This window comes from Flavobacterium sp. 1 (assembly GCF_002797935.1).
Lineage (GTDB): Bacteria > Bacteroidota > Bacteroidia > Flavobacteriales > Flavobacteriaceae > Flavobacterium.
On the sequence record NZ_PGER01000001.1, the window covers coordinates 4,498,363 to 4,613,705 of the forward strand.

At 35.0% G+C, this 115,343-nt stretch carries 87 protein-coding genes, 8 tRNA genes, 3 rRNA genes and 1 pseudogene (2 of these 99 only partly in view); 61 read left to right on the forward strand and 38 right to left on the reverse strand.

Annotated features, from left to right (window positions below):
* The 4 genes from CLU83_RS18225 to CLU83_RS18240 form a co-directional block, all read right to left on the reverse strand.
* Window positions 1-1,287, reverse strand: the 5' portion of a protein-coding gene (locus CLU83_RS18225; protein ID WP_100433792.1) for a tetratricopeptide repeat-containing sensor histidine kinase. It extends 675 nt beyond the left edge of the window; 1,287 of the gene's 1,962 nt are visible here — the first part of the coding sequence; it begins with the start codon at window positions 1,285-1,287; its stop codon lies beyond the left edge, outside the window.
* Window positions 1,288-1,464: 177 nt separating this feature from the next.
* The gene (locus CLU83_RS18230) at window positions 1,465-1,713 is read right to left on the reverse strand and encodes a hypothetical protein (protein ID WP_100432931.1); all 249 of its coding nucleotides are present in this window, start codon (window positions 1,711-1,713) and stop codon (window positions 1,465-1,467) included.
* Between the two features lie 173 nt (window positions 1,714-1,886).
* Window positions 1,887-2,696 (reverse strand): LytTR family DNA-binding domain-containing protein, encoded by an 810-nt coding sequence (locus CLU83_RS18235; protein WP_100432932.1) that lies wholly within the window; start codon window positions 2,694-2,696, stop codon window positions 1,887-1,889.
* Between the two features lie 300 nt (window positions 2,697-2,996).
* The gene (locus CLU83_RS18240; protein WP_100432933.1) at window positions 2,997-4,538 is read right to left on the reverse strand and encodes a glycine--tRNA ligase; all 1,542 of its coding nucleotides are present in this window, start codon (window positions 4,536-4,538) and stop codon (window positions 2,997-2,999) included.
* A gap of 96 nt (window positions 4,539-4,634) precedes the next feature.
* Between CLU83_RS18240 and CLU83_RS18245 the strand changes: the two genes are divergently transcribed.
* Window positions 4,635-5,318: a ComF family protein gene (locus tag CLU83_RS18245; RefSeq protein WP_100432934.1), complete on the forward strand. Its 684-nt coding sequence runs from the start codon at window positions 4,635-4,637 to the stop codon at window positions 5,316-5,318.
* 44 nt (window positions 5,319-5,362) lie between these two features.
* On the forward strand, window positions 5,363-6,223 hold the full coding sequence (locus CLU83_RS18250) for a carboxypeptidase-like regulatory domain-containing protein (RefSeq protein ID WP_100432935.1): 861 nt from the start codon (window positions 5,363-5,365) through the stop codon (window positions 6,221-6,223).
* Between the two features lie 177 nt (window positions 6,224-6,400).
* On the opposite strand, the gene CLU83_RS18255 is transcribed toward CLU83_RS18250, so the two are convergent.
* The 4 genes from CLU83_RS18255 to CLU83_RS18265 are packed head-to-tail and all read right to left on the reverse strand — an operon-like array spanning window position 6,401 to window position 10,580.
* Window positions 6,401-8,662, reverse strand: coding sequence for a hypothetical protein (locus tag CLU83_RS18255; RefSeq protein WP_100432936.1), 2,262 nt, complete (start codon window positions 8,660-8,662; stop codon window positions 6,401-6,403).
* Window positions 8,622-9,626, reverse strand: a complete 1,005-nt coding sequence (locus CLU83_RS18260) for a hypothetical protein (protein ID WP_100432937.1) — start codon at window positions 9,624-9,626, stop codon at window positions 8,622-8,624. The genes CLU83_RS18255 and CLU83_RS18260 overlap by 41 nt, the downstream gene beginning before the upstream one ends.
* Before the next feature lie 22 nt (window positions 9,627-9,648).
* Window positions 9,649-9,819, reverse strand: a complete 171-nt coding sequence (locus tag CLU83_RS22310; protein WP_198512312.1) for a hypothetical protein — start codon at window positions 9,817-9,819, stop codon at window positions 9,649-9,651.
* A gap of 2 nt (window positions 9,820-9,821) precedes the next feature.
* Window positions 9,822-10,580, reverse strand: coding sequence for an enoyl-CoA hydratase/isomerase family protein (locus tag CLU83_RS18265; protein WP_100432938.1), 759 nt, complete (start codon window positions 10,578-10,580; stop codon window positions 9,822-9,824).
* Between the two features lie 128 nt (window positions 10,581-10,708).
* Here CLU83_RS18265 and CLU83_RS18270 point away from each other — a divergent pair.
* The 8 genes from CLU83_RS18270 to CLU83_RS18305 all read left to right on the forward strand — a co-directional run bounded on the left by CLU83_RS18270 (window position 10,709) and on the right by CLU83_RS18305 (window position 18,477).
* Window positions 10,709-10,782 (forward strand) — tRNA-Ala (locus tag CLU83_RS18270).
* Window positions 10,783-11,207: 425 nt separating this feature from the next.
* On the forward strand, window positions 11,208-13,325 hold the full coding sequence (locus CLU83_RS18275) for a prolyl oligopeptidase family protein (RefSeq protein ID WP_100432939.1): 2,118 nt from the start codon (window positions 11,208-11,210) through the stop codon (window positions 13,323-13,325).
* Between the two features lie 840 nt (window positions 13,326-14,165).
* A complete protein-coding gene (locus tag CLU83_RS18280) occupies window positions 14,166-14,936 on the forward strand; it encodes a threonine/serine exporter ThrE family protein (protein ID WP_100432940.1) in 771 nt (256 codons plus the stop codon).
* 1 nt (window position 14,937) lies between these two features.
* A complete protein-coding gene (locus CLU83_RS18285; RefSeq protein ID WP_100432941.1) occupies window positions 14,938-15,459 on the forward strand; it encodes a threonine/serine exporter family protein in 522 nt (173 codons plus the stop codon).
* Between the two features lie 638 nt (window positions 15,460-16,097).
* The gene (locus CLU83_RS18290) at window positions 16,098-16,862 is read left to right on the forward strand and encodes an HNH endonuclease (protein ID WP_100432942.1); all 765 of its coding nucleotides are present in this window, start codon (window positions 16,098-16,100) and stop codon (window positions 16,860-16,862) included.
* Window positions 16,863-17,015: 153 nt separating this feature from the next.
* The gene (locus CLU83_RS18295) at window positions 17,016-17,507 is read left to right on the forward strand and encodes a hypothetical protein (RefSeq protein ID WP_100432943.1); all 492 of its coding nucleotides are present in this window, start codon (window positions 17,016-17,018) and stop codon (window positions 17,505-17,507) included.
* Between the two features lie 88 nt (window positions 17,508-17,595).
* Window positions 17,596-18,015, forward strand: a complete 420-nt coding sequence (locus CLU83_RS18300) for a very short patch repair endonuclease (protein WP_100432944.1) — start codon at window positions 17,596-17,598, stop codon at window positions 18,013-18,015.
* Between the two features lie 147 nt (window positions 18,016-18,162).
* On the forward strand, window positions 18,163-18,477 hold the full coding sequence (locus tag CLU83_RS18305; RefSeq protein ID WP_100432945.1) for an HPF/RaiA family ribosome-associated protein: 315 nt from the start codon (window positions 18,163-18,165) through the stop codon (window positions 18,475-18,477).
* 53 nt (window positions 18,478-18,530) lie between these two features.
* Here CLU83_RS18305 and CLU83_RS18310 read toward each other — a convergent pair whose 3' ends face one another.
* From CLU83_RS18310 to CLU83_RS18325, 4 genes are all read right to left on the reverse strand, one after another.
* Window positions 18,531-19,097, reverse strand: a complete 567-nt coding sequence (locus CLU83_RS18310) for a hypothetical protein (RefSeq protein WP_100432946.1) — start codon at window positions 19,095-19,097, stop codon at window positions 18,531-18,533.
* 30 nt (window positions 19,098-19,127) lie between these two features.
* Entirely contained in the window at window positions 19,128-19,817 is a 690-nt protein-coding gene (prfH, locus tag CLU83_RS18315; protein WP_100432947.1) for a peptide chain release factor H, read from the reverse strand.
* A gap of 11 nt (window positions 19,818-19,828) precedes the next feature.
* Complete coding sequence (locus CLU83_RS18320; protein WP_100432948.1) at window positions 19,829-21,220, reverse strand: RtcB family protein; 1,392 nt, start codon at window positions 21,218-21,220, stop codon at window positions 19,829-19,831.
* Window positions 21,221-22,041: 821 nt separating this feature from the next.
* Window positions 22,042-22,572 (reverse strand): porin family protein, encoded by a 531-nt coding sequence (locus CLU83_RS18325; protein WP_100432949.1) that lies wholly within the window; start codon window positions 22,570-22,572, stop codon window positions 22,042-22,044.
* 397 nt (window positions 22,573-22,969) lie between these two features.
* Between CLU83_RS18325 and trmB the strand changes: the two genes are divergently transcribed.
* The 15 genes from trmB to CLU83_RS18400 all read left to right on the forward strand — a co-directional run bounded on the left by trmB (window position 22,970) and on the right by CLU83_RS18400 (window position 43,948).
* A complete protein-coding gene (trmB, locus tag CLU83_RS18330) occupies window positions 22,970-23,644 on the forward strand; it encodes a tRNA (guanosine(46)-N7)-methyltransferase TrmB (RefSeq protein WP_077374042.1) in 675 nt (224 codons plus the stop codon).
* 60 nt (window positions 23,645-23,704) lie between these two features.
* The gene (locus CLU83_RS18335; protein WP_100432950.1) at window positions 23,705-24,340 is read left to right on the forward strand and encodes a LysE family transporter; all 636 of its coding nucleotides are present in this window, start codon (window positions 23,705-23,707) and stop codon (window positions 24,338-24,340) included.
* Between the two features lie 6 nt (window positions 24,341-24,346).
* Window positions 24,347-24,679, forward strand: coding sequence for an MGMT family protein (locus CLU83_RS18340; RefSeq protein ID WP_100432951.1), 333 nt, complete (start codon window positions 24,347-24,349; stop codon window positions 24,677-24,679).
* Window positions 24,680-24,859: 180 nt separating this feature from the next.
* Window positions 24,860-25,987 carry an Mrp/NBP35 family ATP-binding protein gene (locus tag CLU83_RS18345; RefSeq protein WP_100432952.1) on the forward strand — a complete coding sequence of 376 codons (1,128 nt, stop codon included), beginning with the start codon at window positions 24,860-24,862 and terminating at the stop codon, window positions 25,985-25,987.
* Between the two features lie 107 nt (window positions 25,988-26,094).
* Window positions 26,095-26,334 carry a NifU family protein gene (locus CLU83_RS18350; RefSeq protein ID WP_100432953.1) on the forward strand — a complete coding sequence of 80 codons (240 nt, stop codon included), beginning with the start codon at window positions 26,095-26,097 and terminating at the stop codon, window positions 26,332-26,334.
* 287 nt (window positions 26,335-26,621) lie between these two features.
* Complete coding sequence (locus tag CLU83_RS18355) at window positions 26,622-27,092, forward strand: hypothetical protein (RefSeq protein ID WP_100432954.1); 471 nt, start codon at window positions 26,622-26,624, stop codon at window positions 27,090-27,092.
* Between the two features lie 39 nt (window positions 27,093-27,131).
* Entirely contained in the window at window positions 27,132-27,449 is a 318-nt protein-coding gene (locus tag CLU83_RS18360) for a 2Fe-2S iron-sulfur cluster-binding protein (RefSeq protein ID WP_100432955.1), read from the forward strand.
* 582 nt (window positions 27,450-28,031) lie between these two features.
* Window positions 28,032-30,254, forward strand: a complete 2,223-nt coding sequence (locus CLU83_RS18365; protein WP_100432956.1) for a fasciclin domain-containing protein — start codon at window positions 28,032-28,034, stop codon at window positions 30,252-30,254.
* On the forward strand, window positions 30,251-33,541 hold the full coding sequence (locus CLU83_RS18370; protein WP_100432957.1) for a SusC/RagA family TonB-linked outer membrane protein: 3,291 nt from the start codon (window positions 30,251-30,253) through the stop codon (window positions 33,539-33,541). The genes CLU83_RS18365 and CLU83_RS18370 overlap by 4 nt, the downstream gene beginning before the upstream one ends.
* A gap of 16 nt (window positions 33,542-33,557) precedes the next feature.
* Complete coding sequence (locus CLU83_RS18375) at window positions 33,558-35,057, forward strand: RagB/SusD family nutrient uptake outer membrane protein (protein WP_100432958.1); 1,500 nt, start codon at window positions 33,558-33,560, stop codon at window positions 35,055-35,057.
* A gap of 44 nt (window positions 35,058-35,101) precedes the next feature.
* Window positions 35,102-36,823 (forward strand): fasciclin domain-containing protein, encoded by a 1,722-nt coding sequence (locus CLU83_RS18380; protein ID WP_232727172.1) that lies wholly within the window; start codon window positions 35,102-35,104, stop codon window positions 36,821-36,823.
* A gap of 40 nt (window positions 36,824-36,863) precedes the next feature.
* The gene (locus CLU83_RS18385; RefSeq protein ID WP_157802142.1) at window positions 36,864-38,333 is read left to right on the forward strand and encodes a fasciclin domain-containing protein; all 1,470 of its coding nucleotides are present in this window, start codon (window positions 36,864-36,866) and stop codon (window positions 38,331-38,333) included.
* A 20-nt stretch (window positions 38,334-38,353) separates the two neighbouring features.
* On the forward strand, window positions 38,354-41,536 hold the full coding sequence (locus CLU83_RS18390) for a SusC/RagA family TonB-linked outer membrane protein (RefSeq protein ID WP_100432961.1): 3,183 nt from the start codon (window positions 38,354-38,356) through the stop codon (window positions 41,534-41,536).
* Window positions 41,537-41,566: 30 nt separating this feature from the next.
* Window positions 41,567-43,348 (forward strand): RagB/SusD family nutrient uptake outer membrane protein, encoded by a 1,782-nt coding sequence (locus tag CLU83_RS18395; protein WP_232727174.1) that lies wholly within the window; start codon window positions 41,567-41,569, stop codon window positions 43,346-43,348.
* 174 nt (window positions 43,349-43,522) lie between these two features.
* A complete protein-coding gene (locus CLU83_RS18400; RefSeq protein WP_157802143.1) occupies window positions 43,523-43,948 on the forward strand; it encodes a hypothetical protein in 426 nt (141 codons plus the stop codon).
* A 204-nt stretch (window positions 43,949-44,152) separates the two neighbouring features.
* Here CLU83_RS18400 and leuB read toward each other — a convergent pair whose 3' ends face one another.
* From leuB to leuC, 8 genes and pseudogenes are all read right to left on the reverse strand, one after another.
* Window positions 44,153-45,214 (reverse strand): 3-isopropylmalate dehydrogenase, encoded by a 1,062-nt coding sequence (gene leuB / locus CLU83_RS18405; protein ID WP_100432964.1) that lies wholly within the window; start codon window positions 45,212-45,214, stop codon window positions 44,153-44,155.
* Window positions 45,215-45,256: 42 nt separating this feature from the next.
* Window positions 45,257-46,779 (reverse strand): annotated as a pseudogene (locus CLU83_RS18410) (alpha-isopropylmalate synthase regulatory domain-containing protein).
* A gap of 41 nt (window positions 46,780-46,820) precedes the next feature.
* Entirely contained in the window at window positions 46,821-47,270 is a 450-nt protein-coding gene (locus CLU83_RS18415; protein WP_232727177.1) for an ORF6N domain-containing protein, read from the reverse strand.
* A 120-nt stretch (window positions 47,271-47,390) separates the two neighbouring features.
* Window positions 47,391-48,182 carry a methyltransferase domain-containing protein gene (locus tag CLU83_RS18420; protein WP_100432966.1) on the reverse strand — a complete coding sequence of 264 codons (792 nt, stop codon included), beginning with the start codon at window positions 48,180-48,182 and terminating at the stop codon, window positions 47,391-47,393.
* A gap of 14 nt (window positions 48,183-48,196) precedes the next feature.
* Window positions 48,197-48,499, reverse strand: coding sequence for an antibiotic biosynthesis monooxygenase (locus tag CLU83_RS18425; RefSeq protein ID WP_100432967.1), 303 nt, complete (start codon window positions 48,497-48,499; stop codon window positions 48,197-48,199).
* Between the two features lie 133 nt (window positions 48,500-48,632).
* Window positions 48,633-49,229, reverse strand: coding sequence for a 3-isopropylmalate dehydratase small subunit (leuD, locus tag CLU83_RS18430; RefSeq protein WP_100432968.1), 597 nt, complete (start codon window positions 49,227-49,229; stop codon window positions 48,633-48,635).
* Between the two features lie 100 nt (window positions 49,230-49,329).
* Window positions 49,330-49,716, reverse strand: a complete 387-nt coding sequence (locus CLU83_RS18435; protein ID WP_100432969.1) for a GxxExxY protein — start codon at window positions 49,714-49,716, stop codon at window positions 49,330-49,332.
* A 36-nt stretch (window positions 49,717-49,752) separates the two neighbouring features.
* Entirely contained in the window at window positions 49,753-51,147 is a 1,395-nt protein-coding gene (gene leuC, locus CLU83_RS18440) for a 3-isopropylmalate dehydratase large subunit (RefSeq protein WP_100432970.1), read from the reverse strand.
* Window positions 51,148-51,867: 720 nt separating this feature from the next.
* Here leuC and dnaE point away from each other — a divergent pair.
* The 6 genes from dnaE to CLU83_RS18470 all read left to right on the forward strand — a co-directional run bounded on the left by dnaE (window position 51,868) and on the right by CLU83_RS18470 (window position 60,078).
* Window positions 51,868-56,394, forward strand: coding sequence for a DNA polymerase III subunit alpha (gene dnaE, locus CLU83_RS18445; RefSeq protein WP_100432971.1), 4,527 nt, complete (start codon window positions 51,868-51,870; stop codon window positions 56,392-56,394).
* Between the two features lie 295 nt (window positions 56,395-56,689).
* The gene (locus CLU83_RS18450; RefSeq protein WP_100432972.1) at window positions 56,690-57,664 is read left to right on the forward strand and encodes an outer membrane beta-barrel protein; all 975 of its coding nucleotides are present in this window, start codon (window positions 56,690-56,692) and stop codon (window positions 57,662-57,664) included.
* A gap of 295 nt (window positions 57,665-57,959) precedes the next feature.
* Window positions 57,960-58,277: a thioredoxin gene (gene trxA, locus CLU83_RS18455; protein ID WP_007805142.1), complete on the forward strand. Its 318-nt coding sequence runs from the start codon at window positions 57,960-57,962 to the stop codon at window positions 58,275-58,277.
* A 220-nt stretch (window positions 58,278-58,497) separates the two neighbouring features.
* Window positions 58,498-59,424, forward strand: a complete 927-nt coding sequence (locus CLU83_RS18460; RefSeq protein WP_100432973.1) for a DUF58 domain-containing protein — start codon at window positions 58,498-58,500, stop codon at window positions 59,422-59,424.
* 87 nt (window positions 59,425-59,511) lie between these two features.
* Window positions 59,512-59,585 (forward strand) — tRNA-Asp (locus CLU83_RS18465).
* A 419-nt stretch (window positions 59,586-60,004) separates the two neighbouring features.
* Window positions 60,005-60,078: transfer RNA gene (locus CLU83_RS18470), tRNA-Asp, on the forward strand.
* Window positions 60,079-60,138: 60 nt separating this feature from the next.
* Here CLU83_RS18470 and CLU83_RS18475 read toward each other — a convergent pair.
* The gene (locus CLU83_RS18475; protein WP_100432974.1) at window positions 60,139-60,639 is read right to left on the reverse strand and encodes a DUF456 domain-containing protein; all 501 of its coding nucleotides are present in this window, start codon (window positions 60,637-60,639) and stop codon (window positions 60,139-60,141) included.
* 112 nt (window positions 60,640-60,751) lie between these two features.
* Between CLU83_RS18475 and CLU83_RS18480 the strand changes: the two genes are divergently transcribed.
* The gene (locus CLU83_RS18480; protein WP_100432975.1) at window positions 60,752-61,228 is read left to right on the forward strand and encodes a hypothetical protein; all 477 of its coding nucleotides are present in this window, start codon (window positions 60,752-60,754) and stop codon (window positions 61,226-61,228) included.
* 191 nt (window positions 61,229-61,419) lie between these two features.
* Here the strand turns inward: CLU83_RS18480 and CLU83_RS18485 are convergent, their stop codons facing one another.
* Both CLU83_RS18485 and CLU83_RS18490 read right to left on the reverse strand, forming a co-directional pair.
* Window positions 61,420-62,517 (reverse strand): glycosyltransferase, encoded by a 1,098-nt coding sequence (locus CLU83_RS18485; RefSeq protein ID WP_100432976.1) that lies wholly within the window; start codon window positions 62,515-62,517, stop codon window positions 61,420-61,422.
* Window positions 62,514-63,458 carry a lysylphosphatidylglycerol synthase domain-containing protein gene (locus CLU83_RS18490; RefSeq protein WP_100432977.1) on the reverse strand — a complete coding sequence of 315 codons (945 nt, stop codon included), beginning with the start codon at window positions 63,456-63,458 and terminating at the stop codon, window positions 62,514-62,516. The genes CLU83_RS18485 and CLU83_RS18490 overlap by 4 nt, the downstream gene beginning before the upstream one ends.
* 184 nt (window positions 63,459-63,642) lie before the next feature.
* On the opposite strand from CLU83_RS18490, the gene CLU83_RS18495 reads away from it, so the two are divergent.
* The 11 genes from CLU83_RS18495 (at window position 63,643) to CLU83_RS18545 (ending at window position 70,596) form a co-directional block, all read left to right on the forward strand.
* On the forward strand, window positions 63,643-64,065 hold the full coding sequence (locus tag CLU83_RS18495; RefSeq protein WP_100432978.1) for a DUF1003 domain-containing protein: 423 nt from the start codon (window positions 63,643-63,645) through the stop codon (window positions 64,063-64,065).
* Window positions 64,066-64,105: 40 nt separating this feature from the next.
* A complete protein-coding gene (gene ruvC / locus CLU83_RS18500) occupies window positions 64,106-64,660 on the forward strand; it encodes a crossover junction endodeoxyribonuclease RuvC (RefSeq protein ID WP_100432979.1) in 555 nt (184 codons plus the stop codon).
* Between the two features lie 35 nt (window positions 64,661-64,695).
* Window positions 64,696-65,589, forward strand: coding sequence for a hypothetical protein (locus CLU83_RS18505; RefSeq protein WP_100432980.1), 894 nt, complete (start codon window positions 64,696-64,698; stop codon window positions 65,587-65,589).
* 110 nt (window positions 65,590-65,699) lie between these two features.
* Window positions 65,700-66,836, forward strand: coding sequence for a radical SAM family heme chaperone HemW (gene hemW / locus CLU83_RS18510; protein ID WP_100432981.1), 1,137 nt, complete (start codon window positions 65,700-65,702; stop codon window positions 66,834-66,836).
* 131 nt (window positions 66,837-66,967) lie between these two features.
* Complete coding sequence (locus tag CLU83_RS18515) at window positions 66,968-67,345, forward strand: GxxExxY protein (RefSeq protein ID WP_100432982.1); 378 nt, start codon at window positions 66,968-66,970, stop codon at window positions 67,343-67,345.
* Between the two features lie 113 nt (window positions 67,346-67,458).
* Window positions 67,459-67,911, forward strand: a complete 453-nt coding sequence (locus tag CLU83_RS18520) for a DUF3291 domain-containing protein (RefSeq protein WP_100432983.1) — start codon at window positions 67,459-67,461, stop codon at window positions 67,909-67,911.
* 7 nt (window positions 67,912-67,918) lie between these two features.
* Entirely contained in the window at window positions 67,919-68,689 is a 771-nt protein-coding gene (locus CLU83_RS18525; RefSeq protein ID WP_100432984.1) for a cyclase family protein, read from the forward strand.
* Window positions 68,690-68,705: 16 nt separating this feature from the next.
* Complete coding sequence (locus CLU83_RS18530) at window positions 68,706-69,104, forward strand: GNAT family N-acetyltransferase (protein WP_100432985.1); 399 nt, start codon at window positions 68,706-68,708, stop codon at window positions 69,102-69,104.
* A complete protein-coding gene (locus tag CLU83_RS18535) occupies window positions 69,104-69,454 on the forward strand; it encodes a DUF4260 domain-containing protein (protein ID WP_100432986.1) in 351 nt (116 codons plus the stop codon). Before CLU83_RS18530 ends, CLU83_RS18535 begins: the two co-directional genes overlap by 1 nt.
* Entirely contained in the window at window positions 69,455-69,826 is a 372-nt protein-coding gene (locus CLU83_RS18540; protein WP_100432987.1) for an MmcQ/YjbR family DNA-binding protein, read from the forward strand.
* A 71-nt stretch (window positions 69,827-69,897) separates the two neighbouring features.
* On the forward strand, window positions 69,898-70,596 hold the full coding sequence (locus CLU83_RS18545) for a PH domain-containing protein (protein ID WP_100432988.1): 699 nt from the start codon (window positions 69,898-69,900) through the stop codon (window positions 70,594-70,596).
* A gap of 80 nt (window positions 70,597-70,676) precedes the next feature.
* Here CLU83_RS18545 and CLU83_RS18550 read toward each other — a convergent pair whose 3' ends face one another.
* From CLU83_RS18550 to CLU83_RS18575, 6 genes are all read right to left on the reverse strand, one after another.
* Window positions 70,677-71,777: a DUF4407 domain-containing protein gene (locus tag CLU83_RS18550; RefSeq protein WP_100432989.1), complete on the reverse strand. Its 1,101-nt coding sequence runs from the start codon at window positions 71,775-71,777 to the stop codon at window positions 70,677-70,679.
* A gap of 342 nt (window positions 71,778-72,119) precedes the next feature.
* Window positions 72,120-73,202, reverse strand: a complete 1,083-nt coding sequence (locus CLU83_RS18555; protein ID WP_100432990.1) for a phytase — start codon at window positions 73,200-73,202, stop codon at window positions 72,120-72,122.
* 28 nt (window positions 73,203-73,230) lie between these two features.
* The gene (locus CLU83_RS18560) at window positions 73,231-74,499 is read right to left on the reverse strand and encodes a right-handed parallel beta-helix repeat-containing protein (RefSeq protein ID WP_232727179.1); all 1,269 of its coding nucleotides are present in this window, start codon (window positions 74,497-74,499) and stop codon (window positions 73,231-73,233) included.
* A gap of 22 nt (window positions 74,500-74,521) precedes the next feature.
* On the reverse strand, window positions 74,522-77,290 hold the full coding sequence (locus tag CLU83_RS18565) for a TonB-dependent receptor (RefSeq protein WP_100432991.1): 2,769 nt from the start codon (window positions 77,288-77,290) through the stop codon (window positions 74,522-74,524).
* Between the two features lie 270 nt (window positions 77,291-77,560).
* A complete protein-coding gene (pckA, locus tag CLU83_RS18570) occupies window positions 77,561-79,162 on the reverse strand; it encodes a phosphoenolpyruvate carboxykinase (ATP) (protein ID WP_100432992.1) in 1,602 nt (533 codons plus the stop codon).
* Window positions 79,163-79,227: 65 nt separating this feature from the next.
* A complete protein-coding gene (locus tag CLU83_RS18575; RefSeq protein WP_100432993.1) occupies window positions 79,228-79,629 on the reverse strand; it encodes a DUF423 domain-containing protein in 402 nt (133 codons plus the stop codon).
* Between the two features lie 315 nt (window positions 79,630-79,944).
* Between CLU83_RS18575 and CLU83_RS18580 the strand changes: the two genes are divergently transcribed.
* A complete protein-coding gene (locus CLU83_RS18580; protein WP_100432994.1) occupies window positions 79,945-81,315 on the forward strand; it encodes a saccharopine dehydrogenase family protein in 1,371 nt (456 codons plus the stop codon).
* A gap of 97 nt (window positions 81,316-81,412) precedes the next feature.
* Here the strand turns inward: CLU83_RS18580 and CLU83_RS22580 are convergent, their stop codons facing one another.
* From CLU83_RS22580 to CLU83_RS18605, 4 genes are all read right to left on the reverse strand, one after another.
* Window positions 81,413-83,131, reverse strand: a complete 1,719-nt coding sequence (locus CLU83_RS22580; RefSeq protein WP_232727181.1) for a M56 family metallopeptidase — start codon at window positions 83,129-83,131, stop codon at window positions 81,413-81,415.
* Window positions 83,128-83,499, reverse strand: coding sequence for a BlaI/MecI/CopY family transcriptional regulator (locus CLU83_RS18595; RefSeq protein ID WP_100432995.1), 372 nt, complete (start codon window positions 83,497-83,499; stop codon window positions 83,128-83,130). Before CLU83_RS18595 ends, CLU83_RS22580 begins: the two co-directional genes overlap by 4 nt.
* 63 nt (window positions 83,500-83,562) lie before the next feature.
* Window positions 83,563-83,991, reverse strand: coding sequence for a hypothetical protein (locus CLU83_RS18600; protein WP_100432996.1), 429 nt, complete (start codon window positions 83,989-83,991; stop codon window positions 83,563-83,565).
* 312 nt (window positions 83,992-84,303) lie between these two features.
* Window positions 84,304-85,692 (reverse strand): dipeptidase, encoded by a 1,389-nt coding sequence (locus tag CLU83_RS18605; RefSeq protein WP_100432997.1) that lies wholly within the window; start codon window positions 85,690-85,692, stop codon window positions 84,304-84,306.
* 108 nt (window positions 85,693-85,800) lie between these two features.
* Between CLU83_RS18605 and CLU83_RS18610 the strand changes: the two genes are divergently transcribed.
* The 10 genes from CLU83_RS18610 (at window position 85,801) to CLU83_RS18665 (ending at window position 94,388) form a co-directional block, all read left to right on the forward strand.
* Window positions 85,801-85,885: transfer RNA gene (locus CLU83_RS18610), tRNA-Leu, on the forward strand.
* Window positions 85,886-86,051: 166 nt separating this feature from the next.
* Complete coding sequence (locus CLU83_RS18615) at window positions 86,052-87,107, forward strand: glycoside hydrolase family 130 protein (RefSeq protein WP_100433795.1); 1,056 nt, start codon at window positions 86,052-86,054, stop codon at window positions 87,105-87,107.
* Between the two features lie 844 nt (window positions 87,108-87,951).
* Window positions 87,952-89,465, forward strand: a 16S ribosomal RNA gene (locus CLU83_RS18625).
* Window positions 89,466-89,665: 200 nt separating this feature from the next.
* Window positions 89,666-89,742: transfer RNA gene (locus CLU83_RS18630), tRNA-Ile, on the forward strand.
* Window positions 89,743-89,877: 135 nt separating this feature from the next.
* Window positions 89,878-89,951: transfer RNA gene (locus tag CLU83_RS18635), tRNA-Ala, on the forward strand.
* Between the two features lie 206 nt (window positions 89,952-90,157).
* Window positions 90,158-93,041 (forward strand): 23S ribosomal RNA (locus CLU83_RS18640).
* Window positions 93,042-93,225: 184 nt separating this feature from the next.
* Window positions 93,226-93,335, forward strand: a 5S ribosomal RNA gene (gene rrf, locus CLU83_RS18645).
* The 16S, 23S and 5S rRNA genes sit together here with 4 tRNA genes alongside, the layout of an rRNA operon.
* Window positions 93,336-93,396: 61 nt before the next feature.
* Window positions 93,397-93,469 (forward strand) — tRNA-Phe (locus CLU83_RS18650).
* 7 nt (window positions 93,470-93,476) lie between these two features.
* Window positions 93,477-93,562: transfer RNA gene (locus CLU83_RS18655), tRNA-Leu, on the forward strand.
* Window positions 93,563-93,983: 421 nt separating this feature from the next.
* The gene (locus CLU83_RS18665; RefSeq protein WP_100433000.1) at window positions 93,984-94,388 is read left to right on the forward strand and encodes a secretion protein; all 405 of its coding nucleotides are present in this window, start codon (window positions 93,984-93,986) and stop codon (window positions 94,386-94,388) included.
* 311 nt (window positions 94,389-94,699) lie between these two features.
* On the opposite strand, the gene CLU83_RS18670 is transcribed toward CLU83_RS18665, so the two are convergent.
* The 4 genes from CLU83_RS18670 to CLU83_RS18685 form a co-directional block, all read right to left on the reverse strand.
* Entirely contained in the window at window positions 94,700-97,588 is a 2,889-nt protein-coding gene (locus CLU83_RS18670) for an alpha-amylase family glycosyl hydrolase (RefSeq protein ID WP_100433001.1), read from the reverse strand.
* Window positions 97,589-97,789: 201 nt separating this feature from the next.
* A complete protein-coding gene (locus CLU83_RS18675) occupies window positions 97,790-98,953 on the reverse strand; it encodes a SusE domain-containing protein (RefSeq protein ID WP_100433002.1) in 1,164 nt (387 codons plus the stop codon).
* A gap of 54 nt (window positions 98,954-99,007) precedes the next feature.
* The gene (locus tag CLU83_RS18680) at window positions 99,008-100,561 is read right to left on the reverse strand and encodes a RagB/SusD family nutrient uptake outer membrane protein (protein WP_100433003.1); all 1,554 of its coding nucleotides are present in this window, start codon (window positions 100,559-100,561) and stop codon (window positions 99,008-99,010) included.
* A 12-nt stretch (window positions 100,562-100,573) separates the two neighbouring features.
* Complete coding sequence (locus CLU83_RS18685) at window positions 100,574-103,636, reverse strand: SusC/RagA family TonB-linked outer membrane protein (protein ID WP_100433004.1); 3,063 nt, start codon at window positions 103,634-103,636, stop codon at window positions 100,574-100,576.
* Between the two features lie 233 nt (window positions 103,637-103,869).
* Between CLU83_RS18685 and CLU83_RS18690 the strand changes: the two genes are divergently transcribed.
* The 7 genes from CLU83_RS18690 (at window position 103,870) to CLU83_RS18720 (ending at window position 114,088) form a co-directional block, all read left to right on the forward strand.
* Window positions 103,870-104,892, forward strand: coding sequence for a LacI family DNA-binding transcriptional regulator (locus tag CLU83_RS18690; RefSeq protein ID WP_100433005.1), 1,023 nt, complete (start codon window positions 103,870-103,872; stop codon window positions 104,890-104,892).
* A 699-nt stretch (window positions 104,893-105,591) separates the two neighbouring features.
* Window positions 105,592-106,917, forward strand: coding sequence for an MFS transporter (locus CLU83_RS18695; RefSeq protein WP_198512313.1), 1,326 nt, complete (start codon window positions 105,592-105,594; stop codon window positions 106,915-106,917).
* Window positions 106,918-106,939: 22 nt separating this feature from the next.
* Complete coding sequence (pgmB, locus tag CLU83_RS18700) at window positions 106,940-107,599, forward strand: beta-phosphoglucomutase (protein WP_100433796.1); 660 nt, start codon at window positions 106,940-106,942, stop codon at window positions 107,597-107,599.
* 87 nt (window positions 107,600-107,686) lie between these two features.
* Complete coding sequence (locus CLU83_RS18705; RefSeq protein WP_100433007.1) at window positions 107,687-109,981, forward strand: glycoside hydrolase family 65 protein; 2,295 nt, start codon at window positions 107,687-107,689, stop codon at window positions 109,979-109,981.
* Between the two features lie 62 nt (window positions 109,982-110,043).
* The gene (locus CLU83_RS18710) at window positions 110,044-111,882 is read left to right on the forward strand and encodes a glycoside hydrolase family 13 protein (RefSeq protein ID WP_100433008.1); all 1,839 of its coding nucleotides are present in this window, start codon (window positions 110,044-110,046) and stop codon (window positions 111,880-111,882) included.
* 89 nt (window positions 111,883-111,971) lie between these two features.
* On the forward strand, window positions 111,972-112,658 hold the full coding sequence (locus CLU83_RS18715) for a glycerophosphodiester phosphodiesterase family protein (protein ID WP_100433009.1): 687 nt from the start codon (window positions 111,972-111,974) through the stop codon (window positions 112,656-112,658).
* Between the two features lie 221 nt (window positions 112,659-112,879).
* On the forward strand, window positions 112,880-114,088 hold the full coding sequence (locus tag CLU83_RS18720; protein WP_100433010.1) for an NAD(P)/FAD-dependent oxidoreductase: 1,209 nt from the start codon (window positions 112,880-112,882) through the stop codon (window positions 114,086-114,088).
* A gap of 4 nt (window positions 114,089-114,092) precedes the next feature.
* On the opposite strand, the gene CLU83_RS18725 is transcribed toward CLU83_RS18720, so the two are convergent.
* Window positions 114,093-115,343 carry the 3' portion of an HlyD family secretion protein gene (locus tag CLU83_RS18725; protein WP_100433011.1) on the reverse strand. It continues 33 nt past the right edge of the window, so the window shows 1,251 of its 1,284 coding nt (coding positions 34-1,284); the start codon falls outside the window, past its right edge — the gene reads right to left on this strand; its stop codon occupies window positions 114,093-114,095.

Below are 115,343 nucleotides of genomic sequence, written 5' to 3' on the forward strand. Positions count from 1 at the left end.
ATTGGCCTGTTGCTGTTGCTGTTTGAATAATAATTCTCTTTGTCTAACTTTTTGATTATTAATTATGTACAGTAGTAGTGCTAAGATGATAAAAGCTCCAAAAAACAACAAAAGTTTTTTGTTTTGACCTTCGAGGTTGGTATTTTCTACTTTAATTTCATCAGTTTCATACTCTATACGCGAGAATTTTTCGCCAATTTTTCGTTCTGCTTTTTGCAGGCGGTCATTAATTAGGATATATTCTTTAGAGTATTTTGACGCATTTTTTGGATCTACAGTTCCCATTTGTTTGAGGGATTCCAGTATGCTTCTCAATCTAAAGGTACTGCGTGATATAGCCAGTGCTTGTTGTGCATATTGAATTGCTTTTAAAGTGTCATTCCGAAACGCGTAGTATTCTGATAAATGTGTTTTATTGATTATTACTCCCGCAGTAAGATGTAAACTATCCCTTATTTTTAGTGCTTTATAAAAAAGATTAGGGAGTTCTTTCGTATCTCTAAGCTTAAATTTAGCATAAGCCAAATTATCTAATAACATAGCATATAAGGACGGCTTTTCTACAAACAGGTTCTCTTGTTTTAACCCTTCTTCAAAATAATTTTTGGCTTGTCTGTAATTTTTTAAGTTTAAATATACATACCCCATATTGTTTAAGGAAGTTGCCTTGGATTGAAATTCTGCAGGTATGGTTTTGTCATCTAAACTAACCAAAGCTTTATTGTGAAATTCTAAGGCTTTACTGTATTCTTCCCTTTCATTGTATAAAATTCCTAAAAGATTATAAGTCTGATATAATAAATCGTTAGCTTTTATTTGTTTTATAATCCGCAAAGCTTTAAAAAGAGTAATTTCACTATCGAAGTAATCATTTTCAGTATATCTCAAGTTAGCTTTACTAATTCTTGTTTTAGCAATATTATAATTATCATTGAGTTTGAGATACAATTTTTCTGCTTTATAATAGCAATAAAAGGCACTGTCTGAGATGGATTTTTTTACATAGTAGTCTCCTAAATAAGTATAAGCCTTGGCAGTATTTACGGTATCATGACTGTTACTTGAACGTCCTAAAATAAGTTGAGAAGTTTCAAAATATCTTTTCCAGTCATTCATATTATAATAGCGGTTGGCTATCTTGAAAAGGTTGACTTTATTAATCGAATCATCTTTCTGGTTAATTATGATTTCAAAAGCTTTACGATTGTATTTTTGTTTGAGCTCTTTTGATACGCTATTATCATTTGCTAGAGATAGATACGTGCTTAGACTATCTTCAGGCGACATAATATTTTTTTCGGATTTATTTTTATTAGTGCAACCTATAAAAATAGCTAAAAAAAAGAACAATATGTAGTAGTTTTTTTTCAATTTCGAATTTTGGATCGTATCAAAAATACTAAATCTTTTTATATAAAAAAAGGCTGTCAATTTTTTGACAGCCTTTTTTTATATTTTGGGTTTTTAGTCTACTTTTCTGTTATCCCCAGTTGACTGTCCGCCATTTCCGTCAATTTCAACAATTTGATTTTTAAAAGAGCCTCCGTTATAATCTACTTTTCTGTTATCTCCAGTTGATTGTCCGCCATTTCCATCGATAGATGTGATTACTGTATTATCAGTAACTGATGTTGTTGAATTGTTTGGAGAGGCGAATGAAGTTGATACTAATACTAATGCAAATAATCCGATTGTTAAGATAGCTTTTTTCATGATTTCTAGGCTTTATGTTGTTGTTATTTTTTACGTTTTTGATTCCGTTTGCGTTGGAATTCTTTAGTAAAACTAAACAGTAAGCCTCAATAAACAATTTAAAAACAGCTGTTTATGGTAAATGGAGTTCGTCTGATAGTGAATGAATAGCAATTTGGAGTGAATGGCTATTTTTAAGTTTCAATGTAATTTTCATTGGCAAATTCGCTTATAATAAAGTCGATATTTGTTTTATAAGATTTAGAAAAAGGCAGTTTTATAGTGGTCTTTTTAATGTAGCATAAAGAGTTTCCGGTGTGAATTCTAGAAATATAATTTCGGTTTACAATGTAGCTATTGTGTATTCTTATAAATGGATTGGACAAAACTGATTCAAAATGTTTCAGAGTTTTGAATGCTGTTATCATTTCACCATTTTTCAAATGAATATCTGTTGAGTTATTATCAGCTTGGAAATAGCAAATTTCGTCAGAATCAATATAGCGGTAATCACCATACGATTTGACGCATAGGATAAATGATTTTTTATTGTTTCTTGATTCAATCTTTTCCAGATTTTGTTTTTCTTTAGAATTTGGATTTTGAACAAGAACTATTTCATCTTCTATATTTATTTTGTTCAATTTATGAATCAATTTTACAAAATCGATTACTAATAATGGTTTTAATAAATAATCTACAACTTCATATTTAATACAGTCGAAAGCAAAATCTTTTTTCTTGGTTGTAATAACAATTTTTGGTAATTCTTTCAGATACATTAATAACCCGTTTATTAATTGTAAGGATAGATTACTGTTTTTGTCACTAGGATCTATTTCCAAAAATATGAGCCTTGGCATGTGTTCTAAAATTAGATTCACGCCATCTGCATAATTATCAGTGGAGCCAAGAAAGTTTAATTCTGAAAATTCGCTGGCCATTGCCTTTGTTTTCAAAACACTCTCAGGATCATCGTCAATAATGATGTAGGTATAATTCATTTTTTTGGGACTTAATTTTAATATTGTATTTTAATTCTTTTTTATAAAGTTTTTATTTAAAAATAGAAGTTTCAAAAGAATAATCTAGTTTCAAAAAAAGCTAATTTTAGCAAATAAAAAAATAAAAACACTCAAAGTTATGTTTTTTTATTATAAATAAATCAAAAGGGGTTATAAAAATTCAATGGTATTTTACTGAAAATTAAACATATACGCTAATATTTGTATGTATTTTTTGATTCAAAGCAAAAAAAATGCCTCTCAGTTGAGAAGCACTTTAAATAGGTTGTAATGTTATGATTACATTTTCATCAGCCAATTTTTCATCGAAACTTCATTTTCGATAATAGATTTCAATTCAGAGATAGCAACACGATCTTGTTTCATTGTGTCTCTATGACGAATCGTTACTGTTTGATCTTCCACAGTTTGGTGATCTACAGTGATACAGAAAGGAGTTCCTAAAGCATCTTGTCTTCTGTAACGACGACCTACTGCATCTTTTTCGTCATAAGATACATTGAAATCCCATTTCAAATCATCAATGATTTTTTTGGAAATTTCAGGTAATCCGTCTCTTTTAATTAATGGCAAAACGGCAGCTTTTGTCGGAGCCAAAACTGCTGGTAATTTCAATACTGTTCTGGTTGAACCGTCTTCCAGTGTTTCTTCTTTTAACGAAGTCGCGAAAACCGCCAAGAACATTCTGTCCAGCCCTACTGAAGTTTCCACCACATAAGGAACGTAGTTTTCATTCAGTTCAGGATCAAAATACTGTAATTTTCTGCCTGAATATTGTTCGTGAGCTTTTAAGTCAAAATCAGTACGTGAGTGAATACCTTCCAATTCTTTGAAACCAAACGGGAAGTTGAATTCAATATCGGCTGCTGCATTGGCATAGTGTGCCAATTTTTCGTGATCATGAAAACGGTAATTTTCTCTTCCTAAACCTAAGGATAAATGCCAGTTCAAACGAGTGGTTTTCCAATGTTCATACCATTGCATTTCTTCGCCTGGGCGCACAAAAAACTGCATTTCCATTTGTTCAAATTCACGCATACGGAAGATGAATTGTCTGGCTACAATTTCGTTTCTAAAGGCTTTTCCAGTTTGTGCAATCCCAAAAGGAACTTTCATTCTTCCAGATTTTTGCACGTTTAGGAAATTCACAAAAATACCTTGTGCTGTTTCTGGACGTAAGTATAAATCCATTGCCGTATCTGCAGAAGCTCCTAGTTTGGTGCCGAACATCAAGTTGAATTGACGCACTTCAGTCCAGTTTCTAGAACCTGTTTCAGGATCTGCAATTTCCAGTTCTTCGATTAATGCTTTTACATCTTCTAAGTCGCCAGCTCCTAATGAACGACCCATTCTTTCCAAAATTTCTCTTTCTTTAGCCAGATATTCTACTACTCTAGCATTAGTTGTGATGAATTCTTGTTCGTTGAAAGCGTCTCCAAAACGAGCTTTCGCTTTTTCGATTTCTTTTTTCGCTTTTAGATTTAGCTTTTCAGCATAATCTTCAATCAAAACATCGGCCCTGTATCTTCTTTTGGAATCTTTATTGTCTATCAATGGATCGTTGAAGGCATCAACGTGACCAGATGCTTTCCAGGTTGTTGGGTGCATCAATATCGCTGCGTCCAGTCCTACGATGTTATCGTTCATTTGAACCATCGATTTCCACCAATATTCGCGTATGTTCTTTTTTAATTCTACTCCGTTTTGTGCATAATCATAGACTGCACTTAAACCATCGTATATTTCGCTTGACGGAAAAATAAATCCGTATTCTTTTGCGTGCGAAACTACATTCTTAAATAAATCTTCTTGTTTTGCCATAGTGGTGCAAAAATATAAAAAGGGAAATTAAAAAAAGAAAAAAAATGAAGTTTGAATATATGGTTTTCTTATTTTTATGGATAAATCAACTTTTTTATGTTTAAATCCCTGATTAATTTATTTTTCCCAAAGGTTTGCGCTGGCTGTAAATCATTTATAGGCACTAATGAACACATAGTTTGTACGGTTTGCCGTCATGAACTGCCTTTGACGAATCATCATTTGAATCCCGAAAATGAAGCTTTCAAAAAGTTTTATGGACGGATTCCAGTGGAATACGTATCGGCTTTTTTGTATTTTCATAAAAAAGGAATGGTTCAGGAACTAATTCATAATCTGAAATACAAAGGACATGAAGAAATAGGCACTTTTTTGGGCGAATGGTATGCATCCGATTTAAATAACAGTCCGCTTCCAAAAGATATAGATGTGATTATCCCAGTTCCATTACATAAAAAGCGTTTGAAAGAACGTGGCTACAATCAGGTTACGAATTTTGGAATGGCTTTGTCCGAAAATTTTAAAATCCCATTGAATGATTCCATTCTGATGCGGAAAGTATATTCTAAAACACAGTCAAAGAAAAGCTTTTTGGGAAGAACGGAAGGAATTGAAACGGTTTTTGATGTTTCTTTTTCCGAAAAAGACACTAATAAACATTATCTCTTAATTGATGATGTTTTGACCACCGGAGCCACCCTCGAAGCCTGTTCGAAGGCATTGCTAAAAATTCCCGGAGTAAAAATCAGTATTCTTTGTATGGCGATGGCGCATTCTTGATTTTAATTTATATATTCGTAGGTAATGATCTTTAAATTTTAAAAATGAAGATACTAATTATCTCCCTTACTATTTTAATTATAAATTTTAATTGTTATGGGCAAACAAAAAAAATAGTTGGAGAAGTCCGAAATTCTAAATCTAACTTAGCATATGTAAACATTGGGATTGCAAACAAAACAGTCGGTACGGTATCAAATGCCGAAGGATTTTTTAATCTTGTTTTGAATGATGCAGTCAAACCAAATGATACTGTTACTTTTTTTTATGTTGGTTTTAAACCCGAAAAATATTTGGTTTCGGAACTAAATAAAGAAAATAATATCATTTTACTTTCACCAGAACAGATGGAGTTGAATGAAGTTGTGGTTAGTTCAAATAAAATTAAATTAAAACCGGAAAAAATAGGAAGGGAAACCAAAGGGTTAAGTTTACCGAATTCGAATTCTGGGGGAAATGTTGACGACAGATTGAGTAAAGAAAATGGTATGAAGCTAAAAATAAACAGTAATTGCCATATAAAAGACTTAAATTTTGATATTACTACGAATGATTTTGCTTCTCTTAAATTTAGAATTAATTTTTACAAAATAGTGAATGACTTGCCGACAGATTTAATTGTTCAAAAAGATATTATTTTCGAGATCAAAGACAGCTATTTGGGACGATTTAAGGTTGATTTAGAACCTTATAAAATCTATTTTAAAAAAGATATAGGTGAAGTGGCTGTTTCAATACAATGGCTTGAAAGTATAAAGAAAGATGAAAAAAGTAAATTTTTTTCTATTTCAACAGTAGCAGCTTCGCCAATAAACACAGCATACTTTAGAGCAAAAGCGATGGACACTTGGAAGAAGAGCCGTCAAAGTCTTAGTTTTTATTTGGAAACTGAATTTCTGGATTAAACTAAAAGATCTTGTTTATGTACGTGAAGGATGGAAGCAAGTTACCGAAGTAACGCGGACAGCCTGACAGCATAAAGAAAAGGAACCGATTCACCAGTACTGTGATTTGGTCCTTTTGCTTTATGGTGGCACGCCCAAACTAACTTTGGCGACCTAATCTATTAATGAAAACTGTAATTATTTTTGAACATAGGTTTTAAAATACCCGCATTCGTTGATAATTTCGTTATAGTACTTAGTTTTTGAATAATTGGTTTTAAGGCTTTTGAAACCCTGCCAAGCGATAAAATTGGTCTGATCATCCTGAATGTCCCAAGTCGATAAATTAAGCGAATAATATTTTTTGTTATAATATTCGTTGCGTTCACATTTGGCAATCATATATTGTGTTTTGGCTTTTTGCTCGTTGTTTTTAGCAGATGCAGATGCTTTTTGATAATAGGCTTTCGCCAAAGAACAATTGATAATCATGTCTCTAATTGGATCTCTGAAATAATCGGGGCTTGAACCATATCCGGCAATATTTCCTTCATGAAAAAGACGGGCGTTACCAAAATGCGTGATGTTGTAAAAAGCATTTCCGAGTAAAATACTGTTGTTGTAAACATCGGTTTGTTTGGCAACATTCTCCTGTAATTTTTGAATAATCGTAAGGAAATCAAGCATGGTATATTTCTTTTTTTGTGGCGCCTGATGATCACAATCGTGACAGTCTTTGATGTTTCCGAGGAATGGATTGCCATAAAAAACAGTGTTTTGTAACTTATCCGATTGTTTCATGAAAGCAATGGCCTCGGGAATTTTGTTCTGGAAAGTGGCTTTAACCGCTTGAAAATAGTTAATATCTGCCAATTGTATGGAATAGATGGAAGCTCCAATTTTTTCAATTTCGGTTTTGTTGGTTTTGGACAAAAAGGCCTTCATTTCCAGCAGTTGTTTTTCATTGTCATAATAACCAGATTCATGGTTGAAAATCTCGGTCATTACCGTATTTTTTTGCGAACGGTATAGTGATGCCAAATAATTTTGGCTCCAAGCTGTAGCATTTTCATATCGGAAATCATCAATCGGTTTTTTAGGCAGTTCCAAATATAACCAAGACAAATCGGCAAGGATTGTTTTCTCATTTTCAGGATTCAGCTGGTCAATTTTGCTGAGGTTGTTGACCAATCGCAATACCCGAACCTGACTGACAGCCAAAGGAGTTTTTGGCATTTTGTTTTCGGCTTCATTAAAGTTTTTGTCCGCTTGCTTGAAATTTCCGTTTAAGGTTTCCAGATAGCCTGCAGCTACATTCCATAAATACGGTTGCACAGTTTTGTTGGATTCTGCAATTTTGGCAACCAAGTTAATAGCCGTTTTACGGATGCTGTCTTTGGCTCTTTTTTTGTTTTCAAGAACGGTTTTGTCTTTAAAAGAACGGTCTATTTTGTTTTCTTGATTATTGATTAATCGGGTCAGTAAATAATCAATATGAGGGCTTTTTGGCTGCAGTTTATAGATTTCGGCAATAGCTTTTTCTTCGTCATTATAATAGCCATGTATCGCCCAAAGAGCCGCTTTCTCTTCATCGGTTTTAGCCATTCCTAAGGATTGTTTCCAATCTTTTTCTTCCTGTGGATGAAAGCAATAAGCCGAAACTACACGCATTGTTGGGCATTTGTCAAAAACCTTACTATAAAGGAAATTGGATTTGGCATAGTTTTTTTGTCTGTATTCAATCCCGGCCAAATATGCCAATGCTCTGTAATACAAAGTGTTTTTGGGTGCTGCTTTTTCGGTTTGGTTAAAGAAAGTGATCCCATTTGCTGGTTTGTCACTATAAAAATTAGCTTTTACAGTCAAAAACCAATATCTGTTTTTTAGGAAAGGATCTTTGGTTTCATTATATTTTTGTTCTAATGATTTGATCCATTTGAGATCGGATATAACTTGTTTTTTTACAGTTTCATCATAACCCCATGAATCGAAGCGTTGGGTAGAATAAGTCTCAACTATTTGAGCATCATTCAAAAAGAACAGAAAGTCTTTGGTTTTAGAATCATCTAATTTTATTTTTTTATTCCATTTTTCAGATGTTTTATTGGCTTTTCCTTTTTTGTAGTACATAAATAAATCGGCAACATCAGCACTGCTGGAATCTGTCAAGAAAAAATTCAAATCTTTTTCGTTAATTCTGTTTTCTAAATAAGCTGACCAATCTTTGATATTTTCGCTGTTGAATCTCGTAAGATGTTCTGTATCGAAACCAATTCCGTAAAAAACATCAGAAGATAAAAACAGTGGCGAATAGGATTTATCGACAAAAGTTTCGGGAGTGAAATTAGAATCAAACGACCAGCCCCAATCACCATCTGAACAGGCATAAATAGTTCCGTAAACTAAAAGGGTCAGTGCACTAAAAACAATCAGTAACTTCTTTAAAAATGTTTTTTTCATAATTTTTTAAATTGAATTCGTCTAAATCGTAAAAGATTATTTCCTTTGGATTTTGAGTTGTATTTTCCTCGATATCATCTGCCATTTCGAGCAAATCATTTCGTGATATAGTTTCTATTTTTAATTGGTCATTTTGTTTATAAAAAACACCTGCTGTAAAGTTGGAATTTTTAACGGTAAACCAATTCTTTTTTGTAGGAACAAAACTATTGTTATTTTTTAAATTATTAATGTCAATTTTGTTCCGAAGGCCAATTATTTTACCATCTCTTATATGAATTCCCCACGAATAAAGGGGCAACGCAATGTTTATGGGCAACGGATAATTTTGAAGACTCGATAAATAACGGTTTGCAATGTTGCGGTCGTATATCGAATTTAGAGAATCGGGAGCTATTTTGCCCATATTGTAATACATCAGCACACCACGATCGACATTTGGAATTTTTGTTTTTTTGAAATATTTTACCTGATGCAAGCGTATGGTTGCAGAGAGTTTTTTATTGGAAACCTTTCTAAAAACTTCAATAAACCGCAAGTAATTGCCTTTGCTCTCCAGCGTCCAATCGCAATCGATTTGGATTTCGTGGACGGCTATATTGTTTTTGGAGTTGATTTGCTGAATGAAACTATTTGCTTTTTCTGCCAAATCCATCACATCTAATTTTTTGTCCAGCATCACTTTATTTTTGATGTAAATCACTGGAACGATTTCGAAATTACTGGCAGTATCTTCAAAACGGATTGGAGTTCTTGGATATGGTTTTTCAGTTTGCGGGCTAAGATCAATATCAAAATACCGAATGTAAAGTCTCTTGACTTCGTTTTCAGTCAAGGTGGTTTTTTCTTTTGGCGAAAGCCTGAAAATAGTTTTCCAATAATAAAAAGAAATTACAGGCTGTTCCTGCTGCTGGCAGGAAATACAGAAACAGAGGATAACACCAAAAAGAATTATTTTTTTCAAAGAAAAGCTATTTTTTAATGAGTTATTCTTTTCTGTTTTTGGCTCGATGGTAAGTCCAATAGGCTAATAAAACCAATATAATGAATGGTAAGTAAGAGCCGATAAGAACACCTATTTGATAGCCGTCATTAGGGGCATTTTTAATTTTTTCTTCAATGTTTACCTTTTGAAGCAATAAGATTAAAGTTGTCATTATTATTTAATTAAAGCATTTTTTGTAAAATCAGAAAGGACTAATTTACCTGAAATTGCAGCTCTTTCTTTTAGTAATTTGTTCCAATGTGCTGTTCCTTCCCAAAACACTTTTTTCATTTCGGTAAGTGCTTCTGGATTGTAATTGGCTAGTTTTTTGGAGAAAGAAGCTATTTCAATGTCAAGATCTTCTGATGTTTCCAGAATTTTAGCATATAATCCTTTTTGGAAAGCCCATGCAGCTGTTTTCCATTCGTGTGCTGCCAAAGTCATTTCGGACATTGCCATTTTGCCTATTTTTCTGCTCACGGCGGGTTCTATCACAAAAGGACCAATTCCAATCGCTAATTCGGATAATTTAATACTGCTGTCTTGAGCTGCCATTGCATAGTCACAAGCGGCAATGATACCAACACCTCCGCCCACAGCTTTGCCCTGAATACGCCCGATGATTATTTTTTTGCAGGAACGCATTGCATTAATCAAATTAGCAAATCCGGTAAAAAAACGAGTTCCTTCATCAAATGTACTCACAGCCAGTAATTCATCAAAGGAAGCACCAGCACAAAACGCTCCTGTTCCTTCACTTTTTAAAACAATTACTGAAACCTCTTCGTTGTCACTCAAATAAGTAAGCTCGTTTGTTAATCGATCCAGTAATACTCTTGGAAAAGAATTACTGGCAGGATGTCCAAACTGCACTGTAGCTATTTTGTTTTCGATGACTGTTAAGAGTGTTCCGTTTTTATCAGATGTCAGCATAAGACGTATTTTGATGTAAAGTTAAAAAAGTAACCGAAGCAAAATGGTATTATTTTTGGATTTGAAGAATAGTCTTTTTGAAATTTGCATATTCCTATAATTATATCTTATATTTGCGCCATCAAGCTGGGGGATTAGCTCATTTGGCTAGAGCGCTTGCCTGGCAGGCAAGAGGTGGTCGGTTCGAATCCGATATTCTCCACACATTAAACCCGAACAATGTTTGGGTTTTTTTATGCCTTTTCGTTAAAAATAGGTTTTAAAAAATATGAATGTCCGCAAAGAGTACCATGTATGTTTTTTTGCCACTGATTACACAGATTCTCACAGATTTCATTACACTTTTTGAAAAATCTGTGTAAATCTTTTTAATCTGTGGCTAATTCTATCTGCTTGGTATTAGTTACGGATAGTCATATTAAAAAATATTGAATCATTAAGAGATTAAGGTTCATTAAGACTTAACTTATTTCTTTGATGGCTTTAAAAAAACAATACCTGTAATATCTTCAGTAAAACAGTTCTATTCTCCATAAATTTTAGTTTTTTTAAAGTTAAAACTGATTTTTAACTTTAATTTCTCAAAAAACTTTCCTTATTTTGTTAGGTACTTAATCTAACTTCAAAATGAAAAAAATCCTATTTCTGATGGCCGTATCTACTTCATTGACTTCTTTGGGGCAAACCCAAAAAGCAACTCCAATAACCTATCCAAAAACAGCAAAAGGCGAAACAGTTGATGTTTATTTCGATACCAAAGTAAGCGATCCCTATCGTTGGCTCGAAGACGATAAATCGGCCGAGACAGGCGCTTGGGTGAAAGAGCAGAATAAAGTTACTTATGATTATCTGTCCCAAATACCTTTTAGAGACGCTTTGAAATCCAGACTCGAAAAACTTTGGAACTACGAAAAAATAAGCGCACCATTCAAGGAAGGAAATTTTATTTATTATTACAAAAACAACGGACTGCAGAATCAGTCTGTTTTGTATCGAAAAAATGATAAAGGCAAAGAAGAAATCTTCTTGGATCCGAATACTTTTTCAAAATTAGGAACGACTTCATTAGGCGGAGTCGATTTTTCTAAAGACGGTTCTAAAGTAGCCTATTCCATTTCCGAAGGAGGAAGCGACTGGCGAAAAGTAATTTTGATGGATGTCAATAATTTCAAAAAGCTCGAAGACACCTTGGTCGATATCAAGTTTAGCGGTGTTTCTTGGAAAGGCAACGAAGGATTTTATTATTCCAGTTATGACAAGCCAAAAGGAAGCGAACTCTCGGCCAAAACCGATCAGCATAAACTGTATTACCATAAACTGGGAACAGCCCAAAAAGATGATCAGGTTATCTTTGGCGCAGACCAAAAACGCCGTTATGTGGGCGGATATGTTACCGAAGACAATCATTATCTGGTAATCACTGCATCTAATGCTACTTATGGAAACGAATTGTATATTCAGGATTTGACCAAGCCAAACAGTCCTATTGTAACGATTGTCGATAATTTTGGCAGTGACAGCACTATCATTGAAAACGAAGGCAGTAAATTATTCATAGAAACCGACCTAAATGCTCCCAACAAACGAATTGTGAGTGTAGATGTCAGCAATCCAAAACCTGAATACTGGAAAGACGTAATTCCCGAAACCGAAAACGTTTTGACGCCAACCACAGGGGCTGGTTACATCTTCGCCAATTATATGAAAGATGCTGTCTCGATTGTTAAGCAATATGAATATTCGGGTAAATTAGTGCGCGAAATTAAATTGCCGGGATTGGGAACGGCCACAGGATTTGGAGCGAAAGAAACCGAAAAAATACTCTATTATTCATTTACCAATTATATTACGCCAGGAACGATTTATTCTTTCGAACCAAAAGCTGGAAAATCTGCGGTTTATGAGAAACCAAAAGTAGATTTCAAAGTCGAGGATTATGTATCATCCCAAGTTTTTTACACTTCCAAAGACGGGACGAAAATCCCAATGATCATCACTCATAAAAAAGGACTGAAACTCGACGGAAAGAACCCAACTATTCTTTACGGATACGGCGGATTCAACATTAGCCTGACGCCTGCTTTTAGCGTGTCCAATGCGGTTTGGATGGAAAACGGCGGTATTTATGCCGTGGCCAACCTTCGCGGAGGCGGAGAATACGGCAAAAAATGGCACGATGCAGGAACCAAAATGCAGAAACAAAACGTCTTTGATGATTTCATCGCTGCCGCCGAATATCTAATCGCCCAAAAATACACATCTTCTAGTTTCCTAGCCATTCGTGGCGGATCCAATGGCGGATTATTAGTTGGAGCTACCATGACACAGCGTCCTGATTTGATGAAAGTCGCTTTGCCAGCCGTGGGCGTGATGGACATGCTGCGCTACCACACCTTTACCTCGGGTGCAGGTTGGGCTTTCGATTATGGAACTTCGGCAGACAGTAAAGAAATGTTCGAATATATCAAAATCTATTCGCCGGTTGCCAATGTAAAAACAGGCGTTCAATATCCCGCGACTATGGTCACCACGGGCGATCATGACGACAGAGTAGTTCCAGCACACAGCTTTAAATTCGCTGCTGAGCTGCAGGAAAAACAGTCAGGAACCAACCCCGTTTTAATTAGAATCGATATCAACGCAGGTCATGGAGCTGGAAAATCATTGGCGGCAACCATTCAGGAAAGCTGCGACATACAGGCCTTTACGCTCTATAATATGGGATTTACAGCATTGCCAAAATAATAATAAGGAGCTTAATCCTGCTGTACGCTGCAAGCTTTTTCATAAAATTGCCATTTTTCTAAGGACAAAAAGGAGCTTCCGCTGGTCGCTCTTTTTGTCCAAGAAAAATGGCATTTTATTTCAAAAGGCTTTTCGCTTCCATCAGGGCTAGGGCTGCAGTTTTCATAAGAAACATTTCATTTGAAAAATATTAAGTGATTTTATCCCAAAGTTTGCTGTAAGTCATTGCGAGGACAGGGCATTCGCTTTTAAAATTTTCTGTCACAAATTACACAGATTATCACAAATTTTAAAAATTGAATTGAACAAATTCTACCCGTTTTAAGAGTTCGTGTAATTAAAACAGATTGTAATTCGTGTAAATTTGTGTTTAACTTTTTTTAAATGCGAATGCCCTGTTGCGGGGAACGAAGCAGCCTCGTTATGTATTTCCATTGCAGTATTCATCACAAAGTTTTTCCTCAATCTTGTCAGGAATTGACAATAATGTAAAAACCACAAATACAGTATAAAAGATTAAATTATCTTTTTTAAACCCAAAAAAAAGATGATTCTTCAAAATGATATGTCTAAAAATGCGTTTTTCACAAACTCGAGTCGTTCTGAAGACGTTTTTTGAGCTTCCAAATCTTAAAATTAAACTCAAAAATCAATAAACAGACTCCAAAAAAAATTAATCCATGCCTTATTTTTGTGGTTTTTCTCACTTTGCGACAAGCGAAATCGTTAGAAATCCCTTGTTATTTATTATCTCAATAAATTAATGCTTTCATGATGTATATCATTATTTTAAGGTGCTAAATCCGTAAATTTGAGAGTAAAATTAACAACCGCATTTATATGGAAATTGCAAAACCAAACAAATATGAACTGGGAGAAATGCTCCTGGAAATAGGTTCCTTGCTCATCGTTTCAGGAGCCAATACCGAACGTGTCAAAGTCACTATCAGCAGAATCGCTGGTGCTTTTTGCTGCGATTCGGATTTAATGATTACCAATCATGCTTTGATGATTACCGTAAAGTATAAAGATCAGATTAAAACATTCACCAGCGTAAAATGGGTGCCCAATATGCATCTTAATTTCAATCTCATCTCTGATATTAGTACGATGAGCTGGAAAATAGTAGAAGAAAAATGGTCGCTGGAACGTATAAATAAGGAACTAAAATTACTGGACCGCAAAGCTTTGTATCCAAGATTTGCAGTTCTTTTTTTGGTTGCCTTGGCAGGAGCCTCTTTTTGCCGATTGTTTGGAGGAGGATTAACCGAAATGATTCTTTGTTTTTTAGGCAGTTTCTTGGGGCTTTTTGTAAGACAGGAAACTATGAAACTCAAATTTAATTTTTACCTGTGCATCTTTTTTGCATCCTTAACTTCTTCTTTCTTGGTTGGAGTTTATTCTTTTTTAAATCCTGGAGGAGAATTCATCCATGCATTATCCACTTCCGTTTTGTTTTTGATTCCTGGAGTGCCAATGATTAATTCTTTCTCCGATTTTATTGACGGAAACATCTTGAACGGAACCACCAGAGGCGTAAATGTTTTGGTTATCGCTTTTGCAATAGCATTAGGATTGATGGTTTCATTATTAATTTTTAATTTACACTAAAATGGATTTTGCATTATTAGAAAAAGGAATATGGTTAGGTTGTGCAGGAGTAGGTTTTGCTGTATTGTTCAATGTTCCCCGCCGAACCTTAGGCGTTATTTACATCATCGCCGCGCTGGGCGGATTGCTCAAATTTTATATGATTTCGCTCGAAATAGGATTGGTTTTTGCCGCTTTTTGTGGATCGAGTCTTATAGGTTTTTTAAGCGTTTTAGCGGCACATTACCGCAAAGCCCCGCCAATGACCTTTGCGCTTCCGGCATTAATTCCAATGATTCCTGGATTTTTTGCCTATAAAGCCATGGTAGGTGTTATGAAATTAACTGCCGAAAAAGATCCGGATGTTTATTCTAAGCTTTTTTTTGAAACAGCAAACAATGGACTCTCGGCTTGTTTTATCATTTTGGCATTATCCGCAGGAGCCGCAATTCCATTATTAGTTACCAGAAAAGAAACCGTTAAGAGAATTAAAACCGATACCGTTTTAGAAAAGGAATTAGAAAACTTAGAAGAGGAAAATTAAAACAAACATATTAGATTACTTAAAACGCCAGTCTTTCGACTGGCGTTTTTTTTTTGTTTAAAATTGAAGTGCCGATAGAGAAGTGGTACTTCGAACCAATAACAGAGGTAGGTCGTACCAATAGTATTGGTACTTCGAACCAATAACAGAGGTAAATCACACCAATAGTATTGGTACTTCGAACCAATAATAAAGGTAGTTAGCACTAATAGTATTGGTACTTCGAACCAATAACAGTGGTAGGTCGAACCAATAGTATTGGTCTTTCGAACCAATAATAGAGGTACTAAGCACCAATAGTAAGGGTGCTTAGCACCTCATTTTGATTAATAAGCCAAAGAGTGGAGGTTACAAAACTAAAAAATGAGGCTAAATCCCTCTTCTGTTCGTACTAGATGTCTATTGAATATTTTGATTACTACTTCTCAATAATTAAATCAGATAGTAACCTAGATAATACACTTAAACTCTCAAAACGCCAGTCGAAAGATTGGCGTTTTTTTTGTCTGAAAACAAGTTGAAAACTAATTATGAATGATGACAATTGTAAGCAGGTCAATTGTTATGACTAATGTACTTTTGAACTTTATTTATGTGCGCTTAAATTTTATTTTTTGTAAATTTCAAAAAAAGTTTTTATGGCAAGAGAAAATTGGACAAGAGAACAAACTATAGTAGCACTAAATCTGTATTGTAAAATTCCGTTTAACAGAGTCAGTTCTAATCATCCTGATATTATTCGGATTGCCATGTTAATTGGAAGAAAGCCAAATGCAGTAAAAATGAAAATTGGTAATTTTGGAAGTTTTGACCCTGAATTAAAGAAGAGAGGAATTGTAGGATTAGCAAATGCTAGCAAGCTGGATGAAATTGTTTGGGAAGAATTTAATAACAATTGGGAAAATCTTGCGTATGAAAGTGAAATGCTAATTTCTAATTTTGCTAATGAGCCAATAGAGAAAACTGCATATATAAATATTGATGATTTACCTTTAGGAAGAGAAAGAGAAATAATAATAAAAGCAAGAGTTAATCAGAGCTTTTTTCGTTCAACAATTCTATCTTCATATAATCTGAAATGTTGTATTACAGGCTTGTCTATACCCGATTTTTTGGTAGCAAGCCATATTATACCTTGGGCTAAGGATGAGAAAATTAGATTAAACCCTCATAACGGATTATGTATAAATTCTATCCATGACAAAGCTTTTGACCGAGGCTTTATAACTGTTACAACAGATTATAAAATAAAAGTATCTAAATATTTAAATGAATATAAAAAAGAAAATGCAGTGACAGATTTCTTTTTAAATTATGACAATCAACCTATTATATTGCCAGATAAATTTCTTCCATCACGAGAATTTTTGGAATATCATCATCAAAATATTTTTATAAAATGAATTATTAGTTGATACTTCTTATGTTTTACTATAGAATGGGTTGAATTTTATCTTTATATAAGGTTAACAAACATTACAAAATGTGATCTATAATGCACTAAAATATTGTCAAGTTTCTATTAATATTGAAATTCATTTTAAATTAAAACTAAGATGGGCTATCATACTAAAATAATCTTTGGGAAAGACGAAGTAAGAAAGTATCATAATGGTGAAGCTTTTACCGATGACGAAAAAAACATCAATTTAAAAAATTATACTTTTGAAACTGATGCAGAAAGGGATACGTTTTACGAAGGTATTAATGAAGCTATAGGGTGGTTAGAGTATGAAGTGATTGAAGAATTTGAAGATAAAAGCAACCAAGAAAAAGAAGATGAGAGTAAATTTGATTATTGGGCTTTCATTCAAAAATATTATCCACGGTATTATTTTTGTGATAGTGTTTTATTAAGTGGCATATTAGCTAGAAAACTTGACGGAGAGAAAATTTGTGAAGAAGATGAAGGGTTTATTGAAGGGTGGGACGTTAGAAAAGAGTTATTTGAACTTGACAGAGATTTGCTCTGTGAGGCTTTTGAAAATTTCTTCGATATTATGTATCCTAAAAATCCAGATTCTTCGATTGTAACAGAGAAGGAATAAAAATATTTTTTGTATCCATCGCTCACAAGAAATAGCTTTCGAGATAATCTCCCTAACTTTGCAGTAACAGCTTTAAAATTGTTACACTATGGATTGTTTTACGCCAGAGCAACGTTCCAAAGTCATGCGCGCCATCCGCAGTACTAATACCAAAGCGGAGGTGCGATTGGCCAAAGCCTTGTGGCATCTCGGCTACCGTTACCGCAAAAACAATCGAAAAGTTTTTGGCACCCCTGATTTAACCTTCAAAAAACTCAAAATAGCCATATTTGTCGACAGCGAATTCTTCCACGGCAAGGACTGGGAAACCCAAAAAGATCGCATCAAATCGAATATTGAATATTGGCACAAGAAAATAGCGCGAAATATTCAAAGAGACATTGAGGTCAATAATTATCTGGAATCACATAACTGGAAAGTAATCCGTTTTTGGAGTCGGGAAATAGAAAAAAAACTAGAGGATTGTATTGCTGTAATTCAGGAAGAAATCGCTTTACTACAAAAATAATGTTATCCTTTTTTCATTATAAAAGCACTTCCGCCTTTAAACCAAAAAATAACTTTTTTCTTTCATAATGTTTTACTAAAACAGGGCAGTTTTAGGGAATAATTTTTAACTTTGAGAATAGCATTAAAAATTAATAAATTTCAAAATATGAAAGTACAAATCAACACAGACAAGAATATTGAAGGAAGCGAAAGATTAGAATCTTATTTTTCTAGTGAAATCACAAGAGTATTATCCCGTTTTGATGATAAAGTAACCCGCATCGAAGTGCATTTTGGAGACGAAAATAGTGCCAAATCAGGTTTTGGAGACAAGCGCTGCCTTATAGAAGCGCGTCCAGCCAATATGCAGCCAATCGCTGTTACAGAACATGCTGATTCGATCGAAAAAGCATTTAACGGAGCTTTGGATAAAATCAAAAAAGTGCTCAACACTACTTTCGATAAACAAAAAGTGCATTAAGCAAATTATTAAATACATAAAATGAGGCTGTCTTTCTGGACAGCCTCATTTGTTTAAAAGAAAAACCACTTCCTTTTGCCTTTCTTTTTCTTCTCTTTTGCAGGAACTTCTTTTTCAGATTTTGTTTTATTCTTGGGAGCTAGCAATTTCTTTTTGGTTTTAAGGCGTTTTTCGGTTTCTTCTATTTCATGCAAGTTATCGTTGGCAGTTACCAAAAGTCTGATTTCCTTTAGCAGTTTCAAAGCCAATATGATTTCCTGCTGTTTTTCTAAAAGCATCACTTTTTTGAGCTGAATGACGACTTTGTCTGTTCCTTTTATGGTTAAGGCAAAATCAATTAACTTCGATGCTTCCTCATAATCTTCATTCCAAAGCAACGCATCCAAGTAATATGGATACACCGCAACAGCATGAAGATTGATGGCCAGCGCTTCCTGAAAGTAACGCTTGGCTTCCTCATAATCCTGTAACTGCTCCGATTGCACTCTGCCGTATAAACACAGTGCTGTTGTGTCTTTTTCGTTATAAGACAAGGCATAGTCCAATGATTCTATGGTTCCTTCGAGCCAATACGGATAATTGTCCAATGCCTGAAAAATGTATTTATCTACTGTTTTCATTTTGTTTTAAAATTAGAATTATGAACTGATTTATTCAGTGTCGTAATTCAGTTGTTTTTTTAATTTTTGCCTTTCGGATTTGTAGCTCTTGACTACTTTTTGATTTTTAAAATCAGATCCGGTAAAAGTTCTCGTTGGATTGCCTCTGACCACATTCAGCTGATTTTCCCATTGATTATTGGCTTGCTTCTTGATTTCCTCCAATTCAAACACCTTGAATTTTTCAAGCAGTCTTTCGGTTGCCAGTTTTTTGTTTTGGTGCTGCGAACGGGAATCCATAGCCACAGTGCTCAATCCCGTAGGAACATGTGTAGCGCGAACGGCCGAGCTTACCTTGTTTACATGCTGTCCGCCCGCACCTGAACTCCGCATGGCTTGATACTGGATGTCTTTTTCGGAAATGGATTTTATTGCTAAAGCATCCATTTCGAATATACCGATAAACCAGTTTTTCCTTTTGTGCATTTTCCTAAAATTGCTTTGTCCAATCCATTGAATGCTGCCACACCAAGAGTTCACAAATTCAGTCACAGTTTTTCCTTTTAACAGAATCAAAGCAGTTAAAACAGTTCCGTTTTCTGTTCCGGCTTCTCTTTGCAAAACAGTGGCTTCTATTTGATTAGTCTGTGCTTCTTCCAACATTTTTTTAAGCACTTGGGCAACTACCCAAGTGCATTCCGCAGGACCTCGCCCCGCTGTTATTTGAATTATTTTTTCCATACTCTAAATTTTTATCTGTCCATGCGGACAATTTTTGGCGTAAACGTTCCTAATACAGTGACTAGTTCGGTTTGCAGCGCCATAACTTTGTGAATGTTTTTGTAGGCCATCGGCGCTTCATCAACATTGCCACCGATGAGGTGAACATCATGATCTTTCAATGTTTTTTTAATTTCACTTGGCGTAAAAGTGCTTTTGCATTTGGCTCTCGAAAACAATCTTCCTGCCCCATGTGAAGCAGAATTCAATGATTCCCGATTGCCTTTTCCCATAACTACAAATCCCGGCGCAGTCATTGATCCCGGAATAATCCCCAGCTGTCCTTCGTGGGCAGGAGTGGCTCCTTTTCTATGAACAATGCATTCTTTTCCGTTTACCATTTCTTTCCAAGCAAAGTTGTGATGGTTTTCGATAGTTGTCACGACTCTTTTGCCAATGGCTTTGGCTACTCTTCGGTGAATATCATCGTGGCAGGCTTTAGCATAATCTCCCGCTAAATTCATTGCCAGCCAATATTCTTGACCATCATGCGTGTTCAAATCGAGCCAAGCCAAATGCTGGACATTCTTTGGCAACGGACATTGCTTGGTTGCCAGATACGTGTAATGTTTTGCAATATTGGCACCCATGCCGCGAGAACCGCTGTGCGACAACACACAAAAATAATTGCCCGGTTCCAGTTTCCATTCCGGCAGAACGGTGTCCAGCTGTACGGTTCCAAATTCCACAAAATGGTTTCCGCCTCCTGAGGTTCCCAATTGTTTGTAAGCTTTGGAAAGTAATCCCTTAAGCAATGGAATATCTTGAAACTCGGATCGGCTGAAAACTTCATGATCGGCTTTGACAGCGTGTGTTTCGTTCATTCCAAATTTGGTATGCTCTTTCAAAATGGCCTGCAGCTGATGGTCTTTTCCTTTGATAAAAGAAGCAGGCAGATCAAATATCGACAAGCTCATTCGGCATCCAATATCAACACCAACACCATACGGAATTACCGCATTATCTGTCGCCAAAACACCGCCAATTGGCAGTCCATAACCAGAATGTGCATCGGGCATTAAAGCGCCTGCTATAGAAATTGGCAACTTCAAAGAATCATACAATTGAAACTTCGCTTGATCATCGATTTCATTTTCTCCAAAAATCGAGAATGGCGCACGCGTGGTCTGTAGCTGATGCATTCTCACCACTACAGGATTAACCAAACCTTCGGCTACTTTGCCCCAGGTGCCGTCATTTTTATACTTTTCCGGATGGAGCAATACATCTTTGGCTTCATTGATGATACGCTCTTTTTTTTCTTTTTTTCGGTACCTGCTTATCTGCCCTAAAGCGATATTGATACTGTTGTTTTTAGGGAAGCCCAATTTTATTAGGTCTCTTCCCGATAATTTATTTCCCATAAATTTTTACTATTGACCTGAGTTCGATTATTAATTTTTGAAGCAGAACATTTTGCGTTTTTCAACAAACATTAGTCCCGCTTTCCGTTACAATCTTGCGGACTGAACCCCAGTCCACAAGGATTTTCACTGCTATCGGGGCTAGATGAAAACATTTTGCATTTTTGTCATCATCCTCAAAAGAGAAAAATTTAAATCGAACTCCGTTTTATTGTTCGTGTTGTTTTGCAGCGTAACATATCACCTAATCCGAAATACAGAAAGGAAATGTAACGGCAAAGCATCTTATCCCATTTGGGATGAAGTAAAGTGCTGTGTTCGGGAATTTTTTGAGAAGAGTCTAGAATAAAATCAAAAAAGCCCGAATCTAAATTGCTTCGGGCTTTTTCATATAGTATAAAATTGAATTTCTAAGATTGAAATAAGCCACGAAGATGCGCTGCACCAATTCCTACTGGTGTGAAGCCTTGTAATGATGATTTGAATACAAACATTGTTCTTCGTTTTTAAAGGGTTAATTATTTTTTCGTCTGCAAAGATTTAAATATATTTTTCTAATATCCTAATTTTTTGTTAAAATAATTTTAAAATGAATTAGGTCTTATTTTCAAAATATTGATTTAGTGTATTTTAGTCTTTGTTTAAAATGATTAAATTTTATTTTTCAAATACTATTATAGTTGGAAATCATTCGTATTTATCTTTCTTATGTGTTTTTTAAATTTGTAAAAAATGAAACGGCAGAGAATAAAAAAAATGCCTTAAAGCAATATGTACTTTAAGGCATTTTTAGCAACAATGAATTATTTAGTTAGTTTTCTTTAAAATTGAAAAGCGGCACCTAGTTGAATAACTTGATTTTTTCCTGATAGAGTTGGATTATCATAAGTGTCATCCAAACCAGAAACATATCTAGCGTTTATGGATAAGCCAAGAGGCAGATTCAAAGATGCTCCGAAAGCCCATGAAGGCACAAAACTGTTTGCATCGCCAAAATCATTGTCGTTAACCAGAAATCCAAATTGAGGACCAGTTTCAAAACTTAATAATTTAGCAACATAAATTTTAGCTAAAATGGGCACTGTAAGATAATCTATCTTTACATCATTAATATTAGTAGAAAACCCTTCCTGAGAGTATTGAACTTCAGGCTGGATAAACAACAGGCTTTTTATCAATGGAATTTCTTTGTAAACACCCGCATAAAGCCCTGTTTTGCTTGATGAGTCCCAACCGTCTCCGCTGATATCAGAGAAATTGACACCCGCTCTAATTCCCCATTTCTGTGCCGATATTGTGTTTGATGCTAACATTATAAAGGCGCCTAATAATAAGATTTTTAATGATTTCATATTTTTTCGTTTTTAGATTAAAACCTCTATTGAGGTTACTTGTTTCAAAATTACTGTAAAATTTTAATTATTAAATAGTTATAATGTAAAATGAAAGAAGTAAATTGTTAAATTCGCTTTAATAATACTTCTTAATTATTATTTGATATATAACGTCAGTTTTTGTAAATATATTATGTTAACTTTTAAAAACCCTGAAAATAGTTTTTAGAGATTGCCTTAAGTTTTATCAATGACTGTTCCAAATGATAACACCAATGAAGTGGTAAAAATCATTGCCCCGATAGAAGATGCATTGCTTCAAAAAGGAATTTCAAAATGATAATTTTGATTTTTTCGGTACTTGAGCCTTCATTCTTATATAATTCCTTAATTTTGCCAAAATTGAAAATATATCGTGGGAAGTAAAAATAAGTTAAAAAGGTTCAAAGAAAACGAAACATTCAATAACGTTTTTCAACCAACTAGGGAAGAAGTAGTCGGAGATTTATTCCCGCTAAGAGGAAAATGGAATTCAGATTTTTTTAAAAATGAAAATCCATTGGTTCTCGAATTGGGTTGTGGCAAAGGTGAATATTCTGTTGGTTTGGCTGAGAGATATCCAAATAAAAACTTCGTAGGAATCGATATCAAAGGAGCTCGTTTTTGGCGTGGTGCAAAAACTGCTGTTGAAACAGGATTGCATAATGTGGCTTTTATTCGCACGCAGATCGAATTAATCAACCATATTTTTGCCGAAAATGAAGTGGATGAAATTTGGATTACTTTTCCAGATCCTCAAATAAAGTACAAGAGAACAAAACATAGAATGACCAATTCGGAATTTCTGCAGTTATATAAAAAAATCCTCAAAAAAGAAGGTGTGGTAAACCTGAAAACTGACAGCGAATTCATGCACGGATACACTCTTGGATTGTTGCATGGCGAAGGACATGAAGTTTTGTACGCCAATCATAATGTGTATGTAAATGAAGGAAGTCCTGAGGAGGTTACCGCTTTTCAGACATTTTACGAAAAACAATATTTGGAAATTAACAAAGCGATAACGTATATTCGTTTTAAAATCAAATAGTTCTTAGAAACGGTTTTCAGTTTGTAAACTGAGACTGCAAACTGAGACTGCTAATTAAGTATGACGCTACTACAGCCTTTTTTTCTCGGATTTATTGTTGCTGCTATTGGTATTACACCTCCCGGTCTAATCAATATGACAGCTGCAAAGGTAAGCTTGAAAGACGGTAGAGTTGAAGCTATATTTTTTGCTGTTGGTGCTACTGTAATCGTTTTTTTTCAGACATTTTTAGCCTTATTATTTGCTGATTTTATTAATAGCCATCCTGATGTCATTAATAAACTGCAGGAAATAGGACTGTTTATTTTTATAGGGCTTACTATTTATTTTTTTTGGAAAGCCAAAAAAACAAAATTGCCTAAGGCAGAAACAAAAATACGCAGCAAGACCAATCGGTTCTTTTTAGGAATGTTACTGTCGGCATTGAATTTATTTCCTGTACCATACTATGTTTTTGTATCCATTACACTTTCTACTTATGGATATTTTTATTTTTTAGAACCTTTTATTTACGCATTTGTAGTTGGTGTTGTAACAGGTTCCTTTTTAGTTTTTTATCTTTATATCGTGTATTTCAAAAAAAGAGAAACTAAATCTTCTTTTTTGATCAATAACGGGAATTATATTATTGGAGCCCTTACCGGACTCGTTTCCATAGTTACACTCTTTAAGCTTATTAAGGGATATTTTGGATAAAACGCAATGGAAGCAGCAAATGATAATTTTTTTGAAAGAGTCTATATTGTCGTAAGGAAAATTCCTTATGGGAAAGTCACTTCTTATGGTGCTATTGCTAAAGTTTTAGGAGCGGCACGCTCTGCAAGAATGGTTGGCTGGGCTATGAATGCGGCTCATAATCTAGAAGATGTCCCTGCTCATAGAGTTGTTAACAGAAAGGGACTGCTCACAGGGAAACATCATTTTGACGGAACCAATCTCATGCAGCAGTTACTGGAAAGTGAAGGTGTTATTGTTGTTGATAATCAAATCATGAATTTTGAGGCTGTTTTCTGGGAACCAGAGATAGCCGTTTAATTTATATGTTTATTTGCAGTAAAAAGACAATGACAATTATAGCTGTTATTGTGTGTACTGATCGATAAAACCAATCCAAATCCTTTAGAATAAGAACTTAATCCGTTATCTTTGCAATCTAAAATTAGTTTAAATAAAAACACGTTTTTTAAAAGCGCAAACAGATAGAGGAATAAAAAAATGAAATTAGATAAAAACAACATTCTTAAAGCATTAGAAACAATTACTATTGCTGGTGAAGGTAAAAATATGGTAGAAAGCGGAGCCGTTGCAAACGTAGTCACTTTTGGAGATGAGGTTGTAGTAGATTTAGTATTGCACACACCAGCAATGCATATTAAAAAAAGAGCCGAAGACGATATCAAAAAAACAATTCACGATTTAGTTTCGCCCGATGCCAAAATTAAAGTGAACATAAAAGTTGAAGTTCCAGAAAAGAATGAAATCAAAGGAAAAGCTATCCCAGGAATAAAAAACATTATTGCTGTAGCTTCTGGAAAAGGAGGAGTTGGGAAGTCTACTGTTACAGCAAATTTAGCTGTAACATTGACAAAAATGGGTTTCGCAGTTGGTGTTCTTGATGCCGATATTTATGGACCGTCTATGCCAATTATGTTTGATGTAGAAAATGAAAAACCTATTTCGGTTGAGGTTAATGGGAAGTCAAAAATGAAACCTGTAGAAAGTTATGGGGTTAAAATGCTTTCTATTGGATTTTTTACCTCACCTAGCCAAGCTGTTATTTGGAGAGGGCCGATGGCTTCTAAAGCATTGAATCAGATGATTTTTGATGCTAATTGGGGAGAATTAGATTTTATGTTAATTGATTTGCCTCCTGGAACTGGGGATATTCACCTTTCTATTATGCAATCATTACCGGTTACCGGAGCTGTAGTGGTAAGTACGCCTCAAGCCGTTGCATTGGCCGATGCCAAAAAAGGGGTTTCTATGTTTTTATCTGAAGCGATAAATGTGCCTGTTTTGGGAATTATAGAGAATATGGCCTATTTTACGCCAGAAGAATTGCCTAACAATAAGTATTATATTTTTGGGAAAGAAGGGGCCAAAGATCTTGCACAAGATTTAGGAGTGGCTTTCTTAGGAGAAGTGCCAATTGTTCAATCCATTCGCGAAGCTGGAGATTATGGACGCCCTGCGGCATTACAAACTGGTTCAGTTATTGAAAGTGTTTTTGATGAAATCACACGTAATGTTGTAAGTGAAGTGGTTAGTAGAAATGAAAATTTAGAGCCGACTGAGGCAATCAAAATTACGACAATGGCAGGATGTTCTGCCGTTAAGAAATAACTCTGAGACTTGAATATTAATTCAAATGCTGTCAATGGATGAATAAATTGAAATTGCAGTCAGTGATTTTGATTGATTTAAAAGATGGCGAACAATAGATACCAATTATGAAAACAGAAGAATTAACAAATAATGTTTTGAAGGCGCTAGATGAAATCAGGCCTTTTTTGAATTCAGATGGCGGTGACATTAAGCTCATTTCAATTGATGAGGGAAAACATGTAAAAGTTAGGCTTGAAGGAGCTTGCACTAGCTGCAGTGTCAATCAGATGACTTTGAGAGCGGGTGTTGAGACTACCATTAAAAAATACGCCCCTCAAATAGAAACGGTTGTCAATGTTTTGTAAGCATTAAAAAGCAGAATTTTATATTTAAGAAGTTTTCTGTTTTTTTTAACAAAAAAAATCTAATTATAAAATGATAAAAGTCATGTTTGCGTTTGATGATTTTAAAACTTATACTTGTTAAAGTGTAATAAAAAAAGGTTTTTTAAAAGGTTATTATTAAGGAATTGCCAATATAACAAGGGTTTTTTTCATTATGTGTAAAAAACGGTATGAATAATTCAAATTTTTTTTATTTGATTTTTCAAATAAAAATTTACATTTGTAACACTAACTTACAAATTTGAATTATGAAAAAGCTTTATTTATTGATCGTTTTATTATGTCTTTTTAAAACATATGGACAAGAGCCAATTCAAGAGGCATACGTGACTAAAACTTATGTTAACGTTGATGATGAATGGACTGTAATGAATTTTAGTAAAATAATAGATATCTGGTCAAATAGAACTGGGCAGTTAAAAATATCTAATGCTGAATTTTTGAAAGAACTTAGTGGTGGAAAGGCAAATATGTTAGAGAATAGTGCTTATATTACGGCTGAATTTGGTTCTCAAATACAAACCAAAAGTAAAACTGATAAAAATGGTTTAGTAAACTTGACGTATGAAGGCAAGCTGGTGTTTAAAACACATGATGGGACTTATGCTCCAAATGCAGTAGTAGTTTTCATTATCAATCAAGCAGATGTTATTGGTTTAAAAATATTAAATAAAGAAAATAGAAAAGAAATGGCTGTAGATCTTGAGGTAAAAAGTTAAAAATGCACAAGATTTGTCGTATAAAGAAGTAAAAAATAGATGGACGTATTAATAAAGATTAAAGATAGAGAAGGAATTATTCATGATTTACAAGCGCCTACTGATATGGCGATGAACATAATGGAACTTTGCAAAGCTTATGAACTTCCTGTTGAAGGAACTTGTGGCGGTATGGCAATGTGTGCTTCTTGTCAATGTTATGTTCTTAATGATGTAGTATTGCCAGAAATGGGTGATGATGAAGAAGCGATGTTGTCTGAAGCATTTTATGTAAAATCAAATAGCAGATTAGGTTGTCAAATCCCTATAACTGAAAGTCTGGATGGGTTAGAATTAGAATTAGCTCCAGAAAATTAATCTTAAATAATATTCTAAAAGAAGTAGCTTAAAATATTTTGGGTTTGATTTTTATTAAAAATTAAGTCCTTTTTTAAGTTACTAATTCATATAGTATAATCGTATTTAATATAAAAAAAATGCCTCCAATTTTGGAGGCATTTTTTTTATATGCATGCGGGATTTTTCTCAAAATCTCATTAAGACTGCATTATTTTGCTATTCTGATTAGCTAGAAAACAGAACATACAACGTGTTTTTATTTGTAGTCTTTTTAATAGGTAATACAAGTTTTTCTCGTTTTTTTTCTCAAGTTTTTTAATTTCACAATAAAAAGTTAATTGTTTCTGGAAAGATAATAATTGTAATAAAAAAACACTTTGGTGTCAGTAAATCCAAGTATTCCTATTGTGTAATTTAAAAGTTAATTAATTGAAGTAATATCTTTTTATCGTGCTTTTTTTTATATATAATAAAAAAATATTTAATTTTTACAGGATGGGGCAGGATAGTAAGAGTGAGATGAACATGTATATTTGATCGTTAAGAAATAATCAAAAAAGTTAAAAAAAGTATAAATGTTTATCAGCAATTTTATTTAAAATGAAGAAAAGATTACACTACTATTTACTTGTTATACCCCTTCTAGCCTTATTTTTTGGCTGTAGTTCAGATGTATATGATGAATACTATGCGCGTCCTGCGAATCTTGAAGATCCAATTTATCAACAATTGGAAGCAAAAGGGAATTTTAAAAATTTAACGGTCTTAATTGACAAAGCAGGTTATAAAGATATTTTAGGAAAAGCAGGATATTGGACTATGTTTGCTCCTAATGATGTTGCTTTTACTAAATTTTTCCAAGAGCAAGGTATCTCAGATGTAACTAAAATAGATGATGCTACTGCTGCTAAAATTGTTAAATATGCGCTTGTTTATAATGCTTTTATGAAGGACAAATTATCTGATTACCAATCATCAAAAGGTTGGGTAGTAGATAATGCTTACCGAAGAAGAACTGCATTTTATGATGGTTTTGTGACTAAAACTATTAATGGTCAGCCGATGGTTATAGTAGGATCCAACCGTAATGGCGGTTATATTTCAGGAGATAATAACAATAAGTATATTACTTATTTTACGGATGAATATTTTAAGGCTAAAAGTTTGAGTTCTTATGATTTTAATTATTTCTATCCAGGTAAAGAGTACACAGGATTTAATGTTTTTGATTCAAAAGTACTAGAAGCTGATATTGTTGCTGAAAATGGTGTTATTCATGAAGTAGATAAGGTAAGTCTCCCATTAATGAATATAGATCAGTATCTGGAGCAAAATAGTAAATACAGCTTGTTTCGTAAAATACTTGAAGAGAATCTTGCTAGTTATGTTTTTTTTCAACCTGCTACAACAGATTATTATAATTATACTGGTAAATCAGACAAGGTTTACGTTAAATTGTACGATCCTACTTTGGCATTTTCACCTAATAATGAAAACTTTGTAAAAACAGACGACAATGACGGCCAGTCTGATGCCTATACGCTGATTGCTCCAGAAGATGCTGCTTTACAGACTTTTGTGGATAAAATTCTTCTTAAAAATTATCCTTCTCTTGATAAATTGCCAAAATATGTTTTTCAAGATTTAATAAATGCACACATGGTGCAAGGTGCTTTATGGCCTTCAAAGAATGATTTAGCAAATGGGTTGAAAGAAGATTTAACATTTAATTTTGCAACTGATATTATTGAGAAGAAAGTTTTAAGTAACGGATTTTTTTATGGTGCTAACAAAGTGCAGAAATCCAATTTATTTTATACTGTTTATACTTCTGCTTATCTCGATCCTAAATATAGTTTTGCAACTAAAATTTTTAATGACGGTTCTGGTATCAAAGAAATGATTAGTAATATAAAAACTAAATATACTATTTTCTTACCATCTGATACGGTATTAATTGGTCTTGGTTTCAATTGGGACTCAAGATTTCTACAATGGGTATATGTTAATCCTGTAACTGCACAAAGTGAAAGCGGAAGTGCCGCCAGAAATAGATTAGTAAGACTCTTTTATAATTGTATCGTTCTTACGCCTAAAGGGGAGTTGGATAACATTGCAACTACTTCTGGTATTATCCGTACAGGAGATAATGAATTGCCAGGGGAGTATATACAATGGTCTAACAGCAAAGTGTATGCGGCTGGTGATGTTGCATATGGAACTGTAACTAAAGTAATAGGAAAAGAATTGCAGGAAAATGGGATCACCTATTATGTTGATAGTTTTCCACAATTCTCTACTGAATTACAAGGTTTGGTTATCAAGCGTTTAGCAGCAAGTAATGTTGAATTCAACAGTTTCTATCAATATCTTGCAAATTCTAAAATTTTCAATTCTTCAACAGGAAAAATTGAAGGGGTAGATATAGGCACTTCTTATACTTTTATAATCCCAAATAAAGCGGCTATCGCAAGAGCGGTTACTGCAAAACTCCTTCCTGCTTCACCTAATCCAGCGTTACAGACAACAGGAGAAAAAGACATGGTTGCCGATTTTATACAATACCATATTATTGTTAATAAAACGGCTTCAAATGACGGATTGACTACTGGACAATGGGAAACATTAAGAAAAAATACGCAAGGAGACAAAACTTATGTTGGAGTAATTAGTGATGGTGCAACTAGGACATTGTCGTTTAAAGATGAATCAGGTAATGAAAATGCAGCTGCTAATTTTATACAAGCAAGCAGTAATAATTTAGCAGACAGGTCTTTAATCCATTTAGTAGACAACTATCTTAAACTTAGAGAAATAAAATGAGACAACAAATTACAAATATATTTTACAGTTTTGCATTTGCTTGTGTTATTCTGGCTGTTTTACCAGTTTTGGCACAACAAGGGAATAAAACTTTTTTAGTCCGTGGTCAGGTTATTGACTCAAGTGATAAATTAAGTGTGCCAGGAGCTACTATTGCAGAACAAGATGCTGAAAATCGTACCATTTCTGGGGCAGTTTCAGATATTGATGGAAATTTTGCTATACGGGTAAAGGATCCAAATAACAAGTTATTTATTTCTACTATAGGATATAAATCGCAACGCATTGAAATTAAAGGTAGAGAATCAATTAAAGTTTTACTTGTTTCTACTGTAGAATCACTTACCGAGGTAGTTGTTATTAGTGCGAAAAAGGCTGACAATGGTTTAATGAAAATTGATGACCGAAATAGGACCACTAGTTCAATTAGTATAAACGCTGCAGACTTAGCTTATACACAAGCAGCAAGTATTGATGAAGCTTTACAGGGACGTATGGCTGGTGTAGATATTACAGCAGATAGTGGTGATCCTGGAGCAGGTATGCAAATCAGAATTAGAGGGACATCTTCAATTTCTGGATCTTCAGACCCTTTAATTGTAGTAGATGGAATGCCTTATGAAACAACTATACCAGCAGATTTTAACTTTGGTACGGCCGATGAACAAAGTTATTCAGCTTTATTAAATATTGCTCAAACAGATATTGAAACGATAACTGTTTTAAAAGATGCTGCTGCTACTGCAATGTGGGGTTCTCGAGCCGCCAGTGGAGTTTTATTAATTACTACTAAACGTGGAGGAGTAAGTGCGCCAAAAATTACGTATACTTTTAAACAGACTTTTTCTAAAACACCTTCTACAGTTCCAATGTTGAATGGAGATCAGTATTCTCAGTTGATTCCAGAAGAATATATGAATAGAAACGGTGTACCGTTGAATACTCTGACGGTTAAAGAGTTTCAATATGATCCTCAGGATGTTTACTATTTTAAAAATTACGGACAAAATACAGATTGGATAGATGCCATTACGCAAACAGGTAAAACTGGAGAGCACAACCTTTCTCTACTAGGAGGGGGAGAAAAAGCAAGATATTTTAGTTCCATTGGTTATTATAATTCCAAAGGGGTGACTAAAGGGACTGGGTTGGAGAAATTGAATGCCAGATTGAATTTAGATTATGTTGTTTCTGATCGTATTAGATTTAGAACCGATATTGCTTATTCACATAATGATACGCAGCGTAACTATGTAAATAATTTTAGTAGTAATGATGATAAGGATCTATTGCGTGGTGTTGCTTATATTAAAATGCCAAATATGAGTATTTTTGAATATGATGAAATGGGAAATCTTACACCCAATTATTTTACGCCGGCTTCAAATGTTCAAGGTACTTATTCAGGTACTTATAATCCAGTAGCAATGGCCGAATTTGCGACAAATAATCAAGTGGTAGATCGTATAACACCCCATTTTAATGTGAATGTCGATATTATTCCTAAAGTATTATTTTCTACATTTGATTTGCAATTTGATTATAGCAGTACAAAAATTAAAACTTTTTTACCACAAAATGCCACAGGACGTCCTTTTACTGAAACCGTTGTAAATAGAGCATCTGATGCTGATATTGACCAATCTGGTATTATAACAAAAACCAACTTTGTTTATCAGCCAGACTTGGGAGAAAAACAAAATTTACAAGTTTTATTATCATTGCAGACTAATGATTCTAAGTCTACTTCGTATGAAGCAATGACATCAAACACAGCTTCATCTTTATTAACAGATCCATCGATTCCATCAAGAACTCAAAATTCAGAATTGACCCTAAAAAGTGGTTATGGTCAATATAGAAGTGTTGGTGCAGTAACAAGTGTACAATATGGACTGCTGGATCGTTATATCATTAATTTGGGTTTGCGTGCTGATGGAAATTCCAGATTTGGTCCTGAAAACAGATATGGTTATTTCCCTTCTATATCGACTCGTTGGAGGGTTTCTGGGGAGCCTTTTATGAAAAATATTACAGCAATTAACGATTTGAGTATTAAAGCCAGTTACGGAGAATCTGGTAGGGCTCCAAATTCTGATTATCGTTTTTATAATGTTTATACGAACTATAGTACCCAGTATTTAGATCTTAATGGCGTAATACCTTCTAACATTGAATTGAGTAATTTACGCTGGGAAAAATTAAAAGGTACCAACTTAGGTTTCACCTTGCAAATGTTTAAAAACCGTGTTATGATAGATCTTGATTTGTATAAAAACTTGACTACAGATTTGATTTCTAAAGATCTTCAATTAACTAGTGTTTCGGGTTACAATAAGGTGGATCAGAACGTTGGAACATTAGAAAATAAAGGATTTGAATTAAATCTTAATACAACTCCTTATAGATCGAAACATTGGAAAGTTGATTTTAATTTCAATATTTCAAGTAATGAAAACACTATTAAAGAAATTTCAGAATATTATCCAAGTGAGAGTGGAAATACTGATAAAAATGGGGAATATAAGCGTTTCCTTCAAGTTGATAACCCATTTGGCTCATTCTACGGATACCGTTTCAAAGGAGTTTATAAAGATTTGGAAGCTACAAAGGCTACAGATGCCAACGGAAATAAAATTGTAGGGCCTAATGGAGAACAAGTATTGATGCGTTTCAATTATCCAATTACAGATTATACGTTTCAGCCTGGAGATGCTAAATATGAAGATATCAACCATGATGGTAACATTGATAGTCGTGACGTAGTTTATTTAGGAAATAGTAATCCTAAATTTATTGGAGGTTTTGGACCTAATATAACTCTTAATAACCAATTCAAGCTAATGCTTTTCTTTAGTTATAGATTAGGTTATGATGTTGTCAATGGTGCCGATATGAAGGCTACTAATATGTATTCATATAGTAATCAAAGTACAGCTGTTTTATCTAGATGGCGCAATCCTGGCGATGTAACGGATATGCCTAGAGCACTTTATGGATCGGGGTATAACTGGTTAGGCTCAGATCGTTATGTTGAAAATGCTTCTTTTATGCGTCTTCGTTCAGTTACCTTCAGTTATATTTTGGGTAAAAACTTAGTAAAAAAGTTAAGACTGCAGGATGTGAACTGTTATATAACTGCAGATAATATAATCACTTTTACTAACTATAAAGGTCAGGATCCTGAAGTAAATATGAAAAGTGGAGATCCTTTTGCCATTGCAATTGATAATTCTAGTACTCCACCAACAAAACGTGTTACACTTGGAGTTACACTTCGTTTCTAATAATAAAATTTGAATTATGCAAACTAAAATAAAAACAATTCTAGCAATCTTTATCCTATTTGTCTGTACGGCTTCGTGTGATGATTATTTAGATTTAAAGCCGCAAGACGGAATTATCCGTGGTGAATTTTGGAAAACTAAAGAAGATATTCAAGCCGCTGTTGCCGGAATTTATTCGTCTTTGTTAAAACCGCCTCCAGGAGTAGCTGATTTGACGATGACTGAATATTTATTCATGTACGGAGATTTAAGAGGGGATATGGTTGCTCCAGGGCAGAATGTAACGGAGGATGAGAGAGATATCATGAACTCAAATATTACAGCGTCTAATAGTCTGACCAATTGGGATGCATTTTACAGAACTATTAATTACTGTAATACTGTAATTGATTTGGCACCTGCTGTCAAAGAAAAGGATCCTACCTTGACTCAAGAGCAATTAAATCATTTTCTTTCAGAAGCTTTAGCTATAAGAGCCTATTTGTATTTTACATTGGCTCGTACTTTTAGAGATGTGCCTTTAAAATTAACCGCTACATTAACCGATCAAGATAATTTTCAATTGCCAGTTACACTTCAAAAAGATGTATTTGCACAGGTAATCAAAGACCTTAAATTAGCAGAAGGATATGCCGTTGAAGATTATGGCAACAATCCATATAATAAAGGACGTATCACTGTTTATGCGATTAATGCGCTGCAGGCAGATGTTTATTTATGGACAGATAATTATCAAGAGGCATTGATTGCCACTAACAAAGTAATAGATTCTAAAAAATTTAGTTTGTACCAATCTTCAAATTACGGCACTTGGTATAATACCGTGTTTGCCAATGGAAATTCCGTTGAAAGTATTTTCGAATTCCAATATACTGCAGCAAATTTAGGCCCTTTTTATAATATCTTTTTACAAAGACCACAGTTTATTATTTCTGCTACAGTAGCAGAAAAGGTTTTTGGAGTTGATTTTGATGATCTGAGTAAGAGAGATATTCGTGGTGACTTTGCTTCTATAGTTGCTTCATTCAATTTGATTTATAAATATATAGGAGATAGCGAAGGCACAAAAGAATTGCAAGATTCAGACACCCATTGGTTTGTCTATCGCTATGGTGATGTGTTACTATTGAAAGCGGAAGCTCTTGCCGAATTAAATCAAGGGGCAGAAGCACTTGCAATTATTGATGATATTAGACTAAAACGTCGTGCAATTGCTCAAACTGCTCAGTCTGTTGATGCTTCAAGTAAAAATGGTGTTATAGATTATGTATTAGCGGAACGTTCTCGTGAATTGGCTTTTGAAGGTAAACGCTGGTTTGATATGCTTAGAGTTGCCAGAAGAAATAACTACGCACGAAAAGACATTCTTATTAATGCTGCTATTGAGAATGCTCCAGCCGATCAGCAGCAATCTATAATAGCCAAATTACAAGATCCTAACAGTCATTATTTGCCTATTAACACGGGCGAACTTTATACAAATAAAGCACTTGTACAAAATCCATTTTATAAATAATAAATAAATAAGACATGAAAAGATTATTAAGATTACCTAGCCTCTTGAGACTTACTTTAGTGTTTTTGATTGTTCTGATGTTTCAAAGCTGTACAGAGCAAAAAATAAAGGAAAGTACGGATGATACTCTTAATATAACCGAATATTTAAGAGTTAATACCGAATATTCTATGTTTTTAGAAATTCTGGATATTACGAATTATGCTTCATATATGAATACGTATGGGACTTTTACATTATTCCTCCCAACTAATGATGCTGTAAAACAGTATTTAAAGGATTTGGGTGTTAGTTCATTAAAAGAAGTTCCAGTAGAAGATTTGAAAAATATAGCTAAACTGCATATTTTAGATAAAACAATAACAACATCTTCATTTACCGATGGTAAGATTGCAACTCCTAGTTTATATGGTCAATTTTTAATAACTGGAGCTACAAATATCAATGGTGTTGCTAGTGAAACTGTTAATAAGACATCAAATATTATAATTTCTAACATAATAGCAGGAAATGGAATTATTCATGCTATTGATAAAGTGTTGCGTGTTGCTGATAAAACAGTGGCTGCAAGTATTGAATCAGATATAAATCTTTCTTTATTTACCGAAGTTTTAAAAGCTACAGGATGGTATGAGAAATTAAATAAACCTATTGTTTATGACGAAAATAAAGTTGGTAGTTTTTTAACGGTTTTAGGAGAAAGCAATGCAGTTTTGAATAAAGCTGGCTTTAACACCTTAGAAGATTTAAAGAAAAGATATAGTCATTTAAAAGACCCAACTAACCCTGCAGATAGTTTGAATTTATATGTACAATACCATGTATTGCCTAATTTAATTTATTTAAGTGATATGGCAATAACACCTGTGTTTGAAACTAAGGCTCCTCTGGAAGTAATTAGCTCACAATTAGATAAACAATCTATTTTATTGAATCATGATATTTTTAATGGAATACAAGAGCAGGGTGTTGCAATAGTAAGAGATCCAAGTAATACAACCTGTTCTAATGGAGTATTGCATTATGTAGACGGACATTTCACCATTAAAAAACGTGTGGCATCACCAGTTTATTTTGATTTATGTAATCAGCCAGAAATGGCAGCCAATGTTGCTAATTATAGAAAAACGGGAGGAGTAGCTTTCAGTTTTGTATTAGGAGGACTTAGTAATGTTACTTGGACAGGAAATAAAACATATAATATGACATGGCAGCCTTATGGCGGAGCTGCTAATGGGGATCTTTGGAATATTTTTCGTTTTCGTACTGGTGCAGGAGGTTTGAATGATATTGAGTTTGACACTCCGGTAATTATCAAAGGGCGTTATAAAATTTGGGTTTCCTATCGTGCAATAGCTAAAGCTTCTACTAATACAAAAGTGTTTTTTAATGGTGTACAAACCTCTAGAATTATCAATCAGCAAGAAGCTCCAAATGACCCTAGTAATGTTACAACGGGTATAAATGATAGGGTATTAGAGTCACAAGGTTATAAACGATATATGTTTCCATTTGTTAAGGGTGATGCTCTCAATTCTAGATTTGTAGGTATTGTAGAAGTATTAACCACAGGAAAACATAAAATTAAATTTGTTACAGATGCTTGTACAGGCTGTAGTGCGGGAGATGCAGACAGGTTCGATATGGTAGAATTTCGTCCAGTAGACATGGATCAGATTTGGCCAAAATTTAAGCCAGGCTATGGTGGCGGTTTTGTTCAAAGGACCGACGCAACCAAAGGGGATAATGGTAACAGTGGATATTAATATTATAAAAGAATATAAGTTCAAACTTAATCAAGTAAAAATGATCGTATTAAATTTAAATTATAAAAGACTATTGGTTAGTTTGTTAACTATAGCTTTAGTTTCTTGTTCCAGCCCTTGGGATGATCGGGAAAACAATGGAGATTCCAATCTGGATGTTACGCTTAATGAGGCTATTGCAAATACAGCTGAAGTATCTCAGTTTGGAAAATTATTAACTCAAACTGGGTACGATAAAATTTTGGCCGCTTCAAAAACCTATACTGTCTTTACGCCTACAAATGAAGCACTGTCTCAGGTAGATGTAGCAATACTTAATGATGCTGAGGCACTTAAAAAATTTGTAGCCAACCATATTGCGTTAACTTCTTTTTCATCAGTAAGAAAAAATGATCAAGAAAAGATCCAAATGTTGACTGATAAGTATTTAATATTCAAAGGAAGTACAACTATTGGGGATGCCACTATTGTTACTGCGGATCATTATGCAGCAAATGGCGTATTTCATATTATTAATAAAGCGCTTGCTCCAAAATTGAATATTTGGGAATATATCAATGCTAATAAAGGCACTTCAGCAATGAGCGCTTATTTAACAAGTCTAAAAGAATTTAGCATTTACAAAGAAGATGCGGCCGCCAAAGAAAAATCTCCTGCTGGATTTCTTGCGGATTCTTTATCCAATTCCTACTTAAGAAATGTGTATAATCTTAACAATGAGAAAAATTCATATACCCTTTTCTTAATGCAGGATGATGGTTACAATGCGGAAGTGACTAAAATGAAACCATATTTGACTAAAACATCTAATAATCCTCTTAGGGATTCAACGGAAACTTACAGTATGTATTTTACGGTACGAGATTTGGCTTTTCCAAAAGCATATACAAAAGGGACATTACCTAAAACATTAACATCAAGATTTGGAGTTCAGTTTGATGTAGATCAAACACAAATTGTAGGCGAGCCAATACAATTAAGTAACGGTATTATTTACATCATGAAAAAGGTAGATGTTAAACTTTCAGATCGTTTAGTTCCCACAGTAATTCAAGGAGAAGCTTATACTGGTTATGGCAATGGATCCCGCAGTAGTTTTTCGTATCGCGAAATTATAGATCCAACAACCCAGCTGCCGTTTAATGATATTATAGCGCCAGCTCCAGGTTCTGCTCAATTTTATATGACTTATGCAGCAAAGGATATGTACAGTACTACTTATAAGGTGTATTGGCGCGCAATAAACGATCAGTTAACCGTTCCTATATCTCAGAGATTAATAGTGGGAGGAAAATGGCAGTTAGTTGGTACTGCAAATATGCTGACAAATCCTTTAAAAGATTTTGGATATAAAGATGTTTTGGTAAAAGATTATAACCCATTCTTGTTAGGCAGTTTTGATATTACTCAATCTGGAAATATTGATTTGATTACATTATGGGCTGGTACTGTGGCCAAAAACCCACTCACTATTGATTATTTGAAATTTGTTCCTGACGTTAAAAAATAATATATTATAAAAAATTAGTTATGCTAAAAATTATAAAACTAACTTGCCTTGTAAGCATATTTTTTGCTGGTGGTCTTGAAGCGCAATTATATGCGCAGACTGCTAAGGATTCAACTGCAATAGTTCCTCAGAAAAAAGTACAGGGAATTTTAGTACAAGGTGTTGTTAAAAGTGCAAAAACCAATACCGCTTTATCGGGGATCAATATTGCTGTTGAAGGATTTTCAGCAGCCATTTCTAATAATGATGGTAGTTTTGAAATTCAAGTTCCAAATTTACAGGCTCTGCTTACTATTAGTGGGCAGGATTTTCAAACCAAGGTTTACCCTGTTAAAAACAGAAAATCAGGTTTGAACATACTATTAAGTGAAGTCTATTATTCTCCTGCTTATCAAAAGGCAACTTTACCATCTGGTGATATTATGCAGTATAATAATACCAATGCAACAAGCGTGATTGACTTTAAGAAAGAACAATGGTCAACTCCGGTAACAGAATCCGCAGCTGGATTTCTTCAGAGCAGAACAACAGGGTTAACAAGTATTAAAAATTCAGGTGCTCCTAATGCAGGCAGTTATTTGGCTTTGAGAGGTTTTAATTCGTTATATGGAAGCAATAGACCCTTAATTGTTGTAGATGGAATGATTTATGATGATGAGGATTATGGATCTGGAATCATATCAAATAACGATTCTTCCCCTTTAACGAATATTGATGTTAAAGATATTGAAGATATAACCATTATGAAAGATGGTACTTCATTATATGGAACCAAAGGCGCCAATGGAGTAATAAATATTACAACGACTCGAGCTACCGAGTTATCTACTAAAATTGATTTCACGATGTACGGAGGAGTTAATCAAACTCCAGATGAAATGCCATTGTTAGATGCTGATGGCTACCGTACACACCTTTCTCAGTTAGAAGCTACACGTGGTTTATCGCAGCAGCAAATTGCCAGCTTACCGTATATGAATGATAATGTTGGTTCTGCAGGATACTATAAATATCATAATCAAACCAATTGGCAGAATCAGGTTTTTAAATCAAGTATCAATCAAAATTACTTCCTTAAAGTTCGCGGAGGTGATGATATTGCAAAGTTTGGCTTATCTGTAGGTTACCTTGATAGTAAAGGAATTGTCGTGGGCACTGACTCAAAACGCTATAGTGTCCGTTTAAACGCTGCTTTGCGATTAACAGAGAAATTGAGTGTAGATGCTAATCTTTCGTTTATTAATAATCAGCAAAATCAGTGGAATCAAGGTTTTGCATATACCACTAGTCCACAATATTTATCATTAACCAAAGCTCCTTTTTTAACAAATAGAATTGTTAATGATGCAGGTGAAGTTTCCCCTAATTGGGAAGATGTGGATTATTTTAATGTAAGTAACCCCAACGCTATTTTAGACAATGGAATGGCTACTAATAATAACTATCGTTTTTTTGGTAATTTAAAATTTAACTATGCAATAAGCAAAGCTTGGAATGTTAGTTCAATTGCTGGTTTGAGTTTCAATAAAGAGAGAGAGACATTCTTTATTCCAGATAAAGGTGTTACTGATTTTATGCTGCCTACAGCTATTGGGAAAAATCGTTCAGGAAGTGAAGTGCAAAGTTATAATGGACTTTATACAGATACTTTTGCCAGTTACATGAAAACCTTTTATAATGATCATAATTTAGATGTCCGTTTTGGATTTAGAGCACAAAGTAATAAAACTGAAACTGATTTAGGTTTAGGCTACAATTCCTCTACTGATGATTTTACTAGTGTAACAGCGGGTTCCAGTTTGCTGCGCCAAGTAGGAGGAGCATTAGGAGAATGGCATTGGTTAAATATGTATGCGAGTGGAAACTATAATTTCCGTAATAAATACTTTCTAACAGCAAATTATGCTGTAGATGGTTCAAGCCGTTTTGGAGATGATGCATCAACTGGAGCTAGTAAATATGCTTTGATGACTTCTATTTCTGGAGCTTGGTTAATTTCTTCAGAAGATTTCATGAAAGGTATAAATGATGTAGATTATCTTAAATTAAGAGTCGGCTTCGGAACAAGCGGAAATGATGATATAGGTAATTATTCGGCTCAAACTTATTATGTTTCTCAAAATTTATTAGGAATGCAAGGTTTAGTTCGCGGTAATATTGGAAATACTAATTTACAATGGGAGACAGTTACAAAAACGAATTTAGGAGTAGATTTCGGATTGTTTAAAGAACGTATTAATGGTACTTTCGATGTGTTTTCAAACAAAACATCTAATATGATTGTTTATGAAAAAACTGCTGCTGAAAACGGATTCGATTCTGTAGAGTCTAATAGCGGTGCAATGCGTACATATGGAGCCGAATTAGGTATGAATGCTCGAATTATTAATACTCCAGATTTCACTTTTGACTTTGGATATAAAGTAAGTCACTATAATAATAGAGTGCAAAATTTACCAAGCGGCGATATTCTAACAGAATTTGGCGGTGCTACTTACTTAACATCGGTTGGTAAAGATGCGAACTTATTTTATGGATTAAACAGTAATGGCGTTTATAGTACTACTGCAGAAGCTATAGCCGATGGATTGTCAAAGCGTTTGACGAATGGCAACTTAGTGCCTTTTAGCGGAGGCGATATGCGTTTTACTGATGTCAATGGAGACAAAGTTATTGATGACAAGGATCGTATGGTTATTGGTAATCCGAATGCAACGGTAACAGGAAGTTTTAGTACTGATTTTACATATAAAAGATTTAGTCTAAAAGCGTTGTTTAATTTTTCAGCAGGTAATGATCTTTATAACGGAATGCGTTACAATCTTGAAAAAATGGGAGGTTATGAAAATCAAAGTGCTGCTGTTGCAAACCGCTGGAGAGCTGAAGGGCAGCAAACAGATATTCCAAAAGCTGTTTGGGGAGATCCAATGGGTAATGCTGCATTTTCAGACAGATGGATTGAAGACGGTTCTTACTTAAGGTTAAAAAACTTAGTGATAGGTTATGATGTGCCAGTGAATGATAGTAAACATATTAAGTATATTCAATTGTATGCTACTGCAAACAACTTGTTGACTTTTACTAAATATCTTGGGTTTGATCCTGAATTTAGTGCTACTTCATCCATTTTTGGTCAAGGGGCAGATATAGGTTTAGCTCCTCAATTTACAAGTTACCAACTTGGATTACGTTTAGGACTTTAAAATTATTTTTACAATATAGAGAACAGACTGATGATGACAACAATAAGAACAAAAACAAAAAAAATCACTAAGCCCTTATTATGGGTAGCGGTGTTATTGCTTAGCCTAAGCTCTTGCGAGGAATATCTAGATGTAGAGCCACAAGATAAACTTGCCGGCGAGCAACTGTACCGCAATGTATACGATGCTGATGCTGTAGTTATAGGTATATATGGGAAATTTATGGGACTTGCCAGTAAATACGTTATTCTTAATGAAATGCGTGCCGACCTGATGACCACAACTTATAATTCTGATCCCTATTTAAAAGAACTTTCAGAGCAAAATATTTCAGCAGAGAATCCTTATGTAAATCCAAAAGATTTCTACGAAGTTATTCAAAACTGTAACGATGCCCTTAAAAATTTTAATATTATGGTTGCCGAAAAGAAATTTACGCAGTCACAATATGAACAGCGTTATGCAGATATTGCCTGTATTCGTTCTTGGATTTATTTACAGCTTGGGATTCAATATGGTACAGTACCATATATTACAGATCCTATAACATCCTTAGAAGATGTTAAGAATGTCAGTAAATATCCTAGACTTTCTTTTAATCAGCTTCTTGATGAACTTGTTAAGTTTACAGAAGGATTGACCTATAAAAAACAATACGACGCTACCAGCAGCTTAGTAGTAACAGTGGATGGTTATTACACACCAAAGTTTTTTATCAATAAAGAATGTTTATTAGGAGATTTACAGCTTTGGAGAGGTAACTATCAACAGGCTGCCATGCATTACAAAAACGTATTAGAAACCTCTTCAGATCTACCAAGCAGCACTGCACTTTATGAAACATATCGTATGAGTATTTTTGGGGGTAGCGGTAATAATGATTTTCTTGTTGCATATCCAAGCGGCCAATATTATGATGCATCAGCAGTGTATAATACAGATACTCAGGGCTGGAGGTCAATGTTTGCTAGGACAAGAGATGCTGTATGGAATACAGAATGGATTTGGTCATTGCCTTTTGATAGTAAATTTGCTCCGAAAAATCCATTTATAGCTATTTTTTCTAAAACTGGAGGCCAATACTTAGCAAAACCATCTCAGAGAGCAATCAGTCTTTGGGAGAGTACTAGTAATTACCAAAAAAATGGTATTCCTTATGATGCACGCGGGAAGAAATTTACTTATAGAATGGTAGGTAATGATCCTGTTATTATGAAATACCTTTACAAGTATGAAGCTGCTGCCGATGTGTTTAAAACGGACGGAGATTGGTTTTTATACCGTGCAGAAAAACTGAATTTGCGATACGCAGAAGCTGCTAATAGAGATAATCAACATAGAATTGCTGATGCAATTTTAAATGTTGGGATATTAAAATCGTTTAATCGTGGAAATCTTAGTGTTAGTACAGATGATGTTACTAATGCTATGAATACGGTGATAGGTAAAAATCAGAGGCCTTTCCCTTATGATTTTGATGCTCGTCAAGGAGAACATCCTTACTATAGAGGCAATTGGTATCGTGGCGGAGGTGTTAGAGGCCGTGCAAATCTACAACCAGCTGCAGTTGTAGTTGGAGATAGTCTGACGTCTATTGAAGATAATATCATTGATGAAGCAGGACTGTCACTTGCTTATGAAGGTAACCGTTGGGAAGATTTAGTCCGTATTTCTTTACGTAGAAATAATCCAGCCTTTTTAGCTGATAAAGTGTATGATAAATTGAATAAAGAAGGAAATACTCATGCGGCAGAAGTACGTGCAAAATTAATGAATGTTAATAATTGGTACTTGCCTTTTACTTGGAAATAACCCATGACCTAAACTTCATATTTAAACATTACTGAAAAAAAACCTTAGGTGCGATTTAATATCGAACCAAGGTTTTTTTGTGGTTTAAAAAGTATTAAAATTATATTAATTGAAAATTAATTCTTATATTTAATAAATGTAAATTTTATTTAACTATTTAAAAATTAATTTATTATGAAAAAAACAACTGTTTTGTTAACGTTATTATTGTGTGGCTTGTTTAATACGATGTCTGCTACATCTTATTTACGTTGGTCTGTGACTACACAAGCTGGCGGAGCTACTTTAAAAATCAAAGTAAACGGAGTCGTTGAGGTTAATGTAGAACAAGCTCGTTATGCTGCTCAGCAAAGTGGTGTTATACCGATACCTGATTTTGCATTTGTTGAATATGAAGCTGCTTCTACAGATAATTTAGTACCGATGCTTTGCGTTACAACTGAAACAGATTTGGTAGATGATTGGCTTGCTTCATATAATGACTATTTTTATACATATGGTTACCCATTAGATCCTTATATATATTCAGAATCTGGTTCTTTTAATACCCTTGATGATTTTGATTTTACAATACAGTTATCTACTCAGTTTGTAAATTAAAAATTTTTTTTCAAAATTCTTCATGATTGTCTATTGCTGTAGAGATGTATTGCTGTAATCTCTACAGCAATAATGATAATAACAATAAAAAAAGGCATTTTCTAATTTAAGAAAATGCCTTTTTTTATTGTTATAGGAATATATGGTATGATAGAGAAATGTACTGCAGTGCATCTCTACCATACCATATATTGATTTTAATTTCTACAAATTAGCAACCAGCCAGTCGCCAACTTCGCTAGTTGAGTAAGCTTTTGCTCCTTTTGAAGCTAAATCTTCAGTAACAATTCCCTGCTCCAATGATTTGTTTACAACAGCTCTGATCGCTTCTGCTTCGTCTTTCAATCCAAAAGCATCTTCAAACATCATTGCTGCAGATAAAACAGTCGCCAATGGATTAGCAATATTCAATCCAGTAGCTTGAGGATAAGATCCGTGAATTGGCTCATAAAGAGAAGTGTGTTCTCCAACAGATGCTGACGGCATTAATCCCATAGATCCTGAAATTACAGAAGCTTCATCTGTTAAAATATCACCAAATAAATTTTCTGTAATCAATACATCATAAGAGTTTGGCCACTGAACTAAACGCATGGCAACAGCATCAACAAATTCATAAGAAACGGTAACCTCCGGATATTCTTTTTCCATAGCTTGTACAGTTTCTCTCCATAAACGGGAAGTTTCTAAAACGTTTGCTTTGTCCACACAACACAATTTTTTTGAACGTGTCATTGCTAATTCAAATCCTTTTTTCGCCAAACGCTGTACTTCAGCTCTAGTGTAAACGCAATTGTCAAAAGCAGTTTCTCCGCCATCTCTTCTTCCTTTTTCACCAAAATAGATTCCTCCAGTTAATTCTCTTAGAAAAACTAAATCAGTTCCTTCTATTCTTTCTCTTTTCAATGGAGAATTGTCAATTAAAGAAGGAAAAGTAAAAGTTGGACGTACATTTGCAAACAAGCCTAATTTTTTGCGCATCAACAATAAACCTTGCTCAGGTCTAACCGGAGCACTTGGATCATTATCATATTTTGGGTGTCCGATAGCTCCAAAAAGAACAGCATCAGCAGCCATACAAATTTCATGAGTTTCATCTGGGTAAGGCACTCCAACAGCATCAATCGCACAAGCTCCTGTAAGCGCTGGTGTCCAAGTGATTTCATGGTTAAATTTTTTAGCAATGGCATCCGAAACTTTTACTGCTTCGTTAACTACTTCTGGTCCGATTCCGTCTCCGGCTAAAAGGGCAATATTGAATTTCATTGTTTTTTATTTTTAATTATATTTTTAATTGAAATTTATTTTTTAAAGAGACACTACATTAAGCATTTTTTGTGTCGCTATAATTGCGGCTACTGTCTGATCGGAATCTAATCCTCTTGTTTTAAATTCTTTTCCGTTATTTGTCCAGGTGATAATGGTCTCGCATAAAGCATCTGAGCTACTGCCAGGAGGTATGCGGACTGCATAATCAATCAATTTTGGCAATGTCATTTTTTTAGTTTTATAAATCTTAGAAAGAGCATTCATAAAAGCATCAAATTGGCCGTCGCCTTGTGCGCTTTCTTCAAAAATTTCGCCGTCAATTTTTAAGCAAAGAGTTGTCGAAGGGCGTAATCCTTTTGCATGAGATAATAAATATGATTCCACCGTAATTTTTTCTTCATAAGAATGACTGTTCAAAACATCCGAAATAATATATGGTAAATCTTCTTTGGTAACCGTTTCTTTTTATCACCCAACTCAATAATTCTTTGGGTAACCAATTTTAAATCTTCGGGATTTAGTTTTAATCCTAACTCTTGAAGATTTTTTTCGATATTGGCTTTGCCTGAAGTTTTTCCTAAAGCATATTTTCGTTTTCTTCCAAAACGCTCTGGAAGCAAATCATTAAAATACAAATTGTTTTTGTTGTCGCCATCGGCATGAATTCCGGCAGTCTGCGTAAAAACATTATCGCCCACGATAGGTTTATTGGCAGGAATTCTATAACCGGTAAAAGTCTCAACGAGTTTGCTTACCGAGTATAAAGACGATTCTTTGATGTTGATTTTTACCTCTGGCATAAAATCATTAATCACCGCAACAGTACTTTCAAGAGGAGCATTTCCAGCACGTTCTCCCATTCCGTTTACAGTAACATGCAATCCATTTATGCCTGCTTTTACTGCTTCCATCACATTGGCAACACTCAAATCGTAATCGTTGTGTGCGTGAAAATCGAAATGTATGTTTGGGTATTTTGCAGTTATTTTAGATATAAATTTAAAAGTGTCTGATGGGATAAGAACCCCCAAAGTATCGGGCAGCAATATTCTTTTAACAGGCTGTGTTACCAAAAAATCCAAATATTGAAAAACATATTCAGGCGAATTGCGCATACCATTACTCCAATCTTCTAAGTAAATATTCGTAGCAATTCCGTTTTCATTTGCCAAAGCAATAGATTGTGCGATTTCAGAAAAATGCTGTTCAGGTGTTTTTTTTAACTGATGAGTCAAATGATTCAAAGAGCCTTTGGTCAATAAATTTTGAACTTTGGCACCTGCTTTTTTCATCCATTCGATAGAAATACCGCCGTCAACAAAAGCCAATACTTCTATTCTGTCAGTATATCCTTTTTCTTTAGCCCAGGACATAATGCCGCTTACGCCTTGAAATTCTCCTTCACTTACACGTGCCGATGCAATTTCAATACGGTCAATATGTAATTCTTCAAGCAATAATTGCGCAATGGTTAATTTTTCTGCTGCCGAAAAGGATACTCCCGAGGTTTGTTCACCATCTCGAAGCGTAGTATCCATTATTTCAATTTTTCTTTTTTCCATTTTGATATTGCTGTTAGCCTTTGACTGAACTATTTATGCGTTTATTTTTTGTAGCCAATTTTTACCCTTGGTTTTTCGTTCTCTTTTTTCTCGTTTAGCTCCTCTAAATAGGAAAATACAAGTTCGATATTCTTATCGTGATTCTCGAGTTTCTTTTGTATTTGCACTATGTCTATCTTAATTTCACTAGTGTCCAAAAGCATTTGCTTAACTTTTGTGAAAGTGCGCATAATTTGGATGTTAGTTTGAATAGCTCTGTCGCTTTTAAGAACACTAGAAAGCATCATCACACCATGTTCAGTGAAAGCGAAAGGGAGTTTTCTGGTTCCACCCCAACTTGATGTCACAATTTGTGATATCAAGTTATCAAACTCAACTTTTGAAATCTCAAACATAAAGTCATCAGGAAATCGTGCAATATTTCGTTTAACAGCTTGATTCAAGACCCTTGTTTCTACCCCATAAAGTGTTGCCAAATCTTTATCTAGCATTACTTTTTGGTTCCGAATAATGTAAATTTTATCCGTGATTGTTTCTTCAGAAATTATCAAATTCTCACTCATCCTATGAAATCTATATTGTCAATATTTTTTATATTAATCGTGATAATTTTATATTCTTCCTCGTACTTCATTTAATTTCATTGTCATAGAAATTGCATCAGTTTCTATCCAATGGTTGTATTCTTCAATTGCTTTCAATCGCAAATCATTTTCTAAATAGCCTTCTTCCACCATTTGAAGCGAACCAGCGACTTTGGACCAAATGCCTATTTTCGATTTATAATCTGCCCTTTCTTTATTATAAAACTCATCCGAATTTATTTTTTCAACAGAATGAAAACCGACTTCCTCTAATAAAGCTGGCAAATCTTCTGCAATTCTATTATTCATTCCGGCATCGTGTCTCCATTTTAAGAACGTAGTGTAAAACTCCTGCATGCTTTCTGGAGGTGACGGATTCCAATTTAAATTCGTGTGGTCATAGTCCAAAATAGAAATTTGACCGTTTGGTTTCAAAAGAGATTTCATTTTTATTAAAGCCTCTTTTGGATCGCTTAACCATTGCAATGTTCTAGCCGAAACGATTAAATCAAATTTTTCTTCAGGATTGAAATCAAACAAATCGACATGAATTAATTCTAAATTCGTGATGTCTTGATGTGATTCAATTCCACTTAAAATTAAACTTTCGGTATTGTCAATTGCAGTAACTTTTCCTTTTTCGCCAACTATAGCAGCAATATCTTTCGAAATGAAACCAGTAGCACACCCAATGTCCAGAACTTTCATGCCAGGTTTTAAAATAGAAGCCAAATGTCTGTAATCATTTGCCAAGCTTCTGTCATTATATGCTTTATTGGCTTCTTGATTGTCTCTTTGAATGTGTTTGTTTACTTTCATTTTCTATTTTAAAATCATTTTTTATTTTCCAAAACCATTTCATAATGCTCCACAACTGGAAACGAATTATAATAATGATGTAGTAATTTTTTCCATTCTAGATACGCCTCAGATTCTCTAAATCCAACGGTGTGATCTTCTAATTTTTCCCAATCAACCAATAACAGATATTTATTTTCTTCTTCTAAACACTTTCTCAAACTATGGCTTACATAACCTGAAATGGACTGTATAAACTGGCTGGCAATGGCAAAATCTCTTTCAAAATTTTGTTCTTCTCCTTTTATTACCTGCAGATTAGCCATTTCTAAGACCATATGTATTTTTATTTATAAACCCGACAGATTTAAAAAAATGTGTCGGGTGTTATTGAAATTGATCTGTATTTTAAATAATAGAAAACTGATAAACAGAATTACTGAAAACTAAAAAATTAAGAACTGATTACTTTTAGTAAGGAAGTTTGTCAGCAAAAGCGACAATATCTTCTTTAATGTTTTGCAAATAATCAATGTCATCAAAACCATTGATCATGTTGTTCTTTTTGTATCCGTTGATATCAAAAGATTCTTTTTGACCAGTAGCCAATAAAGTAATAGTCTGTGCTGGCAAATTGATTTCTAATTGTGTATTTGGATCAGCTTCGATTGCTTTGAAAATAGTTTCAGCAAATTCTGGGCTAACTTGCACTGGCAAAACACCAATATTCAAACAGTTTCCTTTGAAGATATCTGCAAAGAAAGAAGAAACTACCGCACGGAATCCGTAATCATAAACTGCCCAAGCAGCGTGCTCACGAGAAGAACCTGAACCAAAGTTTTTTCCTCCTACAAGGATTTTTCCAGAGTAAGTAGAATCGTTTAAAACGAAATCAGCTTTTGGAGTATCATCTCCATTATATCTCCAGTCTCTAAAAAGATTGTCTCCAAAACCTTCACGTTTTGTAGCTTTCAAGAAACGAGCAGGGATGATTTGATCTGTATCTACGTTTTCTATCGGTAGTGGCACTGCACTACTGGTAAGGATATTAAATTTATCGTATGCCATTTGATTTTATTTAACCGCAAAGACGCAAAGGCGCAATGCTATATTAATTATTATTTAACTGAAAAAAGCGCAATGCCTTTTCTTGATATAATCTAAATGATTAGTAATTATTTACGAATCTTTTGAAACCATTTTTTATGATTGGGACGTTAAAATTAATTAGAAATCCCATTCTTTTATCTGCTAATTTAAGATATGATATTATTTGTGCTTGATGTACTGGTAATATTGTATCTACAGATTTTAATTCTATTATTATTTCTTTTTCAACTAAAATATCAATCTTGTACTCTTTTGATAAATCAAAACCTTTAAATTGCAAAGGAATACCAACTTGACTTTCTGCTGAAACATTTCTCAACTGCAATTCTCTCAAAAGACACATCTCATATACAGATTCTAATAAACCAGGTCCCATAATTTTATGAACCTCAAGACTAGCTAAAAATATTTGTTTGGCTAATTCTTCATATTTATCTATATACATATTTTCTTTGCGTCTTAGCGCCCTTGCGGTGAGAAATTAAAAAAGCTCTCTTGGGTCTGTTAATTTTCCAGTAACTGCAGCAGCAGCAGCCATAATTGGACTAGCCAACAAAGTTCTTGAACCAGGACCTTGACGACCTTCAAAGTTTCTGTTTGAAGTACTCACTGCATATTTTCCAGCAGGAACTTTATCATCGTTCATTGCCAAACAAGCAGAACAACCCGGCTGGCGCAATACAAATCCTGCTTCAGTCAAAATATCCAAAATACCTTCTTCCTTAATCTGAGCTTCTACAACGTGAGAACCTGGAACTAGCCAAGCTGTAACGTTGTCCGCTTTTTTACGGCCTTTTACAATTTCTGCGAAAGCTCTAAAATCTTCAATACGTCCGTTTGTACAGCTTCCCAAGAAAACATAATCGATTGTTTTTCCAATCATTACATCATCTTCTTGGAAGCCCATATAAGCTAACGATTTTTTATACGTTTCCGCACCGCCTTCAACTTGATTAGCGTTCGGGATATGTTTAGTGATGCCAATTCCCATTCCAGGATTTGTACCATAAGTAATCATTGGTTCGATATCTTCTGCTTTGATATTTAATTCAGTATCAAAAATTGCATCAGCATCAGTTTTTAAAGTTTTCCAGTATTCAACTGCTTTAGTCCAAGCTTCACCTTTAGGAGCATACAATCTTCCTTCAAGGAAATCAAAAGTAGTTTGATCGGGAGCAATCATACCACCGCGAGCACCCATTTCGATACTTAGGTTACAAACAGTCATACGGCCTTCCATAGTCATTTCTTCGAATACATTACCTGCATATTCAGCAAAATATCCTGTACCTCCCGAAGTAGTCAATTGAGCAATAATATAAAGAGCAACGTCTTTTGGCCCCACACCTTTGCTTAATTTACCATTTACGTTGATACGCATTTTCTTTGGCTTTGGCTGCATGATACATTGTGTAGCCATAACCATTTCCACTTCAGAAGTTCCGATGCCAAAAGCAATCGCTCCAAAAGCACCGTGCGTAGAAGTATGTGAATCCCCGCAAACAATAGTTGCACCTGGCAAAGTAATTCCGTTTTCAGGACCTACTACGTGTACGATTCCGTTTTTAATATGACCTAATCCCCAGTGAGAAATTCCGTATTCTGCCGAGTTATCTTCTAATGCTTGTAATTGATTAGCAGAAAGTGGATCAGCAACAGGTAAATGTTGGTTTATAGTTGGTGTATTGTGATCGGCAGTGGCAAAAGTACGCTCTGGGTATAAAACCTTTACGTTTCTAGCTTTTAATCCTAAAAAAGCAACAGGACTCGTAACTTCGTGAATGAAATGGCGGTCAATAAAAAACACATCTGGTCCATCTTCAATTTTACGCACTACATGTGAATCCCATACTTTGTCAAATAATGTCTTACTCATTTTCTTTTTTTTTAATTGTAATTGGTATAACCACAGAAACTTGGTGTAATTATAATAGAAGTTCAAAAGTAAAAAAAAGTTATATTGTCGTCAATTGCGATATTTCGTTTTATACGATACCCAAACATTTGTGTTTTTTGGATAGCAAACTGTTGCCGCTTTATTTTAGAAAGAGCACTATTTACAAAAGGCAATACTTTTTTTTAAATGGAACAACTAACATTGGGTTTGCTGTTGTTTTTAATAATTGGCAAATTTATCGCTATTGTGTTATAAAATAGCGCTTTTTGATTTAAAATATATAACATTTTAAAATAAAATAGTAACAAAAAGGCAGATTTAGATTTAGAATTTCGCTTTGTTTTTGAGATGTAATTTTGTCTTTTTTAATGAAAATAATGTTCATGAAAAGCAATTTTTTTTGAAAAAATACTACGACATCCAAAAAATAGATATTTCGTTTTTTCAGAAAAACAAAAAGAAGTTTTATTGCTTTTGAAAGAGATATAGGTATTCTTTTCAGATAAATTAAAATTGAATCTAGGATAAAAGATTACTGATTTTTCGAGTATTTATTATCTATTAATTTTCCAGTTGTAAGTTATCGTATTTTATAAATTTTTCTGTTGATAAATTAAGCTGGAATACCCCAAAAAAATTCCTAATTTTGAAATTCACTTTTTGTGATTTTACAAAATCACAATCACTTCATTTGCAATTATGTACTTAATATTCGATACCGAAACTACTGGATTACCTAAGCGTTGGGATGCGCCCATCACCGATTCTGATAACTGGCCTCGCTGTATACAAATCGCTTGGCAGCTACATGATGAGATGGGAACACTTATTGAGCATCAGGATTATTTGGTAAAGCCCGAAGGATTCAATATTCCGTACGATGCAGAACGTATTCACGGAATTTCAACCGAATTGGCAGAAGCCGAAGGAATTTCTTTGACCGAAGTTTTGGAGAAATTCAATATTGCATTAAGCAAAGCCAAATTTATCGTAGGTCAGAATTTAGGTTTCGACGTTAATATTATGGGCGCCGAATTGCACCGAATGGGAGTCGATTCTCCAATGAGTTCGATGCCTGTTTTGGATACCTGTACCGAAGTAACTGCTTCGTTATTGAAGTTGCCTGGAGGCCGTGGAGGAAAATTCAAATTGCCTACTTTGACCGAGTTGCACAGTTATTTATTCAACGTTCCTTTTGCGGAAGCGCACAACGCCACCGCCGACGTTGAGGCAACTACACGCTGTTTTTTAGAATTAATTCGCCGTGAAGTTTTTACCAAAGAAGAACTGGATGTTCCAAAGGGTTATTTCGACACCTTTCAAAATAAAAATCCTAAGGAAATTCCGTTAATCGGGTTAAAACACATTAACCTAAAAAAGGCTTCGGATGCTATTAGAGAGCAACTGAAAGCATTGGTCTCTGATGATGTCCAAACGGTTGTTTCAGATTCGGACAAACAAGGTTTAAAAGAGGCTAAGTTTGCGCATTTGCATAATCATACGCAATTTTCGGTATTGCAGTCAACTATTGGAATTGGAAATATTGTTTCGGCTACAGCCAAAAATAAAATGCCTGCCGTTGCTATGACTGATACCGGAAACATGATGGGTGCTTTTCACTTTGTGAGCGCCGTCATGAATCATAACAAAGCTGCGTCTGGAAAGAACAAAGCTTTGGTTGAAGCGGGAGAAGAGCCTACGGAAACAGAAATGAAACCAATTGTTGGGTGCGAATTTAATATTTGCGAAAACCATTTGGATAAAAGCAAAAAAGACAATGGAAATCAAGTTGTCTTATTGGCTAAAAATAAAAAAGGCTATCACAATCTGGCAAAAATGTCGTCGATTGCCTTTACAGACGGATTTTATTATGTTCCGAGAATTGACCGAAATATTATCGAAAAATATAAGGAAGACATCATGGTTTTGTCCGGGAATTTATATGGAGAGATTCCGAGTAAAATTCTAAACATTGGAGAAAACCAAGCCGAAGAAGCTTTGATTTGGTGGAAAGAACAATTTGGCGATGATTTTTATTTGGAAGTGATGCGCCACAATCAAGAAGATGAAAACCGTGTGAATAAAACCCTGATTGAATTTTCGAAAAAACACGATGTAAAACTAATTGCGACCAACAATACTTATTATTTAAATAAAGAAGATGCTAATGCGCACGATATTTTACTGTGTGTAAAAGACGGTGAAAAGCAGGCAACGCCAATTGGTCGTGGTCGTGGTTATCGTTACGGATTACCTAATCAGGAGTACTATTATAAATCGGAAGAAGAGATGAAAAAACTCTTTTCTGATTTGCCGGAAGCGATTATTAATATTCAGGAAATCGTTGATAAGGTTGAAGGCTACTCGCTTTACCGTGATGTGTTGCTTCCAAAGTTTGATATTCCTCAAGAATTTGTTGATCTGGAAGATGAAAAAGACAATGGCGTTCGTGGAGAAAATGCTTATTTGAGGGATTTGACGATGATTGGTGCCAAAAAAAGATATGGTGAAATTACAGAATCTATTCAGGAACGTCTCGATTTTGAACTGTTAACGATTTCAAATTCCGGATATCCGGGGTACTTTTTGATCGTACAGGATTTCATCGCCGAAGCCCGCAATATGGACGTTTCGGTAGGGCCAGGGCGTGGATCTGCAGCGGGTTCTGCAGTTGCGTATTGCTTGGGAATTACGAATATTGACCCGATTAAGTACGATTTGCTTTTTGAGCGTTTCCTAAATCCGGATCGTGTGTCTATGCCCGATATTGATATCGATTTTGATGATGAAGGCCGTGGCCGTGTTATGGATTACGTAATCAATAAATACGGAAAGAATCAGGTGGCTCAAATTATCACTTATGGTAAAATGGCAACCAAATCGGCGATTCGTGATACGGCGCGTGTATTGGATTTACCGTTGTTTGAAGCTGATAGAATAGCCAAGTTGATTCCCGCAATGATGCCGGGTAAATGGAATTTGGCGCGTTTCCTTTCTGAAACAGAAGATGAGGTTAAAAAAGCATTAAAAGGTGCTGATGAATTTGAACTTGTAAAAGAATTAATCGCCATTGCCAATGAAGATGATTTGGCAGGAGAAACTATTCAGCAGGCAAAAATTCTGGAAGGTTCCATGCGGAATACAGGTATTCATGCCTGCGGGGTGATTATCACGCCATCTGATATCACGAATTATGTGCCTGTTACTACCGCCAAAGATTCTGATTTATATGTGACGCAATTTGATAACTCGGTTGCCGAAAGTGCAGGACTGCTGAAAATGGACTTCTTGGGTCTGAAGACCCTGACACTGATAAAAGATACGGTTAAATTGGTAAAATACCGTACAGGAACTCAGCTTGACCCCGATACTTTTCCGATTGATGACATAAAAACGTATGAGCTGTTCCAACGTGGAGAAACCATCGGAATTTTCCAATACGAGTCAGCTGGAATGCAGAAATACATGAAGGAATTGAAACCCACCGTTTTTGGAGATTTGATTGCGATGAATGCCTTGTATCGTCCTGGACCTTTGGAATATATTCCGTCTTTTGTTCGAAGAAAAAACGGAGAGGAAGAAATCAAATACGATCTTGATGCCTGCGAAGAATATTTAGGAGAAACTTATGGAATTACCGTGTATCAGGAGCAGGTAATGCTTTTGTCGCAGTCGCTGGCTGGATTTACTAAAGGTGAGGCCGACGTTTTGCGTAAAGCCATGGGTAAAAAACAGAAGGACGTTCTGGATAAAATGAAGCCTAAATTTGTTGAGCAAGCGGCTTTAAAAGGCCATGATGCCAAAGTTTTAGAGAAAATCTGGAAAGACTGGGAAGCTTTTGCGAGTTATGCTTTTAATAAATCGCACTCTACTTGTTATGCTTGGATTGCGTATCAAACGGCTTATCTAAAAGCGCATTATCCTGCCGAATATATGGCAGCGGTACTTTCTAATAACATGAATGATATCAAGCAGGTTTCGTTTTTTATGGAAGAATGTAAGCGTATGGGACTGCAGGTTTTAGGTCCTTGCGTGAACGAGTCGTTTTATAAATTTACTGTAAATGATGATTATGCGGTTCGTTTCGGGATGGGAGCTATAAAAGGAGTGGGTTCTGGGGCGGTTGCCACAATTGTCGAAAGCAGAAAAGATGGGAAATATAAGTCAATTTTTGATTTGGCGAAACGTATCGATTTGCGTGCCGCCAATAAAAAAGCGATTGAAAACTTAGCGTTGGCAGGAGGTTTTGATTCTTTTGAAGGAACAACAAGAGCGCAATATTTTCACGATGACGGCGACGGAATTACCTTTTATGAGAAAGCAATCCGCTATGGTTCGAAGTATCAGGAAAACGAAAACTCCTCTCAGGTGAGTTTGTTTGGCGAAAGCAGTGATGTACAAATTGCTGAACCAGTGGTGCCTCCCTGTGAAGATTGGAGTACTATGGAAAAACTCGCCAAAGAGAAAGAGGTTGTCGGAATTTATATTTCGGGACATCCTTTGGATGATTACAAATTCGAGATGAAATATTTTTGTAACGCAAGGCTCGAAGCTTTGAAAAACATGGAACAGTATGTAGGCAAGAATCTTACTTTTGGTGGGATTATTACCAATGTACAGCACCGTGTGGCTAAAAATGGAAAAGGCTGGGGGACTTTTATGTTAGAAGGTTATGATGAGAGTTATGAATTTAAAATTTTTGGAGAAGAGTATTTAAAGTTTAGACATTTCTTTATCCAAAATAATTTCACCTTCATGAAAGTGCTTATTAAGGAAGGCTGGGTAAATCAGGAAACCGGCAAAAAGACTGACCCTAGAATGCAATTTGTTTTAGTGCAATATTTGCAGGATGTGTTGAGTACTTTTGCCAAAAAGCTAATTCTGCTTTTGAATATTAATGATATTGAGACCGAATTTATTCATAAACTGAACCGTCTTTTTCAAGAATATAAAGGAGATAATACTGTTTCTTTTGAAATCATGGAATTGGAAAAAATAAAACGGATTGTCGAAACAGTTCCCGATTTTGCAGAAAACGAAGAAGAAGCATTTACAGATAGTGATGAAGAAACTGTTGAGGTAAGCGAAGCAAAGCAGGTTACTGAAGTCGAAGAAATAAAGGTAGTCACCAAACTCGCCATGCCAAGCCGAAAGCTGAAAATTCAAATTTCTAATGAACTGCTGTTTGAATTGGAAAAAATGCAGATTAATTTTAAACTGAATTAAATAGAGAGGTTATTTTTTTAAAGGGGTGTTAAAAAGCGCAATGGTTGTTAAAAATTGGTAAAAAAAGGTGCTGAATAACCTTTTTTGTATTGAATTATAATACTATTCTGTGTTTTTTAATAGAGTTTAATTTCTTATTTTTGTAAAATATTTATATTTTTTATATTTTTTTAATAGTTTATTTAGTTATTGTTTATTAAAATTAATAACAAAGTCTTGTTTTTGATTATTTCATATAGTTTTGTCTAAAGATCAGGAAAATAGATATAATTTTGTCCAAAATTAAATTTAAAAAATGAAGACAAAATTATTTTTATTAGGATTATTGGCTTCTGCTATGACTGTGGCAGGGCAAACAACTAACACTACAGATAGTAAAAAAGAAACTTGGTATTTTAAATTAGGAGGTTCTTATTTTATTCAAACGGCCGCAACTGATTTTCCAATTATTTCTGGAACATTGCCTAATAATGATGTATTTGCTGCAGATGGTATTACTTTGATTTCAAGAGAGACCAATCATGGCTCATTTGGAGAAGGATTCCGTACCGGATTGACTACTGGATACCGTTTTTCTACACGTTTTGGTGTAGAAGTAGGATTTAATTATTTCAATGGGAATAGTAAGACAATGGCGCAAGCAACTCATAAATATGTGCCTAATCCTAATAATGTTCCAATTTTTGTAAATGGTAGTGCAGAAGGAAAAATTGAAGCGTTTGATATTGCACCTGCGCTTGTAATGTTTTTAGGAGAAACTCATGGTTTCGAGCCATATACTAAAGTAGGAGTTATTGTTCCTGTTCATGGGACATTAGAAATTGAAAGCAATAGAGAATTTACAACACCTGCCGGAGTTACTAATACTTATACTAAAGATGTTGTGAAACCGAAACCAACTGTAGGTTTTATGGCGGCTATCGGGACTTCATATAAAGTAGCAAAAAATATTTCCATATTTGCCGAACTAGAATACCGTAACTTTACTGTTCATGGCGATACTAAAGAAACAAAGGAGTATACAGAAAATGGAGTTGACAAACTATATACGCCAACTACTTTTAGAGCAGATGCTTCTTACTCGGCAAGCCATGTTAAATATGTTGATGAATTGACTACTGATTCAAATCATTATTTATTTAATCCTAATACAGCAACGCCATATATAGAAAAAGATACAACTAGGCCAAATGATGCAATGAACGACATCAGCTCTTATGTTGGAATTTCTGGATTAGGTTTGACTTTTGGATTGAAATACAGCCTGTAATCAAATACGGTTGAAATTGAATGAAGACCTTCTGAAAAGAGGGTCTTTTTTTTTGATTAAATATTTTGAAATCCCAAATGCCCTAGCCCAGATGGAAACGGCATCCTGTTGTCCCGGGGTTCGGGACAACAGATATAGTGTACAGCTGGAAATAGCTACTAATCATTTTGGAAATAGCAATTAGCAATACATTTATAATGAAAACTAATTTAGGAATGGCGTTTGGTTGGTTTTTAATTTCTAAATTTGTACTCAAGTTTTAAGAATAAGCATTTAAACATTAAATAAAAATAGTATGGCATTAGCAATAACAGATGCTACTTTTGATGAAGTAGTTTTGAAATCAGATAAACCGGTAATGGTAGATTTTTGGGCAGCATGGTGCGGACCTTGTAGAATGGTTGGACCAATCATTGACGAGCTAAGCAGCGAGTACGAAGGGAAAGTTGTTGTGGGGAAAGTTGATGTAGATGCAAACCAAGAATTTGCTGCAAAATACGGTGTTAGAAATATTCCTACTGTATTAGTTTTTCATAACGGAGAGGTAGTTGGGAAACAAGTTGGAGTAGCGCCAAAACAAACGTATGCTGATAGTTTAGATGCTTTATTGTAATCTAAATTGAAATAAGTTAAAAAGGTCTGGCGAAAGTCAGGCCTTTTTTGTTTTAAATATTTTGTTGGACTAAGTTAATTCACCATTAAGAGATTAAATCAGTTAAGCTTAATGATTCTTAATATCTTAATGGTTAAAAAAGAAAAACCTTTTAATGGTTTACTTTTAAATTGTCAGTAGCACGATGTAGTGTGTTCAAACTTTTTTATACATTTGGAATATGAAGATCGAATCACAGATAGAAAAAATATCCAGTTTTCAGCACTTGGAACTGTTGGCCAATCAAGTTGTGGAAGGCTTTATTTCTGGAATGCACAAAAGTCCGTTTCATGGATTTTCGGCAGAATTTGCCGAGCATAAAGTGTACAATGTAGGAGAAAGCACCAAACACATTGATTGGAAACTGTTTGCAAAAACGGATAGACTGTACACCAAGTGTTTTGAGGAGGAAACCAATTTGAGATGTCATATTATCATTGACAATTCCTCATCGATGCATTATCCTAAATTGAAAGATAATCAGCAGTTTTATGAAAGCAAAATAGGTTTTTCGGTATTGGCTTCGGCTGTATTAATGAATCTACTGAAGAAACAGCGTGATGCGGTAGGTTTGAGTGTGTTTTCGGATAGTTACGAATATTATGCGCCAGAAAAGGGGAGCGACCGTCATCACAGAATGATATTGAATACCCTTGAGGGGCTTTTGGAAGTCACCAAAGAGAAAAAACAGACCGACACTATTACTTATCTGCATCAGATAGCTGAGAAAATCCATCGTCGTTCGATGATTATTTTGTTTACGGATATGTTTCAGTCAGAAAACGAGGAAGCACTTTTTAATGCATTGCAGCATTTGAAACACGACAAGCATAAAGTGGTTTTGTTTCATGTTATAGACAATGAAACGGAGCGGAAATTTGATTTTGACAATGCTCCGAGGAAGTTTATTGATGTTGAGACAGGAGAAGAGGTAGTGATTTTTGCGGATAATGTGAAGTCAGCATACGAAAAACAGGTGGGTGATTACTTCAAAAAGTTGGCTTTAACCTGCGCTCAAAACAAAATAAAGTACATTCCTGTGGGGGTTGGCGAAAGTTTTGAGAAAATTTTGATGGCATACTTGGTTGAGAAACAAAACTTTGGATAGATGAACAGAATTTTTTTTTAAAATTCTCTAATAAAAGACTTGTGTAAACGGAAATCTATTGTATCTTTGCCACCGCAATAAAGCAGAGGTTTGGTAGTTCAGTTGGTTAGAATACATGCCTGTCACGCATGGGGTCGCGGGTTCGAGTCCCGTCCAGACCGCAATATTGGGAAAAGCCTTTCGTAACAGAAAGGCTTTTTTGCCCAAATACGGTATCTAAAGCTAGTTGTGTTGTTTCTCGTCCATGACGAGACTGGTTTGTAGTTAGACCAATGAAAAGCTTTCCACTTTGTGGATAGCTTTTTTGATTTTAAGGGAGTTACATTTTTTTGATTCTTGTGTTATAAAATAGTTGCGAAAACGAAAATCTGTTGTATCTTTTGCACTCACAATAAAACAGGGTTTGGTTGTTCAGTTGGTTAGAATACATGCCTGGTATCTCGTCTTTTGGGACGAGACGGAATCGAGTCCCGTTCAGGCTTTTTTGATTTTAAAAGAGTTAGGATTTTTTTAATTCTTGTGTTATAAAATAGTTGCGTAAACGGAAATCTATTGTATCTTTGCCACCGCAATAAAACAGGGTTTGGTAGTTCAGTTGGTTAGAATACATGCCTGTCACGCATGGGGTCGCGGGTTCGAGTCCCGTCCAGACCGCAAATATTGTTTAAAGCCTTTCTTAACGGAAAGGCTTTTTTTAGGGATAAAATTCACGATTTAAAACAAAGCGGTACTATTCTGCCATACAATCCAAATAAACAATCCCAAATACATCATACACACTACAAACTTCATAAAAGAAGAAGCAAGAAGACCCAGTAAAGAACCGGTCGCCGCTTTCAAAGCGCGCTTATGGTCTTGCTTATCATAAATTAGTTCACCAACTAAAGCCCCAACAAACGGCCCTATAATAAAACCCAACGGAATTGGGGCAAAAATTCCAACAATCAAACCAATATTGGTTCCCCAAATACCATATTTACTCCCGCCAAATTTTTTGGTTCCTTTTGCGGGTATCACATAATCTAATACGGTTAGCATAACAGTAATCAATAAGGAAATACCCAGAACCCAATAATTGGCAGGAACAGCTTTGGTAAAATATAACAATACGATTCCAATCCAACTGATGCTTGATCCTGGTAAAACAGGCAGGAAACTTCCAAAAACACCTGCAACAACACAAACAAAACCCAAAATAAAAAGCAGGATATCCATAAAAATATTTTTAGTAATTTTGATGCCGAAAACGCAAACTCATTTCGTACACGAATATGGGAAAAATAATTGTATTTTTATAACATATTTAGTTCCATTCAAATAACAAACATTGAAGCAGTATTCCTTTTTTTTAGTCTTTATTCTTTTTAATTCCTGTCAATATTTTGACAAGCAGATTCCTTCCGAAAAGGAATTATTGCAAAAGGAATTAAAGGCTATCAATTGGAAAGAAGTCGACGAGTATCCATCGATGGTGGATTGCGATAAAATCGAAGACAAAAAACAACGCCAGCAATGTTTTTTTGAGATGTTAACCCAGTTAATACAAGAGAAATTGTGTAATGATACGCTGGCGATGCTGTATCCGGAACTGGATACCATCGAAGTGAAAGTGACTATTTTTCCTAATGCAACTATGAAATTCGAACCGCAGTTCCCGAAAGATTCGGTTATGTATGATAAAGTAAAAATCGATAGTATTCTGAAAGTCCGTTTGGTGGACTTTCCTAAAATCCATCCAGCAATCAAGAGGGGATTACCTGTAAAAACCCAGTTTATACTTCCAGTTATTCTAAAAGTGGAGTAGTTTTTTAAGGAGCCTTTTCCAGCTATTCGTTGCAATCTTTATGTTTTTAAAGAAAAAACATAAAGGATTTCCACTACTATCTGGGCTAGGACATTTGTTTTCATAACAAGATTTCATAATTTGAGATGACGTTTATTATTGAATCTTTAAGGAAATCTAAAATTTAAATTCTGCAATCTTAAATCTGCAATCTAAAACCTCCTCCCTTTCCATTCGTATTTTCCAAACAAGCAATAGAAAGCCACAGCAGTGCTGAAAAACGGATACCATAAACTGCTTAAAAGCAAATAGCGGATTTTATGTTTGGTTAAGAATTTGTTTGTTTGCTGTATTAAAACAGTATCAATTCCAAATTTGATTAGGAAATAAAAGCCAATAAAAAAATAGGGAAGCATACCCAAAAGAGTTAGCACAAAACAATAAACCAATCCAAAATTTACCATAAAAACAAGCAGTCCCAACCTTTTCCCGAAAAGGCTTTGATAGGAAGTAGTTTTGGAAGCCCAGCGCACGCGCTGGTAAAACAGCGATTTCCAATCATCGGCTGGTTTTGTGGTTACAATAGTATTCTTTGATTTTAAATACGCTACTTTTTCCGGGAATTGGGACAACGCTTTTTGCAACAGAAAAACATCATCGCCACTGGCAATTGCTGAGTTGCCTTCAAAACCTTTTAGTTCTTGAAAAAATGATTTGGTGTAGGCAAAATTAGCACCATTACACATAAATCCCTTTTTGATTCCAAAACTGCCAATGGTTGCTCCCTGTAAACTGGTCAAATCCAATTGTTGAAAATGATGCAAAAAGGAATTATCGCAATCGTAAGTAACAGCTCCTGCAACCATCGAAACATGATGTAGCTGAATGAAATTGTCCAAAGCCAACAACCAATTTTTGTGAACCACACAATCGGCGTCGGTGGTGATGACCCAATCGGTTTTTACGATTTCCATCGCCGTTGCAATGGCATCTTTCTTAGGAGAATTTGAATGCCGGATGTTATCGATCAACAAAATCTTAAATCTTAAATCGTTAATTTTAAATCTTAAATCTGAAGCATCATCAACCAAAATCACTTTAAACAAATCCGTCGGGTAATTTAACTTTGAAAAACTTTCCAATAAAAACGGTAAATTTTCGGCTTCATTCCGAAAAGGAACAATAATACTAAAACTGGTTTTTGGCGGTAAGCCAATGAATTCAAAACGATTTATTTTGGTAAAACCATAAATAAGCCAGCTTATGATAAGCACATAAACGATTACGATGCCTAATAAAAACAAAATCATAATGCCATTTTGGGTTTGAAATTCAACACATAATAACTTCCAATAAACACAGGTAAAACTACATTCAGGAACCACATTAACGTAGTGACAAAAACGACCACCCATTCATTAACACCTAATATTCCGAAGAAATACACTGCGACGCTTCCTTTGACGGCAAAATCCAAAAACTGAAAAGTTGGCAAAGAAGAAGCTAGAAAATAAACACTCGAAATAGCCGAGATTAAAATAAGATACGGTAAATCGACATCAAAAGCCAGAAACAAAAAATAATATTGATGCGAGAAAACCAAATACCGCAAAATAGCCAAAAACGTATTTTTTTTATGAATCGATTTTGGGATTTCGTTAATTTTATGAATCAGTTTTTCTATTGAATAGCCTTTGATGTTTACTTTTTTCGAAAAAAATAAAACTCCAAAAATCAAAAAACAAATTCCGAATAGTACGGTAACTGTTTTGGCAGTAATAACATTGTACTGTGCATTAAAATACAACAAGCCAAAAATTCCGAAGATCACTGTCAGTACCATTTGGATTCCATTACAGATCAGGTTTAAAAATACTACTTTTTTGGTTTGTTTTTTATTGAAGTATAATGCTTTTCCGGCATATTCTCCCACTCCGTTTGGCGTAAACAGTCCAGCCGTTAGCGAAGCCAAAACCTGTTTTGTCGCTTCTCCCAATGAAATAGGATGAAGATAGGAAACTAAATACTTCCACTTCAGGATTTCAAACAAGCGGTTCAGGACACTTAAAAGAAGGATAAAACTAATTCCTGCAGCCGACTGATTTTTATGAAACAGCACCAAGAATTTTTGCCAATTGAGTTTGTCGTTGTTAGCCAGTTGATTGTAAATAAAATAAAACGCCCCGCCCACAATCAAAAGTTTGACTAGAAGTACGAGGAATTGCTTAGTTTTGTGTGGTATTGAATTCATACCGCAAAGTAAAGTAAAATTGCCGTGAAAATGCTATTTCGCAAAGATTCACAAAGAAATCCTTAATGGATTCAAAGATTTTTCATTTTGTCAGAGAAATTAAACTTCGTGAATGGCAGCGTCAACTTCGAGTATCTTTGCGTAATGGCTTGAAATGATTTAAACAAACTAATTCTATAAAGAAATGAGCAATAATAAAACTTGGCACGAAAAACATATTGAAGCATTAGGTTTTGGCAGCCGTTTGGCAGATGCAGTAGCCAAAGGGATGGGATCTTGGCGGTTCATTATTATTCAGACTTTTTTTGTAATCGTCTGGATGGGATTAAATCTTATTGGTTATGCCTATCATTGGGATGCGTATCCTTTCATATTACTTAATCTTGTTTTTTCGACACAAGCCGCTTACGCAGCGCCTATTATTATGATGTCCCAAAACAGGCAAAGTGAAAGAGATAGGATTCAGGCACAATCCGATTATCAGACCAATATAGATGCAAAGCTGGAAATTGAAGCTCTTGCAATTAAACTGGATAAAATTGAAACAGAAAAGTTAGACAAGATAATTGCAATGCTGGAAGAGATGAGAAGCAATTCTAAAAAATAAATTAAAAATCTAGACAGTTACTGTCTTTTAAAAATAAGCCTTGACAAAAGAACGCATCATATTAGGAATAGACCCCGGAACCACGATTATGGGTTTTGGACTGATAAAAATTGTCAATAAAAAAATGCAATTTTTGCAGCTCAACGAATTGCAATTATCCAAATACGACAATCATTACCAGAAACTGAAAATCATTTTTGAACGCACCATCGAGTTAATAGAAACCCATCATCCCGATGAAATTGCGATTGAAGCTCCTTTTTTCGGAAAGAATGTACAATCGATGCTAAAGTTAGGACGAGCACAAGGTGTGGCAATGGCAGCAGGACTTTCCAGAGACATTCCCATCACCGAATACGAGCCCAAAAAAATAAAAATGGCAATTACCGGTAACGGAAATGCCAGTAAGGAACAAGTAGCCAAAATGTTGCAGCAATTATTAGGAATGAAAGAATTACCAAAAAATCTGGATTCAACAGATGGATTGGCAGCAGCTGTTTGCCATTTTTTTAATTCGGGGAAAGTGATTGGTGATAAAAGTTATACAGGTTGGGATGCTTTTGTAAAACAGAATGAAGATAAAATAAGGAAATAGTTATATTTGTAGAAAATAACTTAACCTTTTAAATAATGACAAAAATTAAATTTATTGCATTTGTACTATTTACTGTGATTTTTGCATCTTGTTCTTCTGGAGATGACAATAATGACAGTAATAATAACCAGTCAACAGGCGGATCTTTTGACTTCGTTTATAATAACGAGACAAAAAAAGTAAGTTCATGGGAAGCTAAAAAAATAGATGATTACATGCAAGTTGAAGGTGTAACATCTGACGGAATTGGAGTTAATTTTGTATTTAATGTTTTTGGCAATTTGTATGAAGGATCTACTCATGGTACTTCAGCAACAAGTTCTGTAGTTATGCATGAAGTTTCAGAAGTTTTTACCTCCAATACTTTTACCTTTACTTTGGAAGAACTTAATACAGTCAATAAAACAGTAAAAGTAAAATTTTCTGGTAAGTTATATGAAGATGGATACGATTACGAGGCAAATTATATTACAGATCCATCAAAATTCATTCCAATAAGCGGTGCGTTTACCGTTCCTTATAAAGATTTGACTGCTGATATTCCAGGATTAGGAACTTTTGCAAAGTTGGATGGCAAAGATTGGCATGGTATGTCGCTTGACAGTTCTACTGAATTGATAGGTTTTGACAAAATTACAACACTTAATGTAGAGAATGATGGAGAATATAGTTTAGGGATTGTTTTTCCAATAGCAGATGTAAAAAAGGGTACATTCGCTTTTACAAGCAATGATTTTTACAACAGAATTTCTTTTCTAAGATTTGATTTGGCAACACATGAATATATAAAATATAATGTTTCAGGAACGATAACCTACAGTGCTGTAAATGATGCATATGTGGAGGGAACTTTTAGCTTGACAGCAACTCACCCAGTTAACAATTCAAAAATTGTAATTACAAATGGGAAGTTTAAAGAAGGAAGATAAAAAACAATATAAATTAATCTTCGGTCTGAATCAAAAAACATAATTTTAATTTTATCGGAGATTAATGGTAATTTATTCAAGAGTAAGATTTAACTTGCTCTTTTTTTATTATGTCAGGAATCTATATACACATACCATTTTGTAAGCAGGCTTGTCATTACTGTGATTTTCATTTTTCGACTTCAATGAAGAAGAAGGATGAGATGGTTTTGGCTATTGCCAAAGAATTACAACTGCGTAAAAATGAGTTTGAAAAGGAAACGATTGAAACCATTTATTTTGGCGGAGGAACGCCTTCGGTATTAACTACACAAGATATAGGGCTTTTGATTGCTGAGGTTTATAACAGCTATAAAGTTTCTGAAAATCCCGAAATCACTCTCGAAGCCAACCCTGATGATTTATCAAGTGAACGAATAATCGAATTGGCGAAAAGCCCAATCAACCGCTTGAGCATTGGAATCCAATCTTTTTTCGAAGATGATTTGGTGATGATGAATCGGGTTCATAATTCGGCAGAAGCCAAAGAATGTTTAGAATTTGCCACAAAATATTTCGATAATATTTCACTGGATTTAATTTATGGAATTCCGGGAATGAGCAATGAGAAATGGAAACATAATATTGAAACGGCTTTGTCTTTTGGAATCCCGCATATTTCGAGTTATGCTTTGACTGTCGAACCCAAAACGGCTTTGAACAAACTCATCCAAACCGGAAAAATAGCCAAACCCAATGATGAATCGGCGCAGGAACACTTTGCGATTTTGGTGGAAACATTGGAAGCAAACGATTTTATTCATTATGAATTGTCCAATTTTGGAAAAGCCAATTATTTTTCAAAGAACAATTCGGCCTATTGGTTGGGGAAAAAATACTTAGGAATTGGTCCGTCGGCACACAGTTATGACGGCGTTTCCCGAAGCTGGAATGTTTCGAATAATTCACTTTACATAAAATCCATTCAGGAAGATAAACTGCCCAATGAAATTGAAATTCTCTCCATTGCCGACCGTTACAACGAATATATTATGACGGGTTTGCGGACAATTTGGGGTGTTTCTTTGGATCGTATTGAAACTGAATTTGGAATAGAATATTTAGATTATTTACAAAAACAAGCCCAAAAATTTCTAAACGATGATTTGCTTTCCATTGATAACAATATTTTGAAACCAACTTCAAAAGGAAAATTTTTAACTGATGGAATTGCGTCAGATTTATTTTATTTAAATTTGGAAGCTTAACCGCAAGGTTCGCAAAGTTTTACGCAAAGGTCGCTATTGAAGAGCTAATTAATTTTTTTATAATATCAATTTTGGGTTTAGCTTTGCGTTCTTAGCGTAAATCTTTGCGAACCTTGCGGTAAAAAATAATTATGACTGAAAATGAATTATCTAAAATTGTTTTTGATTGTGCTTTAAAAGTGCATCAAACTTTGGGTCCCGGTCTTTTAGAAAGTGCTTATGAAGAATGTTTGTTTTATGAATTAAAAAAGACGGGCTTAGATATCCAAAAACAGAGGCCTTTACCGTTAATCTATGAAGAAGTTAAGCTGGATGTTGGGTATCGCCTAGATATTATTATAGAAAATAAATTAATTTTAGAGATTAAATCAGTTGATGCTTTAAATGACATACATTTTGCTCAACTACTGACTTATTTGAAATTAACGAATTGTAAATTAGGTTTACTTATAAATTTCAATGTTGTATTAATAAAGAATGGAATTAAAAGAGTAGTGAACAATCTTTAGCAATAATTTCTTTGCGAACTTTGTGTAAACCTTTGCGCTCTTTGCGGTTCATTATTTTTAAATTAATTCAGTCTTTAAAGCAAAGTCTTAATTGAAAAATAAAAAGAACTAAAATGGCAGAATATCAGCTTGCAGAAATAAATATAGCTAGAATGAAGGGCGTTACTATTAACGATCCTATTATGAAAGAATTCGTAGATAATCTAGACAAAGTCAATGAAATTGCCGAAAACAGTGATGGATTTGTATGGCGATTAAAAGACGAAGACAATAATACGACCAATTTTAATCCGTATAATGACGAACAAATCATTGTGAATTTTTCGATTTGGGACAGTATTGAGTCTTTGGAACACTATATGTATAAAACCTTTCATTCGGAGTTTTTAAAACGTAGAAAAGAATGGTTTCAAACTTTTGGTCAAGTTTCCACTGCGATGTGGTGGGTAAAAAAAGGTGAAATTCCGGATATTACCGAAGCAATGGAAAAATTAGATTACTTGCAAAAAAATGGTGCTTCCGAAATAGTTTTTAACTTTAAGCAAAAATATTCTAAACCGCTTTAGTAGTTTTATGATTGCAACAATCCAACATAACGATCAGACGATTGAAGTCGATTTGTCAAAACCCATTGATATTTCGATTTCATTGACGAATACAGATGAGAATCCGATTGCTTGGTATATCGAAAAACCGGTAATAGAACCTGTCGTTTTTGGAGATTGGATAGGCAAAGTTTCGGAAGGGAAGTCATCGACCAATTTCAACAATATTTTCTTTAATCCGCATGGACACGGAACGCATACGGAATGTCTAGGGCATATTACAAGGGAGTTTTACAGTATTAATCAATCGTTGAAACAGTTTTTCTTTTTGGCTGAATTGGTTTCGGTTGTGCCAGAAATGCAAGATGAAGATTTGGTAATAAGCAGAAATCAGGTTAAAAAAGCGTTAGAAAATAAAATCCCTGAAGCCATAATTATACGGACATTGCCTAATTTTAAAATAAAAAAACATTTGAAATATTCGAATACCAATCCGCCTTATCTTGCAGAAGATGCTGCACATTTCATCCGCGAATGCGGGATTAAACATTTGCTTATTGATTTGCCAAGCGTTGACAAAGAACGTGACGAAGGAAAATTGCTGGCTCACAAAGCATTCTGGAAAGTAAAAGATGTTCATAACCTAAATCCAGATGCACGATTGGACTGTACAATTACCGAAATGATTTTTGTTCCTGATGAGGTACAAGACGGCAGTTATCTGTTGAATCTGCAGATTGTTTCTTTCGAAAATGATGCGAGTCCGAGTAAACCTATTTTATATAGTATCGTTTTTTAATAAAAAATTAATAGATATGATTACCGTTTCAACAGATAAACAAAAACTCAATATTCCTTTTATTCAGCATTTTTTGAAGGATATCTATTGGGCTGCAGGACGTACCATTGAGGAAGTGCAAAGAACAATTGATGCTTCAATTTGTTTCGGGATTTATCTGGATGAGGTACAAATTGGTTTTGCCAGAGTAATTACCGATTATGTGGTTTTTGCTTATTTGATGGATGTTTTTATAACCAAAGAATATAGGGGAAAAGGATATTCTACAGTTTTAATTGATGCTATGATGAACGAACCGCAATTGCAAGAAGTAAAAATATGGCGATTGGCTACATCTGATGCTCATTTTTTATATGAGAAATTTGGTTTTAAGGCATTGGCACACCCAGAAAAAATGATGGAAAAAATAGTATGATGAAGACAGTTATCAAACTCGAAGAGTTAGGATTGTTTATATTAGGTATTTATTTCTTTAATCAATTGGAATACGCTTGGTGGTGGTTTTTGGTTTTAATTTTAGTGCCTGATGTATCAATGATTGGCTATATATTTGGAGATAAAACAGGAGCTTTTTGCTATAATTTAGCACATCACAGAGGAATAGCAGTTATTTTATATCTTATTGGAATTTATTGTTCCAGTTCGGCAATTCTGCTTTCGGGAGTGATTTTATTCGCACATTCGGCTATGGACAGGATGTTCGGTTATGGATTGAAATATAAAACAGGTTTTAAATATACCCATTTGGGTGAAATTGGAAAATAAATGAATTTAGAAACTTTTTACGAATATTGCCTTTCTAAAAAAGGAGTTACAGAACATTTTCCTTTCGATGAAGATACTTTGGTTTTTAAAGTAGGAGGAAAGATATTTGCTCTTTCATCATTATTGCAATGGGAAAAAGGAACTCCACATGTGAATCTTAAATGCGATCCTGAGCGTGCACAAGAATTACGTGCCGAGTACGATGCTATAAACCCAGGCTTTCACATGAGTAAAGTACATTGGAATACTATCGGAGTAAATCAAGATGTTCCAGATGCTTTGCTGAAAGAATTGATAGACCATTCGTATGACTTGGTTTTTAAAAGTTTAACCAAGAAAATTCAAATGGAAATTATCGAATTAGAAAAATAGGCATTACTTTTGTACAATAATTAAAAAAACATAGCAACTCAGTTACTTAGTGACTCAGCAATTTTATAAAAATGAAAGAACAGATTAAAAAGTTTTTAAACGAAGAACAAGATCCAAAAGCGATTGAGAAAGTGACTTCAAAATTGCAGGATATTTTAATGAAAAATGAAGAAGTAGGGTATATTGCAGTTCAAAAAAAGCCTGCATTGACCGTACTTCCAGATAGTATTGTGTTGACTAATAAAAGAATCATCATTTGTCAGCCTAAAAACTTAGGACTGTCAATGAATTTTATTGATTACACTTGGGACGATATTGAAGCCACTTTTATAAAAGAAAATATTCTTGGATCCGAGTTTTCCTTTTCTACTAAAACGGAGTTGCAGGTTTCCATTGATTATATTCCGAAGATTCAGGCGCGTAAAATTTTTACGTATGCCAAAGAACAATTGGATATATTGAAAAATGGAGCAAATCAAGTTTCTCCAATTACTGAAGAAATTGCTACTTCATTAATACAGGAATCAGAATTGATTGAAGAAATGGAAACAGAAGAAGTGACTGATTTTGCCGAAATAATGCCGGTAGTTTCTAATTATGCAGACCCCATTCTTGAAAACACAACTGCTTCGACTGAGAAAAAAGATAGTGAATTGACACAAGATGAGCTTTTTGCTAAACTTCAAAATTATAAAAAACTACTTGACAACGGATTGATTTTACAAGGCGAATATGATGCTTTCAAAAAAGTGATTTTGAGTCATATGTAGAAGCTTGTCTAAAGTTATAAAGGAAAAAAGTCTTAAAGTCAGAAGTTAGTTTCTTTGGACTTTAAGACTTTTTTTAAGACTTATAATGTTTTCATTTGCTTTTCTACAAAATTATTGGATTGCTGTTCCAATAATTCGGTTGCATTTTTTCTTTGCAAATCGTATAGTTTTTTGTCCACGGCAATATCAGCGTAAACTTTGTCGTGCATTGCAGCGCTGGTTTTAATTAGCAATTCACGTTGGTATTTGTCTTGCTCAATAGTTGCTTTTAGTGCAGTTTCCAAATCTTCCAATTTGAAATCGTATTCTCCTTTTGGAGACAATAATTTGGCAATAATAGGCGAAGTTTCTATGGCTAAGAATAGTAGCATTATAAAAAAAGAAGGAATCCAAGGCAATTTATTCAAAGCATTGATTCGCGCCATCAAACCGTCAAATCCATCAATGATAGGCTGGGTTTCGGTTACTTTTTTGTCCAAATCGGTTTGGAGTGTTTTGGATCCTTTTTCCAGCACAGCAATTTTGGCTAAATTGTTTTTTCGAATGGTATCCAATTCTTTTTTAGACAGATCATGTTTGGCTATTTTTTCTTTAAAAACGGGACCTTTGCCTATTTTTTTGGTTCCGGCAGTTCCTTCGGCTTCTTGGATATAGGTTTCATAAAGCGTGTTTACTTCTTTTTCTTTATTGACGATTTCAGCTTTTAGATTCTTGATATCGTTTTTGTTTTTGTCCAAATCAGATTTGAAATAATTGGCAACTTCCTTTTTGTTATTCAAAGCCATTGCATTTTTTTCTTTCAATAAAACCGTATTGATTTCTTTCTCGAAGATTTTAATTTCCAATGGTTTTGAAATCACGATAGCAATGATAATTGCCAAGATAATTCGGGGAGTCGCTTGCAGTAATTCACTAGAAAAATTGTTTCTTTTTCGGATAGTGGAAACGATAAAGCGATCCAGATTAAAAATAAGAAGACTCCATACAAAGCCAAAAAGTAATGCGGGAATGACATTGTCAAACACAGTAAAAAGAGCATAAGCACTGGCTATAAAAGCCATAACTGCAGTAAAGAAAACGGTGGCGCCAATGCCCACGTATTTTGTTTGTTCGCCTTCGGAGCAACCGTCTAGCAGCGGTTTGTCTGCACCTGAACACAGGATGAAAAATTGTTTTAACATGATTGATTGATTTTTGATTGATAATTTTGATGGGTACAAATTTAACGTCAAAAATCCATAATTTGTTTCAATTGATTGATTTCTTTTGTGTTAAAAGCATTTAAATTATACACTTGCTATTGGGAGTTGCTAATAGTGTTAATTTTTTTGGACTGTTCTGTAATGCTGCCATTAATCTGAAGAGGAAATACACTCTGGCGGAGGCCTAATATAGTAGCTATATTATTAGATCCGAAAAGGTAAAAAATTGACATTAGTCCGTTTTTTACCTTTTCGGCTCAATAGATTGTATAGAAAATTTGTAAAGATTTGGAATACTTAAATACACCAAGTCCAACTAAACTACTTTGTTTTTAAGTCTTTGCCAGCGATATCTTCCCAACGATAAAAATGAAACGTTCTATCGGTACTCATAGCAACAAACAAACCATGTTTAAAGGTTGTATTTAAAGGGATGCTGGTTATTTCGGAGCCATCACTTTCTTTGGCTGTAACATTTACTGTCTTTAAGTATTTGTGTTCAAATGGATTGTTTTTTGTGCCTTCGCGGCTAAAAATCTGGAAACGATTAGCCCCTTGATCGGATACTAAAATATAACCTGTGGTATCAGTAAGTTTATAAATAGAAATGCCTTCGTGATCTTCAGTAAAATCTGTTTTGCCAAATAAGGATAATTGTTCGTTTCCTTTGGCTGGATCTGCATAATACTGGCGCACACCAAATTGCTCATCAGAATAGTAAACATATCCTAACTCGTTATCTACAGCAATTGATTCTATTTCTTTTTTGCCACTGTATTCTCCAAATTTGCGAACTAAAGTGGCTTTCACTTCCCCATTCCCGTTGTCTTCTAATAAATATTGAAAAAGATAACCACCTGTTTTGGGGCCATTTTTACGACCAACAATGGCATATATTTTTGCATCTTTTGCGGTATAAACGGCAATACCCATTGGAGCATTATAATCGGGTTCGGATTCATTTTCAAATACTTTGATGCCTCCGTTGTCGACAGGTTTCATGTCCGGAATAGAAAAAATTCTAAGATCCTGGCCTAGTCTTTCAGTTGTAATGGCAACATCAGTTGGTTTTCCTTTAAGTTCCAATCCATAAGCAATATCTACATTATTGGGTCTTTTTAGATTTTTAACGGTTTTATCTTTCAACATCTTCCCTTGTAGGTCAAATACATAAAGTCCCCCATTTATATCTTTATCAGTTCCTATAATCAAACTTTTTGAAACATCAGCTTTATTAATCCAAATGGAAGGATCGTCACTGTCAAATTGCACAGGTTCAGAAATAAAAACTGGTTTTACTACGGTTTTGGAGGCGATTCTGGTTCTTTTTTTGTCGGTTTGACACCTCGCTGATAGCCCTGCAAGCACAAATAAACCTATAGAAAGCATTATTTTTTTGATCATTTTGTATGTCTTAATTAATTGTTTTGATTTATTTAGCTACGCCATAAGCACCAATAAAAGTTGCTGGAGCTGGTGAAACATATGCCAATCCATTACTAAAAGTGATAGGATTATTAAAATGTCTCACAAAATTAGTAGTTCCTTTGCCAATCGCAATTGAATTTGATTTCAAATGAAAATCCCAAGAGGTATCAAAATCCGGACTGCTTACAGGGTTGTTTAGTGGGTAATTAACAAAACCCGGATCGTTTTGGCCGGCACTTGTTCCTCTTACTTCGTTTGTGCCACCAATTATATCTGCAGATAGTTGAAATTGATTAACGGTTGCTTGATCATAGCCATAATAAAAATTATTGCTGATAGTAGTGCGGGCGTCTTCTTTGCTCTTAGTATCTCTCTTAATACCAAAGCGGGTATTGGCAAATAAATTATTATGGATGTGGGCTATTACTGCATTTTCGACCCAAACTGATCCCCCTTTTGCTGTTGGTCTGCGCCAGCCTGTATTTACAAAAGTATTGTTATAGGCAACAATATCAGCCTGTGGGGTTCTTACGCCCGCATTAGATAATTTAAAAGCATTTGTATTTGCACTATAAATTAAATTGTAAGCTGCGTCAACCAAACAACCTGATTTGAAATTCATCGCCTCACCACCAGAAACCCCTGTAGTGTAGAAAATATTATTAGAAAAAATAATATTTCCACCTTCGATATAAGTACAGTCTTCTTGAAAATTTCTAATAACAGAATTGGTTACCACCAATTTTCCGTTTACGTTCGAAAACCACAAAGCAGGTAAGTTTTCGCCGGCAACAGCTTTATATAATCCTAATTTTACTGATGTTGAGGCATCTGAAGTAGTACTCCCTCCATATTCTAAAATTGTGTGGTCCAAAATGAGTTCGGCACAAGTTTTAGAGGCTAAAATTCCACCCCATTTTTTACCAAATTTATTGTCTGTGGTTCTGTCTTTTTCCTGTATGGTAAATTTCACAGGATTATCAGCAGTTCCCAGCGAGTATAGATTACCTTTTACAATAAATTCGGTCTTTGCCACAGGATCCATAATTACGGTAACACCCTCTTCTATGGTTAGCGATTTTCCTTCCGGAATAATTACATCTCCAGTAATGTTGTGAGTAGTTCCTTTTTCCCACACTCCTGATATTTCACCTGAAGAAGCTCCAGCATCTACATTGGTATCTACATCGCTATTCGCATTTTCGCACCCTGCCACAGTTATTATAATTATTAATAAAAGAGCAGCGATAAGATTTTTAAAAATTGTTTTCATCTGTATATTTTTTTACTATTAACTAATATTTGTAACGTACGCCAATAAGATAGCTTTGACCATAATAATCGTCCCTTATCAGTGTTCTGCCATTATATTCTAAATTGTTTTCTGCAATGTTGGCGTTTGCTGCGTTTGTGCCTTTTATAAATAACCTGTTTGGAGTGTTTAAGATATTATTTGCCTTTACATAAATGCTAAATTTTGATTTAAATTGTTTTTCAATCGAAGCATCCATTTGTACAAATCCTTCTTGCCATAAATCATTATTTACAAATTGGGAAACAGTATTGATGCGAGGGCCAGTATAGGCAACAGAAATTTGAGCATCCCAGCCTTTTTTGCTGTCTTTATAAAGTATAGAAGCATTGGCAATATGAGCTGATTGACCATAAAGCGGTCTAGTTTGCATTACTGATATTTTTTGTAAATTTCCGTTAGCATCTAAGACTTTTTTATCCTTAGGTGTAGTAATTTTAGAGTCGGTATAGGTATAGTTTACTTTAAAACCAATCTTGTTGAAAAAGGTGATATAGTCTAATTCTATTCCGAAGTTTTTTGCTGTACCAAAGTTGCCCGGGCTATAGTAAGTATCTTGTCCACGAGTAGCATCGGCCAAGAAAGTGTACTCGATAGGATCTTTAATGTTTTTATAAAAAGTACCCAAAAATAATTGCGAGCCTGCTTTTGGAAAAAACTCATACCTAAAGTCGTAATTATCAGCAACTGAAGGCTTTAAGTCGGGATTACCTCTTTCTTGATATTCTTCGTTAACCACTTTGCTTGGTACAATTTCATAAAATCCAGGACGATTTAAAGAGCGGAAATAAGAAGCATGTAATTGTTGTTTATCGCTTAAGAAATATTTTAAAGTTAAGCTAGGCAAAGTGTAGGTGTAAATTTGGTTTCCTGTTGGACGAGTTTCACCGGCAGGAAAAAGCAGATTGTAACCTTGGTCGGTGTTCTCTATACGAACACCTCCAATTGCTTGCCACTTTTCTGTTTTAAAATTAAACATTCCGTAACCAGCAGCTGTTTTTTCACTTGCATCATAAGTTAAAGAGTTGCTTACTGCCCCTGTTGGATTACTTACTACTAAATCCAGTTGCGTATAATCTGTAAAATCTACATCATAAGTAGCATTCGGATTTGTTGGTGCCAAAGTATAATTATTGTAAAAACTGCTTCGTTGCTTATCTCTGTAAAGACCTCCAGCTGATAAATCGATATTACCGCCAAATAACGGCAGAGTATAAGTTAAATCTAAATATCCCGCTAAATCTTCATCTGTATTGCGCTCCCAGCGATGCGTAATAGGGTTGATAGCTAGTTTTGTACGGGTACTTACATAGTTTTTCTCTTCGCCATTAACATTAATAGTGGTATTGTCTGGAACTTGATTACTGGCAAAAGAGTAAGCTCCTGACCAATGAATTTTGAATTTATCGTTCAATAAGGTATGATTTCCTTGTAAAGTGTTGTTGTAAATTTGCTGCTTTGTAAAACGTGTTCGTGTAGCGTAAACCAATTTTGCGCTACCAATTTCCGGGTGATACTCGGAACTATAATCGGTAGTAAGCGTATTTCTGGTCTGAATATTATCAAGATTTAAGAACACACTGTATAAACTAATTTTGTTAGATGGATTGAATTGGTAATCTGCCTTTGCTTGTACACCGTATCTTTTTTGCTGTTCCGAATATTCTCGGTAATTTTTGTTGACAATGCTGGCATACTCATCCGTACCAACAAGTTGGGTATTGTATAGTGTAGAGTTACTGCCTCGATAAGAATTTTGATAACTGCCCGCAATAAGCACACCAAATTTGTTATCAAAAAACCTTTTACCTAATGAAATGTTAGATAAAAAATTGGGTGGTGGATTTGAGTAAATATAAGCTAATGTCCCTTTTGGAAAATCTTGAGAAGTAGCTTGATAGCCCTTAGGATTTACTTCATAAGGAGATTTTTTGTTAATCTCATCGTATCCGTAGCCCATGAATTTCCTGTCAAAAAAAATCTGGTTGTATCCTTCAGAAATATTAACACTGAAAAGCGATTTAGCTGCCGGCGCATCTTTCATTACCATATTTACGGCACCGCCTATGGCATCACCCTCCATATTTGGAGTTAATGTTTTATAAACTTCCAATCGGTCTAGTAAGTCAGAAGGAAAAATATCTAAAGGAACATAACGATACTTATTATCAGGACTCGGAATTTTCACTCCATTAATTAGCGTGTAGTTGTATCGCTTATCCATTCCTCTAATAATAGCATATTGTCCGTCTCCATTACTATTCCTTTCTATCGAAACACCTGAAACACGTTGAATTACATTAGCTACGGTAAGATCTGGGGATATCTCTATTGCTTTAGCAGATACAATATTTACGACTTGGATATTTTCTTTCTCTAATCTTCGGGCTGTATGTTCTTCATTGGCACCACCTATACTATTTACAACGACTTCATCTAATGATTTACTTTCAGGCTGTAAGTAAAATTTTAAATCTTGAGAACCTTCTTTATCAATTGTAATTTCTTTCGAAATACTTATATAATTAACATAACTAATTTTTAATGTATAAATTCCAGAGGATAATTCGCTAAGTTTAAAAGAACCATCAAGTCCAGTAATGGCGTTTTGCTTGCCGTTTGTCAACGAAAGTGAAGCACCAACCAAAGGTTCTCCTGTTTCCGCATCATAAACATAACCTTTAATAGTCGATGCTTTTGCAGATACTGTAAGGAAAAAAGAAAATGTAAAAAGAAGTATAAATTTTTTCATGTAATTAATTTTTTTTGCAAATGTAAAAGCACGATGTTATGTCAATGTAGCCTAATAGTTAAATGTAGTCTACTGTATAAATTGAATTTAATTATAAGAATATTACTCTATTAATGCGGAGAAAAGTTAAATTATAAGAGTAAATGTGATGTTGTTGATGTCACTTCGATGAATATATTCTTTTCCCAAAACTTCGGAATTTCTCAGTGGGGTATAAAAAAAGGGCTGTTCAAAACGAACAGCCCTTTTAGTATTGAATTAAATAGTAACCTATGCAATCGGTGCTCCTGCTAATATCTCAGCATTAGCAAATTCTTTAAATTTTGCAAAATTAGCTTCGAATTTATGAGCCAATTCGGTAGCTTTTGTATTGTATAATGCTGGATCTTCCCAAGTATTTCTGGGATTTAAAATTTCACTAGGGACGTTTGGACAAGATTGCGGAATTGCAATTCCAAATACGTCGTGGTTCACAAACTCAACTGAATCTAATTCTCCTTTTAAGGCAGCAGTAATCATTGCGCGAGTATATTTCAATTTCATTCGGCTTCCTGTTCCATAAGGCCCACCAGTCCATCCTGTGTTGATTAGCCAAACTTTTACATTGGCTTCTTTCATTTTTGTACTTAGCATTTCGGCATATTTTGTTGGATGCAAAGGCATGAATGGAGCACCAAAACAAGCCGAAAAGTTAGGCTGAGGTTCTGTTATGCCAGCTTCAGTTCCGGCAACTTTTGCAGTGTATCCTGATATAAAATGATAAGCTGCTTGTCCAGCTGTCAGTTTCGAAATTGGAGGCAAAATACCATAGGCATCGGCCGTTAAGAAGAAAATATTTTTTGGATTTTTACCAATAGAACCTGGCTGAATATTATCAATATGCTCAATTGGATAACTTACTCTTGTGTTTTGTGTAATAGAAATATCTTGAAAATCTACTTCATTGGTTCCAGCTTTGAAAACTACATTTTCAAGAATAGCTCCTTTTTTGATAGCTCTAAAAATATCTGGCTCATTTTCCTCTGTAAGATTAATTACTTTGGCATAACAGCCACCTTCAAAATTGAAAACAGTATTTTCATTTGTCCATCCGTGTTCATCATCACCAATTAGTTTTCTGTCAGGATCTGCAGATAAGGTTGTTTTTCCAGTTCCAGATAATCCAAAGAATATAGCGGTATTTCCATCTTCTCCAACATTGGCACTACAATGCATTGGCAAAGTGTTTTTGAAAACAGGCAAGATGAAGTTCAATGCCGAAAAGATTCCTTTTTTCATTTCGCCTGTATAACCTGTGCCTCCAATTAACGCTATTTTTTTTGTAAAATCCAAAATGGCAAAATTGCTTTGGCGTGTTCCGTCAACAGAAGGATCGGCCAGAAATCCAGGTGCGCAAATCACAGTCCATTCTGGAGTGAAATTTGCTAATTCGTCATTTGTAAGTCTCAAAAACATGTTGTGGCAAAATAAATTAGCCCAAGCAGTTTCTGTAACTACACGTACATTCAATTTGTAATTTTCATCGGCACAAACATAAGAGTCTCTAACAAAAACTTCTTTATTTGATAAGTAAGCTGTTACTTTTTTATAAAGTGCATCAAAAGCAGTAGGCTCAAAAGGAATATTTACTTTACCCCACCAAACTTTATCCTCGGTAATACTGTCTTTAACGATGAAACGATCTTGTGGAGAACGTCCAGTAAACTCTCCAGTGTTAATTGCTAATGCTCCAGTATTGTTTTCGAGTCCCTGTCCTGATTGGATCGTAATGTCATGTAACTCATTCGGGCTTAGCTGATACTGAATTGTAGCATTTTCAATTCCTAGTTCTTTTAACGAAATCGATTTCGTAAACAAAGCGTAATTGTCCATAAAAAATAAATTTTTTGAGTGTTGTTTATTTCACTGCAAAAGTATAATTTATTTTTATAACTACATTATGTTTTGTTTTTCTTTTTTATCGGCTTTATTAAGTCAAAAAACAGTAAGAACCATGAAATAATAAGAAATAACCCTCCAATAGGAGTAATGAAGCCAATCACCTTAAAGTCAATTGGAGTCAATGAATTGGTTGCCAATAGATAAATGGAACCTGAAAAAAATAGGACACCAATTATGGTCAAATTGAGGATTGTTTTTTTTAATTTTTGATTAATTAAAGTCGTTGTTCCAATAAATAATAAAAACAAAGCATGGTACATTTGATACCGTACTCCTGTTTCGAATGTGGCAAGCTGTTCAAAAGTGAGAACTTTTTTTAGACCATGTGCACCAAAAGCACCTAAAATTATTGCAATCATACCCAAAATTGCTGCGGTCGAAATTATTTTCTTATCCATTTCTTTTTAATTAATGTATGACAAAAGTATTTCATATATTTTAAAATGACTGCATTTTTTATATGACTTTTGCAGGAGTTTTTCAATAATTAAATTTAGTTAAATTTTGTCCAGCTTATTTGATATAGCGAATCAGTTTAAATAAATAAAAGCTTTAAAATATTTGTTGCAAATACAACAATATTATATATTTGTGTTATATTATTTAGTAATATAAAAACAGCAAAATGCTTTAAATAAGGATAAAAATATCCTATTTTATTAGAGATATATTGAAAAATGTCAACTGTTAAGATTTTAAATTAAAGACAACTTATGAGAACAGTTCTAATTATAGGGGCAGGAAGATCCGCTTCATCTTTGATACAATATCTTTTAAATAAATCGGTAGAGGAGGATTTGCATCTTATTATTGGAGATTTGTCTTTGGCTTTAGCCCAAAAGAAGACAAACAATCATCCCAATGCGACTCCTATCGCTTTAAATATATTTGAAAAAAATCAAAGAAAAACGGCTATCCAAAAAGCCGATATTGTTATTTCGATGCTACCGGCTCATCTTCATATTGAAATAGCTAAGGATTGTGTTGTATATAAAAAACATCTCGTAACGGCTTCCTACATTAGTGACGCCATGCAACAATTGGATGTGCTTGCCAAAGAGAATAACCTGATTTTCATGAATGAAATTGGACTTGATCCAGGAATTGATCACATGAGCGCGATGAAAGTGATTGACGAGATTAGAGATCAAGGAGGCAAAATGCTTTTGTTTGAATCTTTTTGCGGAGGGCTTGTTGCACCTGAATCAGATAATAATCTTTGGAACTATAAATTTACTTGGGCACCAAGAAATGTAGTTCTTGCTGGTCAAGGCGGAACTGCTAAATTCATACAGGAAGGCGCTTACAAATACATTCCGTATGTGAATTTATTTAGAAGAACCGAATTTCTAGAAGTAGAAGGATATGGCAAATTTGAAGCGTATTCAAATAGGGATTCTCTTAAGTACAGAAGCGTTTATGGTCTTGATGACGTGCTTACTTTGTATAGAGGAACGATTCGAAGAGTTGGTTTTTCCAAAGCTTGGAATATGTTCGTGCAATTAGGCATGACTGATGATAGCTATATCATGGAAAACTCAGAAAACATGAGTTATCGGGAATTTGTAAATTCCTTTCTTCCATATCATCCAACGGATTCGGTTGAAATAAAAATGAGGCTGATTCTAAAAATCGACCAAGATGATATCATGTGGGACAAGCTTTTGGAATTGGATTTATTTAATCGCAATAAAAAAGTGGGATTGAAAAATGCCACACCCGCACAAATTTTAGAAAAAATATTGACCGATAGTTGGACCTTACAGCCTCATGACAAGGATATGATAGTGATGTATCACAAGTTTGGATATGTTATCAACGGTGAAGAAAAACAGATCGATTCCAAAATGGTTTGTATCGGAGAAGATCAAATCTATACAGCGATGGCAAAAACAGTTGGATTGCCTGTTGCAATGGCGGCTTTATTAATTTTGAATGGCAAAATTACAACTCCCGGAGTACAGCTTCCGATTCGGAATGAAGTGTATCTGCCAATTTTGAAAGAATTAGAAGAATTTGGAGTTGTTTTTAATGAACAAATGATGCCTTATGTGGGATATAATCCTGATAAGGTTTTTAGTTAAGGCTTTTTAATTTTAGATTTTTTTAATTTTAGATTTTTTTAATTTTTTTAGTCAAATCCGCTTCTCTCGAAGCGGATTTTATTGTTTATCTAAGTGTTTAATTGGCTGATTGAATAGTTATTGGCAGGCTGTACATTACTTTAACGGGATTGCCGTCGATTTTTCCAGGAATCCATTTTGGACTCAATTTCAAAACACGTATTGCTTCGTCACCCGTTCCGTAGCCGATATCTCTTAAGATTTTGAAATCACTTAAGCTGCCGTCTTTTTCTATTATAAAGGTTATATATACTTTTCCTTTTAGATTAGGCTCTGAAGGAGTTTTAAAATTTGTACCGACAAATTGATAAAACTTCTCTATTCCACCTGGGAATTCTGGTTTGTCGGATATTTGAGCAAGATTGTGAATTTCGTTTTCCTGAATTTTTATTGGTTTTGTTTCAGTCGGTTGTGCCTTTTTTTGTTTTTTATCCATTACTGTTATTCTTAGTTCCTTTCCAGAGAATTTTAGGTGTGAATCTTTTAAATTTTCATCAAAGTAAGAATGGGTGTATAAATGAAACTGATGTAATTGAGGATGTTTTTTTGTTCGAGCGTTTTTATAAATAAAACTTCCCGAAAAATATGCGATATCTTTTGTTGAATATTGGTTTAATTCTGAGTTAGGAATGTTTTTTTCGTCAAGCCAGATTGCAAAATTCTTTTCATTTTTCCAATTATTGAATTCTTTTTCTGTTGGAGTTTTTTTAATTTTTGGAGAAGGAACGTAGTTTAAAAATCTATTTTTTTCTGCCAAAGTTAATTCTTCATATTTCTTGTCTATTATTGTGCGTTTGTTGTTATCCTTGACGATTATTTGGACTCCTGCATAATATGCATCTCTTAATTTGTCTTTTGAGACTGGTTGAGTGATACTTTTTTGAGTTTGAGTATTGCTTTTAGAAGAAACGGATTTTTCTTGAGCAACACTTTCAACGCATATAAAGAAAATAAGCCCGGAAAATAAAGGCAAAAGTGCTATTTTATAAAGGATTATTTTTGTTTTCGAAACGGTTTTTGTCATCATAATTAATCGTTTTTTGGCAACAGAATAGTTTAAATTACTGGTCAAGTAAAAAGGTTGGTTCTCGTTTGCTTTCGATAGCAATAAATTTTGGTAAAACGGGACGTCATTATGGGCGTTTACCACTTGCTCATCGGCGAGAAATTCGTGATTAAGCTGTATGGCTTTTTTGTAAAAAATAAAAATTGGATTAAACCAAAACAGCGTTTTCAATATTTCAATAAACAAAATATCCAAAGTATGTTTTTGAGTTACGTGTATCAATTCGTGTGTATATAATTCGGCTTCAATTTTTCGATTGTGGTAATCAGTTTCATTGATAAAGATGCTGTTCCAGAAAGTATGCAGCAAGGTTTTTTCCTTGAGTAAAACTAATTTTGCATTTTTATAATCAATAATTGTGTTCGATTTTATTTTGGAATTTATTTTTAGAATGTTTTTCATAAAGCGAAACAGCAATAACAGAGTAATCAAACCATATATGCTCCAAACGATAATTGTTGTATGATTGGTGGTTTCCTGCACAGTTACCATCGTAGCTGTTCCGGTCATAACGGTATTGGTTTGCACTAATGTATCTGAAGATTCATCAATAACTTCAATAGTTATGAATGGAATGACAAACGAAAATACAATACTAAAAAGCAAGTAAAACCTATTGAAGCGGTGCATTTTTTCTTTTTCTAATACCAAATGATAAAAGAGTAAAAGTGCCAGCAGGCTGATGGAGGATTTGAATAAAAAGTCAATCATTTTTTCTTTTTTTGGATTTCACTGTCTATTATTTTTTTGAGTTCTTCCAATTCCGATGCCGATAAATTGGTCTCTTTAGTGAAGAAAGAAGCAAATTGTGAAGCCGAATTATTGAAGAAATTGCTAATCAATCCGTTTACGTGTTTTGAGAAATAATCGGTTTTTTTGACCAAAGGATAATATTCCCGTGAGTTTCCAAATTCGTTGTAAGCAACGAATTTTTTGTCAATCATTCTCTTTAGCAAAGTGGCAACCGTTGTTGTGGCCGGTTTTGGTTTTGGATACGCCTTGAGTAAATCTTTCATGAATGCTTTTTCGAGTTGCCAAAGATGTTCCATTAATTGTTCTTCGGAGTTGGATAGTTGCATGTTTTTTCTATTTTTAAAATTGTTGTTGTATTGCCATTGAAACCATTATTGAATTTGAAATAATCATTTTCGATTGATTTCTACTTCTGAAATCAGTTCTCCATTATTGTATTTTTTTGTGATAATTAGTTTTCCTTTTTCATTGTAAAATTTCCAAACTCCATGATAGAACCAATGAATTTCTATGTTGTCTGTGGTTGTTTTTGTCTGTCCTTTTGATTGGATTTTTCCGTTTTCAAAATAGGTTGTTGTTTTGCAGATGTTGTGTTTGTATTTTTCTTTTTTGATAATTTCCCCGTTTAAGTAGTAATGCCACTTTTTTATTGGGTCGTCCTGACGGTATTTTCCAACCGATTTATATTTTTCGCTGTCAGCTGTATAATTCTCTATCCAAAGCCCTTCTCTTTTCTTGTTTACTTTTTGATTTATAGGTGCTGTTTTACATCCAATCACGGTTAATGTAAGGAATAAAGTGATGAATAAGTATCTCATAAATGTCTTTTGTTCTACTAAAATAGAATTAATTCTACAAATGTAGAATAAAAATTAATGCAACCAAATTTTTGAATGTTTTTTTACAAAAACAGCTCTCTTGGTAAAACTATTTAATTATAAAAATCAATATCTTATGAAAACCAAAAGCCTTAGCCCTGATAGAAGTGGAAATCCTTGTGGACCGGGGTTCGGTCCACAAGATTGTAGCGGATAGCAGGAAATAGCTCCTAATTAAAACCAAAATTATTTGGGACTAGGCATAAAAAAATCCGCTCATTGGGAACGGATTTAGAGAGTATTAGAGGAATTTTATTTGCTTAACTCCACAAAATATTTGTAAAACAACGGAATAGTTTCAATTCCTTTCAGGTAATTAAAAATCCCGAAATGTTCGTTTGGCGAGTGAATGGCATCGCTGTCAAGGCCAAAGCCCATAAGGATTGTTTTGCTTTTTAGTTCTTTTTCGAATAAAGCCACAATAGGTATACTTCCTCCAGAACGAACTGGAATCGCAGGTATCCCAAAAGTTTCAGTGTAAGCCATATTGGCCGCTTTATAACCGATACTGTCAATAGGAGTCACATAACCCTGACCGCCATGATGAGGGGTAACTTTTACGGTAACGCCCGCCGGAGCAATGCTGATGAAATGTTTGGTAAACAAATCGGTGATCACTTCCCAATCTTGATTTGGAACCAATCGCATAGAGATTTTGGCGAAAGCTTTGCTGGCAATAACCGTTTTTGCTCCTTCTCCAGTGTATCCTCCCCAAATTCCGTTTACATCCAGTGTTGGACGAATCGAGTTGCGTTCATTGGTCACGTATCCTTTTTCGCCGTAAATATCATTTAGGTCTAATGCTTTCTTATAATTGTCAAGATTAAAAGGAGCTTTTGCCATTTCGGCTCTTTCCTCCAGCGATAATTCTTCTACATTGTCATAGAAACCTGGAATGGTAATATGATTGTCTTCATCGTGTAATGAAGCTATCATTTTGGCCAAAATATTAATTGGGTTGGCAACTGCACCGCCATATAATCCGGAGTGCAAATCACGGTTTGGTCCAGTAACTTCTACTTCTACATAACTCAAACCGCGAAGGCCAGTGGTGATAGAAGGCTGTTGATTTGAAATCATTCCAGTGTCCGAAATCAAAATCACATCATTTTTAAGTTTCTTGGTATTGTTTTCTACAAAGGTTTTTAGGTTGACGCTTCCAACTTCTTCCTCGCCTTCAATCATGAATTTCACGTTACACGGCAAATTGTTGCTTTGAATCATGTATTCAAAAGCTTTTACGTGCATGTACATTTGACCTTTGTCATCACAAGAACCTCTTGCAAAGATGGCGCCTTCGGGATGAATATCCGTTTTTTTAATAACAGGCTCAAATGGGGGAGAACTCCATAATTCTAATGGATCTGCAGGTTGTACATCATAATGCCCATATACTAAAACGGTAGGCAATTTTGGGTCGATTGTTTTCTCGCCATATACAATTGGGTAGCCGGCAGTGTCGCAAATTTCGACAAAATCGCATCCAGCTTTCTCTAAACTTTCTTTTACAGCTTCGGCAGTGTCAAGTACATCTTGAGAAAAAGCAGAGTCTGCGCTTACAGATGGAATTTTTAATAGTTCTATTAATTCGTTGATAAACCGATCTTTGTGTTTGGTAACGTATTGTTTTATATCTTCCATTAAATCAAAATTTTTTGTGAATCAAAAATACAAAAAATAGAATAAATAATTTTTTTAAAAAATCCTTTGAATATTGGAAGTTATGATTATCTTTGCACCCACAATTACGCGGATATGGTGAAATTGGTAGACATGCCAGACTTAGGATCTGGTGCCGCAAGGCGTGTAGGTTCGAGTCCTATTATCCGCACCAAAAGCTTCTCAATTCGAGAAGCTTTTTTGTTTTTGTATCATTTTGCTCTTGAAATGTGCTTTCTTTCCAAATCCTTTATACCTTAGTACTGAATATTTTAACATAGAAAAACAGTACTAAGTCTATGGTATGTTTTTTGTTTAAAAATTCAATAATTAAGAACGATATGAAAGATATTGCAAAGCGTTTTCCTGAAAACCCATTGTTATCTCCTTCGGATATTTTACCAAGTCACAAAGACTTGCAAATAGCCTGTTTGCTTAATCCGGGAGTGTTTCGTTACGACGGAAAAATATGGATGATTATTCGTGTAGCCGAAAGACCTGATCAAAAAGAGGATACAATCTCATTTCCGGTATTGACTTCTGCAGGAGTCGAAGTTATTGAGATTTCTAAAGGCAATCCTGAATTAGATGCTAAAGACGCAAGAGTTATCAAATATAAAGGTGTTGATTATTTAACAACATTATCACACTTGCGATTAATGTGTAGTGATGACGGGCGTAAGTTTTATGAACCCGAAGGATATCCTTTATTAATAGGAGAGGGATTTTTGGAATCATTCGGAATCGAGGATTGTCGAGTGTCCTATATAGATGGTCTTTACTATTTAACCTATACCGCAGTTTCTCCCAATGGAGTCGGTGTTGGTTTGCGAACGACTTCCGATTGGAAAAAATTTCAATCACATGGAATGATACTGCCACCTCATAATAAGGACTGTGCTATTTTCGAAGAAAAAATCAATGGATTGTTCTATGCTTTACATCGTCCAAGCAGTGTCGAAATTGGCGGAAACTTCATCTGGCTAGCTTCTTCTCCAGATGGAGTTCATTGGGGAAATCACCAATGTGTTTTAAAGACCAGGGAGAATCTTTGGGATAGTTCCAGAATTGGCGCCGGCGCATCTCCTATAAAAACCGAAAAAGGATGGCTTTCCATATATCATGGCGCTAATCAAAATCATCAATATTGTTTGGGTGCTTTTTTAATGGATCTTGAGAATCCGGTAAAAGTGATTGCTAGAACAGAAGTTCCTATTATGGTACCAACAAAAGAATATGAGCTTTCGGGATTTTTCGGCAACGTTGTTTTTACAAATGGGCATGTAGTAAATCCCGAAGCAGATTCGGTGACTATATATTATGGAGCATCAGATGAATTTGTTTGTGGTGCCGAATTTTCGATTAAAGAAATTTTTTCACTTTTACAGTATATTTAGGAGCTATTACCTGCTATCCACTTCAATCTTGTGAGCCGAACCCCGGCTCACAAGGATTTCCGCTACTATCAGGGCTAGGGAATCGGTTTTCATGAGAGGGATTAGTCCTTATATATATGTATAGTGTTTTTCAGAAACAGAAACATGCGGTCCTTGTATGTATGTACGTCATATTTCAGAAATCAAATCGGTGCAAAATTCTTAAACAAACCTTCAAAAACCTGCCAAAACCGCTAAAACGCCCTAAAAGAGCTGCCTTAAATTTAAAACTTCGCAAAATCGGGTGTTGTAACGAACGACTAACCAGAGTATTAAAAAATAAACGCAAAATAAATGCAAAACCCCATTGTTTAAACGAATAAAGGTGGTACTTTTGCACCCGCAACAACGGCATACGCTCCTAGAAACACTGACAAGTCAAACGAATTAAACTGAAAACAAATTTTCAAAATAATTCAAAAAAAGCTTGTGAGATTTAAAAGAGCAGCTTACTTTTGCACCCCGCTAAACTAGCAAAGTTATTTGACAGACTGCTAAGAAAAAGAGAAGAAAGGGAAAATAAATTTTTCCAAAAAAACTTCAAAAAATTCTTGCCAGTTAGAAATAAATTGCTACTTTTGCACCCGCTTTGAGAAACAAACGAAAGGCGAAAAGCGTAGAGATTCACTGTTGTGGGTCTTAACAAAAAAAAGAGAAGACAACGTTCCTAGACATATTGAATTGACAGCCGTTCTGATTAAAATCAGAACAAAAGAAATAAGAGTAATAGAATCGGAAGATTTGAGAAAAGACCACTAGAATTTGAGTCGCATAAAAACAGCTTAATTTATTAAGCGCACAATATACGATGAAGAGTTTGATCCTGGCTCAGGATGAACGCTAGCGGCAGGCTTAACACATGCAAGTCGAGGGGTATGCTTCTTCGGGAGCAGAGACCGGCGCACGGGTGCGTAACGCGTATGCAATCTACCTTTTGCAGAGGGATAGCCCAGAGAAATTTGGATTAATACCTCATAGTATTATGACTCGGCATCGAGATATAATTAAAGTCACAACGGCAAAAGATGAGCATGCGTCCCATTAGCTAGATGGTAAGGTAACGGCTTACCATGGCTACGATGGGTAGGGGTCCTGAGAGGGAGATCCCCCACACTGGTACTGAGACACGGACCAGACTCCTACGGGAGGCAGCAGTGAGGAATATTGGACAATGGGCGCAAGCCTGATCCAGCCATGCCGCGTGCAGGATGACGGTCCTATGGATTGTAAACTGCTTTTGCACAGGAAGAAACAACATTACGTGTAATGTCTTGACGGTACTGTGAGAATAAGGATCGGCTAACTCCGTGCCAGCAGCCGCGGTAATACGGAGGATCCAAGCGTTATCCGGAATCATTGGGTTTAAAGGGTCCGTAGGCGGTTTGGTAAGTCAGTGGTGAAAGCCCATCGCTCAACGGTGGAACGGCCATTGATACTGCCAGACTTGAATTATTAGGAAGTAACTAGAATATGTAGTGTAGCGGTGAAATGCTTAGAGATTACATGGAATACCAATTGCGAAGGCAGGTTACTACTAATTGATTGACGCTGATGGACGAAAGCGTGGGTAGCGAACAGGATTAGATACCCTGGTAGTCCACGCCGTAAACGATGGATACTAGCTGTTGGGAGCGATCTCAGTGGCTAAGCGAAAGTGATAAGTATCCCACCTGGGGAGTACGTTCGCAAGAATGAAACTCAAAGGAATTGACGGGGGCCCGCACAAGCGGTGGAGCATGTGGTTTAATTCGATGATACGCGAGGAACCTTACCAAGGCTTAAATGTAGATTGACCGGACTGGAAACAGTTTTTTCGCAAGACAATTTACAAGGTGCTGCATGGTTGTCGTCAGCTCGTGCCGTGAGGTGTCAGGTTAAGTCCTATAACGAGCGCAACCCCTGTTGTTAGTTGCCAGCGAGTCATGTCGGGAACTCTAACGAGACTGCCAGTGCAAACTGTGAGGAAGGTGGGGATGACGTCAAATCATCACGGCCCTTACGCCTTGGGCTACACACGTGCTACAATGGCCGGTACAGAGAGCAGCCACTGGGCGACCAGGAGCGAATCTACAAAACCGGTCACAGTTCGGATCGGAGTCTGCAACTCGACTCCGTGAAGCTGGAATCGCTAGTAATCGGATATCAGCCATGATCCGGTGAATACGTTCCCGGGCCTTGTACACACCGCCCGTCAAGCCATGGAAGCTGGGGGTGCCTGAAGTCGGTGACCGCAAGGAGCTGCCTAGGGTAAAACTGGTAACTAGGGCTAAGTCGTAACAAGGTAGCCGTACCGGAAGGTGCGGCTGGAACACCTCCTTTCTAGAGCTTTAGTGTTAGCTATATGCACGCTAAGGAAAGAAGACGATCTGACTATTGGTTACAGATAATAAGATTATATTACTCTTGCTGTTAATTTAAAAAAAAAGAAAATAAATTATTTTAAATGATGAATTATAAATTATAAATGACGTAAAGGCATTTAAAATAAAAAAATTCAAAATTCAAAACAATTTTAAGAGTGTCTCGTAGCTCAGCTGGTTAGAGTACTACACTGATAATGTAGGGGTCGACAGTTCGAGTCTGTCCGAGACAACCAAAAAAGTATTAAGTACTTAGAATTAAGTATTAAGACAAAAACGTTCATAGAAACAGATTAAAAGGAAATTCTAGGGTTGAAAGATTACGAATTACAACAATTCATAATTCATAATTCACAATTCATAATTAAATTGGGGGATTAGCTCAGCTGGCTAGAGCGCCTGCCTTGCACGCAGGAGGTCAACGGTTCGACTCCGTTATTCTCCACAGGAAAGTATAGAGATAATAGTACAAAGAATTAAGACAAAATCTTAATACTTAATACAAAAATCTTGATACTTATTAAAGTTCATTGACATATTGAGATAAGAAATAATAAAAAGTAGAAAGAACATGATAGTATCAAGACGGTAGTATCAAGTATTAAGAGTAATCTTGATACTTAATACTTAAATCTTAATACTTTGTAAGTACAATAAGCAAAATAAGGGCGTATGGGGGATGCCTTGGCTCTCAGAGGCGATGAAAGGCGTGATAAGCTGCGAAAAGTTACGGGGACGAGCACACATCGATTGATCCGTAAATACCTGAATGGGGCAACCCGCTATGTTGAAGACATAGCACACCGATAGGTGGGCAAACCCGCTGAACTGAAACATCTAAGTAGGCGGAGGAGAAGAAAACAAAAGTGATTCCGTAAGTAGTGGCGAGCGAACGCGGATTAGCCCAAACCAGTGCTGTTACGGCAGTGCTGGGGTTGTAGGACCACGAGATTTTATGCACAAAGAATTAGAATCTGCTGGAAAGCAGAGCCATAGAGAGTGATAGCCTCGTATAAGTAATAAGTGTAATAGATAGTGGTATCCTGAGTAGGGCGGGGCACGTGAAACCCTGTCTGAATTTGGCGGGACCATCCGCTAAGGCTAAATACTCCTGAGAGACCGATAGTGAACCAGTACCGTGAGGGAAAGGTGAAAAGAACCGTGAATAACGGAGTGAAATAGATCCTGAAACCATACGCTTACAAGCGGTCGGAGCCCTTTAGTGGGGTGACGGCGTGCCTTTTGCATAATGAGCCTACGAGTTAACGTTGCTGGCAAGGATAAATGGTTAAGCCATGGATCCGTAGCGAAAGCGAGTCTGAATAGGGCGCTTTAGTCAGTAGTGTTAGACGCGAAACCGTGTGATCTACCCATGGGCAGGATGAAGCGCTGGTAACACAGTGTGGAGGTCCGAACCGGTTGACGTTGAAAAGTCTTCGGATGACCTGTGGGTAGGGGTGAAAGGCCAATCAAACTCGGAAATAGCTCGTACTCCCCGAAATGCATTTAGGTGCAGCGCTGTGCATAAGTTATATAGAGGTAGAGCTACTGATTGGATGCGGGGGCTTCACCGCCTACCAATTCCTGACAAACTCCGAATGCTATATAATGTTTCACAGCAGTGAGGGCTTGGGTGCTAAGGTCCAAGTCCGAGAGGGAAAGAACCCAGACCATCAGCTAAGGTCCCCAAATATATGTTAAGTTGAAAGAACGAGGTTTGTCTGCCCAGACAGCTAGGATGTTGGCTTGGAAGCAGCCATTCATTTAAAGAGTGCGTAACAGCTCACTAGTCGAGCGGACGAGCATGGATAATAATCGGGCATAAACATATTACCGAAGCTATGGATTTGTATGTAAATACAAGTGGTAGGGGAGCATTCCAGCAGGGTTGAAGGTGTATCGTCAGGTATGCTGGACCGGCTGGAAAAGAAAATGTAGGCATAAGTAACGATAATGCGGGCGAGAAACCCGCACACCGAAAGACTAAGGTTTCCACAGCTATGCTAATCAGCTGTGGGTTAGTCGGGACCTAAGGCGAACCCGAAAGGGACAGTCGATGGCCAACGGGTTAATATTCCCGTACTACTGATTACTGTGATGGGGTGACGGAGTGATGAAAGCGCCGCGAACTGACGGAATAGTTCGTTGAAGTACCTACCTATAAGACCCGCAGGCAAATCCACGGGTTTTGGGGAAATACGATAGTACTCGGAGTCTTCGGACAAAGAGATAGTGCGCCTAAGGGCTTCCAAGAAAAACCTCTAAACTTCAGGTAATTAGTACCCGTACCGCAAACCGACACAGGTAGTCGAGGAGAGAATCCTAAGGTGCTCGAGAGATTCATGGCTAAGGAATTAGGCAAAATAGACCCGTAACTTCGGGAGAAGGGTCGCCCCCAGTAATGGGGGCCGCAGTGAAGAGGTCCAGGCGACTGTTTATCAAAAACACAGGGCTCTGCAAAATCGTAAGATGAAGTATAGGGCCTGACACCTGCCCGGTGCTGGAAGGTTAAGAGGAGATGTTATCTTCGGAGAAGCATTGAATTGAAGCCCCAGTAAACGGCGGCCGTAACTATAACGGTCCTAAGGTAGCGAAATTCCTTGTCGGGTAAGTTCCGACCTGCACGAATGGTGTAACGATCTGGACACTGTCTCAGCCATGAGCTCGGTGAAATTGTAGTAACGGTGAAGATGCCGTTTACCCGCAGTGGGACGAAAAGACCCTGTGCACCTTTACTATAGCTTAGTATTGACCTTGGATAAATGATGTGTAGGATAGGTTGGAGACTTTGAAGCGGCGTCGCCAGGCGTTGTGGAGTCATTGTTGAAATACAACCCTTTGTTTATCTGAGGCCTAACCCCGCTTAAGCGGGGGACATTGCTTGGTGGGTAGTTTGACTGGGGTGGTCGCCTCCAAAAGAGTAACGGAGGCTTCTAAAGGTTCCCTCAGTACGCTTGGTAACCGTGCGTAGAGTGCAATGGCATAAGGGAGCTTGACTGAGAGACATACAGGTCGATCAGGTACGAAAGTAGAGCATAGTGATCCGGTGGTTCCGCATGGAAGGGCCATCGCTCAAAGGATAAAAGGTACGCCGGGGATAACAGGCTGATCTCCCCCAAGAGCTCATATCGACGGGGGGGTTTGGCACCTCGATGTCGGCTCGTCACATCCTGGGGCTGGAGAAGGTCCCAAGGGTTGGGCTGTTCGCCCATTAAAGTGGCACGCGAGCTGGGTTCAGAACGTCGTGAGACAGTTCGGTCTCTATCTACTGTGGGCGCAAGAAATTTGAGTGGATCTGATTCTAGTACGAGAGGACCGAATTGGACTAACCTCTAGTGTATCTGTTGTCCCGCCAGGGGCACCGCAGAGTAGCTACGTTGGGAAGGGATAAGCGCTGAAAGCATATAAGCGCGAAACCCACCACAAGATGAGATTTCTTTTAAGGATCGTGGGAGATGACCACGTTGATAGGCTATAGATGTAAAGGCAGTAATGTCATAGTCGAGTAGTACTAATAATCCGTAAGCTTATGTACGCCACCTCCCCCTTCCCCTCCAAAGGAGGGGGGACGGAACTTTCTAATACACTTTTTATATTCTTTATCTCAGTATGTTAAGATATTATTTTAATTATTAATGGTTAATGATCACACGAGGCGAAAGCCGAACTGAGCGTAGCTAATTATTAATTAAAAAGTTGTCCAAAGCAACTAACGGCCTTAAGGTGGTTATTGCGGCGGGGCTCACCTCTTCCCATCCCGAACAGAGTAGTTAAGCCCGCCTGCGCAGATGGTACTGCAGTTATGTGGGAGAGTATGTCGCTGCCTTTCTTTATTAAAACCCTGTTTCATACCGAAACAGGGTTTTTTATACTAAACTTATTGAGTATTAGGTACCTTAGCTCAGATGGTAGAGCAATGGACTGAAAATCCATGTGTCCCTGGTTCGATCCCTGGAGGTACCACTTTAATGCTCGGATGGTGAAATTGGTAGACACGCTGGACTTAAAATCCAGTGAACAGCAATGTTCGTGCGGGTTCAAGTCCCGCTCTGAGTACAAGGAAAAACTTCATTTGGCTAAGCTAAATGAAGTTTTTTGTTTTTAATTATACCTATTAAGATTTTTTTGGGATCAGGTGCAAAAGTTGGGATTATGCAAAAAAGATTCGATAATGTGAAGAAGAAGAAATGGATCATATCTGAAAGTTATGACTTAATAATTGAGATTGTTTCTTACCTCGCTATGACCCGTACACTTTCTTACGATGAGCTGAGGGATTCTAAACCGATTCTAAAAAAAGTAATTTTAAAAACTATTCTAAATTACCTGAGTTGTATGCTGTGTTGTCTGGATATGTAATACATCGTTTTCGTAAGGTTAAAATAGCATCTGCATCAGAAAAAACAGTTGTGTTTTGGTTGGAATTATGATGTTACTTTAGCAATAGAAATTATTACTAATTTAAAACGGCAGTATCATGAAAACGATTTTAAAATTAAGTCTGGTAGTATTAATAGCTTTGACGAGCATCAATACGTACGCAATCAACGGTGATTTTTTGCTTCATGTAAAAAAAGAAAACGGAAAAGAAATCAGTTTTTCGGTAAATGAGATTCAAAAAGCTGATGTAACGATTTATGATCAGTTTCATCATGTGATTTATAATGAAACCGCAACAGGAAAAGAAGGAATTGCAAGAGCATACAGCCTTGAGGAATTTCCGGAGGGAGTTTACTTCTTGGAAGTGGAAACCAATCTGAAGAAAGTCACCCACGAGATTGTGGTTACAAATGAGGAATCAACATTGTCCAGAAAAGCGGTTGCTGAAGTGTATAAAGGCAATCTGAAGATGGAAAATAAAAACATTGCAACGGTGAATTAATTGGTTGCATTTTGGTTAAGTTAGGATTTTGAGATAACAGCTCTTCTTTGGGCTGTTTTTTTTGTTTAAATACTTTCAGATTAGCCAAAATGCTGTTCTGAAAACATATTTGCATGAGGGATGGAAATGGCATCTCCCGGTTTAGAAAAACAAGGCTTTTTTGCCGTAGTTTTTGTTAATCGGGAATATAATGCACAGCCCGACCCTTGGGGCATGCCCAAACTATTTTATTTTGCCAAATAGCTTTTCATAAAAAAAGCCACCAAAACTTAGTTTGATGGCTGATTACATATTAGGCTAAATTAAAATACTTATTGTTTGATGAACTTCATCACTTTTATCTGATTGTCTTCATTGTAAACTTTTATAAAATACAAACCATTATTTAATTCGCTTATATTGTATTGGTATTCTTTAGTATGAGGTTTGTTGAACGTTTTGATTAATTGTCCAGTTATTGCATATATTTGAATTTTGGCAGTATTTGTATTTAATGAAAAGTAATTTGAGGCTGGATTTGGAGAAATGAAAATATTTTTCATTATTTCAAAATCAGTTGTAGCTAAGACTGTTGATTTATTTCCGTAAATTCTAAATTCACCAGGCTGTAAGCTGATTGCGACATTAATATCTGTGACGTTGAATGGGGAATTGTCCATTAGATTGTACCACGTTCCAGTGTATTGAAATCCTGTTGCCACATTTTGAGCTGTTACGTCAAAGTTCGCAATGATAAGAACATCTTTAAGAGCTGAGCTTACCAGTGAACTATTGGTTATTTTAATGTTTGGAGTTAAAGTAGTGGCTGACGGAATTGTTGCTGTACCTGAAAAAACAGGTTCGGTTGTTTTTAAAGCAATCATTCTTGCCCAATCATAATAGATTTTATTTCTGGAATTATCTCCTAACCAATTATTAGTCCATTGAGGTTGTGGTTTTGTAGATAATTTACAGTCACCAGCTATTGTTGATGAATTATCATTTATGGTGCCATCGGTACAGGTGTAAATTGAGGCGTCCCATCCTAATTCTCCAAAATGCCATATCATTTTTGGACCAGGTATTAATAATGTAACAGCTCCTATGGCTGACATTCTTGATAATGCAGTGTTTAACGTTTTTACATTATATGTTCCGCTTGAATTACCGAACTGTATGTTTTTATACATCAGACGTTCTTCGTCATGGCTTTCGGCATATCCCATAACTCTATTCCCTAGAAATCCGCTATGATTTGGCCCATACATTCTTGAAATATCGTTACTTGAATTATATCCCATTGATAATTGATTATAATAATCGGTCATTTTCCCCCACATCATTATTCCTTTGCTGGGAGTTTCTGTAAATCTGTAATTTGCCCATTCTTTTTCTTCGGCATCAGTACCTAAATGTTCAAAAATTGTATAATGAGTTGGATCTAAAGACCAAGAATAATCGGCATATTCTTTTAAGACATCTACTCTGTCCTGTTGGTAACTATTAGTGCAATTATCATCTGAAGCCGTGCAGTTTTGTGTAAATCCTTTGGTTAAATCCCAGCGGAAACCGTCGATTTTGTATTCTTGAATCCATTGTTTGATGACTCTTTTTACATAGTTTTTGGTTAATGCTGATGAATGATTGAAATCCTCACCCACACTATAACTGTGTTTTGCAACGGTATTGAAATAGGGATTCTCTGCAGTTGGTGAGCCAAATCCATCTCCATCAGGATCATTCATCCACATTCTTACCATTGGATTTCTCCCGAAAGCATGATTTAAAGCCATATCTAGAATAACTGCAATGCCGTTTTGATGACATAGGTCTATTAATTCTTTCAGTTTTGTAGAAGAACCGTAAAATTTATCCAGTGCCATGTGGAACGAAGTGTTATAACCCCAGCTTTCATTACCTTCAAATTCCATGACAGGCATTAATTCGATGGCATTTATTTTTAAATTTTTGAAATAATCAATACGGTCAATTATATTTTGATAATTTCTATTGGCATCAAAATCTCTTACTAACACTTCGGATACTACTAATTTATCTTTTTCGGGCTTCACAAAATTAGTTGTGGCACTACTCCAGGCGTAAGCTGTTTGTCCAGTTTGTAAAACGGTCACTTCTTTATCTTGTCCAAGTGGATATGTTGGCATATTAGGATAGTTAGCTACTGGAATTCCTGAATCATCATAAGGAGATAATACTAAAGTTGAATAAGGATCGGCTGTTTTTACCAATGCTGGAGAATTGGCAATTGGAGTTGATTCTCCTACCCAATACTGATAGGTGTAATTGGTTCCGGATACAAGTCCAGTAAGTTCTAACCAAAATTTTGTCGAGCTTGAGGTTGCATCTTTTTTCATAGCATAAGAATTTCCAGGCTGCCAATTGTTAAAACTGCCTGCTACATACACAAAATCTTTTAAAGGCGCGTCCAAAACTAAAGTTGCTTTGGTGGCATCAGTTGGATCGTAATTTATACCATCGACTAAACCAGCTGGAATTGTTTCGGAAACTGTACTCGGATTTATAATGACACTGAATTTTTTGGTGATAGTGGTTGTTCCTTGAGTTATTTCCAATTCATAATTTTGATTTTGAATAATATTGGCGTGATTGTATGTATAATTTGAAGTGCTTGCATTAGTATTGATGCTAGTTCCGTTTGATTTTAAATTATAATTTGCAATTCCATTAGTGTTTACAGCGACAATTGATAGGCTTCCGCCAGAAGCTAAAATGGTTGTACTGTTAGCCGGTGGAGAAGTAAGGTTAACTTGAAAAGAGCCTACTTCGGCAAGAATATCTTGTGATTTTTTGTCTCCTGTTCCATTTTTTGCTTTTATTAAAAATCCTATTTTTCCAATATTGGCAGTGTTATAATAAGAAGTTGGCGTAATGGTTTTGGTGTATGTGTCATTTCCAGTATTGTAAGTAAATTTGCTCGCTTCATCTGATGCCTCCCAAGTACCATTAAGAGGAGTCCCTTTTTGGGTTGTATCATCGATATCAAAAGCCCAAGCCCATAAATAAAGTGCATTTCCAGTTACGCCCCAAGTACTTTCGTTGATGCTGTTTCCATTAATGGTAATTGTAATGGATGTTGTTTCTTCAAATGTTGACGGATTTATGGAATAAGTTACCGTTTGTTGTTGTGCCAAACACCCAAGTGAGACAAAAAGCATCAATATAAGTAAAAGTTTTTTCATAATACTAGTTGTTTAGTTAGTTTTATTAAAAAGAGATATTTTAAAAAAGCAAAATTTATAAAGTATTTCACCTTTAATATTTGCAATTCGATTTTAATTATTGCAGCAAGATTAATTTCATAAATAATACAGAAATTAAAAATGTAAAAAGAAAAGAGGCTATCCTTTTGAGACAGCCTCTTTAAAATATTTGGTTTAAGATTAATTAGGAATCAGTCTTAAGTTATAATTTGCAGCATTTCTTAGATCAAGAACGATTTTATAATTTCCTGCAGCTGGAACAACCATATCACCTCCGTTGAATTTAATTTTGTTTGCAGAGGTTGCTACCAATGTTTCTTTACTACCAGATACTGATCCCATTTTTACAGACCAGTCATCTGCTAAACGTACTAAAATTGCATCGGCTTTTAGGGCTAGGTTTATAGTGTACATTCTAAAATAAGGAGAAGCAACATTAGTTTCATAGTTTAGATAAGTTGCAGCATCCCATCCGCTTGGTGTTGCAGCACCAATTACCCCAACATGTCTTGGAGCTATTGAATAAGTATTTTTTAACCAATCTACAGTAATGAAATAAGTACCAGCGCCATTAGTTGGTTTTATATCTTTCCCATTGGTATGAACTAATGTCGTAAATGTATTTGGATCAGAAATATCTCCTTTATCATTTGTCCAAGTTTGGTCATCTGTAAATTTAAATGCTGGGCTAGTAACATTCATCCAAACAAAACCTTCATATTTTCCGTCATTTGAAGGAGAATATATTTTCGGTGCATTAGCAGGATTCCAATCAGCATAAGTACTAGATCCTCCAAAATTACCGGGCACATATAACTTGTCAAATTCATCAAATGTATCATATGGAGTTGCTGTAAAAGGCACTTCTCCTGATTTGGATACCAATTTATTCGTCCCTTTAACTTCTTGTCCAGATGGACTTGCGACAACTCTAAATTTATAACTTCCTTTTTCGCTAGGCGAACCTCCCGCAGATAAAAGAACGCTGTTTAATTCACGTTGAGTAAGTGTTTCTTGATGAATAGTTTCTTCTAGACCCTCATTGAAACTGCCTAAATCAAAGGTTTTAGCATCAGCATCAAAATTAGTAGATGTAGATTTAACTATCTGTAGCTGATAAGTAACCGCAGCAACATATCCAAAATCTACAGATGACCATTTTACAGTAAAGACATCATTGGATGCAGTTTTTGCTTCCAATATGTAATCTGTACCAGTTGCAGGAGAACTTACAGCTGTGTTTTTAACAACAGAACCTACTGGATCTAGTGTTTCGTCACTACAAGAAACAAGTGAAGCCAGCGTTCCTGTTAACAAGATTAGACTTATAATTATTTTTTTCATAATTTAATTTTTTAAATCTTCCTAGAGATTTCTTCTAGGAAGAAATTAATACTATTAATACCCTGGATTTTGTTTCAAGTTTGGATTAGCATTAAGCGCAGTTAATGGTAATGGAAATAGTTTATAGGTATCTGGTATAGAAGTTCCGTCTTTAGCACCACCTTTCCAAGGCCATAAATAGGTTCCGCCTGTAAATTTGCCAAAACGAATTAAATCAGTTCTTCTGTGCCCTTCAAGGTTTAATTCTCTTCCTCTTTCGTCAAGAATAAAATTAAGATTTAGTTCTGAAGCTGTAATTACAGAGGCATGAGATCTCTTTCTTACGTCATTTACGTATTGTAATGCCAAAGTAGCATTTGTGCTTGTGGCTCCTCTCAAATTGCATTCAGCATACATTAAGTAAGCATCAGCTAAACGAAATAGTGGAAAATCAGTATTTGAAAACTCTGTCAAAATGGTCGACCCTACGTAATTATTATTTGTAAATTTAATAGCAGGATAACCATTTGTCCATGTTTTATAATCGGTCATTTCATAAGTATGTCCAGTTGTCCAAAATAATTTTGCTCTATCATCTGTTGAAGCTGCTAAATCGGTACCGTATAGACCATACCATGCTTTAGTTGCTCTGTGCCCACCCCAGCCATTTCCTGTTATTCCATAATTAGAAGGTGTCATTGTAGATGCATCAATATTTCCTTGTACTAAATAAGTAGTATTTCCATAACTCTGACTTACTTGAGCATCTGCAATTAAAGGAAATATAATTTCAGTAGAGGTATTGTTATCTCCAGAGAAAAGGCTTCTGAAATTTGGAGCCAATGTATATCCTCCTTCATCTATGACTTTTTTGATATATATAGCCGCATCATCATAGCGAGCAGTTCCAGTATATATTTCGGCGTTTAAATATAATTTTGCTAAAAGCATTCGTACCACAGATTTGTTTGCTCTTCCATAAGTGTTTTTAGCAGGCATTTCTGTCTCAATGGCTTTCAATTCAGTTTCTACAAAATTAAATAATTCCTTTCTAGAGGCTTCAGGTTTAGCTTCAATCGTACCCAAATCAGCTTCAGTAACTAATACTCCTTTACCAAAGCAATCTATCATGTAGTAGTATGCTAATGATCTCAAGAAACGTAATTCGCGAACATATTGATCTTTGTTCTCTACATTTGTAGTTCCTAATGCATTGATAATGTTGTTACAGTTAGGTATAGTATAATAAACTCTATCAAAAAGGTATCTGAAAAACTTATTATTTTCATCCCATTTTGAAGTTGTTGTTAATTGATCTAATCCATTATCTCCCCAACGATTTTTAATATCGTCTGCGGTAAAATCTTCAAGATTGATCATGTTTCTCAAAAATCCAGTTTCTCCTGGATCTGTGGTAGTTATATCAGAAGCAGTTGGTCCATCAGAACTTGTTAAGGCAAAAGTACCATACATTTTTGATACTAATCCTAAAGCGGCATTAGGGTCTTGCTTGAGTAAATTCTCGAAAGTAAGCTCTACTTTTGGTTCTGTATCTAGATCATTTACACAAGAACTAAATAGCAACAGGGATAGCCCTAAACCTACTATATTATTTTTAAAATTTTTCATATTCATTAATTATTAAAAATCAAGATTAACACCTAAACTATATATTGTAGGTCTCGGATAAAAATTATTGTCGATCCCATTAAAATTTTCAGGATCTTGCCCTGAATACTTGGTGATAATAAATAAATTATTTGCAGCAGTATAAACTCTTAAGTCTAGTCCTTTTACTAATTCTTTAAATTTATAACCTAGTGTAATGTTTTCACAACGTACAAAACTTGCATTTTCTAAGAAATAATCAGAAGATTCAACTCCATTTAATGTGTTTTGAAATGGAATATCCATGTCCAATATATTGTTTAAAGTATTAGCTTGAGTATCAAAGGCTCTAGCCACGTTTCCAGCAACTAAATTTCTAGAATTATATGTTTTTCCTCCAGACTGTCCTCTGAAATTAGCTGAAAAATCAGCATTTTTATAGGTAAGACTAGTTCCGAAACCAAAAGTGAACTTAGGTCTCAATGCTACATAATATTTATCGTCATTAGTAATAATTCCGTCTTTATTTCTATCTACATAAGCTCCTTGAATAGGTTTTCCTGAGGCATCATATACTTGTTCCAATACCCAAGCAGAAAAAGGAGCTTGTCCTACGGCATTGTAAGCAAATGCAATACCAGTACCTGTTGGTAATTTTGAATCAGCAACAGGATTTGAAGTAACTCCTTTTAAATCAGTAATTTTACTTTCATTATAGGCGGCGTTACCATTTATAATCCAAGTAATATCATCTGTTGCAATAGGTTTTAAATTTAAACTAACCTCAACACCTTTATTGGTCAGGGAACCAACATTGGCTACAAACTCATTTGTTAATGATTGCCCTGGTTTACCTGGTACTTTTGCTAATAAATCATTAGTTTTTTTAGCATAAAAATCTACAGTACCTGATAATAAACCATTTTTAAACAATTCAAAATCAATTCCAGCATTTATTGTTGTTGTTTTTTCCCAAGTTAATGAGTCATCAAATGGTTTTGCTGAATAGGTATTAATTCCCGGCAAATACTGACTAGTAACAGTACCAGGAGAAAATAAAGGTGTAGTAGGATAGTAGCCTGCAACACTAATAATATCTTGTTGTCCTGTAATACCATATCCTAATCTTAATTTTAAGTCTCCAAGAGTTTCAACATTTTTCAAGAAAGACTCATCTTTCATTCTCCAAGCAAAACCTACTGCTGGAAAAATACCCCATCGGTTATCTGATTTAAATAAAGAAGAACCATCTGCTCTTACTGTAAAAGTAAAAAGATATTTATTTAACAAATCGACATTTGATCTTCCAAAGAACGATTGAATATTATAAGAATTATAATATCTGTTATTTGTATTGTTTAAGTTTTCTGTAAATGGCTCTCTAATATGAGTTGTTGGGTTGTATCTAAAAATAGATTTATTGCCGTCTACAACAAAATTTTGATAATCATATCCTGCTTGAACATCAAATTTAGAAACAAAACCACTAGTTGAAGGCAATGTGTATACAAAGTAAGAATTAAGTGTTTTGTTAGTAATTGTCTGATCTTCTTTGTAATTAACTCCAGGGTTTAAAATGTTATTTTTTGTGGTTTGATTTAAACCATAAGTTTGAATTGCATAATCCCCGTATACTTCTTCGATATGAGAATTAGAAGCTTCAAGACCTAAGTTAACAACTGCTCTTACAGATGGCAAGAAATGAAGTTTGTAGTCAAATTGTGCATTACCTAAAAATTTATTAATTTCTTCTGGTCTTTTTCTTTGTTCTAAAATATTCAAAGGGTTTATTTGCCCAGCAATATTTTGGGTTGTCGGATTCAAGTTTTGATAATATCCTCCAAAAATATTGCTCGCACGAGTATCATAAACTGGTTTTGTAGGATCCATATTTAAAGCACTTCCAATGGCACTCGCTTCATCAACAGCATTTTTTTCAGAACGCAACACTTTTGCGTTTAGATCAATTTTCAAATGATCTTCTAATAACGAAGGACTTAATTTTAAGGCTCCTGAATATCTTTTATAATCATTGGTTTTTACTAAACCTTCATAATCTAAATAACCAATCGAAGCTCTAAAAGGTATTTTTTTAAATAAATTTGCTTTTGCACTAAAGTTATGATCTGAAGAAACTGCATTTCTATAAATTACTTTTTGCCAATCGGTATTCGATAGAATTCTGCCTTCTATTTGTGGTGTAGCAAGATTATCAACTGCTGTAGTAGTTGGATCGTCTATTCCTAATAAATTCGTTTGAGCAGGAAAATTGGTTTGGATGAATTTTGAAAAAGCAGCACCATCCATCATATCGATATTTTTATTAATATAACCTATCGATGTAATATTTGTGTAAGAAAACTGAGGTGTTCCCGAAGTTCCTTTTTTAGTTGTAATAAGAATTACACCATTGGAAGCTCTAGATCCATAAATAGCAGTTGCAGAAGCATCTTTCAATATTGAAAAAGTTTCAATATCATTAGGGTTTACAAGTGACATAGGATTTGCAGAACCCGCAGGGGTAATGTTATCAAGCGCAACACCATCAATAATTATTAATGGATTATTGCTTGCACTCAAAGAAGAGCCTCCTCTAATTCGAATATTAGAAGTAGAATCTGGAGATCCGCCAGCAGTTGTTACAACAACTCCGGAAACTTTTCCAGCAATCAATTGATCAGCTGAAACTACGGCACCTTTATTAAAATCTTTTGATGTTAGTACCGCTACTGCTCCAGTAGCATCTTTTTTCTTAATGGAACCGTATCCAACTTGTACGACAACCTCTTTCAACTGATTGGAATCTTCTTCAAGCTTGACAGTTAATGAATTTTGCGATCCAACTGTAACTGTTTTACTTTGGTATCCCATGTAAGTTATGGTCAATACATCAGTAGGTTTTACATTTGCCAATTGGAATTTACCATCAAAATCAGTTGAAGTACCCGTTGTACTCCCTTTTACCTTTACATTTACTCCCGGAATGGGCTGGCCTGAAACATTATCAAGTACCGTTCCCTCAATTTTGTTTTGGGCTATTGCACAAAACGGAAGCAGGAGTAATAAAAATAACAACTTTTTGTAAATTGTTTTCATACTTTTTGTTTAAATTAATTGTTTTTTGGTTAAGTTTTCTTTACTTCGAATTTCAAAATTATGAATTAATTAACACGTTCGACATGATGAAAATGAGATAGGCTTACGAAAACGTGATAGTGTTGAAAACTTTGCTTTTTATATTCATTTTTGCGTGAATATTTACAATAAATAAAAAATTATGTTACCTTTATTACGAATCGAATAGTTCACTCAAGTAATGCCTCTTTAAGATGAAGAAAAAAATAACGCTAAAGCAAATTGCCAAAGAATTGGATGTTTCTATTTCAACTGTTTCAAAATCACTTAGAAACAGTCCCGAAATTGGAGAGGAAACACGATTGAAAGTTCAAGCATTTGCAAAATTTTATCATTATAAACCGAACAATATTGCACTCAGCCTCAAAAACAGAAAAACGAAAACTATAGGAATTATAATTCCAGAAATTGTACACCATTTTTTCTCTACAGTAATTAATGGTATTGAACAGATTGCCAATGAAAATGGATATAGTGTTGTTATTTGTCTCTCTGATGATTCCTTTGATAAAGAGGTTCTCAATATGGAGCTTTTGGCAAATGGCAGTATTGATGGATTTATTATGTCTTTGTCTAAAGAAACCCAGTTTAAAGGAGATTTTCATCATATTACCGAAGTGATAAATCAGGGAATGCCAGTTGTTATGTTTGACCGCGTGACCAATGAAGTATTTTGCGATAAAGTAATTATTGATGATAAGCAGGCTGCTTATGAGGCTGTTCAAAGCTTAATCGATAAAGGTCGAAAAAAGATTGCCTTAGTAACAACTGTAGATTATGTAAGTGTTGGTAAACTGAGGACCGATGGGTATGTAAAAGCATTGTTGGACAATAATCTGCCTTTTGATGAGCACTTGATTATAAAAATCGAGGATATTGATACTTGCGAAATTATTATTGGGAAATTACTGGAAGATGAAGCCATCGATGCTGTTTTTGCAGTGAATGAAATTTTTGCTGTAACGTGTATTAAAACTGCTCATAAAATAGGATTGAATGTGCCAAAAGATCTTGCTGTAATCGCATTTACAGATGGAATGATTTCCAAATATTCTACGCCAACGATTACTACTGTGAGTCAAAGCGGTGTTAAAATGGGGAATCGCGCAGCTAAAATAATCATCGACCGTTTAGAATCTGAAGATGAATCTGAGGAAGAAAATTACATTACCGAAGTTATTGAAACCTATTTGGTCGAAAGAGAATCTACCAATTAATTTTAGGCTTCAAAAACAAATGAAGCAGAAGAATATTTAGATAAAATATAGTTTTAAAGATTGAAATCGAATGGGTTTTATCCATTCGATTTTTTTTATGGCAATCTGGTAATTCCAAAAAAAATGCAAAGAAAATATGTAATTTATTAATTACTACAACCTTGTAGTGAAAAAAAACGATGATTTTTGAATTTTATTAAATAATTACTAAAAAGAATTTTATACATTTACTCCACGTTTATAACTTTTCTTTTACTTCGAAAAATAAGATGAGTTTTTTTATAACGATAAATTTCGTGTTATAATTTATTATGAGACACGATAAATCTTTTGAAAAGGATTCATGAATTGTATAATGATTTAATGAATTTTTACAAGAGTATAGTTATTTATTTCAGTGAGTTTCCTTTAAGGATATTTATTTAACTATACCGTAGTGCTACCCATAATAATTTTTATTAAAAACATACTGAATTCAGAAATGAATTTAAGTTTAGTCTTTTTTCGAAATTCAAACGTTCGTTATTTTGAAAAGAAGATCTAAATAAAATTGTGTTTGAAGGTTGATTTGTGAGCATTGATTTGAACTCAATTTCATTTTGTATTATTTGTGATTTTCATTAATAAATTATAGTCAGTTCTGATGAAGGATACAGTATAACTGTTTGTTTAGTAAATAAATATGTAAATTTTTTAATAATGGGAAAACCAAATTTAAGTTTTTGGCAAATTTGGAATTTAAGTTTTGGATTCTTAGGAGTTCAAATCGGATATTCTTTGCAAAATGGAAACACAAGTAGAATATTAGAAGCATTGGGCGCAGATGTTCACAGTATCGGCTACTTTTGGTTAGCAGCACCTTTGGCAGGTTTAATTGTACAGCCTATTATTGGTCTTTCAAGCGATAAGACTTGGACTAAATTAGGACGCCGTATTCCTTTTATATTTTTTGGCGCTATTGTATCGGCAACGGCTATGTTTTTTATGCCAAATGCAGAATATTTTACTTATTTATTGCCTCCTTTGGCTTTTGGAGCTGTAATGTTACTGCTGATGGATACCTCATTTAATGTTACTATGCAGCCTTTTAGAGCGCTTGTGGGTGATATGGTAAATGATAAGCAACGAAATTTAGGATATTCTGTTCAAAGCGCATTGATTAATTTTGGAGCTGTTTTTGGATCATTATTGCCTTGGATTTTAGTTAAAATAGGATTGTCAAACGTACCAGCAGCTGGCGAAAAAGTTGCTGAATCAGTAATATGGTCTTTCTATATTGGAGGAGCAATATTATTGGGAACGGTACTTTGGACAGTTTTTAGAACCAAAGAATATGCTCCAAAAGAACATGCAGAATATAATAAAATTGATTTGAGCGCTGTTGAAAATAAGAAAAGCGAAAATGTTTTCAAACTAATTGGCAACGCGCCAAAAATCTTTTGGCAGCTTGGTATTGTTCAGTTTTTCTCTTGGTTTGCATTGTTTTTAATGTGGGTTTATACCACGAGAGCTATTGCTAATCAGGTTTGGGGACCAACGGCTTTAGATGCAAAATCAATTGGATTTAATGAAGCAGGGGACTGGACAGGAGTAATGTTTGCATTCTATAGTGGAGTGGCCGCTATATTCTCCCTCTTTATTCCTTCTATTGCAAAATCCATCGGAAGAAAAAAAACCTACAGTTTCTCTTTGTTTTTAGGAGGATTAGGATTGATTTCCATGTTTGTTGTCGAAGATAAAAACATGTTGTTGCTTTCTATTTCGGGTGTAGGATTAGCATGGGCTGCAATCTTAGCAATGCCTTACGCAATGCTTTCAGGTTCATTGCCTGCCGAAAAAATGGGAGTATATATGGGATTATTTAATGCTACTATAACCATACCGCAAATAACTGCAGGATTATTAGGAAGCACTATAATCATGCTTTTTGGAGGAGAACCAATGGCAATAATTGTAATTGCCGGCATATCCATGTTAATTGCTGGTTCAGCAGTATTTTTTGTTAAAGAAAAAGTACAAGAATAAAATAAAAATAATAAGCAGAATAATGGAAAAGAGAAAAGGATTTATTTTTGATTTAGACGGTGTAATTGTTGACACCGCCAAATATCATTTCTTAGCGTGGAAAAAAATCGCAAGTGGACTAGGAATTGATTTCACATTAGAACATAATGAATTATTAAAAGGAGTGAGCCGAGTTCGTTCCTTAGATATTATTTTAGAATTAGGAAATGTTGAAGCTTCTCAGGAAGACAAAGACAAATGGTTAATCCAGAAAAATGAAGATTATCTTTCGTATCTGGTTGATATGAATGAGACTGAAATTTTGCCTGGAGTAATGAAAGTTTTAAAGTTTTTAAAACAGAATAATCAGCCAATTGCTTTGGGTTCAGCTAGCAAAAATGCAAGACCTATTCTTGAAAAAACTGGAATTCTGCCTTTTTTTGACGTTATCGTTGATGGTAATGATGTCGTTAATGCAAAACCAGATCCTGAAGTTTTTCTTCATGCTGCACGTTTATTGAACGTAACCAATGAAGATTCAATTGTTTTTGAAGATTCTGTAGCAGGAATTCAAGCAGCAAATATTGCAAAAATGATGAGCATTGGTATTGGTCATGAAGAAACGCTGCATGAAGCACAATACAATTTTAAAGATTTTACCGAAATGAATTCCACTTTCTTGGAATTATTAATAAACAAATAATAAACAAAATATAAGGTTAAAGCAGAATGAAGCAAAGAGGTGTTTTGTTCTTTGGCTTCAAACCTTAGCCTTAAATTAAGAAAAAAAATGAATCAAGATTATATAAAACCAGATAATTGGTCAATCATAGAAGAAGGATTTGATAAGGAGCAAGTAAAGTCTTCCGAGAGTTTATTTAGTATCGGAAATGGTGCAATGGGACAAAGAGCCAATTTTGAAGAAACTTATACTGGCGAAACTTTTCAGGGAAGTTATATTGCGGGAATTTATTATCCGGACAAAACAAAAGTGGGCTGGTGGAAAAACGGATATCCGAAATATTTTGCCAAAGTATTAAATGCACCAAATTGGATTGGAATTAATATTGAAATTAATGGCGAAGATTTTGATTTGAATACGTGTACCGAAGTTTCAAATTACCGTCGTGAATTGAATATGAAGGAAGGTTGGTACCGTCGTTCTTTTCAAGCGACTCTTAAAAATGGAACACAAGTTGCTGTTGATGTTCGTCGTTTTTTATCACTGGATTTAGATGAAGTGGGTGTAATTAATTATGAAATCACGCCTTTAAATAAAGATGCTAAAATTATTTACAAACCCTATATAGACGCTGGTGTGACGAATGAGGATGCTAACTGGGAAGAAAAATTCTGGGAACCATTAGACGTTAAAAAATCAGGGAACGAAGCTTTTGTTACGGCCCAAACTTTCAAAACGCATTTCAAAGTGACAACTTTTATGCAAAACACCATTTGGGCAAGAGGAGAAAAACAAAATTTGTCGCCAACATCGGTAGATACAACATCGGATAAAATTTTATTTTACTATGATGTTATTGTTGCCAAAGGAGAAAAATCCGGAATCCAAAAAATTGGAGGTTATACAGTATCGTTAAATCACACTGATACTGTTTCGGTGGCAGAGAATGTTATTCAATCAGCTTTAGCAAAAGGATACAATCAATTACTGCAGGATCAAATTGATGCTTGGGCAAAGATTTGGGAAATGTCAGACATCACTATTGAAGGTGACGTAAAAGCACAACAAGGAATTCGTTTTAATATTTTCCAATTGAATCAAACGTATTTAGGAAAAGATTCCCGTTTGAATATTGGACCAAAAGGATTTACCGGAGAAAAATACGGAGGATCTACTTATTGGGACACCGAGGCATATTGCATTCCATTTTATATGGCGACCAAAGACCAACAAGTGGCACGTAATTTATTGACCTATCGTTACAATCAATTGGACAAAGCCATCGAAAATGCCGAAGTAAATTTGGGTTTCAAAAATGGAGCAGCTTTGTATCCGATGGTTACTATGAATGGAGAGGAGTGTCATAACGAATGGGAAATCACCCATGAAGAAATCCATAGAAACGGTGCTATTGCATTTGCCATTTACAATTACTACCGTTTTACGGGAGATTACAGTTACATTCCTGAGAAAGGATTGGAAGTATTAATTGGTATCGCCCGTTTCTGGCACCAAAGAGCTTCATTCTCCAAAAACAAAAATCAGTACATGATATTGGGAGTGACTGGTCCAAACGAATACGAAAACAACATCAATAATAATTTCTATACCAATTATATCGCGAAATGGTGTATTGATTATGCTACGGAACAAATTCAAAAAGTTTCATTGGAATATCCTTCAGACCATAAACGCATTATTGAAAAAGTAAAACTTTCTGATGCTGAATTGCAGGAATGGAATAAAGTAGCAGGCAATATGTATTTCCCAAGAGCGGAAGAGTTGGGAATTTATCTGCAGCAAGATGGTTTCTTGGACAAAGATTTAGTTCGCGTAAAAGACTTAGACCGTTCACAACGACCAATCAACCAAAAATGGTCTTGGGACAGAGTTTTGCGTTCACCATACATCAAACAAGCTGACGTTTTACAGTGTTTTTACTTCTTTGAAGATCATTTCTCTAAAGATGAGTTGGAGCGCAATTTCGATTTCTACGAATCATTTACGGTGCACGAAAGTTCGCTTTCTCCTTGCGTACACTCTATTCAAGCCGCTTTACTGGACAAAATGGATATGGCCTACGCCTTTTATCTAAGAACTTCCCGTTTGGATCTTGACGATTATAACAAAGAGGTTGAAGAAGGCTGTCACATTACATCAATGGCAGGAACTTGGATGAGTATTGTAGAAGGATTCGGCGGAATGAGAGTGAAAAATGATGCACTTCATTTCTCTCCAAAAATTCCAAAAGAATGGGGTGGTTATTCTTTTAAAATCAATTTCAGAAACCAGATTTTAAAAATCGCAGTAGATCATAAGGAAACGAAATTATCCTTAGAAGGAACTAATGAACTAACCGTTTATGTAAACGGCACACCAGTTTTGGTTCAGCCAAAAAATTAAAATCAATCAATAATAAACCCTTTTTAGTAGTACTTAGAAAGGGTTTTAAAATTATAGAAAAAATGAAGAAAGTGATCATCTTATTATTTTTCATCTCTGCATCAGTTTTTGCACAAATTGATAGGGTTGAACCTCCTTTTTGGTATGCAGGAATGCACAATCCAGAATTGCAGATTATGTTTTACGGCAAAAATATTGCTGAAAACGAAGTGACAGTATCTAATAGTATTGTTGTCAAAGAGGTCAAAAAAACCGAAAATCCAAATTATCTTTTTGTTACGATTGACACTAAAAATGTGACGGCACAAGATTTTGTTTTTTCATTTTCTAAAAACAAAAAAGTAGCTTTTACCAAAAAATACAGTCTAAAACAAAGAAGAGAAAATTCGGCTTCAAGAAAAGGTTATGATGCTTCCGATTTGATTTATTTGGTAATGTCCGATCGTTTTGCCAATGGAAATTCAAAAAATGACAGCGACAAATCGGTTACCGAAAAAGGAAACAGAGCGCTTCCCGGCGGAAGACACGGAGGAGATATTGCAGGAATGATTCAGCATCTGGATTATCTTAAAGAATTAGGAGCTACGGCACTTTGGCCAACACCGCTTTGCGAAGACAATGATAAAGCGTATTCCTATCACACTTACGGACAATCGGATGTTTACAAAATAGATCCGCGTTTTGGAACGAATGAAGAATATGTGCAGCTTTCAGCAGAATTGCATAAACGTGACATGAAATTGATCATGGATTATGTAACCAATCATTGGGGAGCTGAACATTGGATGATGAAGGATTTGCCAACTTATGAATGGGTGCATCAATTCCCAGGATACGCTCAAACCAATTACAGAATGACCACGCAGTTTGATACCAATGCGTCCCAAATTGATGCTAAAATATGTATGGATGGTTGGTTTGTAAAATCAATGCCTGACTTGAATCAGTCCAATCCATTGGTGAATACCTACTTGAAACAAAACGCCATTTGGTGGATAGAATATGCCGATTTGGATGGTTTTCGTGTAGATACATATTCGTATTGCGACAAGAAAGGAATTGCCGAATGGACAAAAGCAATCACTGATGAGTACCCAAATTTTAATATCGTTGGGGAAGTTTGGATGCACGACCAAGCACAGATGGCGTATTGGCAAAAAGACAGCAAAATAGCGGCTATTCAAGACTATAATTCGAACTTGCCTTCTGTTATGGATTTTACTTTACAAGATGCCACAAGTGTTATTTTTAATGAAGATGCAGGAGCTTGGGATAAAGGAATGATAAAAGTATACGAGAATTTCACCAATGATTTTTTATATCCGAATATCAATAGCATTATGACGTTTGTCGAAAATCATGATACCAATCGTTTTAATGAAATTTACCAAAAAGATTTGTCGAAATATAAAATGGCAATGACATTATTGGCAACAGTTCGTGGAATTCCACAGATTTATTATGGTTCTGAGATTGCAATGGCAGGAAATAAAGATAAAGAAGGAGATGCTGCCATTCGTCAGGATTTCCCAGGAGGCTGGGCAGGAGACAGTAATAATGCTTTCGCAAAAGCGGGAAGAACGCTTGAGCAACAACAGTTTTTTGATTTCTCATCTCAATTGTTCAATTGGAGAAAATCGAATGATGCTGTGCATTTTGGAAAAATGAAACACTACATTCCAGAAAACAATGTTTATGTTTATTTCAGATATACCGATTCAAAATCAGTTATGGTGGTCATCAATAACAATAAAGAATCTAAAACTTTTCCAACCAATCGTTTTCAAGAAAGTATCGCAAATTATAAAACCGGAAATGATGTACTTTCAGGAAAATCTATTGATTTGAAAAATGATATTACTATTGAAGGGAAAGCTGTTTTGATTTTAGAATTGAAATAATAAAAGAGAAAAAAGCAATTTTCGAACACAGCAAAAGATTTTTAATTGCCTCCAGCTTTAGCTGGAGGTTTTTTTATATTTGTAGCACTATGAACAAAATTCTCAAAATTGGACATCGAGGAGCGAAAGGCTATGAACCCGAAAACACTTTGGTTTCGTTTGAAAAAGCAATCGAAATGGGAGCAGACGGAATCGAATTGGATGTACATTTAAGCTTAGATGGTCATTTGATTGTGATCCACGATGAAACAATTGACAGAACGACCAATGGTAAAGGAGTTGTGAACCAATTGACATTGCAGGAATTAAAATCTTTTAAAATCAATGAAAAATACAGGATTCCAACATTGGAAGAAGTTTTGGATTTGGTCGATCAAAAGTGTTTTGTAAATATTGAATTAAAAAATCAGGATACAGCCGAGAAAGTAGTTGAATTGATAGAACATTATATTTCGGATAAAAATTGGAATAATAATCATTTTCTAGTGTCCAGTTTTGATTGGAATGCCCTGCAGCAAGTTCGATTTTTAAATGAAAATATCCGAATTGGGGTTTTAACAGAAACCGATATGGATCTGGCCATCTCCTTCGCCCGATTCCTCAAAGCCGAAGCATTGCATCCCGATTTTCAATTATTGACCAATGAATATACTGCCAAAATTCAAGAGAAAGGGATTCAGGTTTTCCCTTGGACAGTAAATGAAATTGATGCTATTCAAAGAATGAAATCATTCAACGTAGATGGGATAATCACCGATTTTTTGGACAGGGTTTAACTTTGATTGCGCATTAGCCACAGATGACACAGATTGAACGGATTTACACAGATTTTCGAAATTTAAAAATAAAAAAATCCGTTCAATCTGTGTCATCCGTGTGCCATCTCTCAATCTTGGAATAATATATTGGATCACTAATTATCAAAATATAATCTGTTAATCTGCGGTTATCCCTTCAAAAACCTACCTTTGCATTCCAATCTATTCTTTTCACAATCATGAATCAAAATTTTGACATAATCATTGTCGGCGGTGGCGCTGCCGGTTTTTTTACGGCTATCAATATCGTTGAGAAAAACCCTAAAATTAAAGTTGCTATTCTCGAAAGAGGAGCTGAGGTGTTAGGAAAAGTTCGTGTCTCTGGAGGAGGACGCTGTAATGTGACGCATGCCTGTTTTGAACCCAATGAATTAGTGAAATTTTATCCGCGTGGCGAAAAAGAATTGCGTGGTCCTTTTCATCAGTTTTGTTCGGGCGATACAATAGAATGGTTTGAAAAACATGGAGTAGAGTTAAAAATTGAAGAAGATGGACGCATGTTTCCGGTTTCGAATTCTTCGCAAACGATCATTGATTGTTTTGTAAAAGCAACCCAAAAGCTTGGGATTTCTGTGCTCACAGGGCAAAGCGTTCAGTCCATTTTCAAAAAAGATAATTTTTGGAAAGTAGAAACCCAGCATGAAAATTATATTGCCGAGAAATTGGTTCTTGCCACAGGAAGCAATCCTAAAATTTGGGAAATGCTTCAGCAAAAAGGCCATGCCATCGTTAGTCCAGTTCCATCTTTATTTACTTTCAATATAAAAGATCCCCGAATCAAAGAATTGCCAGGCGTAGCGGCTCATGTTACGGTAAAGGTAAAAGATACCAAATTAATTTCTACAGGCCCGTTGTTAATCACGCATTGGGGAATGAGCGGTCCTGCAATCCTGAAATTATCAGCATGGGGAGCGCGAATTTTATTCGATAAAAACTATCAGTTTACCATTTATGTGAATTGGCTCAACGATGTCGATGCCGAAGATGCTGAGAAAATTCTAAAAACCTTGAAACAAGAACATGCCAAAAAAGCGGTTTCCAAAAAATCGCCTTTTGATTTTCCAAACCGTCTTTGGGAAAGTTTGGTTTTAGCATCGAATGTTGAAGCCGAAACCAAATGGGCGGATTTGTCTAAAGTTCAATTACAAAATTTAGTAAATCAATTAACGAATAGCACTTTTCAAGTCAATGGCAAAAGCACATTCAAAGAAGAATTTGTAACCGCTGGCGGAATTGATTTAAAGGAAATCAATTTCAAAACTATGGAAAGCAAACTGCATGAAAATCTTTACTTCGTTGGTGAAATAGTAAATATCGATGCCATTACTGGTGGATTTAATTTCCAAAATGCATGGACAAGCGGGTTCATTGTGGCGAATGGTATTTAGAAATTTATCTTTTGAAAACATCCCTAAATTGATATAATAATCGTTCAATCAGTCGTAAATCCTCGGTTACTATGTCGGCAGTACCGCTCATTTCTTGTTGAAAGACAATTTGTTTTTTATAGGAAGTTTGCAATCCGTTTGGCAACGAAACATTAATCAATAAATTACCATCTTTATCAGGGGTTAATGAAATAGCACTTACAATTCCTTTGATTATTCCAAACTCTCTATCAGGATAATTTGCCAATCTGATATTAACAGTTTGACCTATTTTTATTTTTCCTGAATTTTGTGCCGGAGCTTTTACTTTACCAATATAACCCCTTTCATTTGTTGGAATAATAGCAAATACATTGTCGCCAGCATTTACGGTTTGATTTTCTGCCCAAAGTTGTAAAAAACTAACTTTTCCATCAATCGATGAGCGTAAAACATAATTTAACTCCCAATCTTTAATCGCTTTTTTGAGTTGATAAAAGGCTTGGATAACATTGCGTTGTAGGTTTACATTCTCTTTGCTTTCGTTAATTTGAGTGGTTTTACTGTTTTTATTGAGTTCATTCAATGACGATTTCAATTGTGAAATAGTGCTTAACAAACTCTTGAAATTTCTTTCAACTTGAAGATAAGTTAATTTATGCTTTTCTAATTCCTGTGTAGCAATAATTCCTTTGTTGAATAAACCTTGGTATCTTTCTAAATCACTTTTTTCTAAAACCAATTCATTTTGATTGATGCTTTTTTGGGATTCTAATAAACCCAATCGCTCTTTTAGTTGTATAGCCTCATAGCTTTGAGCAGTGCCTTCCACTTGATATGGCTGCAATTTAGTATTCAAATCATCTGCGATGCTTTCTTTTTGAAACACGGCAAAGAAGCTTTCGATTTCGCCAAGTTGTGCTGACTTTAATTTCTCAAACGGAAATTTACTTTTATCAATATCAATGCTGTCAACAATACTTTTCAATAAGAATACATCTTTATAATTGGCAGAATTTTCAATAATGGCAAGAGGTGTGTTTTTAGAAATATTTGCTCTATCTTTTACCAAAATAGCTTCTATTTTCCCAGGCATTTTAGCAACTAATTTTTCAGGTGGAATATTGGTAGTGATAACAATTGGAGTTGAAATAATATCGGGATATTTGAGCATCCAAGAAACAAAAAAAAGAGAACACAAGATTAATAAAATCACAATCGAACCCCAACGAATCATCCAATGTGGCACTCGTGTAAGGATTTCTTGTACTTCTTC

Coding starts and splice junctions, on each gene's coding strand:
- hemW (WP_100432981.1), top strand. CDS start 65,700: ATGTCAGGAATCTATATACACATACCATTTTGTAAGCAGGCTTGTCAT.
- CLU83_RS18710 (WP_100433008.1), top strand. CDS start 110,044: ATGAAGAAAGTGATCATCTTATTATTTTTCATCTCTGCATCAGTTTTT.
- CLU83_RS18535 (WP_100432986.1), top strand. CDS start 69,104: ATGAAGACAGTTATCAAACTCGAAGAGTTAGGATTGTTTATATTAGGT.
- CLU83_RS18720 (WP_100433010.1), top strand. CDS start 112,880: ATGAATCAAAATTTTGACATAATCATTGTCGGCGGTGGCGCTGCCGGT.
- CLU83_RS18425 (WP_100432967.1), bottom strand. CDS start 48,499: ATGGTCTTAGAAATGGCTAATCTGCAGGTAATAAAAGGAGAAGAACAA.
- CLU83_RS18435 (WP_100432969.1), bottom strand. CDS start 49,716: ATGTATATAGATAAATATGAAGAATTAGCCAAACAAATATTTTTAGCT.
- CLU83_RS18350 (WP_100432953.1), top strand. CDS start 26,095: ATGAAAACAGAAGAATTAACAAATAATGTTTTGAAGGCGCTAGATGAA.
- CLU83_RS18255 (WP_100432936.1), bottom strand. CDS start 8,662: ATGAAAAAAACATTTTTAAAGAAGTTACTGATTGTTTTTAGTGCACTG.
- CLU83_RS18690 (WP_100433005.1), top strand. CDS start 103,870: ATGAAGAAAAAAATAACGCTAAAGCAAATTGCCAAAGAATTGGATGTT.
- CLU83_RS18555 (WP_100432990.1), bottom strand. CDS start 73,202: ATGATCAAAAAAATAATGCTTTCTATAGGTTTATTTGTGCTTGCAGGG.
- CLU83_RS18245 (WP_100432934.1), top strand. CDS start 4,635: ATGTTTAAATCCCTGATTAATTTATTTTTCCCAAAGGTTTGCGCTGGC.
- CLU83_RS18390 (WP_100432961.1), top strand. CDS start 38,354: ATGCTAAAAATTATAAAACTAACTTGCCTTGTAAGCATATTTTTTGCT.
- dnaE (WP_100432971.1), top strand. CDS start 51,868: ATGTACTTAATATTCGATACCGAAACTACTGGATTACCTAAGCGTTGG.
- CLU83_RS18400 (WP_157802143.1), top strand. CDS start 43,523: ATGAAAAAAACAACTGTTTTGTTAACGTTATTATTGTGTGGCTTGTTT.
- CLU83_RS18310 (WP_100432946.1), bottom strand. CDS start 19,097: ATGAAAACAGTAGATAAATACATTTTTCAGGCATTGGACAATTATCCG.
- CLU83_RS18265 (WP_100432938.1), bottom strand. CDS start 10,580: ATGCTGACATCTGATAAAAACGGAACACTCTTAACAGTCATCGAAAAC.
- CLU83_RS18520 (WP_100432983.1), top strand. CDS start 67,459: ATGGCAGAATATCAGCTTGCAGAAATAAATATAGCTAGAATGAAGGGC.
- CLU83_RS18340 (WP_100432951.1), top strand. CDS start 24,347: ATGGAAGCAGCAAATGATAATTTTTTTGAAAGAGTCTATATTGTCGTA.
- CLU83_RS18345 (WP_100432952.1), top strand. CDS start 24,860: ATGAAATTAGATAAAAACAACATTCTTAAAGCATTAGAAACAATTACT.
- CLU83_RS18450 (WP_100432972.1), top strand. CDS start 56,690: ATGAAGACAAAATTATTTTTATTAGGATTATTGGCTTCTGCTATGACT.
- CLU83_RS18460 (WP_100432973.1), top strand. CDS start 58,498: ATGAAGATCGAATCACAGATAGAAAAAATATCCAGTTTTCAGCACTTG.
- CLU83_RS18300 (WP_100432944.1), top strand. CDS start 17,596: ATGGATTGTTTTACGCCAGAGCAACGTTCCAAAGTCATGCGCGCCATC.
- CLU83_RS18615 (WP_100433795.1), top strand. CDS start 86,052: ATGAAAGATATTGCAAAGCGTTTTCCTGAAAACCCATTGTTATCTCCT.
- CLU83_RS18580 (WP_100432994.1), top strand. CDS start 79,945: ATGAGAACAGTTCTAATTATAGGGGCAGGAAGATCCGCTTCATCTTTG.
- CLU83_RS18250 (WP_100432935.1), top strand. CDS start 5,363: ATGAAGATACTAATTATCTCCCTTACTATTTTAATTATAAATTTTAAT.
- CLU83_RS18355 (WP_100432954.1), top strand. CDS start 26,622: ATGAAAAAGCTTTATTTATTGATCGTTTTATTATGTCTTTTTAAAACA.
- CLU83_RS18560 (WP_232727179.1), bottom strand. CDS start 74,499: ATGAAAACAATTTTTAAAAATCTTATCGCTGCTCTTTTATTAATAATT.
- CLU83_RS18360 (WP_100432955.1), top strand. CDS start 27,132: ATGGACGTATTAATAAAGATTAAAGATAGAGAAGGAATTATTCATGAT.
- CLU83_RS18670 (WP_100433001.1), bottom strand. CDS start 97,588: ATGAAAAAACTTTTACTTATATTGATGCTTTTTGTCTCACTTGGGTGT.
- CLU83_RS18285 (WP_100432941.1), top strand. CDS start 14,938: ATGGATTTTGCATTATTAGAAAAAGGAATATGGTTAGGTTGTGCAGGA.
- CLU83_RS18325 (WP_100432949.1), bottom strand. CDS start 22,572: ATGAAATCATTAAAAATCTTATTATTAGGCGCCTTTATAATGTTAGCA.
- CLU83_RS18375 (WP_100432958.1), top strand. CDS start 33,558: ATGCAAACTAAAATAAAAACAATTCTAGCAATCTTTATCCTATTTGTC.
- CLU83_RS18665 (WP_100433000.1), top strand. CDS start 93,984: ATGAAAACGATTTTAAAATTAAGTCTGGTAGTATTAATAGCTTTGACG.
- CLU83_RS18280 (WP_100432940.1), top strand. CDS start 14,166: ATGGAAATTGCAAAACCAAACAAATATGAACTGGGAGAAATGCTCCTG.
- CLU83_RS18675 (WP_100433002.1), bottom strand. CDS start 98,953: ATGAAAAAAATAATTATAAGTCTAATCTTGTTAACAGGAACGCTGGCT.
- prfH (WP_100432947.1), bottom strand. CDS start 19,817: ATGGAAAAAATAATTCAAATAACAGCGGGGCGAGGTCCTGCGGAATGC.
- CLU83_RS18365 (WP_100432956.1), top strand. CDS start 28,032: ATGAAGAAAAGATTACACTACTATTTACTTGTTATACCCCTTCTAGCC.
- CLU83_RS18540 (WP_100432987.1), top strand. CDS start 69,455: ATGAATTTAGAAACTTTTTACGAATATTGCCTTTCTAAAAAAGGAGTT.
- CLU83_RS18415 (WP_232727177.1), bottom strand. CDS start 47,270: ATGCTAGATAAAGATTTGGCAACACTTTATGGGGTAGAAACAAGGGTC.
- CLU83_RS18715 (WP_100433009.1), top strand. CDS start 111,972: ATGAACAAAATTCTCAAAATTGGACATCGAGGAGCGAAAGGCTATGAA.
- CLU83_RS18395 (WP_232727174.1), top strand. CDS start 41,567: ATGATGACAACAATAAGAACAAAAACAAAAAAAATCACTAAGCCCTTA.
- CLU83_RS18320 (WP_100432948.1), bottom strand. CDS start 21,220: ATGGGAAATAAATTATCGGGAAGAGACCTAATAAAATTGGGCTTCCCT.
- pckA (WP_100432992.1), bottom strand. CDS start 79,162: ATGGACAATTACGCTTTGTTTACGAAATCGATTTCGTTAAAAGAACTA.
- CLU83_RS18475 (WP_100432974.1), bottom strand. CDS start 60,639: ATGGATATCCTGCTTTTTATTTTGGGTTTTGTTTGTGTTGTTGCAGGT.
- CLU83_RS18575 (WP_100432993.1), bottom strand. CDS start 79,629: ATGGATAAGAAAATAATTTCGACCGCAGCAATTTTGGGTATGATTGCA.
- CLU83_RS18420 (WP_100432966.1), bottom strand. CDS start 48,182: ATGAAAGTAAACAAACACATTCAAAGAGACAATCAAGAAGCCAATAAA.
- CLU83_RS18335 (WP_100432950.1), top strand. CDS start 23,705: ATGACGCTACTACAGCCTTTTTTTCTCGGATTTATTGTTGCTGCTATT.
- CLU83_RS18305 (WP_100432945.1), top strand. CDS start 18,163: ATGAAAGTACAAATCAACACAGACAAGAATATTGAAGGAAGCGAAAGA.
- CLU83_RS18230 (WP_100432931.1), bottom strand. CDS start 1,713: ATGAAAAAAGCTATCTTAACAATCGGATTATTTGCATTAGTATTAGTA.
- CLU83_RS18505 (WP_100432980.1), top strand. CDS start 64,696: ATGACAAAAATTAAATTTATTGCATTTGTACTATTTACTGTGATTTTT.
- CLU83_RS18705 (WP_100433007.1), top strand. CDS start 107,687: ATGAATCAAGATTATATAAAACCAGATAATTGGTCAATCATAGAAGAA.
- CLU83_RS18515 (WP_100432982.1), top strand. CDS start 66,968: ATGACTGAAAATGAATTATCTAAAATTGTTTTTGATTGTGCTTTAAAA.
- leuC (WP_100432970.1), bottom strand. CDS start 51,147: ATGAGTAAGACATTATTTGACAAAGTATGGGATTCACATGTAGTGCGT.
- leuB (WP_100432964.1), bottom strand. CDS start 45,214: ATGAAATTCAATATTGCCCTTTTAGCCGGAGACGGAATCGGACCAGAA.
- pgmB (WP_100433796.1), top strand. CDS start 106,940: ATGGAAAAGAGAAAAGGATTTATTTTTGATTTAGACGGTGTAATTGTT.
- CLU83_RS18685 (WP_100433004.1), bottom strand. CDS start 103,636: ATGAAAACAATTTACAAAAAGTTGTTATTTTTATTACTCCTGCTTCCG.
- leuD (WP_100432968.1), bottom strand. CDS start 49,229: ATGGCATACGATAAATTTAATATCCTTACCAGTAGTGCAGTGCCACTA.
- CLU83_RS18530 (WP_100432985.1), top strand. CDS start 68,706: ATGATTACCGTTTCAACAGATAAACAAAAACTCAATATTCCTTTTATT.
- CLU83_RS18680 (WP_100433003.1), bottom strand. CDS start 100,561: ATGAAAAATTTTAAAAATAATATAGTAGGTTTAGGGCTATCCCTGTTG.
- CLU83_RS18240 (WP_100432933.1), bottom strand. CDS start 4,538: ATGGCAAAACAAGAAGATTTATTTAAGAATGTAGTTTCGCACGCAAAA.
- CLU83_RS18495 (WP_100432978.1), top strand. CDS start 63,643: ATGAGCAATAATAAAACTTGGCACGAAAAACATATTGAAGCATTAGGT.
- CLU83_RS18485 (WP_100432976.1), bottom strand. CDS start 62,517: ATGATTTTGTTTTTATTAGGCATCGTAATCGTTTATGTGCTTATCATA.
- CLU83_RS18550 (WP_100432989.1), bottom strand. CDS start 71,777: ATGTTAAAACAATTTTTCATCCTGTGTTCAGGTGCAGACAAACCGCTG.
- CLU83_RS18545 (WP_100432988.1), top strand. CDS start 69,898: ATGAAAGAACAGATTAAAAAGTTTTTAAACGAAGAACAAGATCCAAAA.
- CLU83_RS18235 (WP_100432932.1), bottom strand. CDS start 2,696: ATGAATTATACCTACATCATTATTGACGATGATCCTGAGAGTGTTTTG.
- trxA (WP_007805142.1), top strand. CDS start 57,960: ATGGCATTAGCAATAACAGATGCTACTTTTGATGAAGTAGTTTTGAAA.
- CLU83_RS18525 (WP_100432984.1), top strand. CDS start 67,919: ATGATTGCAACAATCCAACATAACGATCAGACGATTGAAGTCGATTTG.
- CLU83_RS18605 (WP_100432997.1), bottom strand. CDS start 85,692: ATGGAAGATATAAAACAATACGTTACCAAACACAAAGATCGGTTTATC.
- CLU83_RS18290 (WP_100432942.1), top strand. CDS start 16,098: ATGGCAAGAGAAAATTGGACAAGAGAACAAACTATAGTAGCACTAAAT.
- CLU83_RS18565 (WP_100432991.1), bottom strand. CDS start 77,290: ATGAAAAAATTTATACTTCTTTTTACATTTTCTTTTTTCCTTACAGTA.
- CLU83_RS22310 (WP_198512312.1), bottom strand. CDS start 9,819: ATGACAACTTTAATCTTATTGCTTCAAAAGGTAAACATTGAAGAAAAA.
- CLU83_RS18490 (WP_100432977.1), bottom strand. CDS start 63,458: ATGAATTCAATACCACACAAAACTAAGCAATTCCTCGTACTTCTAGTC.
- CLU83_RS18275 (WP_100432939.1), top strand. CDS start 11,208: ATGAAAAAAATCCTATTTCTGATGGCCGTATCTACTTCATTGACTTCT.
- CLU83_RS18385 (WP_157802142.1), top strand. CDS start 36,864: ATGATCGTATTAAATTTAAATTATAAAAGACTATTGGTTAGTTTGTTA.
- CLU83_RS18695 (WP_198512313.1), top strand. CDS start 105,592: ATGGGAAAACCAAATTTAAGTTTTTGGCAAATTTGGAATTTAAGTTTT.
- CLU83_RS18595 (WP_100432995.1), bottom strand. CDS start 83,499: ATGCAACTATCCAACTCCGAAGAACAATTAATGGAACATCTTTGGCAA.
- CLU83_RS18295 (WP_100432943.1), top strand. CDS start 17,016: ATGGGCTATCATACTAAAATAATCTTTGGGAAAGACGAAGTAAGAAAG.
- CLU83_RS18370 (WP_100432957.1), top strand. CDS start 30,251: ATGAGACAACAAATTACAAATATATTTTACAGTTTTGCATTTGCTTGT.
- CLU83_RS18600 (WP_100432996.1), bottom strand. CDS start 83,991: ATGAGATACTTATTCATCACTTTATTCCTTACATTAACCGTGATTGGA.
- CLU83_RS22580 (WP_232727181.1), bottom strand. CDS start 83,131: ATGATTGACTTTTTATTCAAATCCTCCATCAGCCTGCTGGCACTTTTA.